Consider the following 108,695-nt stretch of genomic DNA (forward strand, 5'->3'; position numbering starts at 1 on the left):
CGCAATGATCATGGCCGCCGGTCGAGCTCGTGATCGAGGCGAGCGGGACGGGAGCGCTGCCGGACGAGCCGCGGTGTGCCCCTCGGAGTGATCATGGCTGCGCGCGGGCGCTGCCCGAGATCGATCTGGACGGGACGGGAGCGCCGGCCGTGCAGCCCTCCTGTCGCTCGGAGCGAGCGTGCGGGACCGGTCAGGCCCGGGAGAAGGACTGGATGAGCTGGTTGCCGTCGCTGCCCGTGCCGACCCGGAACGTGTAGGGCTCGCTGGTGGTGGAGCCGTCGTTGCGGGTGAAGACGATCGTGCCCGTGACCTGGCCCTGCCCCGTGGACCGGGCGTTCTGGATCTCCACCTCGCTCATCCCGCCGTAGAAGCGGCGGAAGCCGTCGATCCCGCCGGAGGCCGCCTGCGCCTGCGACCCGAGCAGCGAGAAGGCGGCGTCGGGGTTGTCGGGCAGGAGGCTGTAGTAGCGCTGCACGAAGGACACCGCGTCCGTGTCGGAGGCCGCGCTGGTCGAGGTCGAGGGCGAGGGCGACGGGGTGGTCGTGCGCGGGGTCGTCGTGGGCGCGGTGGTCGGGCTCGCCGACGGCGTGGTCGTCGGCGCGGCGACCGGCGGCACGGCCGCCCCGCCGTTCTGGTCGCCGTTGTCGGCCGCGCGGATGGCTCCGATCGCAACACCGACCCCCACCACGAGCAGCACGAGCGCGCCGAGGACGAACGGCAGCAGCCGCCGCCCCCGCGGCTTCCCCCCGGCCGGTGGCCGCTCCGACCCCGGCGGCACGACGACCGGCGGCGCCGGCATGTCCGTGAGCGTGCGCGGGCCGGGCTTGGCCGCGGGCTTTCGCGGCGGCGGCATCACGCGGGTGGTGATCGGCGCGGTCGCGGCCGGCCCGGGCGCCGAGCTGCCGCCCGCGATCGCGGCCAGGGCGTCCCGGGCCTGGGCGGCGGTGGGCCGGTCGGTCGGCTCGTTGGACAGCAGGCGCATGAGCAGCGCGGTCAACGGGCCCGCGTGCTCCGGGGGCCGGACGGCGCCGGTGGCGACCTTGTGCAGCAGGGCGTAGGCGTTGTCGTCGAGCCCGAAGGGCGGCTCGCCCTCGACCGCGGCGTAGAGGGTCGCGCCGAGGGCGAAGACATCGGACGCCGAGGTCGGTTCCTGCCCGCGCGCGACCTCCGGCGCGAGGAAGGCAGGGGTCCCGGCGATCATGCCCGTGCGGGTGAGCTGGACGTCGTCGACCGCGCGCGAGACGCCGAAGTCGGTGATCTTGGCGCGGCCGTCCTCGGCGATCAGGACGTTGCCGGGTTTGATGTCGCGGTGCACCACGCCGGCGGCGTGCGCGGCCGCCAGCCCGTCGGCGACCTGCAGACCGATCGCCGCGACCTCGCGCGGCTCCATCGGGCCCTTCTCCCCCAGCACCACCGCGAGCGAGCGCGACGGGAGGTACTCCATGACCAGCCACGGCCGCTCGTCGTGCACGACGACGTCGAACATGCTGATGACGTGCGCGTGCTGCAGCCGTGCCCCGATCCGGCCCTCGCGCAGCAGGCGCTGGCGGGACTCCTCGGCGGCGTCGGCCCCGTTGCCGCCGACGGGCGCGGCCGCCGCGATCAGCTCCTTGACGGCGACCGTCCGGTTCAGCAGCTCGTCGGTCCCCCGCCACACGGCGCCCATCGCCCCGACGCCGATGCGTTCCTCGAGCCGGTAGCGGTTCCCGATACGCGGGGCGTCGGGCTCGGACGGGGTCATGACCGTCAAGGGTAGGCACTCCGCGCGCGCGAGGTGCCGGGAGGTCGGGTCAGACGAGGCTCCCCCGCCAGGGTGACACGTGACGACGGGTGATCGCCCGAGGGGTCGCACCGGGCACCTCCGGGGTCCCTCGGGTGGCCGCGGCACCGTCGTCACCGACGGCTCAGCGCGGCAGGCCGAGCTTGCGGGCACAGGCGGGCCAGGACCCGTAGCCCCCGCGCCGGTCCCGGACCTTCTCCGCGATCTCGATCTGCTGCTCCTTCGTGGCCTGGTCGGCGCGCGGGGCGTACTTCGTGCCGCCGAAGTCCGACCAGGTGGCGGAGTCGAACTGGAGGCCGCCGTAGTAGCCGTTGCCGGTGTTGATGGCCCAGTTCCCGGAGGACTCGCACGCGGCCAGGCCGTCCCAGGTGCCCGAGGTGGGTGCGGCCGGCTTCTCGGGCTCGGCAGGTCTCGCCGGCTCGGGCTTCTCCGGTGCGGCCGGCTTCTCGGGCCCGGGTTCCTCGGGTGCGCCCGGCCTCGGGGGCTCGGGCTTCTCGGGCTCGGCGGGCTCCTCGGGCTCCTTGTCGGACGGCCGCTCCTCGGGCTCCTCGTCGGACGGCTGCTCCTCGGGCTGCCCTGCACGGGCACGTTCGGGTCCGGAGTCCTCGCGCCCGTCGGCGTCCTGCGTGGCTCGGTCGTGCGTGGGCCGCGAGCCCGCCCCGCCGCCCCCGTGGCCGTCCGTTCGGTCACGGCCGGGCCGCTCGGCGTCGGCCGACCCGTGAACGCGTCCGCTCGAACGAGCGGCCCCGTCCCCGTCCGTCTCGTCCCCGCTCGCGCCGGGACCCGGGTCGTCGCCCTCGGAGGCGTCGGAGAGGCCAGAGAGGGTTGCGGAGCCGGGGTCCTCGAGGACCTCGGCGCCGGGCGCGCCGTAGCCCGCGGCCTCGTCGTCGAGCACGAGGACCCAGTCCCGCTCGTCACCGGTGCCGGCCGGGGCCTCGAACGCGGCCTTGCCGGTCGCCTCGACCGGCTCCTCGACCTCCAGCACCTCGCCGGTCCGCGGGTCGACCCACGAGGCCCGGACCCGCTCGGCCGTGAGCATGTCGAGGTCCACGGTGACGTCCTCGCCCTCGGGCGTGTACGCGAAGAGGAACGACCCGTCCGAGGCGACCGCCCCCGAGACCCGGGCGTCGCCCACGGACCCGCTGCCGGCCAGCGCGCCGTCGGCCGGCTCGAGCAGGCGGTAGGGCCGCGACTCCAGCACGCGTCTGAGCACGCCCAGCTGGGCGCCCCCGTCGGTCTCCACCGCCTCGGTCCAGCCCGGCCCGAAGTCGGAGACGGCCGAGTCGGCGTAGGTCGCGCCGCTCGCTCCGCCGAGCGCCGCACGCCACGCCTCGGCCCGCACGTCGTGGTCGGTCGTCGTGCCGCCCCCGCAGTCCTCGCCCTCGGTGGGCGGCGTGGCGTCGAGCAGCGGCTTCCCGCTCCCCGCCCCAGCCGCCCGCGCGTCGGCCCGCGACGCGGAGGACGCGCAGCTACCGCTCGCCGCGGAGGTCACGTCCGCCGCGCCCTCGCCGGCCGCGTCGTCCGCGACGGAGCCCACCTCCCCAGGATCGCTCTCGGCGGCGTCCGCCCCCGCCGAGCCCGACGGCGCCCCGGTCTCGAACTCCTCGCTCGATTCGCTCGCGGCCACGCCGTCGAGGTCGACGCCGTCGAGGTCGACGTCGGCGAGATCGGCGAGGTCGTCCGCTGCTCCTCCCGCGGCGGAGCCGGCACCCGCCGCGCCCGCCCCGGTCGCCCCGGTCGCGCCGCCCTCCGCAGCGCTGCCCGCGTCCGAGCCCTCCGAGCTGTCCACACCCGAGCCCTCGGCGTCCGAGCCGCCCGAGCCGCCCGAGCCGCCCGAGCCGCCCGAGCCGCCCGAGCCGCCCGAGCCGCCCGAGCCGCCCGAGCCGTCCGCATCCGACCCGTCCGACCTGTCCGAGCCGGATGAGCCCTCCGAGCCACCCGAGCCACCCGAGCCCTTCGAGCCCTCCGATCCACCCGCCTCGTCGCCCTCGCCCCCGGCCGAACCCCTCGGCAGGTGCGCCACCGGCGCGCCGCTCCCGCCCTCCCGCAGCCCCGAGACGAGCTCGGACCAGATCCCCTCGTGCCCGCCGACGTCGTCGCCGCCGGTCAGCCAGACGACGGAGGCGTCGCCGTACCGCGCGCCGAGGAAGCTCCCGTACTCCCGCGCGTTGCGCTCCGTGACCAGACTGCCGGCGAGCCCGTCGCTCCACACCGGCGCGAGGGCCAGCGTGACGCCCTTCTCCCCGGCCGTGCGGACGAGCCCGTCGACGTGCTCCCAGTACGCCGCCGCCGGCGCGCCGAGGTGCCCGGCGAAGGCCGCGTTGCCGTCCCGGTCGTGGGCTGCGCCGGGGCGCACGAGCGCGGTGCGGACCACCGTGAAGCCCTGGTCGGCCCGCGTGCCGAGATAGTCGGCGGCCTGGTCGCCGTCGAGCGCCGTGACGAGGCCCCACGCCGTGTCCGCGAGCCAGTAGAAGGGCGTGCCGTCGGACCGGGTGAACCAGCGCCCGTCGACCCGGACCCCGCCCTCCGGCGCCTCGCGCACCACGGCTGCGACGAGCACTCCCGCCAGCACGACGACCACCGCCAGCGCCGCACCCAGCGCCCGTCCGTAACCACCCACGCGGCGCACGCTCGCAGCGCGACCCGACGCGCGGGGCGGAACGGATCAACCCGTCACGATCGTGAACGGCACCGGCCGTCGTCCGGATCCGCCGGCCCAGTGATCTTCCACATCGTTTCGTGCCGGAACGGAGTGGCGGGAGCAGAATGAACGGCGTCCGAGAACTGCGGCGGAGGGAACGGCGATGAAGATTGCGGACATCCTCGACGCGAAAGGCCGGACCGTGCACACGATCCTGCCCTGGGCGACGGTCGCGGACGCCGTGGCCCGGCTCGAGCGTCTGGGGGTCGGCGCCCTCGTGGTGTGCGATGCGGACCACCGGATGGCCGGCATCGTCTCCGAGCGGGACCTGATCCGGGAGCTCGCGCACCGGGGCACCGACCTGCTCGAGCTGCGCGTCGACCAGGTCATGACCAGGAAGGTCGCCACGTCGCGGCTCGACGAGCCGATCGCGAGCGCCATGGCCCGGATGACCCGCGACCGCTACCGGCACCTGCCGGTGATCGACGGCGGCCGGCTCGTCGGCATGGTCTCGATCGGCGACCTCGTCAAGGCGCGGCTGCGCGACATGGAGCTCGAGACGGGCGTGCTGCGCGACATGTTCATCGCCGCCCACTGATTTCCGCCGAATGACACGAACGGCACTTCCGCGCGGATCTTCCGCGCAGAAGTGCCGTTCGGGCGAAAAGGATCAGTAGTCGAAGTCGGGATCTTCGGTACGGGTCCGCTTCAGCTCGAAGAAATGCGGCCACCCGGCCAGCAGGCGGGCGCCGTCGAAGACCTTCCCGGCCTCCTCGCCGTGCGGCACCTTGCTGATCACGGGGCCGAAGAAGGCGACGTCGTTGACGTGGATCACCGGCGTCCCGACGTCCATGCCCACCGGGTCCATGCCCGCGTGGTGGCTCGTCCTCAGCTTCTCGTCGTACTCGGTCGAGGTGGCCGCCTCGGCCAGCGACGCCGGCAGGTCCAGCTCCGCCAGCGCCTCCTTGATGACGACGTCGAAGTCCTTGTTGCCGCCGTTGTGGATGCGCTCGCCCATGGCCGTGTACAGCGGGCGCAGGATCTCGGGGCCCTTCAGCTCGGCCGCGGCGATGCACACGCGGACCGGGCCCCAGCCCTTCTCCATGAGCGACTGGTACTGCTCCGGCAGGTCGCGGCCGGAGTTCAGCACCGCCAGGCTCATCACGTGGAAGTTCAGCTCGATGTCGCGGACCTTCTCGACCTCGAGGATCCACCGCGAGGTCAGCCACGCCCACGGACACAGCGGGTCGAACCAGATGTCGACCTTCGCCTTGTCCGTCTCGGTGCTGGTCATGGGCACTCCGTTCGTCCGGGGAGGGACTCCTGTCGTCCGTCACAACCGCGGGGGGTGGACGGCGTGTTCCCGGATACCCCCGGGGCACGGGCGCAATGACGGGGCGACCATCCCGCCCACGTGATTGGATGCCCCCACGCGACAACCCTGGAGGAAGGAGCGCGCCGCGCTCATGGCCCCGCCCAACCTGACCCGGACCGACGCCGAGCGCCGGGCCGCCCTGCTCGCCGTCTCCGGCTACGTGGTCGACCTCGACCTCACCGACGGCCGCGGCGGACCGGGCGAGAAGACCTTCGCCACCACCACGACGGTCCGCTTCTCCTGCGCCGAGCCGGGCGCGGACAGCTGGATCGACTTCGTCGGCGCCGCGGTCGAGAGCGCGACGCTCAACGGCACCGCGCTCGACGTCTCCGGCTACCGCGAGGACGACGGCATCGCCCTGCCCGGCCTGGCCGCGGAGAACGAGCTGACCGTCCGCGCCACCGGCACCTACATGAACACGGGCGAGGGGCTGCACCGCTTCGTCGACCCGGTCGACGGCGGCGTCTACCTCTACTCGCAGTTCGAGACGGCGGACTGCAAGCGCCTGTTCGCCTGCTTCGACCAGCCGGACCTCAAGGCCCGCTACACGATCACGGTCACGGCACCGGACGGCTGGAAGGTCGTGTCCAACGCGCTGGCCGAGACCGAGAAGGCCGGCGCGGCGACGGTCCACCGCTTCGCCGAGTCCGAGATCATGTCGACCTACCTGGTCGCGCTGATCGCGGGCCCGTACTCGTCCTGGCACGACGAGCACGACGGCATCCCGCTGGGGATCTACTGCCGCGCCTCGCTCGCGCCCCACATGGACCACGAGCGGATCTTCACGGAGACGAAGCAGGGCTTCGACTTCTACCACCGCAACTTCGGGATCCGGTACCCGTTCGGCAAGTACGACCAGCTCTTCGTCCCGGAGTTCAACGCGGGCGCGATGGAGAACGCCGGCGCGGTCACCTTCCTCGAAGACTACGTCTTCCGGTCCCGGGTCACCCGGTTCCTCTACGAGCGCCGTGCCGAGACGATCCTGCACGAGATGGCGCACATGTGGTTCGGCGACCTCGTGACCATGCGCTGGTGGGACGACCTGTGGCTCAACGAGTCGTTCGCCACCTGGGCGTCCGTACTCTGCCAGGCCGAGGCCACCGAGTACGCGCAGGCGTGGACGACGTTCGCCAACGTCGAGAAGTCCTGGGCCTACCGGCAGGACCAGCTGCCGTCGACGCACCCGATCGCCGCGGACATCCCGGACCTGCAGGCCGTCGAGGTGAACTTCGACGGGATCACCTACGCCAAGGGCGCGTCGGTGCTCAAGCAGCTGGTCGCCTACGTCGGGCTCGAGCCCTTCATGGCCGGCCTGCGCGCCTACTTCGAGGCCCACCAGTGGGGCAACGCCACGTTCGACGACCTGCTGGGCGCGCTCGAGAAGGCCTCCGGGCGGGACCTGTCGGACTGGGGCACGCAGTGGCTGCGCACCACCGGGCTCAACCTGCTGCGCCCGCAGTTCGAGCTCGACGACGAGGGCCGCTTCACCTCCTTCGAGGTCGTGCAGGGCGGCGCGCGTCCGGGCGCCGGCGAGCTGCGCACCCACCGGGTCGCCGTCGGCGTGTACGACGACGACGCGGAGGGCCGCCTCGTGCGGACCCACCGGGTCGAGGTCGACGTCACCGGCGAGCGCACGCCCGTCGAGGAGCTGGTCGGCGTGCCGCGCGGCAAGCTCGTGCTGGTCAACGACGACGACCTCACCTACTGCGCCCTGCGGCTGGACCCGGGCTCGCTGACCACCCTGATCGACCGGATCGGCGACATCGCCGAGCCGCTCCCGCGCACCCTGTGCTGGTCGGCGGCCTGGGAGATGACCCGCGAGGCCGAGCTCAAGGCGCGCGACTTCACCACGCTGGTGGCCGGCGGGTTCGGCCGGGAGACCGAGATCGGCGTCGTGCAGCGGCTGCTGCTGCAGGTGCAGACCGCGGTGGCCTCGTACGCCGACGAGTCGTGGGCCGCCGACACGGGCTGGCCGCTGCTCACGGACGCCCTGTCCGCGCAGCTCGACGTGGCGGAGCCCGGATCGGACGCCCAGCTCGCGGTCGTCAACGCGCTGGCCGGGAGCGTCCTGCCCGCGGCGACGCTGGACCGGTTCGCCGCCTGGCTCGAGGGCCGGGACGTCCCGGAGGGGCTGACCGTCGACACCGACCTGCGCTGGCGGCTGCTGCACGCGCTGGTGGCGCACGGCCGGGCCGGCGAGGAGGCGATCGACGCCGAGCACCGCCGCGACCCCACCGCGGCCGGCGAGCGGCAGGCCGAGCGCGGCCGTTCGCTGATCCCGACCGCGGAGGCCAAGGCCCGGGCCTGGGACCGCGCGGTGCACGACGACGACCTGCCCAACGCCGTGAACGAGGCGATCATCGGCGGCTTCGGCCACCCGGGGCAGCGGGCCCTGCTCGCGCCCTACGTGGAGAAGTACTTCGCCGAGGTGGCGGACGTGTGGGCGCGGCGGACGTCGGAGCGGGCGCAGAGCGTGGTGCTCGGCCTGTTCCCGTCGTGGGCCGTCGAGAAGTCGACGGTCGACGCCGCCGACGCCTGGCTGGCCGACGAGAGCCACCCGCCGGCCCTGCGCCGGCTGGTGTCCGAGGGCCGGGCCGGCATCGTCCGCGCCCTGGCCGCGCGGGAGTTCGACCGCAGCTGATCGCCGTCGGGATCCATGACGCGTCCGCGCACCCGTCCTGGCCGCGTCATGGATCCATACTGCGCTCCAGGGCGGGTTCTCGACCCGTTGTGGATCCCTACTGCGCCACGCCCCGTCGCTGGTCGGTGCCGTGCAGCAAGGAGGTTGCTCGGCGTTCGGGTGAATGTCGACTGCTCCGCGCGGCACTGCCATACTCCGCATCTCACCGAGGGTGATCCGCGCTCCCCCCGTCTGCGGCGCCCCCGACCCGCCGGAGTCCGCGCATGCGTATCCCGTCCGCGCTCTACCCCGTCGTCCTGGCGTGCGTCGTGGTCGTCGCGGGCTGCGGCAACCCGAGCGCCGACCAGGCGGCGCTCGTCAGCACGGGACCGGCGACCGCCGACCCCGTCCCTGCGCCCGTGGCCATGCCGGTCCCCGGGGCCCCGTCGGTCCTGCAGGCGGCGCTCGAGGCCAGCCGCAACCTGCCGAAGCCGGCGCCCGCCCCGTCGTCGTCCGCGGCCCCGGCACCGGGCGCGCGTCCCGGGGGGAGCAGCGGCGGCGCCACGGGCCCGGCCGGGCGGACGGCACGGACCGAGGTCACCTTCTACGGCGCCTACGACAACGACCCACCCGGCAGCGCCGCGATCGCCTACCCGGTGAAGCACTCCGAGGCCGGGGGGACCGGCACCTACGCGGACCCGATCACCTTCGCCGCCGACCCGGACTACATGGCCGTCGGCACGATCGTCTACTACGCGCCGCTGCGGAAGTACTTCGTCATGGAAGACCTCTGCGCGCCGTGCCAGGACGAGTACCAGGCGAACAAGCACCCGCACATCGACTTCTACACGGGCGGTTTCGACAGCGGCGTCACCGCCTGCCAGTCGGCGCTCACCCCGTCCGGCCTGGTGCCGGTGGAGGTCTCGCCGCCGCCTGGCCGCGCGGTCGACACCACACCGCTCTACTCGAACGGGCGATGTATCTCCGGTTGATCACGGGGAACTCTGGAGATCGTGACGAGCGCAGGCCCGCCAGCCCCTCCGGCCCTGCCCGCGTACCTGCGCCGGCCCGCCGCCGTCGCGGTCGCGCTGGCCACGGTCGTGTTCGCGCTGCTCGGCACCCGCTACGCCGGGGACAGCGGCTACGGCCGGATCGACGGGCACGCGGAGGACCTGGTCGACTCGCTCGCCTCGGCGCACCTGTGGTTCCTGCGGCGGCTCAGCGAGCTCGGCTCGCCGCCGCTCGTGGTGTTCGCGGCGTTCGCGCTCTGCGGGCTCTGTCTGGCGTTGGGCCGGCGCCGGCTCGCCGTCGTCGCGATCGTGGGGCCGGGGCTCACCGGCGTGGCCACGACCTACCTCAAGCCCGCGATCGGCCGGACGATGGAGTTCGGCGGCTTCTCCTACCCCAGCGGGCACACCGGCGGCGCGACGTCGATCGCCCTGGTCGCGGCGCTGCTGCTGGTCAGCCTGGTGCGCCCCGGGCGGATCACCGGCATCGCGCTGGTCGTCACGATCGCATTCGTCGTCGGCGGCACGATCGGCACGGCGATGATCGCGACCGGCGCCCACTACCCCACCGACACGGTGGGCGGCTTCTGCGCCGCGGTCGCGTTCGTGCTGGGCACGGCGCTCCTGCTGGAGGCCGGCGCCACCTGGTGGCACGGCCACCGCACCGGCTGACCCGCGGAAACGGACGAGGGCCCCGCCGGCGGTGCGGCGGAGCCCTCGGTGGTCCGTGCGGTCAGCGACCGAAGAGGCGGCCCAGCAGGCCCTTCTTCTTCGCGCTGCAGTCAGCCGGCGTGTAGTGCCCGCACACGGCGGCGCCGCAGGCACCGCAGTCGTCCCCCGGCCGGTAGTGCTCGTGCGCCTCGGCCTCGTGCCCGCACACGCACATCCCTGCCGGCGCGGGGGCCTGCGGTGGCGGCGCGACCGGCGGCGCGGTCGGCGCACCGGCCTCCTCACCGGTCCGCTGGGCGGGCACTGCGACGCCGGGCGTCGCGAGATCGTCCACCGCCGGCAGCCCCGTGGGCGGGGTCAGCACCGACGAGGAGGATCCCTGCGCACCACGACGGGCCGTGGCGCGGTTGTGCGGACGGGCGTTGTCCGACTCACCCATTCGGGATCCCACCTTTCTTCCGGCCGGCCTCGCGGGGCCGGATGCGCCACAGTATGCAACCGATCGACCCCTCCGGGCCATCACCAGGAGAGGTGAGACGCCCGACGGTGTCCGAGGTTGCCCTACGGTGCGACGGGGTCGGTGGCCGGTCGGTTCGCGTCGACGGCAGGAAGAATGACCGTGGCGGCGCAGCCGCGCGGACCGTCCACCGTCCGAAGGGTCAGGGACCCTCCCTGACCCTCCACGAGCTCCCTGCTGATGTGGAGCCCCAGTCCGGAACCGCCGGCGCGGGCGTCGTGCGCGCCCCGTCCGAGAACCTCGCGCTCCTTCCCCGGGGGAAGGCCCGGTCCGCGGTCCCTGACCTCGATTACCACGTCGCCGTGCTCGGAAAACGCCGTCACCGAGACGGGGGTTCCCGGGGCGTGGCGTTCACAGTTGGCCAACAGGTTCGTGACGATCTGCGCGGCCACGGCGGGGTCGCCGAGCGCCGCCAGCCCGTCGGCCACCTCCAGGCGCACCTCCCGGCCCCGCGCGCGCTGCAGCTCCACGAGGCCCGCGAGCATCGGCTCGAGCTGGTAGGAGCCCGATGCGTCGGCGAGGTCCTCCTCCAGCTCCAGCGGGTCCGACGAGCGTTCGAGGATGGTGTGCAGGCGGCCGAGCTCGGCGAGGACGGCGCTGCGCAGCCGTTCGTGGTCGGGACCGTCGGACTCGGCCGAGAGCAGGTGGGTGATGCCGGCGAGCCCGGCCAGCCCGTTGCGCAGCTCGTGGTTGCGCTCGGCGGTGTGGGCGGCGGCGCGTTCCATGTGCAGCGCCGCGGCGGCGAGCTCCTCCTGCTGCTCGAAGTTCTCCTCCTGCAGCGACCGCAGCCCGCGCTGGACGAGCTGGAGCAGGCCGACCAGCAGCACTGCCATCCCGACGACCCGCAGCGCGGGGAACACCAGGTCCGGTACCGGGGGGCCCATCGGCGTGGACAGCCGGTAGAGCTGGGCACCGGCAAGGATCACCAGACCGAGCCCGATCCGCAGCCGGGTCGTGCTCTGCCGGCGCGCGGCGTCGACGACCGCCAGCACCGCCGCGGCCACCCACCCGACCACCACGACCACGGCGTTGACCGGGCCCGCGACCAGCAGCGTGAGGGGCCCCCGGTCGGGCACGAGGAACAGCGCGAGCACGGCGAGGATCGCGCCGGCGAGCATGATGACCCAGCCGCCCCACGACCCCATCCGGCGCGGCGAGCGCACCGCGAACACGAGCAGCACCAGGGCGGTCGCGTAGGCGATGAGTCGCGAGGCCTGGGTCGCGGACGAGATGCTGCCCGCCGGGGCCGAGACACCCCAGGGCAGCACGACCAGGCAGTAGAGGACCAACGCGGCCGCGAGCCACGCCAGCCGGGCCTCGTTCAGCAGCCGCGAGGCCACCAGCGCGAGGATCGCGGCGGCCGCACCGATACCGGCTGCGACGAGCGTGACGATGTCCGCCGCGGTCTCCTGGTGGAGCCACTGGAGCACTCGCGGGCTCGCGGCCAGCACGACGACCCCCGCGCACAGCGCGAGCAGCGCGCCGACGTCGATGGCCAGGCGAGAGGTGAATCGGGCACGCCGCAACCGCCCCACCGCACTCGTGACACCGGTCGCCATGACCCGAGGACCCCCTCCCCGAGCGCGCCCCGGGCGCGCCGTTCATCCATCTTAGGGACGCGCACACCGTGGGACGGAGCGGACGATGGACCTCGGCCGATCGGCCGTCGGGCGTTCGCCCGACACGGCGCGGCCGTGGTGGGCGGCGACGGGTGCCCGGCTCAGGCCCCGGTCGCCCGCCGGTAGAGGGCCACGGCCTCGAGCTGCGAGCTCACCTCGAGCTTGGTGAGCACCGCGCGGATCTGGGTGCGGACGGTGGCCAGGGACACCACGAAGTGGTCGGCGACGGCCTGGGCGCGTCTCCAGCGGGCCAGTTCGGCCAGTACCTCCCGCTCCCGCTGGGTGAGCCGGCCGAGCTTCTCGGTGACGTCCCGGCGCTCCGCCTGTCTGCGGCGGTAGAGGTCGATGAACTTGCGACGCCGGTCCTCGGACATCACCGGGCGCCCGGCGACGGCCTCGCGCACGGCCGCCAGCAACGTGGGGAACGGCGCGTTCTTCGGCACCCATGCGAGCGCGCCCGCATCGAGGGCGGAGCCGACGCGGGCCGGGTCGGCGCTTCCGGAGAGGACGAGGACCTGCCAGCCGGCACCCAGCAGCGGGCCGACCAGCTCGACGCCGTCGATCCGGTTGCCCTCCGCGTCCCGCCCCAGGTCCAGGTCCAGCAGGACGAGCCCGGGCTCGAGCTTGGCCGCCTCCGCGAGGATGCCGCGCTCGGCCGCCGGGCGGATGCGGGACGCCTCGATGCCCTCGGAGCGCAGGCCGATCACGAGCGAGGTCGCGACGAGCTCGTGGTCGTCGACGACCACGACGGAGGTACCGACCCGCGTGGGCCTGCGGCCGGGGTCGTGTCGTGTCGGTTCGCTCATGGAGTACGACGGTGGCTTTCGCTGTGGGTCCGACGGCCGGTCCTGAGACGGCACCGATTCGCCCGCCGGGTACCGCCGCCGGCACCCGGCGTGGGTGAATCCGTACGCCTTGCCCACATGATTGCACCATATGGCTGACGAGCCCTACCCATCACGCACGATTGCGTGATGGAGGTGTGCACGGCCCGCTCCCGGGGCCGCGCGTCAGGGGCGCGTCAGCGGCGGGGTCCGGCCTGGTCGGCCAGCATCCGCAGACCGCTGAGCAGTCCGCCCAGCAGGTCGCTCTCCTTGAACGAGGCGACCATGCTCATGACGGCGAGCTTGGCGCCCCGGTCCGGCAGCCGCAGCTTCGCCTCGGAGCCGGTGATGACCTCGACGACGCGCTGACCCGGGCTCACCGCGACCAGCACGGCCTCCGGTGCGCGCTCGAGCGACGCCTGCAGCTCGGCCGCGCGGGTCTCGGTCTTCTCGCCGAGATCGCCCAGGTAGATCGCGAAGAGCAGGCCGGTCTCGCGGCTGGCGAGGGTCAGCGCCTCGTCGAGCCGGGCCAGCTGCGGGGTGGTGAAGGGGCCGGTCCGGTCCGGCTCGTGGAAGACCTCGGCCGCCGACACCCGGCCGGACCCGGTGACGACCGTGCCCTCCGGCAGGCTGTCCGGGTCGATCGTGGCGACGGCCCCGTGGCCGCCGTGCTCACCAGTGGCCACGGGCACCCCCGGTCGTCGCGGCACCCTCGGCCGGCTCGATGTGGTCGACGTGCGCGGGCAGGTGCGCCCCGGCAGGGTTCGCCGTCCACAGCACCGGCTCGTAGCTCCACTTCTCACCAGTGCGGTACTTCGGCCGCTTCGCGGACCTCGGCGCGATCGTCAGCAGGGCCACGACCGCGTAGATCACCACGGGCGGCAGCACGAAGGCCAGCACCGTCTGCACCACGCTCACGGACGCACAACCTAGCCCATGGGCCGGGGGCCGGGCATGTCAGGCGAGGTGGACCTGCCTCACACCCGCGGTCAGATCCCGGCCTCGCAGGGCAGCACGCCCCGCCGGACGGCGCCGGTCAGCTCGTCGAAGTCCCGTTCGGTCTGGTCGGCGTAGGCGCGGGCGAAGCGGCACACGGCGCGCCGGAACTTCCCGCCGCCCCCGATGTAGCCGCTGATCATCGAGGCGCCGCTGGTCCGCGCGTGCCCCTTGGCGAGGAGCCGGCCGCAGACGGCGGCATAGTCGGCGAGGGTGGCCGCGTCGATGCCGTCGAGGACGATCGCGCCCTTCATGTCGCGGAACTGGCGGACGTAGTACTGCCGCTCGCCGACGGAGGTCCAGCCGAGCAGCGGGTCGGACACGGTCTGCAGGGCCTGCTGGTACTCGACGACCCGCTGGCCCTGGTGGGCGTGCCAGGCGTCGTCGCCGTGCACGTAGGGGGCCACGACGGACCGGCGCGCCTGCTTGAGCTGCAGGAACAGCACGTCGTCGTCCCCGGAGCCCTCGCACAGCGCGATGTAGGCGCGCAGCCCGACCGAGCCGACGCCCACGACCTTGTGCGCGACGTCGACCACCCGGTACCCGCCCACGACGCGCGCCCAGTGCGGCGGCAGGGTCCGCAGGTACTGGTCGAGGGCGGCGAGGATGCGCTCGTACTGCCCGCTGTCCGGGCGGGTGATCACCGGCGGCTCGGTGACCAGGCTGCGCTCGGCCCCGTCGCGCTGGGTGAAGCGGGGCAGCGCGCGGTCGCTGGTGCGCCGCCGCGCCTTCCGGGCCGCGGCGGCGACGGCCTTGCGGCTGCTCTTGCGAGGAGCCTCCTCGTGCAGCTCCTTCGCCCCGATCCGCTCGAACGAACGCGCCAGCAACGGTTCCTCGGCCAGGCGCTCGAGGTGGCGGCGGTAGGCGTCGACGCACCGGGCGACCGCCGTCGCGCACTCGTCCTCGCCGGCCGAGTTGTCCCGGCCGGCCACCCAGATGCTCGCCGCGAGCCGGCGCAGGTCCCACTCCCACGCGCCGGGGTGGGCCTCGTCGAAGTCGTTGAGGTCGAAGACGAGCTCGCGCTCGGGCGAGGCGTAGAAGCCGAAGTTGCCCAGGTGGGCGTCGCCGCAGATCACCGGCCGGATCCCCGTCGCGGGGAGGGTCGCGAAGTCGGCGGTGTGCAGGGCCGCGACGCCGCGCAGGAAGGCGTACGGGCTGGCGCTCATCCGCCCGATCCGGACGGGGACCAGCCGCGCGACCCGGCCCTCGTTCGTCGCGATCACGGACTCGACGGCTCCGATGCGCCGGTTGCTCGGCGACCACGCCGCGAGCGACGACCGCGGCACCCCCTGGCGCAGGCGGCGGCCCAGGGCGTACCGCTCCGGGCGGGGGACGGCGGGCGCGGAGAGCAGCGCGAAGCCGTCGCGGTCGCGCGGGTCGAGCGAGGCGAGGACGGCGTGCGGGTGCATGGAGAGGTGATACCCGATGGGCGGTCGCACCGCCGGGCCCGATGGCACCCCGGACGGTTCGTCCGTCCGTCGGCGGGCGGCGCGACGGTTGGCCGCACGGACACACCCGGTGACCTCCCCGTCACCCGCTCGGGTTGTTCGGCCGTCGCCACCCGACCACGATGGGCCGCATGCGCTTCCGGCGGGCGGCCCTGGCCCTGGTCGCGGCGGCGGGCCTCGCCGGGCTCGCGGGCTGCGCGACCTCGGGCCCGACCCCGCTGTGCGACCAGGCGCGCGGTCTTGTCGACCAGGGACAGCTCGCCCAGGCCGCCGAACTGTTCGCCCGCGCGCAGGTCCGCAACGAGGGCACGTGCGCCGACGACGGGCTCGACGAGGTCGGCAACCGCTACACGATGGCCTACACCGACGCCGCCCGCGGCTCCGCGGCCGAGATCGAGGGCCGCACCGACCTCGCCCGCTCCGCCTACGAGTCCGCGCTGCGCCTCGACGCGGGCAACCAGGCCGCGTCCAACGGCCTGGTCCGCCTCGGACTCCCGCCCGCCGAGCGCAGCGCCCCGCTCCCCCTGCCCGCCGTCGCGCCGTACCCGCAGGCGTCGTGGTGGACGGGATGGCAGATCGCGCTCCCGGCCCTGGTGCTCGCCGTGCTGGCCGTGGCGGGAGTGGGGTTGTTGTGGCGACGGGGTGGGGTCGGGGGCCCGCGCTCGGCCTCCCCCCGTTCGGAGTCCGCGGAGAGCTCGCGGACCGCGGCTTTCCTGGAGTGGCGCGGGCGCGGATGGGGGCGGAGCCGGTCGGTCGACGAGGAGGACCTCGCGCTGCCGTCCGGTGCGTCGGGGGCCGGGTGGGACGACGAGCGCTCCGAGGGCGGCGGGCGGGGACCGGGCCGGGGTCGCGCAAAGGCGGGCGGCGCCGGACGTCGGGGCGGCGGCGGTTCGGCCGGTGGGCCGTTCGCTGCCGAGGCGGCCGGAGGCGGGGCACGCGGCGACGAAGCAACTCGTGGCCGTGAGTCGGGCCATGGCGAGTGGGGGTCTGCCGAGGGCGGTTCTGCCGAGCGGGATTCTGTCGAGCGGGATTCTGTCCAGCAGGGTCCTGCCGAGCGGGGTTCTGCTGAACGGGATTCCGTCGAGGGGGACGGCGACCGGGTCCGCGGTGGCCCGCCAGAGCCTGGGGCGTCGGCCGGCGGGGAGCCGGTTCGCGGCGCCGGGCCGGCCGAAGGCGTGGGTCGGCGACCGGACCTCGACCGGACCGATCGCCCGTCGAGCGACCTCGCCCCGGAGGCGCGCGACGAGGGGTCCTGGCTGAACCGCGGCCGCGACCTCGGCCGTGGCCGGTCGAAGCGCAGGCGCCGCAGGCAGGAGGAGGCCGACGCCCGCTGGGCCCGGCTGCGCGAAGAACCCGAACCCGCCGACGTCCTCCCTCCGGACTCCCGTCCGCTCCCGGCCGCGTCGGGCGCCGCCGCGGCCGCCGGCATCCTCGCCGCAGGCGCGGTGGCCGCCGAGCGCAAGGAGGCGGAGCCCTCCACCCCACGCGAAGCCGAACCCACGCCCCGCCGCGAGGCCGGACCCTCGGGGCGCAGCGAAACCGAACCCCCCCGCGTCGAGGTCGAGGTCGAGCCGGCTGACGGCGGAGCCGAACTAGGCGCTGACGACGAGCCCGAGCAATCCGAGACGACCCAGCCCCCGATCTCGATAACCCGAACCGTGCCTGCACCCACCACCGAGCCCGCACCCACCACCGAGCCCGCACCCACCACCGAGCCCGCACCCACCACCGAGCCCGCGATACACGAGGCGCCCGGGCCGTCCACCGAGCGCGGGCCGCACCGACCCGAGCGGGCCGCCGAGGCCGACGCGCCTGCGATGACGGCCGGAGCCGGCTCGTCGGCCGAGGCCACTCCACCCGTCGGCCCCACGCCGGTGGACGCGCCCACACCGGCCGTCGAGGGCGGCGGGTCCGGCAAGGCCGGGGAGGGACGCGAAGCGGCCGAGCCACAGCCGGCCGGGGCGACCGAGGTGGCCGAGCCGGCCGAGGCGACCGAGCCGGCCGGGCGAGCCGAGCGAGCCGAGCGAGCCGCACACGCATCGGCGGTAGTCCCTCCCGACCCGGGGGCAGGTCGCGGCGACGTACCAGTAGCGCCCGCCCCGTCCGCCGCAGCGTCAGCGGCCAGACGCACGGACCCGAAGCGCACGGTCGTCGGCGAGATGCCGGAGCGTGCCGGCCCCTCCGACGACGAGCTGCTCGAGGAGCGCGCCGCCGCGGAGGCCCCGACCCTCCCCGACTCCGCCGCTGCGGCAACCGGCGCGGCCGGTGCCGCGGCTGCCGCCGTCGCCGCTCAGGCCCCGCAGTCGGCTGGGCACACCGAGCCCACCGAGCCCCCCGGGCCTGCGAACCTCAGCGAGCCCACCGCGGCCGCTCAGACCGCTCGGCCGGCCGCATCCACCGGAGCCGCTCAGACCGCTCGGCCGGCCGCATCCACCGCAGCCGCTCAGACCGCTCGGGCGGCCGCGTCAGCCGCGTCTGCCGCGTCCGCTCGGCCGAGCGAGAAGCCCGACCCGGCGCTCCGGTCCCAGCTCGCGGACCTCGACCTCGAGCTCGGCCAGCTCCAACGCATCCTCAACCGCAGCCTCCGCACCGACCGCGACGGCGGGCCTCCCCGCTTCTTCGCCGCCCGCGAGCCGGTCAAGGGCTCGGCCGTCGCCATCACCTTGGAGATCGTGTCGCTGCAGCTCACGGGCGGCGAGCACGCCGGGAACACCCTCTGCGTACGCCGCACCGTGTTCGCCGAGCGACCGCCCGGCCCCTGGGTGCCGGAGGATCGCGACAACCGCTGGCAGGATGTCGAGGAGGAGGTCGAGCACCGCGCGACCGGCAGCATCCGGGACTCCGACGGCCGCATGTGGATCACTCCCGGCCGGGAGGAGCTGCGGGCCCTCCTCCTCGACGTCGACCGCGTCCGACCTGCCTGGCTCCCCCTGCTGCGCGGGGACTCGCCGAGCACCTCGCTCCCGCTCGTCCCACCCCCGCCGGACCAGGTCACCGGGCTCAGGGCCGCGCTCGACGGCGCCCAACCACTGGTCAGCCCCCAACCGCTCCCGTCGGGCGTCCGGCTGCTTGCGATCGTCGACGCCCTGCTCGTGGGCCCCACCCTCACCAACGTCCGCGTCGACGCCGTCGCCAACGACGTCCTGGCCCTCGCCGCCGCCGAGTCGGTCGAGCACGAACTCGACCGCCACCTCATCCCCCTCGGCCGCTGAGCCGCGGCGGCAGTTCGCGCGCGGTTGGGCGCCCCGCCGATCGGGCGGCCGGTGGGCCGTCCGCCCGCGAGGCATCTCCAAGATCGTCCCGCCTTCCCGGGGCCTCCACCCATGATCACGAGTAGTGGACCCGCAGAGTCGACTTCCGACCGCCCACGCCCAGCCCCAGCGATCACACGTCCCCGCACGACACCATGATCACAAGTCCTGGACCCACTAAGTCGATTTCCGACCGCCCACGTCCACAACCGTTGATCACGCCTCGTCCGGCCCCGATGAGCACGACACATGGACCGACATGGTCGATTTTCGACCTTCCAGGTCCACGAACGGTGATCAAGCGAGACGCATCTGCCCGACGCCGCCCTCCCCCGACGCCGGCCTCCCCCCGACGTCGACGCGACCCAAACTTGACCAGACCTGCCCAACCCGACCCGACCCGACCATGAACCCCGACCGGCAGAGTCGCTCCCGACCGCCCACAGCCACAGCCGGTGATCAAGTACCCGGCAGAGCTACCCCGACCCCTCCCTGACCTTGATCGCGCGTCGTGGACCAGCACCGTCGATTTCCGACCGCCCGCGTCCACAGACCCTGATCACCCACCTCATCCCGCATGATCACAGCGCCGGACAGAGTCACTTCCCGACCCTCCCGCCCACAAGAAATGATCTCGGCAACGCCCGACCGGCCCCGACCGCACCTACCGAGAGACCGGCAGAATCCCCTGCTCCTCCGCCTCAGCGAGCGTCGGCGCGTCTCGATCCTTGTCCGAGAGGATGAGCTCGACATCGGCCGGCCACGGCAGTCCCAGCGCCGGGTCCAACGGCGAGACCCCGTGTTCGGCGGAGGGGTTGTACGGCGTCGAGCACAGGTAGGCCATCACCGTCGCCTCCTCCAGCGCGACGAACGCGTGCCCCAACCCCTCGGCGATGTACACCGCCCGCATCGACCCCGAGTGAGAACCGTCGTCCAGCTCGACGGCCTCCCACTGCCCGAAGGTCGGCGACCCCACCCGCACGTCCACGATCACGTCGAGCAGCCGGCCCGACGGGCACGACACGTACTTCGCCTGGCCCGGCGGCACGTCCGCGAAGTGCACCCCCCGCACCACCCCGAGCCGCGACACCGAGTGGTTCGTCTGCCCCACCGCCAGGTCGAAGCCCAGCGCCTCCCGGAACACCGGCCCCTGGAACGGCGCCACGAACACCCCACGCCGGTCCGGGAACACCGGCGGCTCGAACACCCATGCCCCCGAGATCCCCAGCTCCCGGTACTTCACGACACCACCCCGCCCTGCACGGGAGCAGCCTTGAGCGGCTCCCACCAGTCCCGCCGCTCCCGATACCACGCCACCGTCTCCGCCAGCCCCACCTCGAACGACACCCGCGGCTCGTACCCCAGTTCCGCGCGGATCTTCGACCAGTCCACCGAGTACCGCCGGTCGTGCCCCTTGCGGTCGGTCACCGGCTCCACCCGCGACCAGTCCGCCCCCACCGCCTCGAGCAGCCGCGCGGTCAGCTCCCGGTTGGTCAGCTCCGTCCCGCCGCCGACGTTGTAGATCTCCCCCGCCCGCCCCGCGGCCGCGACCAGCGCGATCGCCCGGCAGTGGTCGTCGACGTGCAGCCAGTCCCGCACGTTGAGCCCGTCGCCGTACAACGGCACCGTCCCGCCGTCGAGCAGGTTCGTCACGAACAGCGGGATCACCTTCTCCGGGAACTGGTACGGGCCGTAGTTGTTGCTGCACCGCGTGATCGACACGTCCAGCCCGTGCGTCCGGTGATACGACCGCGCCAGCAGGTCCGATCCCGCCTTCGACGCCGAGTACGGCGAGTTCGGCTCCAGCACGTGGTCCTCCGACCACGAGCCCGACTCGATCGACCCGTACACCTCGTCCGTCGACACGTGCACGAACTTCCCGACCCCGGCATCCAGCGCCGCCTGCAACATCACCTGCGTGCCCACCACGTTGGTCGACACGAAGTCCGCCGCCCCCGCGATCGACCGGTCCACGTGCGACTCCGCCGCGAAGTGCACCACCAGATCACAGCCCGCCACGGCCGCTGCGGCCGCCGAAGGATCCCGGATGTCACCGACCACCAGCTCGACGTCGACGTCCGCCAGGTTCTCCCGTCGCCCTGCATAGGTCAGCAGGTCCAGCACCCGCACCGAGCCCCCCAGCTCCGGGTACGCGCCCCCGACCAGCGACCGCACGAAATGCGACCCGATGAACCCGGCACCACCCGTGACCAGAACGCGCACCCGGCGAGGGTAGCGACGGGCCGCTCGGCAGAATGCCCCTGTGCGCGCCCTCGTCCTCGGAGCGGGCGGCCAGCTCGGCAAGGCGCTGGCCGCCGCTCTGCCCACGGCCCTCGCGCTGACCCGCGCCGAGCTGGACCTGACCGACCCGGCCGCGCTCGCCGCCGTCGACTGGTCGGCCTTCGACACCGTGCTCAACGCCGCCGCCTACACCAAGGTCGACGCCGCCGAGACCCCCGAGGGCCGCCGCCAGGCCTGGGCCGCCAACGCCGCGGCCCCCGCCGCGCTCGCGAGGATCGCCACCGAGCACGACCTGCGCCTCGTGCACGTCTCGACCGAGTACGTCTTCGACGGCACCCAGGACGGCCCGATTCCCGAGACCGCCGCCGTGGCCCCCTTGAGCGCCTACGGCGCCTCGAAGGCCGCCGGCGACGCTGCCGTCGCCACCGCCCCGAAGCACTGGATCGTCCGCCCGACCTGGGTGATCGGCGACGGCGCCAACTTCGCCCGCACCATGCGCACGCTGGCCGAGAATGGCGTCAGCCCGACCGTCGTCGCGGACCAGGTGGGCCGGCCCACTCTCGCCACCGACCTCGCCACGGGGATCCTCGAGCTCCTGGATGCCGAGCCCGGCACCTACCACCTGACCAACGACGGCGAGCCCGTGAGCTGGGCGGACGTCGCCCGGTTCGTCTTCGCCGCCTCCGGCCGGAACCCGCAGGACGTCACGGGCACCACCACCGACGCCTACTTCGCCGACAAGCCCGACGCGGCCCGCCGGCCGTTGAACAGCGTCCTCGACCTGACCAAGGCGGCCAAGGTGGGCGTCACGCTGCCGGACTGGCGCGCGAGCCTGGAGGCCTACCTGCGATGAAGGGCCCACGATGAAGGGCATGGTCCTGGCGGGCGGCACCGGCACCCGGCTGCACCCGATCACCCGCGGCGTCTCGAAGCAGCTGCTCCCGGTGTTCGACAAGCCGATGATCTACTACCCGCTCTCCACCCTGATGCTGGCCGGGGTGCGCGAGATCCTGATCATCACCACCCCCGAGGACGCCCCGAGCTTCCACCGGCTTCTCGGCGACGGTTCCGAGCTCGGCCTCGCCCTCACCTACGCCACCCAGGCCGAGCCCAACGGCATCGCGGAGGCCTTCCTCATCGGCGAGGAGCACATCGCGGGCGAGAACGTCGCGCTCGTCCTCGGCGACAACATCTTCCACGGCCCCCGGTTCTCCGGGATGCTCCGCGACGCCCGCGACGGCCTCGGCCCCGAGGGGGACGGCTGTGTCCTGTTCGGCTACCCGGTCAGGGATCCGCAGCGCTACGGCGTCGGCGAGGCCGACGAGCGGGGCCGCCTGATCTCCATCGAGGAGAAGCCCGCGAACCCGCGCTCCGACCGTGCCATCACCGGCCTCTACCTCTACGACGGCCGGGCGGCCGAGCTGGCGAAGCGGCTGCGGCCGTCGGCCCGGGGGGAGCTGGAGATCACCGACCTCAACCGCGCGTACCTGGACCAGGGCCGCGCCCGGCTCGTCGACCTCGGCCGCGGCTTCGCCTGGCTCGACACCGGCACCCACGAGTCGCTGATCGAAGCCGGGCACTACGTCCAGGTCCTCGAGAACCGCCAGGGCATCCGCATCGCCTGCCTCGAGGAGGTCGCGCTGCGCATGGGCTTCATCGACGCCGACGCCTGCTACGCCCTCGGCGAGAGGCAGGCCAAGAACGGCTACGGGCAGTACGTCATGGAGGTCGCGACCTCGTTCAGCACGACACGATGAGCGAGCCGTAGGGTCGCAGCGCGGACGAGCTCGACGCGGTAGGTCTCAGCCGACGACGATCTCGGACAGCGCGATCGTGTCGGCGGCGGCCTGCCCGTCCGCGCCGTCCCGGGGAGTCGGGTACTGCACCGTTCGGAGCGGCGCTTGCGCGGTGCGCGAGACTCGCCGGGTGGAACTGCTCGTCGCCCGGAACCCGGACCCGGCCAGCACGCTGCCCTACCTGATCCGCGTGCCGGTCGCGGGCGGGCTGGTGTTCCGCGCCAAGGACACGTGGCCGCGCACGAAGGCGATCTACTGCCACCCCGTTCCCGACGACGAGTGGCCGGCCGACGCCGACATCGTCGAGCGGGTCGCGCTCACGTCCTGCGTGCGGCGCGGGGCGGCGATCGACGTCGTCGCCGACCGTGGGCGCGAGCAGCGTTCCCAGATCGTCTTCACCCGGGCGCGCGGGCGGGAGATGGTCTTCTGGCAGTCGCCCCGCACCCGCAAGCAGGCCCGGCCCGACGTCCGGCTCCCGACGGCCCGGGCCTGCGGCATCTCCGCCCTCGAGATCGTGGTCGACGCCCACGAGCGCTATCCGTACTCCTTCTCCGGCCAGCAGGTCACCACCACGAAGCGCGGCCTGAGGTGCGGCGACTACGCCGTCCTCGGTCCGGGCGACGCGGTGGTCGCGGCGGTCGAGCGCAAGGCGTTGGCCGACCTGGTCGGCAGCGTGACCGACGGCCGGCTGCGCTTCGCCCTCACCGAGCTGGCCACCCTGCCGCGCGCGGCCGTCGTCGTGGAGGAGCGGTACTCGTCGATCTTCAAGCAGACGTACGTCCGCCCGGCGATGGTGGCCGACGGTCTCGCCGAGCTGCAGGTCCACTGGCCCGCGATCCCGATCGTCTTCTGCGACACCCGCGCCCTCGCCGAGGAGTGGACGTACCGCTTCCTCGCCGCCGCCCGGGTCTGGGCCGACACCGAGGCCGTCGCCGCTGAGCGGATCGGCGACGAGTCCGCCCTGGCCAACGCACCGGCAGCTCCCCCGCCGTCGACCGCGGAGGTGCGGCGCTGGGCCCGCGAGAACGGGATCGCCGTCCCGGACAAGGGCCGCCTGCGACCCGAGGTGCACGAGGCCTGGTGGGCGGCGCACTAGGGACGTCCGGTCGGCTGTGCGAGGTTCGTCGATTTACAGTTGAGGATCTTGTGTAACGTGCGTTCGCGGAGCGTCGATAGGCCGAAGCGGGCCGATGTGTCGTCATCGGGCTCCTGCGTCCGAGGCGGTCGGGCGCGCCGACGTGGGGAGTGCGACATGCACGGCTCGGGTACTGCGCGACCGGCGGTCTCGGTGATCGTCCCGACGCTCAACGAGCGCCGGAACGTCGAGCGTCTCCTGACGGACCTGGATCCCGGCTACGAGCTGGTGGTGTCCGACGGCGGCTCGGTCGACGACACCGTGGAGGCCGTCCGCCGCGTCCGGCCGGACTGCCGCGTCGTCACGCAGGGGTGGAGCCGGGGAACGAGCGTGGTCGCCGGCCTGCAGGCCGCCCACGGCGACGCCCTCGTCCTGCTCGAGGCCGACGGCTCCACCTGCCCCAGCGAGATCCCCCGGATGGTCACGGCCCTCGACGACGCCGACCTGGCGCGAGGATCGCGCGCCCGGCGGCGTCCGGTGGGCGACTCGGCACTGGCGGCCGTCGCTTCAGCCCGCCTCGGCACGCGCGTGACGGATCCCTGGTGCGGGGCGACCGCCCTCCGCCGCTCGACCGTCCCCCGGCTGGGACTGCCCGACCTGACCCGCCATGCCGCCGGGTTCGAGCTCCTTCTCGCCTTCCGCGCCGCTCAGGAGGGACTGTCGATGTGCGAGGTGCCGGGCATCCGGGCCGCTCCGTGGCACCAGCCGTACGCGGTGAACTCGTTGGCCGAGAACTCGCGGGTGATCAGGGCCCTGCTCGCGGAGCGCCGCTGCCCGGCACGCACGGTGCCCGCACCCCGTGTCCCGGTCGACGGCGTCGTCCCCAAGATCTCTGACCGCGCGTGGCTCAGGTCTTCTCCCGCCGCACCGCGGCCAGCACCATCTGCATCAGCTGCTCCGGGGTGTCGGCCCACCCCTCGGCCCCGTGCCGCACCGCCTCGTCGAAGTGCTCGGGCCGCCCGGACCGCGCGTAGACGATGAACGGGGTGTGCACGCCCGCCGACCGCAGCTTCTGCAGGAGCTCGTAACCGGCCTGCGGCTGCTGGAGCCGCTCCATGTCCGAGACGATCACGTCGTAGTGGTTGCGCTGGATCCGCTCCAGAGCGTCCTCCGTCGACGGGCTGAGCTCGACGTCGATCCCCACGGTCTCCATCGCGGTCGCCTCGTGCAGGTTGTTGCTGGGGTGGTCGTCGACCCACAGCAGTCGGGCCCGGCCGCCGAGGTCCTGCAGTGTCCGCGCGGCGATGTCCACGTGGTCGAGCGCCGCCTTCTGGTCCATCGGCGGCGCGCCCTTGGCCGCGGTGGCCTGGGTCAACGCGGTCGCGGCCTGTTGCCTACTGGACGCCGAGATCTCCAGCCCATCCGGCCCCTTCACCGTCAGCGACCCGGACAGCAAGTCGGTGAGCGACTTCCGGAACAGCACGACCACGAAAACCACGAGCGCCGGCCACACCAGCACCCCGATCAGCCCGGTGACGTCCGCGAGCACGGCGCCTCCTCTCCACGGCGCTGCTCGCGAAGGGTGAGCGGTCCGTTACCGCGGTTGGTACGTACTTCTACCCAACGACGTGACGCCGCCCGAGGAGCACCCTGGTCTCCCCTGCGAGACGAGGTGAGGACGATGGACGACCTGCAGCTGATCCGCAGCGAGCTCACGGCCTGGAACGACAAGGACCTCGACGGCTGGCTCGCGCTCTACTCGGAGAAGTCCGTGTTCGACGTCCCCGGCGGGATCCGCTTCGAGGGCCTCGACGGGGGCCGCCTGTTCTGGGGCGGCTACCAGAACGCCTTCCCCGACAACCGGGTCGTCGAGCGCCGGCTCTTCGGGCAGGACGGCCAGGTGCTCTTCGAGGGCGTCTTCGAAGGCACGCACTCCGGCCCCCTCCCGACACCCGACGGGCAGATGGTCGAGCCCACGAACCGGCCGGTCCGCGTCCCCTTCTCCCTGATCTACCTGGTGGAGAACGGCGTGATCGTCGGCCACTCCCTCTACTTCGACCAGCTGGACATGCTGACCCAGCTGGGTCTGCTGAGCTGACGCCGAGGGAGTGACGCGAACGGGCAGCAGTTCGGACGCGCGGAGGAGCCGGTACTTCGACGAGGGCTGCCGTGCCGGTCCGGAGAGGTCCGGACTCGAGATCATGTTTGATCGCGCCGATCCGGCAGCAAGAAAGATCGCCGGAAAACGACATGGGCAGGCCGCCTGTGACCGATCAAGGCTGTTAGATCGAGATCCGGGCGGCCCGCTCAACTGTGGGTAAGCAATTGTCCACGCAGAAGCAGAACCTCTTCCAACCTATGGCCTAACTTCGCACTCCGTTCACTGATGTGGCTAACGGTCTCCACCGGCAGGGCGACCCCAGCGGCGATGTGGCCGACCTAGACGGGAGCCCGCAGAGGGCGGGCTGTATGCACCGCTGGAGTGCCGGTCGATGGTGATCGGGGAAGAACGTGCGAGCTGGACTCGGACCGCACGATGCGGACCTTTCCACGGGTGCGGCTGCGTGCCCTGACCCATGCGGCAACGCGACACGGCAGGGCGCCCTCACCCTGCCGGACCACGGGGATTCGCCACGGTCGCCTCGGCGAGGCCAGCCCGCCGACGAGCCCTTGGCTGCTCGAGCCGTCCCTGGTCAGACGAGTCTCGACCGTTCGACGGACGTGCACCGTTCGGACCACCCTCTTCCCCGGACGACCGTCGTGCCACTCCTGCAGCGGTTCGACGATGAGAGCACCGGGCCGAGGAAGCACGAGAAGCACTTGCTCGGTCCAAGTCGTCAGAGAGAACGGAGTTCACTGCGATGAGGCAGCGTGCGGTGGTGACCGGAGGTGCGGGCTTCGTGGGATCACACCTCGTGGAGCGCCTGCTCGACGAGGACATCGACGTGATATGCCTCGACAGCTTTTTGACGAGCACTCCGGACAACGTTGCTCACCTGCAGGGACGCGACGGCTTCCGATTGCTGCGCGCGAACGTCACCGACTACGTTTCCGTCCCGGGGCCGGTCGACTACGTACTCCACTTCGCCTCGCCGGCGTCACCCGTCGACTACGCCGACTTCCCGATCCAGACCCTGAAGGTCGGCTCCATCGGCACCATGCACACCCTCGGCCTGGCGAAGGAGAAAGGAGCTCGCTACCTGTTGGCATCGACCTCCGAGACCTATGGGGATCCTTTGGTCCACCCTCAACCGGAGACCTACTGGGGAAACGTCAATCCCGTCGGCCCGAGATCGTGTTACGACGAGGCGAAACGATTCTCCGAAGCCATGACGACGGCATACCGCACCCGCCATGGAATGAGCACGGCCATCATGCGGATCTTCAACACCTACGGACCTCGCATGAGGCCGAACGACGGCCGCGCCATCCCGACGTTCATACGGCAAGCGCTCATGGGAGAAGCCATCACCGTCGCCGGCGACGGGAGTCAGACGCGCTCCGTGTGCTATGTCGACGATCTGGTCGAGGCCGCTGTCCGACTCCTCTTCTCGGACTCGAACGGACCGATGAATGTCGGGAACCCGCACGAGCTCACGATGTTGGAACTCGCCGAGCTCGTTCGTGACCTGACGGGGTCCTCGTCGGCCATCGAGTTCGTCGACCGTCCCGCCGACGATCCGTCGGTGCGGCGCCCGGAGATCGAGGTGGCACGGGCCCAACTGAACTGGGAGCCGGCGGTCGACCTCGAGGACGGCCTGACGAGGACCATCGAGTGGTTCAGGAGCCGCCTGGCCGACGTCGATCCGACGCCGGGCACTGTCCACATCCGGTCCGCAGAATCAGCGCGGGTTCCCAACGCTCGGCAGCGCCGCAAGATCGCCGTGGTGGGCACCGGCTATGTCGGCGCAGTCACCTCCACGTGCTTCGCAGCCCTCGGCCACGACGTGTGCGGGCTCGACACGAACCCGGTCCAGACCGGACAGCTCAATCGCGGGCAGGTCCCGTTCTACGAGCCGGGACTCGCGGAGCTGCTGACCACCGTCCTGTCCACGGGCCGGCTGAAGTTCACCGACGAGCCTGCGAAGGCCCTCGCCGACGCAGACTTCGTCTTCCTCTGTGTCGGGACACCCCAGTCGGCCAGCGGGTTGCCGGACCTCGTCCAGATCGAGGAGGCCGTCACGTCGCTGGCTCCGCACCTTCGCCCCAACAGCGTCGTCATCAACAAGTCGACCGTGCCCGTCGGCCTGGGCAACTGGGCGCGGACCATGCTGGAAGACGCCTTGCCACCGGACCGACGCTCGGCCTTCCACGTGGTCTCGAACCCCGAGTTCCTTCGCGAGGGCTCGGCCATCGAGGACTTCCTCCACCCGGACCGGATAGTGCTCGGCGGCGATGCGGCAGGGGTTCAGCGCGTCGCGGAGCTCTACCGACCTGTGCTCGATCAGGCCTTCGCCGGCGGCCGACGAACGCAGAAGCCTCGACTCATCACGACGCAGCTCCAGTCTGCGGAGATGATCAAGTATGCGGCGAACGCCTTCCTGGCCGGCAAGATCAGCTTCGCCAACGAGATCGCCAACCTCTGCGAACTCGTCGGCGCAGACGCCCGCCAGGTCCTTCCCGCCATCGGCGCGGACAACCGGATCGGATCAGCCTTCCTCCAACCCGGAATCGGCTGGGGCGGCTCCTGCTTCGGCAAGGACGTCGCGGCACTCGTGGCGACCGGCCAGGAGTACGGGTACACGCCGCCTTTGCTCCAGGCTGTCGTCGACGTGAACCACACCCAGCGGGCCGCCGCGATACGGAAGCTCCAGCGCGAACTTCGCGTACTCAAGGGCCGTCGCATCGCCCTCTGGGGCCTGGCGTTCAAACCGGGTACCGATGACCTGCGTGATGCACCAGCTCTGGACATCGCGCGGCGCCTGCTTGCCGCCGGATGTGTCGTCTCTGCCTATGACCCCGTGGTGAAGAAGCTGCCCGACAGCCTCGCAGCCGTCAGGCTGGCCACCGACGTCTACGACGCTGCCGATCGCGTCGACGCCGTCGTCCTGACCACTGAGTGGCCCGAGTTCCTCGAGATCGATGTGGTCTCCCTACGTCGGGTCATGAAGGGGAACCTCGTGCTCGACGGCCGGAACTTCCTGGTGGACGCAGCCTTCGCCGACTCGGGCATGCGCTTGGAGGGATTCGGCTGGTGACGACGGCAACCGGCCGCTCGACGCGGATCCGCCAGGGGTTCCGTTCGGCTGAGTCCCGCAGGTGGCTGATCGCCGACCCGTGGTGCCGAAGATCGTCACCGTGCGCCACGCGCTTCGCAGCCTGCCTCGCCACCTCCTCTTCGCACCTCAGCCGCCGCGGAGGCGAGGATCGGCTGCATCACCACACTCCTGAGAGCGGTATACGCGAATTGTGAGGTTAGCCTTGATCCTGCTGTTCCGTGCCCCATAGCCTTACCCGCGATGCAGCTTGCCGGCTCGTACCGTGTGCACGTCGTCGCCCCGGACGACGACGGCGCCTCCGAGTGGGACGCCTTCCTCGCGACGGTGCCGCGAGCCCCCTATCAGCAAACGAGCGCCTGGGCCAAGGTGAAGGCGGCTCAAGGCTGGCTCTCGGCGTCGGTGATGTTCACCCGCGACGGCTCGATTCACGGTGGCGCCCAGCTTCTCTACAGATCGATTCCGTTCGCCGGGGCGGTCGGCGTCGTCGCACGCGGTCCCATCCTCGCGTCCAATGATCCGTCGCTGGTCGTCGCCGCCGTCGACGGGCTGAAGCTGCTCGCTGTCACTCGCAACGTGACCTATCTCGTCGTGCAGCCTCCCCGTGCATTCGTCGAGGACCTGTCGCCTCGGCTACTGCAGAACGGGTACCGGACCGCACCCGAGATCGTGGCGCCACTCAACACCACGACGTGTGTCCTGGACCTCGGCCTGGGCACGGACGCGGTCCTGACCTCGATGCGGAAGAGCACCCGGCGCAGTATCCGCTTGGCCCAGCAACGGGGCGTCTCGGTCCGCGAAGGGTGCGCAGACGACCTGCCGACCTTCCATTCGCTGCTGGTCGCCACCGCACGACGTCGCGGCTTCTCGCCGCCGCCTTCCTCCTTCTTCGGGGCCGCGTGGGCCACAATGGCTCCCAGCGGGATGTTGCGCATGGCAGTGGCGGAGGTCGACGGGGAGCCCGTGTCGGCGTTCCTCTGGGTGATGTTCGGCGACACCGTGAACTGCTGGCGTGGTGGTTGGTCCGGCAAGCATCCCGATCGGCGCCCGAACGAGGCGCTGGACTGGGTGGGAATACGCTGGGCGGCTGCGCAAGGGCTGCGGTGGTACGACTTTCAGGGCGACGCCGACTACACGCGAGGCTTCGGTGGTTTCAGAGTGATTTCCCCCGGACCGCTGGAGCGGGTCATGAGCCCGCTCCTGCGGCGTCTGTATCCGCCGCTCCTCCACCGTGCTCTGGACACCTCGGGCGTCTCCCGGTTGAAGCAGATCGTCCGGTCTCGCGGTTGGCCCGGCTCGGTCAAGTAGATCGTGTGCCCGGCCCTGCACGTGAAACGTCCCGGCTGCAGTAGACCTGCCGAGCAACACGACAGCTCTGGTCGGCCACGCGCCGGTTCAGCCGGTCAGCTCCTGCCAGGGGGGCCACGTGAAGGGCGTTCGTCGCATCCGCCCGGGAGGTGCCGGGGTGGCCCGACGGCAGCTCGTCCTCGGGATGCCCTCCCCCGACGGGAGCGACCCAGCGTCGCGATGATCCAGACCGCCGAGCAGCTCACGGCCAGCCCGAGCGCGGCGCCGCCGACGACGTCCGTCAAGTAGTGGACCGTCTGCACCAGCCGCGCAGACCCGATGGCGAGCACCAGCCAGCCCGCCAGCCAGGCGACGGCGGCCCGCGTCCTCGGTGATGCCGACGTCGCCCTGAGCACCACCACGACGGTCACAGCGGCGGCGGTCGCGAGCGCGGCGTGGCCCGAGGGATACAGCAGCGCGGTGCCGCCGTCCGGCCGCTGGCGGCGGACGATCTCCTTGACCAGAAGTTCGACGACGAGGCTGGCAGGAGCCGTGAGGAGGGCGAGAAACACTGCGTCCCAACGCCTTCTCCGCCAGGCCGCCGCGATGCTCACCAGGACGGCGAGCACGACCAGAGGTACGACTGCATACGCGACCGCCCGGGCGAGGGCGTCGCCGCTCACCTTGGCGGCCTCCTGCCAGTACATCATCTGTGCGTCGACCGGATCGGGCGAGCGTGTACGCCACACGACGACTGCCAAGAGCACGACCACGAACGAGGCGGCCACCGCGGTCGCCGGGACCCAAGGTGGACAGAGCACAGGGGACCGTGCGGCCTGCATGTCGGACCAGGGGCCAGCGTGCAACATCGGCGGCCCGCCATCGGGCCGTCCGACGTCGGCTGCTCCCGACGGCCACCTCGGACGTGGACGCGACCTCGTCGCCGGCGAAGCGCCGCCTGCAGGACTGCGGCATCTCCGGAACGAACGAAAGAGCGTCGATCTCATCCCGATCGTTCGGCGCCTGGCGAATCCTGCGCGCCGGCCCCACCTCGACGATCACCGAAGGACGGAGCGGGCCTGGAGCCTGCTGGTAGGTCCGTCGGACGGCGCGCCCCTCCTGGTGTGATGCCGGGTCCGCCCGCCACGGAGGACCGGGGCGCCAGCCGCGGTGGACGGGTGAGGATGTTCAGTACGAATGCCGGATTGTTCGTCAGGTAGCGCCGCCAGAGTCGCCGCGGCTCCCGTCTCAGTCGGTAGGCCCATTCCAGCCCGCTGTGCTGCATCCAGAGGGGCGCCTGGGCGACGGTGCCGGCGTGGAGGTCGAAGGCCGCGCCGACTCCGAGCAGAGCGTTGGCGTTCAGTCTTCCTACGTGCTCGGCCATCCAGCGCTCCTGCTTCGGCGTGCTCAGCCCGACCCAGACCAACTGCGCATTCGAGTCGTTCATGGTCTGGACGACGTCCGCGTCCTCCTGTGGGGTCAGTGGCCGGAACGGCGGCGTCAGGGTCCCTGCGACCTTCAGCCCCGGGATGCGGCCGGCGAGCCGCTCCACGAGGAGATCCGCGATCGACGGACCCCCGCCGTAGAAGAAGGACGACCACCCGCGTTCGGCCGCTCGGGCGAGCATCGCCAGCATGAGGTCCGGCCCGTAGACGCGACCGACCTCGTGTCGGCCGGCCCACCGGGCCGACCACACCATCGGCATGCCGTCAGGGGTGGTCAGACCCGACCGGTTGTGTATCCGGAGCAGCTCCGGGTCCCGCTGACATTCCATGACGCCGTGCACGCCCGTGACGCACACGTATCTGTGCTCGCCGTGGTCGACCCAGCCGGTCACCTCGTCGACCGCGGCGTCGACGGTCAAACAGCTGATCCCGACTCCGAGCACGTCGACCCGCGGTGGGCCGTCCGTCGTCGACAGGGCCGGTCGATCAGACGCGGTCACGGCTCGTCAGCCTCGTCTCGATCCACCCGTAGGTGGGGACGAGCCCGTCACGCAAGGACGTCGTCGGCTCCCAGCCGAGAACCTTTCGCAGCAGAGAGTTGTCGGAGTTGCGTCCTCGCACTCCCTGCGGTCCCGGCACGTGCTGGAGGCTGATGTCCCGCTTGCCGGCCACCTCGATGACCATGTGGGCCAGCTGCGTGATGGACACCATCTCGTCCGTTCCGAGGTTGAGCGGCTTGGGGTAGTCGGACTGCATGATGCGGTAGATGCCTTCGACGCAGTCGTCGATGTAGCAGAACGACCGCGTCTGCTCCCCGTCCCCCCAGATCTCGATGCTGCCGCCGTCCTCGGCCAGCGCGACCTTCCGGCAGATCGCCGCCGGAGCCTTCTCGCGGCCACCGTCATAGGTCCCGAGCGGCCCGTAGATGTTGTGGAACCGCACGATGCGCGTCTGCATCGGGTACTCGTCTGCGTAGTAGGAGCAGAGCAGCTCGGTGAACAACTTCTCCCACCCGTAGGCGTCCTGAGGTTGGGCCGGATAGGCGTCGCTCTCCTTCAACGGCACGACATCGGCCTCGGTCTGCCGATACTCGGGATAGATGCAGGCCGACGAGCTGTACAGGTACCGCTCGACCCCGTTGATCACTGCGGCGTCGAGCGTGTGCAGATTGATCAGCGAATTGTTGCGCAGGATCTCTGCGTGATGCGTGGAGATGTACCCCATGCCCCCCATGTCCGCTGCGAGTGCGTAAACCTGGTCGACCCCACGCGTCGCCTGCAGCGCCGCATCCCACCGGCGCAGGTCCAAGATCTCGAACTCGTCCGCGTCCACATCGGTGTACTCCGGGTGCTTCAGATCGACTCCGCGGACCCAGTACCCCCTCCGCTTCAGGAACGTGACGAGGTGGTGTCCGATGAAACCCCCTGCTCCGGTGACACAGACTCGCTTCATCGATCTTGTCCTTCCGTTGGTGGTGCGGTGCTCATTGGAGTTCCGGACGGTGGCCGGCGACGATGGGATCCCTACAGCCGGCGAGCGGGACTTCGGCGTGGTTTCAGTAAGCGCCGCGGCTCTTCGCGACGGCGAACAGGGTCTTCCAGATGATCAGGGCATCGAGAGCGAGCGACCACTGCTCGACATAGCGCAGATCGAGCCGTACCGACTCCTCCCAGTCGAGGTCGGAGCGACCGCTGATCTGCCACAGACCGGTCAGGCCGGGCTTCACCAGCAGCCGGCGTCGCGCCTCGCCGTCGTACCGCCGGTCGGTGACAGGCAGGGGGCGCGGGCCCACGAGCGACATCTGCCCACGCAGCACGTTGACCAACTGCGGCAGCTCGTCGAGGGACGTGCGACGAAGCCACCGCCCCAACCGGGTGACCCGAGGATCGACGGGAATCTTGAAGAGCTCCCCCGTCGCGTGCCTGTTCAACTCTTCGAGGCTGGACCGCAGCGCCTCGGCGTCGCGCACCATGGTGCGGAACTTCCACATCGTGAACTCGCGCCCCTGGTAGCCGGTCCGGGCCTGCCGGAAGATCGCCGGGCCGGGGCTGCTGAGCCGGATGGCCAGCGCAATCGCCACCAGCAGCGGCGCGAGGACGATCAACGCGCCCAGCGCCACCAGTCGATCGAGGAGCGCCTTCGCCACGCGGCGACCACCCGCCAGCTGTGGTTCGTCCACGTGCAGCAGCGGAAGGCCGCAGACGGGCCGAATGGCGATCCGAGGGCCGGCGACATCGATCAACGCCGGAGCCACCAGCAGGTCGATCCCGGACTTGGCCAGACTCCATGACAGCGTCCGGAGGGCGGGTCCGTCCATTTCGGGGCAGGGAAGCACCGCTACTGCGTCCGCGCTGGTCACCCGCAGTGCGAAGTCGACGTCCTCCAGACCGCCCAGAACCGGAACATCCAACGGGATGAGGTCCGCGGACCCGCCGGGAACACAAGCCCCCACGATTCGCATCCCGTGATGGGTGTCGCCGCGCATCTGCCGGGCCAGTTCGGCACCTGTTCGCCCGTGGCCCACCAGGAGGACATCGCTCATGAAGAACCCCTGGCGTCGCCTGCGATGCACCCACTTGCGGACCAGGTACCGCCCGAGCAGCGTCAAGACCGTCGCCACCGGCAGAGCGACGAGGACGTAACCGCGGGCGATCTCGGCTTTCGTTGCCCAGGATCCGGTTGCGACGGTCGCGATCACGACGACTGCGGCCGCAAGAACGCGGCGGAACTCCTCGAACCCGACCGACAGGAAGCGGGCTTCGTAGGCACGAGCAGCCGCCATCGACGCCAGCCACAGCAGCGGCAGGCACGCGCCGAGCGCCAGGTATTCCCACCGGGGATTCTGCGGAGATGGCTCACCGAAGCGGACGTAATACGCGATCACTCCGGCGCCTAGGGAAGTGACGAAATCCAATCCGATCACCGTACGGACGTAACCTCGCTCCCACGGTCGACGCGAGGAGCGCATCACGGGTGACTGGGTCAGCATCGCCTGGCTCGCGCCGACTCTGGCAACTTTCACGCCCGTGACCCCTTTGTCCACGCGTGCATCCGTCACCCTGTTGCTCGCCATTCCAACGCGGAGCGTGAGCGCCATGAGGTCCAACCACCCGAAGGGACCAGTCGAAACGCTGGGCGCACACCTGGTCGCTCTGCGCGTGCGGAGGGGAAACCGGACAAGACAGAGCTCGGACCGGCCGACGTGGGGCACGGTCCAGGTACTTCCGCGGGCCGGTGTTGCGGTCTGCGGTCATGCCTCTCGAGGAAACCGGTTGGACCGACGCCGCGAGTAGAATTCGTCGCTCTGCGCAGGAAACGGTCGATCTCGGCTCCGCCCTCGTGCTCGCCCGGCGATTCGGCTTCACGCAGCAACATCGCGGACGCCATTCCCCCGTGCACGCGGAGATCGTTTCCGCGTGCAGGGTTCCTGGCTGATCAGGGGATCGAAGCCGCAGCCGTGAAGGCGAGCCGGACCGGAAGCCACCGGGGCGACGGGCCGAGTGCCCTGACCGCCGGCAGGCGGAACAGCCGCAGCACATCCCGGGCCTCGGCCCGCCGATGAACCCGCAACCGGCGGTAGGCCCCGGCGAGGATGAACTGGTTGATGAAGTCTGCCTGCCAGCGCCGTACCTCCCGCTCGGGAACGACGCCGGTGGCGACGGCCCGGTCGAACACCCTGCCGAGGGTCTCGATCGTTCCGGGATTCCACATGCCCATGGTTGCTGCAGCCTCGTGGATCGTGTACGCGCAAGTGGTGACAGGCATGCAGCGGACGCCATAGCGGGAGAACAGCCTGACCCACATGGCGGTGTCGGCTGCATCGCCCACCTCGGGCTCGAAGAGGCCTGCCTCGACGAGTGCGGCACGACGAACGATCACCATCGGTTCTCGCACGAACGAAGAGTTACGCAGAAGCCGGCGAAGCGCCTCTCTCGGTGACAGGTACTGCTCGCGCACGAAGGTCTGCTCACGCCGCGTGACGCCGCCGCCGTCGACGATGTGCGCCCCGAAGACCAGGATCTGCTCGTGGGGTGCGGCGCGGCGCAGGCCGTCGATCATGGGCTGCCCGCACCCGGGCACCATGAGGTCGTCGTCGTCGAGCTGTTGGACCCACTCGCCGGAGGCCAGCTCCGCCGCTCGGTTCATGTTCTCGACCAACGGCAGGGCCGGACGGTTCCGGACGTAGCGGTATCCCGCCGGCCACCCGTCGAGCAGACGTTCCACGACGCGACCACTGGTGTCGGCGTCCGAGCCGTCCGAGACCGTGATCTCCACCTGGTCCGCGACAGGGGCCATGGCCGTGACGACCGACCGCAAGGCTCGTTCGAGCAGCTCCGGACGATTGCGGGTGGGCATGGTCAGGGAGAGGACAGGGCTCGGCACGAGAGCACCTCCAGACGAGTGGCTCGGTGACCGGGAGGCAGAATTTCCTGAGAAAGGCGGCGGCATCCCGCACGCGACGTAGGTGAAGCCTTCTACCACCTTGTGCGAGAGGTTTCAACGGCCATCGGCTCGATCGGCAGGCATGACGCCTCAGGTGATGAAGTTCGGTGCCGGCGATGTGATCGAGTTCGGACCGAGTCCGAATGATCATCCGCTTTCGAATGGGCCCCTCGCGATACTCGGACCGTGCGGTCGCACCGGTAATGTATCCGCGCGAGGAAGCGAGGTAGCCCTCACACACCGAGTCGCGGACGCAGCCCGCCGTCAGCGCGCACAGGGATCGGCCTCTCGGCGCCACTGCCGACGAGCAGCCCACGGCAGGGCCCGTCGCCGACGACGAGGAAGGAGTGCCGGGGTGCTGTCGGACGCGCGCGAGCTCGCCGACGACCAGCAGGTCGAGGCGGAGGTCTGCATCGTCGGTGCCGGACCGGCAGGGATCAGCATCGCCCGCGAGATGATCGGCAACGGCGCTCGGGTCGTCTTGTTGGAGAGCGGTGGCAGGGACCCGGAACGCCACGCTCAGCAGTTGAACCGGGCCCAGAGCGTCGGCTACCCGATCCATCGCCCGCACCAGTCACGGGTGCGGGCGTTCGGCGGGACGACCAGGCACTGGACGCGACCGGGCGACGAGACCTGGGCCGCGCGTCCCCTCGACCCGATCGACTTCGAGGTCCGTCCGGGGATCCGCCATTCCGGCTGGCCGTTCGGGCGCGGCCACTTGGACCCGTACTACGTGCAGGCCCAGGAGCTGTGCCGACTCGGGCCGTTCGACTACGACCCGGGTCGCTGGACCGACCCGCGGCGAACCCCGCCCTTGCCGCTGCTCCCGGACGTGGTCGAGACGACGCTGTTCCAGCACGGGACAGCCGACTTCAGCGGCTACTACGAGGAACTCGCCCGGGCCGCGAACGTGACGCTTCTGCTGCACGCCACCGTGGTCGAACTGGCCACCGAGAAGGATCCCGACTGCGTGGATCGGGTCGAGGTTCGGCGCGAGGACGGCTCACGATGCTCCGTGCGGGCCCGGCTGGTGGTACTCGCCGCCGGCGGGATCGAGAACCCGCGCCTGCTGCTGCTCAGCCGCCGTGCCCACCGGCACGGGCTCGGCAACGACCACGACCTGGTCGGGCGGTTCTTCGCGGAACGGATGTCGGCACGCACCGGGTACATCGTCCCGGCGTCACCGAAGCTGATCAGCCGTACAGGCCTGTACCCGGTCCACGAGGCCGCGCCAGGGGTGCGGGTCCAGGGGGCGCTGCGCGTCCGTGACGCCGTGCAGCGGGAGCAGCAATTGCTCAACTGCGCGTTCTTCCTGCTCCCCCGGCCTCCTTCCATGACCGCGGAGGCCGTCCGGTCGATCGCGACCCTCGTCAAGGCGCGCCGGCGGCGGCCGCTGTCCCCGGGCACGGCGGGGCACCTGCGCAACATCGCCACCGGCGTCGGGGATCTCGGCATCTTCGCTCGCGATCGCCTGCGCGGGTCCCACGGAAGCGGAGCTGTGCTTGCACTGCGCGCTCAGGGCGAGCAGGCTCCCAACCCCGCATCCCGGGTCATGCTGGGCACGCGGCGCGACCGGTTCGGCCTCTCCGTCGCGCGGGTCCACTGGCACCCTGCTGCCTCGGACCGCGCGTCCATCCGAGCAACGCAGGAGACGATCGACGAGGCGTTGCGGAGGGCGGGTCTCGGGCACGTCGAGCTCATGCTGGGTGACGAGCACCCGCCGACCCTCGTGGAGGGCAACTTCCACCATCTCGGCGCGACCAGGATGCACACCGACCCGGCCGCGGGAGTGGTCGATGCGGACTGCCGGGTGCACGGTGTCCGCAACCTCTACGTGACGGGCAGCTCCGTGTTCCCCACGTACGGATGCTCCAACCCGACGCTCACCGTGGTGGCGCTGGCCCTGCGCCTGGCCGACCATCTCAAGAAGCAGCTGGCCGCTTGAGCCGGAGACCGCCGGAAGGGGCCGCATGACCACGCCGCCCCCTCGACCGAGCAGAGGTCGACGGATTCGGCGGGGCCTCCTCGCAGCGGCCTGCGTGCTCGGGGTGATCGTCGCGATCATCCTGGTGGGCCAGGTTCTTGCCCCGCCGGCACGCCCTCCGGAGGCGCCTGCGCCTGCCTCGACGAGCGCGTCCCCGCCACAGGGCCCGGAGTGCCGCACGTCAGGCGGCGTGGCCGTCGAGGTCGACGACGACGGGCAGAACGTGGTGAACGCGCACCCACCCGGCACCGTCTACATCATCAGGACCGGTACTCACGTGGGGAACTTCAGCGTCCGACCGAAGTCCGGCGACACCTTCTGCGGAGAGCCGGGTGCTGTGTTGGACGGTGGCCGTAGCCTCACGACCGCCTTCTCGGGTGGCGCGATCGACGTGACCCTGGACTCGATCACTGTGCGGGACTACGACAGTGACAGGCAGGGGGCGGCCATCCAACCGGAGCCTCGTGCACGGAACTGGATCGTCCGCAACGTGTCGGCCCTGCACAACTCGTGGGCAGGCCTCCTGGTCGCCGACGGCATGCGGATCCTCGGAGGTCACTACGACGACAACGACCAGCTGGGGATCGGCGGCAACGAGGCCACCGGGATCATCCTGGACGGGCTGGACAACGACCCCACGACCCTGGACGGGCCGGAGCTGGCCCGCAACCACACGCTGAGAGCTCCGTGCGAGTTCGAGGGTGGGGGGATGAAATGGGACGTCGGACAGGTCACCGTCCGCAACGCCTACGTCCACGACAACGACTGCAAGGGGCTGTGGGCCGACATCAACGCACACGACGTGCTCCTCGAGCACAATCTGATCGAGGACAACCGAGCGGAGGGGATCCTCTACGAGATCAGCAGGGATGCGACGATCCGCGACAACCAGGTGTTCCGCAACGGGTCCGACTCGCCCGGCTGGTACTGGGGCGGCGGCATCACCGTGGCCTCCAGCTCAGGCGTTCAGGTCTACGGCAACCGTCTGTCCGGCAACTACAACGGGATCGTCGGGAGCCAACAGGACCGGACGGATTCGTCACCGCCGGAGCACCTGCTCGACGGCTACCACGTCCAGGACAACCTGATCTGTGCCACGGGCAACGGCGGGCACCCGACGGGCGTGGCGGCCGACAACGGCGCTGATCTGGCCGCTCGGGACATCAGCTTCACCGGTAACACCATCGAGTCGGCTCCTTGCGAGTAGTGGAGGGTGAAGTCGACGGGTCGCCGCGACGCTTCAGCCGCCTCGCCTGCGGGCGAGCGCCACGGCCTGCAGGACCGTGGAGGCTGCCGCGTCAGGGAACAGGACAGCGTTCGTCCGTCGTACTCCCTCACGTAGAGCGCTGGACGTCGCGGGGTCTGCCGTACGATGCATCGCCGCGGCCAGCGCACGAGCGTCCCGTGGGTCGACGACGATGCCGTTCACGCCGTCGCGCACGATCGTCCCGGCGGCGCCGGTCATCGGGGAGACGACCACCGGGGTACCGGTCGTCAGAGCCTCGACGGCGACGCGGCCGATGAGGTCCTGCAATGTCGGGAAGACGAACGCCTGGCACGCCTGGAGCGCCCCCTTGAAGGCGGCGTGATCCACCGCCCCGAGGAAGACGACCGATTCCTCGACGTCGAGGCTCTGGGCGAGCTGCGCCAATCGGGCCCGTTCCGGGCCGTCTCCGATGATCCAGAGCATGCACGGACCGAATTCCCGCCGGTAGGCAGCGACCCCCTCGATCAGCAGGTCGATGCCCTTCGCCGGGATGAGCCGGCCGGCGGAGACGAACAACGGCGTTCCCTCCGGGACCGGTGAGGCGCCGGCGGGAAGGCTGGGCTCCAGCTCCGGTGGCAGGCCGGCCAGCCACCAGCCCTTGACGATCTTCCTGCGCGGCACCCCGAGGGTGCCGGTCACGTAGTCCAACGCCAGCTCGTTGTTCGCCACGAACGCGTCGACGAGCCGCGCGGCCAGCCGCCGGACGGGCAGCTTGAAGGCGGCGGTGCCCGTGCGACCGAGATGCTGGTAGTCCCCCTCGACCAGCGAGACCACGCTGCGGCCTCGCCGCAGCGACTTGGAGAGACCGGCGAACAGGCCGACCAGGCCGAGCTCGTACACGACGATGACGTCCTCCGGCGCTCGCGCGAACCTCATGAACAGCCGTGGGCCGACGACCTTGAGGGTCACCGGGTGCTTCCGCTCATCCCCCGGTCGTCCGAGCGTGACGACCCGGCCGAGCGCTCGTTCCCCGTTCCGTGCCTGCGTCCATTGCAGGTCACGGACCGTCGCGCCGGCCCGGCGGGCCGACTCGACCAGGTAGGGATGAGGGGCGGTCTCATCCCTCGAGGCCCACAGAATGCCCGGCGTCTCCTTTCGCCAGGCCCGCCTCAGGATCACCGGCACTCGCCTCCTCCAGCCGACCGCCACCCGTACGACGAGGTGGTCGGGACTCAATTCGTCCAGATCGCTTCGAGGACACCTGACGCAAGCGCATCGTCCACACAGCGGCCGAGAGGCACGTAGTCGACCTGTGGATGGTCTGCCACGCTCGGGTCGAGGCAACGCCAGCAGTCGACGATCGTGACCGACTCCTTGCTGCCGAGGAAGTCCTCCGCCTTGAGAGCGCGGAAGCGCGCATCCGCCGTGGTCACGACCACGAGCGCGGCATCGGCGAGTGCGGCATCGATCGACTCGGCGACGAGAGCCTTGTCACGGAAGGCGTTGCGGGCGCCGTCCGTCGCGAGCGGGTCGTAGCCGATGACCCGCATGCCCGATTCGGCCATGGCCAGCGCGAGCGCGACCCCCTGGGATTCTTCGACGACATGGGAGAGTGGCTTGTAGGACAATCCCAAAACCGCTGCGGTCCGCCCCTTCTCGACGTGCGGCGCGATCTTCGTGGTGATTCGGGAAGCGATGGACTTGTTGTAGTCATGGTTGGCAACGAGGAGGTTGCCTTTCGCCCCGACCTGTTCGCAGAGGAAACCCAGGGCGACGTTGTCCCGGGGGAAGCAGGGTCCCGCGAACCCGAGACCGCCGGTGAGATATTTCCGCCCGATACGACTGTCCGACCCGATCGCATCACTGACGACATCCACATCGCCACCGGGAATTCGCTCGCAGAGATCCGCGAGAGTGTTCGCGAAGGAGATCTTCATCGTGACGTAGCTGTTGAGCGCGATCTTCGCGAGCTCAGCATTCTCGATGCTCATGCGCCGCACGACCGGCTCTCTCAGGCAAATCCTTCGATTCACCTCCTCCAGAGCATCGCCGGAGCGGCGGTCGAATTCGCCGACGAGGCAGAAGTCGGGATCGAGAAAGTCGTGGATGACGCTGCCGAGCGCGATGAACTCCGGACTGTAGCAAAGACCGAAGTCCTTCCCGCATTCCTTGCCCGAGGCCGCCTCCAGGACGGGCAGCAGTCCATGGCGGGTCGCGCCGGGAAGAACGGTGCTGGTGAGGACGACGACGTGATAGCCGTCCTTCCTGGCGAGCGCCCTGCCCAGCCGCTCGAAGGCGAACCGGACGTACTGCAGCTCGAACGCACCACGGCTGTCGGTCGGGGTGGGCACGATGACGAAGCTGATGTCGCTGCCGAGCACCGCTTCCTCGTGGCTGGTGGTGGCGCGGACCTTGTCGCGATGGGCGGCCAGCACCTTGTCGAGGTCGGTCTCCTGAACCGGCGCACAGCCTTCGTTGACAGCCCGGACGGCGCTCTCCGCGATGTCGACACCGATGACGTCGAAGCCCCGGGAAGCCATGCCCGCGAGCATGCTGGCCCCCAACTTGCCCAGACCGACCACGGAAATGCTCTGAATCATGACCTGTCCTCACGCTGCGACTTCTCGCCCTGACCGGATCAGCTCGGGACGCTCCGCGAGCAGCTCGGCATAGCGCTGCTTCCAGTTCCGATCCCACTGCTGGCGCGCGACCCACACGAGCGGCCGGCGGAGGAAGGCAGGAAGATCGCGGATCTCCGCCTGGAGCGCGGCCTCGTTCAGGAGATGCCAGCGGGTCTTGCGACAGATGCGGGAGAGGCCGGACGCATCGAGCTGCCAGTCCGCGTCCTCCAACGTCATCATGATCGACTCGACGAGACGGCGGTTGCCGAACGACTCGATACCGCCCTGGTTGTGTGATTCACCCTTCGTCGCCAGGTGCACGATGTGCCGGTAGTCGTGGTTCTGGTGAACCGCTGTCACGCAGGCGCTGGCGTCGACGAGCGCGCCGCCGAGACGACGCGCCCGATAAACCAGCCAGTTGTCCCAGTACCAGCGCCCCAGGGCGAACTGAGGGATCTCGCCGAACATGCCGCGAGGGTAGACGAAATAGTCGATCGCACTGAAGTCGTGCAGTGTGCCGTTCCTCGCCGCCTCGGCTCGAAGAACCTCGGCCCAGTGGGCGTCGGCGAAGTCGATCGGCTCCTTCATGTCGTAGTCGATGCGACGTCCGCCCATGACGAACTTCGGGAGATCGATCTTCGCCACGGCTTCCAGAAGATCGGCGAACAGAATGATGTCCGCGTTCACGTAACACATGCGCGAATACCGTGCAACTTCTTCCGCCCGCCGGAAGTATCCGTTCATCAGCGGCGTTCCGTATTCGTTCACGTCCACATCGGGGAAGTGTCGTATCCCGAACTCCGCCGCAACCTCCGCCGTCCCTTGCTCGTCCCCGAACATGATGATGTCGATATCCGGGTGCAGCTGCGTCCAACTCTGGATCGCGTTGCGCTGGATCATCCCGATGTGGCCGACGAAGGGCTTCGGCAGTGTGAACACGGTGATCATGGCCGAGGACGGGACTTTCGCGATGTGGGGGATCACTGGATCACCTTCTCGTCACGGGCGCGGTGCCCGTGTCGGTCTTGGAGCCGAACCTAGGTCTCCTCAGGGCTGCTCTGGATGTCGACCTCCGGTTCCCGGGCGAGCCCGTTCGAGGTGGTGCAGGGGCCGCCGGCAGAAGCCGGCTCGCTGCTTTCCTGCGCGCGATGGCGCCCGCGACGGCGACGGCCATACCGGTCACGATCCCCTGCTCGAGGCCGGGGACCCAGGTGAGGTACCAGACCAGTTGCATGGCCAGGAGCGGGGCCAACACCCCGGGGTCGAACAGCCGCCAATCTCCGAGGTGGACCCTCCACAGTCGACGCAGCAGACCGACGGTGAGTGCGAGCAGGGCGACGAGCCCTCCCAGGCCCGCCCGGATCATCGTCTCGATGTAGAAGTTGTGGGGATGGGCGTCGATGTTCGTCCCTTCCACCGTGCGCGCGAACCCACTGCCGAACGGCTCGCCCAGGAGCCAGTTGACCGGGCTGGCCGACCAGCTGTCGACGAGGTCCTGCCAGCCCTCGACACGCCAGGTGACCGACCCGGTGCTCGTGACGGAACCGGGCGGGGTCTCGTCGCGTCCCAGTACGTCTCCCGCGAAGACCACAGCCGTGAGGACGGAGGCGGCGGCGACGAGCGCGATCGATCGCGCCTTGAGACGGCGACCGCGCAGCAGGAGCACCGCCACGCCGACCAGCAGCGCGAGCCAGACGGTTCTGCGGTCGAGTGCGACCACCACGATCAGCAGCACCACTCCCAGCCAGCGGACCCACCGCGCCTGCCCGCGCTTCAGCCAACAGGGGATCGTCAGGAGCAGCGGTCCGGCCAGGAAGAAGGTGTAGGGCCCGTCCAGGACGCGGACCGCGGTGTCGACACCGTTGATCTCGGCCGGCACCCCGAAGTCGATACCGGCGTAGAGGTGCAGCCAACGGACGCATGCCAACATCACCATCAGGCCTGCCCCCAGCAGCCAGATCCGGCCGATCCGGTCGTAGAGACCGGCGGTCGGCCTGTACGTCGCCATGTACAGCGCAGCACCGACGAAGAAGAGGTACTGCCGGGAATCGCTGACGGCTGACTGTCCGTGACTGGCGATGCCGAGGAGCAGCGACACCAGCAGCACGGTTCCCAGCAGAACCAACCAGTACTGGTACCGGCTGAAGCGACGGAGCCTCAGACACCTCGCCACGGCAGCCGCGAGCACGAGGGCGGCCACCAGATCGGTGACCCCCACGCGCATACCACCCAGCCTCACCGAAGGTACGTCCTCGTAGAGGAACGCGGCCTGGACGATCGCCGACAGGAAGACGAGCGCGGCCCCGACCTCGGCCCGCCTGATCGTCAGGTCGAGCAGGGCGAGACCGAACCCCGCCGCGAGCACCGCGGCGAGGCCGATCACGACGACGGTCATCGCTGCTCCTCGGTCACCGTGACACCCGGGCGGCTCAGGACCAGCGACGCCACGCGCTGCCGTCGGCCGTCGGGGGGCCCCAGCACGCCGGCCTTGGCCAACCGGAGGCGGAGATCGGCGCGGACGCCTGCCACTGGACACAACCGGATGCACAGCACCAGCGCGAGTGCACCGGCCGCGATCTCTCCCGCCAGGACGGCGACGGCGGGGGTACCGCCGAGAGCCCAGCGGACGCCGGCGACGGCGAGCGCCACGCCGAGGGACGCGAAGGCCGCGGGGACGTGGGCCTGCCACACCCGCGCCGCCGGCAGGTCGAGCACCCGCCATGCCACGACGAGGTAAGCGACATAGCGCAGCAGCTCGGAGGCCGCCACCGCCGCCGCGATCACCCAGACACCTCGCGAGCTGAACGGCAGCGCGATCAGGATGAGTACGGCGAGCAGGAGAACGTACCCGAGCTGCACGGCGACCGAGCGGTTCAGCTCCGCACGGGCCTCGGCCAACGACTGCGACAGCTGCGAGGCGATGTGGCATCCCCCGGCGAGCGCGAACCACGGGACCAGCGAGACGGCCGGCCCCCACTGCGGTCCGAGCACGACGGCGACCAGCTGCGGCGCAGCGACGGCCATACCCGCGCAGAGTGGGAACACCAGCAGGGCACCGAGTGACATCGTGCTGAGATAGCCTCGGCGCAGCCGGACGGGATCCTCCTGGACTCTGCTCATGGCCGCGAACGCCACGTTGGTCAACGCTGCGGCCAAGTAGTTGCCCAAGGGCTGGAACACCAGGTAGTAGGCCCGGCTGTACTGGCCGAGCACCGCCGGGCTCGCAATGCGCGCGATGGTGAAGGTGTCGAGGTTCCCCCCGACGTAGTCCAGCACGTGAGCGACCTGCAGCCGGGTTCCGTAGCCACAGACTGTGCGGTAGGGCGGCCAGCGCAGCACGGGCCGCAGGGGATGGTGCAGGAGCGCGAACTGCCACACCGCTTGGATCACTGTCGAGGTGACGGTAGCGGCCACCAGACTCCATACTCCGGCCCCGAGCAGGGCCGACACCACGCCGACCACGAGGTAGCCGATCACGTACGAACCCACCGTGATCACCGACAGGGCGCGGAAGCGCATCTCGCGGCGGAGCAGACCGAGACCGGTCATGGACCAGCCCATGAACGGGAACGACACCGCCAGGCCACGCAAGACCGGGACCACCTGTGGGGTGTGGAACAGGTCGCCGACTGCCGGCGCCAGAACCCACGCGAGCCCCAGACAGGCCAGGCCGATGAGGATACCGGCGGTGGAAGCGGCACGAACCTCGTCTTCGCTCAGCTCGGGCTTCTGCACCAGCGAGGAGGCCAGCCCCATGCGAGCGAAGAACTGCCCGAACAGCACGACGAGGTTCGCCATCGCCATGAGTCCGAACTCCGCAGGATCGAGCAGGCGCGAGACCGTCGCGGTGTAGGCGAGATTGGCCCCCACCAGCACCACGGTGGACAGAACGGACCAGCTCAGGCCGGACGCGGCCTGAGCGGTCAGGTTCGCACGGCCGACGACCCCGCTGGTGTCGTCGCTCGCTCTGTCGGCTCCTGGCACGTCCACGTGTCCGCCTATCGCGAGGTCAGCCCCTCCGGGCCAGTTGCGGGAGCTTCCCCGGGCGCCAGTGCCGAAGGCGGCCGTCGGCACCGTAGGCACGCTGCGCCGACCCGCGGGTGAGCACGTACCCGATGAGTGGGGTGTCGGTGAAGGCGAGCCGTTCACGGGCGCGCCGCAGGTCGGCCAGGGAAGCGCCCCGGTTGACGACCACGAGAACGGCGTCGGCGTGATCGGCGATGGTCACGGCCTCCGACACCTCGAGGAGCGGTGGGGTGTCGACGATGACCAGGTCGGCCTCCTCTGCCCAGTGGCTGATCATCGAGGCGAAGGTCGTCGAGCGGAAGAACACCGCCGGGTGGTGCCCGTTCCGGTCGCTCGGCCCTATCTGCAGCACCGTCCCACCGGTGGTGAACGCGGGTCGCTCGTCCGTGACGTGGCTCGTGCTGTTCACCTCGAAGTACTCGCCGTCACGACACAACTGCGACAGCCGCCGGGTGCGCTCGTCGGCGTCGACCAGGAGCACCTTGCGTCCCTCCCGTTGAGCCGCCAGGGCGAGGTTGAGCACGGTCACCGTCTTGCCGTCACCGGCTCTCGCGCTGGCGACTGTGACGATCTTGCCCCCGGCGCGGGCCAGAGCATGCTCCAACGAGGCGAGGACGACGTGATAGGCCTCCGCTGCCACCGGGTCCAACGTCGACGGGAGTGCCGACGGCCCCTCGGCCCCCTCGAGCTTCGCGCCGAGCCGCGGTGTCTCGCCGAGCAACGGAACGCCGAGGATCTCCGCGGCGTCGCCTTCCTCCTCCACGCGGCGGTCGCGGCCCGCGGCCCACCACGCCCACACGCCGGATCCGACCAACCCGATCACCGCGCCGATCAGTGCCAACAGCACTGGCGTAGGCTGCGACGACGCGGCAGGCGGAGCCGCCCGCTCGAACGACTCGACTCCCGATCCGTGGAGCGCGGCCTGAGCAGCGATGTCGCTCTGGTTGGCCTGCAGTGAGCCGATCAGATCACCCACGTGTAGCGCCTTGCGCTCGAGGACTGCCTGAGCGGCACCGCTCGACTGTGCGATCTGCGCATTGAGGGCGTCGTATTCGACCTGCCGCTGGGCTACGACGTCCTGGAGCCGCGCGATCGCCTCCTTGGAATCGGCGGTGGTGTGCTCGCCGGCCACCTGGTCATAGGCGGTACCGACGGCGTTGGCCAGGTTCGCGGCTTCGGCGGGATCGTCGGAGGTGGCCCGGACGGTGAGGGAGGAGAGGTCTGCCGAGGGACCCACCACCACCGAGGCCCTGATGTCGTCGGGCGTCCCGGGACGACCGAGGATCTGGAGCGCGCGCCCGTAGACTGCGTCCGACGAGGCGAGCCCGGCCTGCGTGGCCATGAAGACGGCGTGGTCGCCCGACTGCGAGGGCGTCGACTGGCCCAGTGTCAGGACCGCAGGGCTGCCGGGATCCCGAAGGTACAGGTGCGCCTGCGCTTCATAGCGAGCCGGGAGCAACAGCGACACGGCGAACCCGCCGAGAGCACCGAGCACGGTCACGACCGCGATGACGAGACGGTACCGCCACAACGACCTGACGAGCCCTGGCCCGCCGACCCAGTTGCCGTCACCATCGGACCCCGACGGCGACTCGGAGAGCGCGAACTCACGGTTACCTTCCACAGAACAGCCTCCAGGTCGGAAGGACTCCCAGATCGTGCGTCAGGGCGGTGGCGGCCTCGTGTCGGATCACCGCGCAGCCATGGCCCCGCGTCCACGGTCCACGCGACCGGGCAGCCGATGATCGGATCGGCCCCATCCGGCTCGCGCCCGGTTCCGCAACGCTCACGCCCTGACCTCCTTGTCATGCGCGTTCACTCGCTTGCTCGTCGCGCCGCGCCGGAGCGTGAGCAAGCCGACCTCCGACCACCCGAAGGGACCAGTCGAACCGAGATCAGAATCGCCCGCGACCCTGCACCGGGTCAGACTCGCTCCAGCCAGATCTCGCGCCAGTACGCGTAGACCGCCCGTGGACACCTTCGGTGGTAATCACTGGTGCAGACGACGTCGTCGAGGACGATGCACGGATTCCTCAGATCGATCATCCGGCCGGTCTTCTCATCGATGATCCGCTCCACCCGTCGGAGCACACGAGCCTCGCGACCGCAGTACTTCAGCATCTCGCGGTCGAACGACATCCCGCGGTTCTTGTTCTCGGCATCGAGCGTGCCGACGATCTCCTCGACGGACTTCACCCGCACCAGCTCCCCGGGCTGCAGATCGAGTGCGCCCGTCGGAGTGCGCCGGAGGCGCCCTTGGATGAACGGGAACCGCAGGCCGCCCCGGATCCGCAGAACCCGGGGAAGGACCCTCTTGCTCAGGTCCTGGTACTTGTTGAAGGCGCCGACCGCGACGCTGCACACCGTCGCCCAGGCGCCGGCGTTGCCCGAGCGCACGTCACGGACGTACTGCCGGACGTCCCAGAACGGGAGAAACGTGGGGGCGGCCCGCATGAGCTCGGTCGCCTGGCACGAGAAGACCTCGTCGCCTGCGGCGTCGGGCCGTCGGGTGGCGGCGCGAAGTTCGTCCTCCGTGATCCCGCCGGTGAGCTCGTCGACGTCCGGATCGAGGGCGTCCACCCGCTTGAGCCAGGTTTCCTTCCAGTAGAGGAGGCAGCCGGCTTGGCAGCCCCCGTGTGCGGAACCGTCGCACCGGACCCCGGCGAGGTGGACGGCGTCGTCCATCTTGTACATCCCGGACCAGTCGATGGTGTCGCACACCTTGATCGCGAGCTTGTCCACACGGAAGCGGCGGCCGCAGAACTGGAGCATCTCGGGCATGAACGGGAGCGCCCCGAGCTCACCGCGCTCGTCCAGCGACGCGAGGATCTCCTCGCGGCTGCGCACCTCGATGATCTCGCCGACCTTCAGACCGGCGGAATCTCGGTGCGCCGTCGTCGTCGACTGCTGCATCGTCCAACTCCTGGCGGGAAGAGTTCGCGTGACCGGAGCGTCAGGCCGATGGGGTCGTGCTCGGCCGGGGCTTCGTTACGCACCCCCCGCAGGGGAGATCGCAACGGCCCGACAGTCACAGAAGGTGATCAGCTGGCATGTGGAGCAGCCGGACCACCTCGCGAAAACCAAATCCACGGCGCGAGAGATCGCTGAAAGTGATCGATGCACGATCGGTCGGACAACCCCGTCGCCAGCGGTGGCGAGTACGCCCGAGTCGGGCCTCCCCGCGGCTCGGCTCGGCGTGCCCGCCAACGCCTCGTCCGGGTGCGCCGCGACGTACTGCACCATCCTCCCGTCGCGGACAGCGGACCGCAGTGCGTTCTGCTGGCGCTTGGCCCGGTCGAGGTCGCCGTCCGGCAGGTCGTAGCGCTGCCGGACATAGGCGAGGGCCTGCGTCCCGTCGCGGGCGTCACCGCGCTACCCCATCGTGGTGGTCCGCTCGCGCCTCCTCGCCGGTCCGCCGGCCACGAACGACGGGGGACCCGAGGCGCGGCTACGCGTGGTTCTCGAGTACCCAGGCCAAGGTCTGGGTGCCTGCAAGGACGACGAACGCCGTCGCCCAGGGTGGGCTCGCCCGCCGCAGACCGGAGACGACCAGCAGGGTCAGCGGCGGCGCGGCGATCGCGTAGAGGTTCCAGTCGTCGAACACCCCGAGCTGGGCTCGCCACACGAGGACCATCAGCAGCGCCCCCGCCGACGCGACGCCGAAGAACACGCTCCGCACATCCACGAACCGGCACGCCGGCAGCAGGACGACCGCCGGCGCGAGCAGCAGCACCAGCTGGAGTTGCAGCCACCATCCCGTGGCGCCGTCCGGGAGGAGGAAGCGCGACCAGTCGCCACCCTGCGCGGAGATCTGGCTCCCGGACACCAGCTGCGCGATCGGCAGCCCGTGCTCGTCGAACCACCACAGCCCCAGCCCGAGCACCGCGGGCACGGCCGCGAAGGCCGCCACGCCGTCGAGCCGCCGACCTCGGCGGACCGCGATCACGACCAGGACGAGCAGCGATGGTCCCAGCACCAGCGTCTCGAGATGGCAGAGCACTCCGAGGCCCAGCAGCAGGCCGAGCGGCCAGACCGACCCGTCCTCGTCGTCGAGGAACCTCAGCGCCCCGGCCAGATACGCCAACGCGACGACGGCGGTGAGCGTGTAGTTCTCGACGTCGCCGAAGAACACCATCACCCAAGCGCCCCCGGCGAGGAGGCCCAGCACCAGCAGCGGCTGGTCGAAGCGGCGAGCGATTCGCAGCGCGAGCAGCACCGCCGCTCCCCCGGAGAGACAGGAGACGAGGCGGTAGGTCTGCGCGACGTCCCAGCCCCACATCGCGTGCAGTCCGGCCCAGAGCCGAGAGTGCAGGTAGAGCTCGAGCATCTCGTCGTGGGTGGCGAAGCCGCCGGGCGCGGCCTCGAACTTGCCCTGCAGCAGCGAGCCGTCGAGGTTCTCGGTGCGGTCGCTCAGCAGCCAGAAGAGCCCGACGCCTACGGCGGCAACGATCAGCCGCGTCGTCCTCCGTCCCAGCGCGGCAGTGGCATCAGCGGCCAGCACTCGGGCTCGCTCCGGCCACCGCCCCACCGCCAGCCCGGCCGCCGTGGCCAGCGACGCGAAGGTGATCGCCCACCCCCGCCCGACGAACGCCCATCGGTCGACACCGAACCAGGTCGTCAGCCCGGCCTCGGACTGCCCGGCGACGGGATGGGGCACGGCGAGGCCGCGCCAGAGGTAGAGCCCGCCGAGGAGGCCCACGGCGGCGGCGAGCAGAGCGGTGGTCCGTCGGGGCGGAGCCTCGGTCGTGGTCGGAGTGGGGAGCACGAGCACGGCCGCGAGGCTGGCACGCAGCCTCCTCCCTGCGCCGCAGGGTCGGTGCCGTGACCGGGGAAGACACAGGAAGTCCTCAGGAGGATCCGGGCGTGGAAGCTCAGATCACCACGATCCGGCCGATCTCCCCACTCGGGTCGTCGACGTCACCAGGACGGGACCCTGCTCGGGCCGACGAGGGTGCAGACGAGCTCGTCCCACGTCCCTGCCGAGCGGTCGCGCTCGCTCATGGCCGTCGGTGCCGTCGGCCAGGCGACGGCGAGGGCAGGATCGTCGAACCGCACGGCCAGGTCCTCGGCGGGATCGTGCTCCCGGTCGATCCGGTAGCAGACGTCCGCATCGTCGGAGAGGGCCTGGAAGCCGTGGAGGAAACCCGGCGGGATGTAGAGGTGTGCATGGCCGACGTCGTCGAGCAGGATCGACTCGTGCCGGCCGAAGGTCGGCGACTCGGGACGTGCGTCGACGACGACGTCGAGGACCGCACCGCGGGCGCACCTGACCAGCTTCGCCTCGCCCCGCCCACCCCGCCCGTGGAGCCCCCGGATGGTGCCGCGGTGCGACCGTGACTGGCTGTCCTGCAGGAACGTCTCCGCGCGGACGCCGTGCTCTGCCGCCACGGCCGCGTCGAACGTCCGGGTGAAGAAACCCCTCTCGTCGTGGTGCGGCGTCGGCCGAAACACGATCACACCCGCGAGCGACATCTGCTCTGTCCGCATGACAGCTCAGTCGCCGCCCGCAGGGGGAACGTTATGGCGTGCAGGTTCTGTGGCTCGACCGTCGGCGAGGTCGTCCTCGACCTGGGCGATCAGCCGGCCTGTGAGTACTTCCCGCCGATCGACGCCGGCGGCGAGGACCCGGTGTTCCCGCTGCGGCTCTGGCTCTGCGCCGGTTGCGCACTCGCACAGCTCGCCGACGACGCCGTGCTTCCCGACGAGCCGGTCGGCGTCGAGCCGACCGCGCTGAGCCTGCAACGGGCCGATGCCGTCCGGTGGTGCGCCGAGCGAGGGCTGCTCGACGGTGCAGGCACTGTCGCGGAGGGCCCGACCCCGCACGGCGGCTCCTGGCTACCGGGGCTGTCGGAGCACGGCATCGCGGAGGCGGCCTCGGACGCGCCCGCCGACCTCGTCGTCGACGGATCCTTCGGTCTCATGCACGCGGCTGACCAACGAGCCGCCCTGGCGGGGCTCCTCGACCGGCTCGCGCCCGGCGGTCGTCTCCTGTTCCAGTTCCACAGCCTGGCGGCGATCCTGCGGCTGCGACAGTGGAACGCCGTCCGGCTCGGTCACTACGCCTACTACTCGACGCCTTCGGTGGTCGGCATGCTCGCGAGGCTGGGCCTGACGGTCGAGTCCGCCACGGAGTTCGGCCTCTACGGCGGGACGGTCCTGCTCTCGGCCACGCGCGGTGGGGCGCCGGATTCGTCCGTTGCGGAGCTCGTGGACAGCGAGCTGGCGATCGGTGTCACGGACGCCGCCGCGCTCAGGTTCTTGCAGTCGGCCGTCGACGGCTCCCTCGCCTCCCTCCGCAGCGTGGCCGAGAGGGCGAAGGCCGACGGGTCGCAGTTGTACGGCTACAGCGCCGCGTCGCGTGCCGTCTCGCTCCTCTACCTGGCGAGGCCGGTGGAGGGGCTCGTCGCCGGTGTCGCCGACGCCTCCCCCGCCAAGCAGGGTTGCCGTATGCCCGGGACGACCGTGCCCATCATCAGTCCCGACGAGCTGCTGCGCGCTCGTCCGCAAAGGGTCGTGGTGTTCGTTCCCGATCTCCTTCCGGAGGTCAGGGAGGCCCTCCCCGGCGTCGAACGCTCGGGGGGCACCTGGCTCGACCTCGAGGCGCTCACGGCGTCCCCGTGATCCGGCTGCGCCTTCGACGCGCGGTCCACCCGAGCCACTTCCACGTGGAGTAACGAGCCCGGGTGAGTGCCCGAGTCATCCAGCGGCGCACGGAGGGGACGCCTGCCCGGCGGTGCTCGCCCACGGCTCGTCCCGGTTCCGTGGGTCCTCTCGGCCGCGATGCCGGGAGAGGCAGTCGGTGCCACGGGTGTCATCGGCGCGTCCCCACCGTGCGGTTCGCGATTGAGGAGCCAGCGTGACAATGAGTTTCGAGCGGTCGAACGTGCTGCAGTCACGGCTGCACCAGATCGTGCCCGGCGGTGCGCACACGTTCGCGAAGGGCTCGGACCAGTACCCCGAGGACATGGCCCCGGTGCTCGTTCGCGGCCGCGGGGCCCGGGTGTGGGACGCGGACGGCAACGAGTTCGTCGAGTACGGCATGGGGATGCGGGCGGTGACCCTCGGGCACGCCTACGAGCCCGTGCTCGCCGCGGTCAGGGCGGCGGTCGCGGACGGCGTCTCGTTCACCCGACCGACCACCCTCGAGCTCGAGGCCGCCGAGGACTTCCTGCGCCTGGTCCCCGGCGCCGACATGGTGAAGTTCTGCAAGAACGCCTCGGACGCGACGAGCAACGCGATCCGGCTCGCCCGCGCCGCGACCGGCCGGGACCTCGTGGCGCTCTGCCACGACCAGCCCTACTTCTCCTCCCAGGACTGGTTCGTCGGCACGCTGCCGATCAACACCGGCGTGCCCGAGGCGACGCGGTCCCTCGTGCGCTCCTTCGGGTACAACGACCTCGACGGTCTCCGGACGTTGCTCGAGGCGGAAGGGAGCGGGATCGCCTGCGTCGTGCTCGAGGCGGCCACGGCCCTCGCCGAGCCGGCGCCCGGCTACCTCGAGGGCGTGCGGGAGCTGTGCGACCGGCACGGGGTCGTGCTCGTGTTCGACGAGACGATCACGGGATTCCGTTGGGCCGCCGGTGGCGCCCAGGCGGTCTACGGCGTGACGCCCGATCTCTCCACCTGGGGCAAGGCCATGGGGAACGGTTTCCCGATCGCCGCCCTCGCCGGGAGGCGCGAACTGATGGAGCTCGGCGGTCTGGGCACCGACCGTCCCCGTGTCTTCCTGTTGTCGAGCACGAACGGGGCCGAGACCGCGTCGCTCGCGGCGTTCCGTGCTGTCGTCCGGGCCTACGAGGACAACGATCCCGTGTCCACGATGGAACGGCAGGGACGCCTCCTCGCCGAGGGCGTGAACACCGTCGCCGCCGAGGCCGGCATCGCGGCCCATCTGTCGGTACTCGGTCGGCCGTCGTGCCAGATCTTCCGTACGACGGACGCGGACGGACACCCGTCGCAGGCGATGCGGACGCTGTTCCTGCAGGAGATCCTGCGGCACGGCGTGCTCGGTCAGTCCTATGTGATCTCCGCCGCCCACACCGACGCGGACGTCGAGCAGACGATCCACGCCGCTCGCGCGGCGACCGCCGCGTACCGGAAGGCCTTGGAGACAGGGCGCCCGGAGGAGCTCTTCGCCGGCCGGCCCGTGGCACCGGCGCATCGGCTGTTCGCAACTCCGCGCCGGCTCCGCTGATCACCGCCACCCCGGCCGGACGATCCGTGGGCACGCTGAGGACTCCCTCCAGAGAGGACCCGAGCCCGAGGTAATGCGCGCCCGCCGCGCAGCGAGCAACCAGACGTTGCGGCATCGGACCCGCACCATGGGATTTCTCCCGGAAGGCAGAGAAGTTGACTGATCACAGCCCCGAGCGTGTGGGCGGAGCCGACCAGATCGAGACCCCGCTGAAGCGCTACGGCCTGTTCGTCGCGCGGAGATGGATGCTCGTCCTGATCGTCACCGGGATCGCGCTCTGCCTCTCCGTCGTCTGGACCCTGGCGACCACCCAGACCACCTGGACCGCGACCGCCGCCGTGACCAGCCAGTCCGACACCCGGGCGCCGGAGCAGGACGCGGTTCTCGCGCTCGGCTACGCCGACTACTTCAACAAGCCCGAGTACCAGCAACTGCTGCGGGCGGAGACGGGCATCCCGGCTGCGGTCGAGCTGTCGGCGAAGCCCGGCGCGGCGAGCCCGATCTTCTACATCCAGGCGGTGGCCCCGACCGAGGCCGGGGCGCGGGACGGGGCGGCCCGGGCCGCCGACGCCTTCCGCGAGGACATCCGGAAGAGCCTCGTGGCCGAGCGGTCCCGGCAGACCTCCGAGCTCCAGAAGCAGATCGACGGGCTCGTCAACGACCTCCAGACGCCCGGGACCACAGCTGCCGAGGGCAACGTCATTCTCGACCAGATCCGCTCCCTTCAGGGCCGCATCACCGACCTCTCCTCCGACGCCACGAACGCGCTGAAGGAACTGCAGCCCGAGCCGGGCGTCGCGAAGAGCGGCAGCTCCCTGCTCGGCATCGGGGTCGGCACCGTCGCGGGTCTGATCCTGGGCGCGCTGCTCGCAGTGGTGCTGGGCCTGCTGGACGACCGTGTGCGCCGTCGCGAGGACATCGAGCGCCTCGGCATGCCGGTCCTGGTGGATCTTCCGCCGGCGTCCCGGAACCCGCAGGACCGTGCCCGGACCCTCGCGCGGCTCGCGATCACCATCAACGGCGAGCTCGGCTCGGCCAGGGGCATCGTCATCGCGATCGCGCCGGCCAGCCGATCGGCGGTGGCTCGCCAGTTCGTCGACGAGCTGGCCTCATTGTTCGCCGCCCGCCGCGGGGGCGCACTCGTGATCCGCGCCGACTTCCACGCTCCCTCGGCCGCCGAGGAGCGGAGCGGCCTCGTCGACGTCCTCGACAGGGGGGTCAGCGTGCGCTCGGTGGCGACGGTCCACCCCAACGGGCTCGTGGAGCTGCCCTGCGGGGATCTGGGCAACCGCAACATCTACGACGTCTTCGCACCCGAACGGATCGCGGCGGCCCTGAACGACGCCCGAGGTGTCGCCCGCGTCGTGCTCCTCGAGCTGCCGCCGCTCGACGAGGCCCCGGAGAGCCAGCCGGCCTGTGCGGCCGCGGACCTGGTCGCCGTCGTCCTGGAGCGCGGCGTGACGCGCCGGCGCGCGGTCACCGGTGCCCGTGACCTGCTGGCCCCGCTCGAGGGCGCGGATGTCCGCGCCGTCATCGACACGGTCCGCCCGGCCGATCCCTCGAGCGCCCCGGTCCAGCCCTCGGACGACGTCGACGAGCCCTCACGGTTCGCCGAGCGGGCCGAGCCGGCCGCGACGTTCGAGCCCGCTTCGGCCCGGGATGCGTCGGCGTCCACGGACGGATCCGGGGTGGAGGACACGCTTCGCCTCGCCGGGACGCCCTCCCGCAACCACCTCCCGAGTGGGCCGGGCACCTCCAGTGCGTCGAATCGGTGAGGCGCCGAGCGCCGTCGTGATGGCTCGGCTCGACCCCGCCGTCCGACGGCTGCGACGGCTCGACGGAACGGGGCCCACCGGGGAGCGGGACCAGTACTGGCGCACCCTCGCCGCCCTGGTCGTGGCGACCGTGGCGACCGCGGCCGGTCTGTTCGTGGCGCCGGTCTCCGGACCGACCGGTCTGCTCGTCATGGCCGTCGGCGGCGTCGTGGCGCTGCTCGTCCTGCGCTCGCCGGTCCTCGCCCTCGGGGTGCTCGTGGTCGCCTCGTTCCTGCGGCTCGCGTTGCAGGTCCCGGGTCTCCCCGCCGAGCCCATGGTCCTGGTGCTGTGCCTGCTGATCGTGTCGGCGTTCCTGTACGGCCTCACCGGGCGGGCGCGGTTCCGGTTCACGGGCATCGAGGCGGCGATGACCGCCTACCTGCTGTGGAACGTCGCCTCGATGCTGATGCCGCACGAGCTGCCGCCGATCCAGCCCGGCACGGGCCAGGACATCGTCGTCTACCGGTTCATCCTCACCGGGACCGTGCTGCCCTTCGCGGCCTTCGTCGTCGCGCGAGCGGTCCTGGGCGGTGAGGACCGCGTCCGCCGGTTCCTGATCTTCCTCGTCGTTCCCGCCGTCTACTCTGCGTTGGTCAGCGTCCTGCAGTTCACGGGGCCGCCCCAGCTCGTGTTCCCGTCGTACATCGTGACCGATCCGAGCTATCCGGAACGGGCCGTGGGTGTGGTGAACCAGCCCGTCGTCAACGGGATGATCATGGTCGTCGGCTTCGTGACGGCGATGATGCTTGCGCATCACAGGTCTCTGAGCCGCAACCTCCGGGTCGTGATGCTGCTGTCCGCGGTCGCCTGCATCCCCGGGATCTACCTCACGAAGACCCGTGCGGTGTGGCTGGTCTTCGGTCTGTCACTCGTCGTGTGTGCCGTGCTCTCGCGGCCAGCTCGGCGGGGCTTCGTCACCGTGCTGGTGGCTGCGCTGCTCGCGATCGCCGTGAACTGGTCGAGCTTCACGAGCTCGGACCGGACGGAGGGCGGCATCGCCTCCACCAACGAGGTCGACGACCGGCTCAACTCGATCGCGACCGCGGTCTGGGCCATCGACGAGAAGCCGCTGCTGGGTTGGGGGATCGCACGCTTCGCGCAGGTCAACGCCGTCTACCATCAGACCTGGGGACCCGACGTCAAGTTCGAACGCGGGTACGGCATCGCGTCCCACGAGAACGAGCTCGGCATCGCCGCAGAGCTGGGCCTGTTCGGACTGGCCCTCTGGCTGGGGGTCGCCCTCCCCCTCACCGCCGCGCTGCTCCGGGCCCTGCGACGACTACCCACCGGCATGCTCAGCGGGCGGCCGCTCGGCCTCATCGCGCTGACGGCGCTCGGGGTCTGGGTGGTCACCGGGTTCACCGCCGACCTGCGGTACTTCGACTTCGCAAATCTCATCACCTTCACCCTGATCGGCGCCACCGTCGGCGCGTCGGACCGGCTCCGCACCCGGCCACGACACCCGGCAGCCATGGCTCCCGAGGGGCTGGCGGTGAGCAGATGAACGAACGGCCACAGGGACACGCGCTCACCGTCGCCACGAGCACGGCCACCCGCGGCGGGATCGCCACGTACGTCACCATGCTGGCGGGCACGCCGCTGTGGTCGCGGTGGCAGGTCCGGCACGTCGTGACGCATCGCGACGGGTCGACGGCCGCCAAGATCCGCACCTATCTCGGCGCGCTGCCCCGGTACGGGACGGCCTTGCTGTTCCGTCGACCGGACGTCGTGCACCTGCACATGTCCTCCTACGGCAGTTTCGCCCGGAAGGCCCTCCTGCTGTGGCTGGCCCGCGCGCTGCGCGTCCCGACGCTGGTCCACGTGCACGGTTCGGAGTTCGCGACCTTCCACGACCGGCTTCCGCGTGCGGCGCGGGCCGTGGTCCGGCGCACGCTCGAGGCCGCGCAGGTCGTGGTGGCGCTCGGGGAGCGGTGGGCCGGGCGGTTGCAGGCGATCGCTCCTGGCGCACGGGTCGTCACGATCCCCAACGGGGTGCGCGTCCCGCCGCCGCGCCGGACCCCCGAACCGGGTCCGGTCCGCGTCGTGTTCCTCGGCGAGATCGGTGAGCGCAAGGGCGCGTTCTCCCTGCTGACCGCCTGGTCCCACCTCGTCGCGGAACACGGGCCGGGGTCGGCACACCTGACGATGGCCGGCGACCGTGGGACCGACCGGGCCCGTGCCGCCGTCGCGGCCGGGAAGCTCGAGTCTTCGGTGTCGGTCAGTGGCTGGCTGTCCGCCGACCAGGTCGGTGAGCTGCTCGAGCGCGCCGACGTCTTCGTCCTCCCGTCCCGGAGCGAGGGACAGCCGATGGCGCTGCTCGAGGCGATGGCCCGGGGCGTGTGCGTCGTCGCGAGCGACGTCGGCGGCATCCCCGAGATCGTCGAGAACGGGACGTCCGGGCTGCTCGTCCCGCCGGACGATCCCGAAACGTTGACGGCGGCGCTGCGCAAGGTCGTCGTGGATGCCGACCTGCGCGCCGCCCTCGGTGCCGCCGCACGGGAGAGGGTCGTCGCGTCGTTCGACATCGACGTCGTCTGGCGTCGCTTCGACGCCCTCTACCGGGAGGTGGGCCGCCGATGAGGCTGCTCCGCAGGTCACTTCGCCGGTCGGGGCGTCTCCGCGTCCTCTTCGTGGTCCCCGACCTCGGGGTCGGCGGGGCCGAACGACACGCGGCCACCTTGGCCCCCGCCCTCGACCCGACGCGCTTCGACGTCTCGTTGGTCTGCATCGGGGAGGAGGGCGCCCTCTTCCCCGGACTCGTCGACGCGGGGATCCCCGCTCGGGCGCTGCACCTGCGGGACGACCCGCCGCGCGCGCTGTGGCAGCTCGTCCGTCTCATGCTCCGGCTGCGCCCGGACGTCGTCGTCACGCGCGGCTACAACGCCGAGACCCTGGGGCGCGTCGCCGCGGCGCTCACCCGAGTGCCGCGTTCGGTGGTCTGGGTCCACAACTGCGGCGACGTGACGCCCCGTGGCCGGCTGCGGGCGGTCGTGGACCGTGTGCTGGATCGGGTCACGAGCGCCTACTACGCGGTGGCCGAGGGACAGCGCCCCTACCTCGTCGACGACCTCGGTTATCCCGACGCGAAGATCGAGGTCATCCACAACGGCGTCGACGTCGACCGCTTCGTCGTCCGTGAGCCGGGCGCGTCGGATTCCGGCGTCGCCGCGGAGTTCGGCTTCGACAAGGGGGCGCCGGTGATCGGCGCCGTCGCGGTCCTGCGCCCGGAGAAGGACCACGCCACCCTCCTCCACGCGATGCGCCTGGTTCTGGACGAGCGTCCGGACGCACGGCTGCTCATCGTCGGCGACGGGCCCGAGCGCAGCTCTCTCGAGGCGCTCGCGACCGAGCTCGGGATCGCGGGCTCGGTCGCCTTCGCCGGCGCGCGCCACGACGTGGACCGGCTGCTCGGCGGGATCGACGTCGTGACCCTCAGCTCCTTCACGGTCGAGTGCTTCCCGATGGCGATCCTCGAGGCCATGGCACGCGGACTGCCGGCCGTGGCCACGGCCGTCGGCGGCGTGCCCGAGATGATCGACGACGGCCGCACCGGCCACGTCGTGCCTCCGCGGGATCCACGCGCGCTCGCCGACGCCCTGCTCAAGGTCATCGGTGATCCCTCCGTCCGGGCCTCGATGGGTGCCGCCGGCCGGCGACGGGTCGAGGAGCTGTTCACCCTCGAACGCTCCGTGTGCACCGCCGAGGCGGCCCTCGAGCGCACCACCGGACGCAGCACGGCCGCTCCCGTCAGGGTGACGGTGCTCCTCGACACGACGTTCGTCGGCGGCGTGGAGAAGCTGACGCTCGACCTGCTGCGGCGGCTGGACCCGGCGACGTTCTCGCCGAGGGTGCTCTGCCTGCGGGAGGAGGGGCCACTCGCCGCGGACTTCCGGGCCGCCGGCATCCCTCTGGACGTGCTGCCCCGATCCGGCCGCTACGACCTGAGCACCGTTCCCCGGCTCGTGCGCACCTTCCGCACGGAGCGGACCGACGTCGTGCTCGTGACGCATCACCACCGCGCTGCGCTGACGCTCGGACGCGTCGCCGCACGGCTGGCCGGCATCGCGAACCTCGTCGCGGCGCACGACATGGACCTCACCACCGTCGGCGGGCGGGTGCTCCCGCGCCGGGACGTCGAGTCCCTCTTCCTGAGCGACGCCCTCGTGCTCCTGGCCCCGAGCCAGGGGCGCTACCTCCGCGACCGGGAAGGCGTCGGCAGCCGGCCCTGGCGGAGGGCCCGCGAGGTCGTGATCCCCAACGGCGTCGTCGTCCCGCCGGCGCCCTCGCCCGCGAACCGCACGACCGCCCGCGCCCGTCTCGGCCTCGACGACGGGGACGAGGTCCTCGGCATCGTGGCGAGGTTGTCCCCGCAGAAGGCGCACGAGGTCCTCGTCCGGGCGGTTGCGAGGCTGGCTCCGTACCACCCGCGCCTGCGGCTGGTGATCATCGGGGAGGGTGAGCGGGAGACCGCGCTCCGGGCCCTGGTCGACGAGCTCGGTCTCGCCGAGCAGGTGCGCTTCACCGGCGTGCTGCACGACGTGCGGGATCTTCTCCCCGGTCTGGACGTCAGCTGCCTGTCCTCCGTGCACGAGGGCGTACCGCTGACCGTCCTGGAGTCGATGGCGGCCGGTGTACCGGTCGTGGCGACGCGGTGCGGCGCGCTGTCGGACCTCGTGACCGAGGGGCGGGACGGGTTCCTCGTCCCGGTCGGCGACGACCGGGCGCTGGCCGACCGCCTGGGCACGTTGCTGGCGGAGCCCGGGCTCCGCCGCGCGATGGGAGCCCGGGCCCGCGAGCGGGCCGTGCAGGACTTCTCGATCGACCGCACCGTCCGTGGCTACCAGGACCTGCTGACTGAGGTGGTGGGCAGATGACAAGGATCCTCGTCCTCGTCGAGAACCTCTCCGTGCCCTTCGACCGCAGGGTGTGGCAGGAGAGCCGCGCCCTGACGGAGGCCGGGTACGAGGTCGTGGTGATCTGCCCGATGGGCAGCGCGCGGGACACCGAGCCCGACGTGGTGCTCGACGGCGTGCGCATCCTCCGGTACCCGCTGCGTGCCGCCACCGGAGGGCCGCTGGGCTACGTCCACGAGTACGGCGTCGCGCTCTGGCACACGGCTCGGCTCGCGCTGCGGGTGCGCCGGGAGGGGCCCGTCGACGTCGTCCAGGCCTGCAACCCGCCCGACCTGCTCTTCCTGGCCGTCCTGCCGTTGCTCGTCCGGGGCTCGCGGTTCGTGTTCGACCATCACGACCTGGTGCCGGAGCTGTTCCTGTCGAGGTTCGGTGAGGGGAAGCGCTGGTTGCACACCGTCGCGCGGGTCCTCGAACGGATCACCTTCCGCCTGGCGAGCGGCGTCATCAGCACCAACGAGAGCTACCGACAGGTTGCCATCCACCGAGGGCGGAAGCGGCCGGACGACGTGCAGGTCGTGCGGAGCGCTCCCGACCTCACCCGGTTCGTCCGGCGCGAGCCGGATCCCGCCCTCCGCCGGGGCAGGCGCAGGCTCGCCGCCTACGTCGGCGTCATGGGTCCGCAGGACGGGGTCGACTACGCGCTCCGTGCGCTCGCCCACCTGCACCACGAGCTCGGCAGGAACGACCTCCACACGATCTTCATGGGCACCGGGGACGCGCGTCCCGACATGGAGCGGCTCGCGCACGAGCTCGGCCTGGACGACGTGGTCGAGTTCCCGGGCCGGGTCTCCGACGACTTCCTGCAGACCTGTCTGTCCACGGCAGACGTCTGCCTCTCTCCCGACCCGAAGAACCCGCTCAACGACGTCTCCACGATGAACAAGGTCGTCGAGTACATGGCGATGGGAAGACCCATCGTGTCGTTCGACCTGGTCGAGGCCAGGGTGTCGGCCGGTGCGGCCGCCGTGTACGCCCCCGCGAACGACGTCGAGGCCTTCGCCAAGGAGCTCGACACGTTGCTGGACGACGAGGAGGAGCAGCGCCGCATGGGCGAGGTCGGGCGTGCCCGTGTCTCGGCGGAGCTGTCCTGGGAGACCTCCCGCCGGAACCTGCTGGCCTTCTACGACCGGCTCACCGCCGCGTCCGCGCGACGCTGAGCCCGGTGGACACGATGGCCCTGTCGAGCAGGCTGAGCTGGTACGCCGCGCGAGCGCGGGCGATGAGCCCGGCGGAACTGGCGTGGCGGACCGGGTCGCGGGTGGCGACGGCCACCGCCCCGTTCGGCCGCGACCTTCCCCTGCTCGCCGGCCCGCAGCCGCCGGGCGAGGCGTTCCGCGGATTCCGCGAGGCGAGAGACCGCCCGGTCCTGCTGGACGCTTCTCGCGCCGCCGACATCGCGTCCGCCTGCCCGGACGACGTCCGGGCCGTGGTCGCGGCCGCGGACGAGGTGGCGCGCGGACGGTTCGCCTTCTTCGGCGGTCGCGCCGTCGAGTACGCGGACGGCGCGATCGACTGGAACCTCGACCCCCGGACGGGGCTTCGGTGGCCGTCGGCGCGGTCGGAGAGCATCGACCACCGGGTCCACCACGGGGACCCGAAGTGGATCTGGGAGCTCAACCGCCTCCAGCATCTCGTGTGGTTGGCCCAGGCTTGGCTGTTCACCGGCGACGAGCGCTACGCCGAGGCGGCGTTCACCCACCTCGACGGCTGGTGTGCCCAGAACCCGCCGGGTCGCGGCATCGTCTGGCGCGGCGGCTTCGAGCCCGGGGTCCGGGCCCTGTCGATCGCCGTGGCACTTCAAGGGCTCCGGACCGCGCCCCGGCTGACGGACGCACGCTACGAGCGCTATCTCTCGGTCCTCGCCGAGAGCGCACGCCGCGCGTGGCGCCAGCGCTCCCTGTTCAGCTCGGCCAACAACCACCTGCTCGGCGAGATGGCCGGTGTGGTCACCGTCGGTCTGCTGCACCCCGAGATCGCCGGGGCTCGACGGGCAGCGACACGGGCCCTCGACGTGCTCGCCACCCATGCAGCGCGGCAGATCCTGCCCGACGGCGCCGGGGCCGAGCAGTCGACCGCCTACCAGATGTTCGCGGTGGAGGTCCTGCTGCTGCCGGCCGCGCTGCTGCGGCTGAGCCGGGTCGATCCGCCGGCCGCGATCGTCGACGCGATGACGCGGAGCTCTCGCTTCCTCGGGACGCTCGTGGCCGACGGCGAGCCGCTCCCGCGCTACGGCGACGACGACGGCGGCTTCGCCCTCCGGCTGCACGCCGATCCCGCGCCGTCCGCGGTCCGGCATCTCGCCGCGGTGGACACGTTCCTCGGCAACGCGAGCACGCCGGACCTCCCGGCCCGGTGGCTGGCCCCGGACGCATCGACCCAGGCACCGACCGGCCCCTCGACGCGCACCCTCCCGAACCTCTATGCGCCCGACGGAGGGCTCGTCGTGCTCCGCAGGGGCGGCCGTCGGGTGACGATGGACGTGGGCCCGCTGGGCTACCTCGCGCTGGCCGCCCACGGTCACGCCGATGCACTCGCCGTCACGGTGACCGTCGACGGCGACGAGGTGGTCGGTGACCCGGGTACCGGGAGCTACTACGCCGAACCCGCCTGGCGTCAGGCCTTCCGGGGCACGACCATGCACCCGACGGCGACCGTGGACGACCTCGACCAGTCCGTGAGCGGCGGCGCCTTCCTGTGGACGCGGCACGCCACGACGACCGTCCGTGCCGTGGACCTCGACCGGGCGCTCGTGGAGGCCGAGCACGACGGCTACCTGCGCCTGCCGGAGCCCGTCGTGCACCGCCGCTACCTGCTGCTGCCCTCCGCCGAGGACGTGCTGGTCGTGGACCTCTTCGTCGGGACCGGCGACCACCGCTTCCGCGTCGGCTGGCCGCTCCGTCCCGATGTCACGGCGGAGGTGGAGGCCGGGCGGATCCGTGCTCTGCGCGACTCCCGCGCGGTCCTGACGCTGTCGACCGCCGCCACGCACGACTTCGCCACGTTCGCGGTCCGGGGAGACGAGTCGAGGCGGCTCGGGTGGTGGTCGGACGGCTTCGAGGTATGGGGCCCGGCGCCTCTGGTGGGCACCGTCACCGACGCCACGATCGAGGAGTCCGCGCCGCTGGCGATCGCGACGGTCCTCGGGCCGGAGGTCGACCGGCTCGCGCTCACCAGGACCGGTGACCAGCTCCGGGTCCGGTGGACGCGGCAGTCGGGCGGCGTCCACACCGTCCGGATCGACACCGCCACGCCGGGCGCGGTGTCGTACGACCACGGTCCGGCGGACGAGGGGATGCACTGAGTTGTGCGGTATCGCCGGCATCGTTCGGTTCGACGGAAAGCCTGCTGACGACCTCCTGCTCCGGACGATGACCGAGCGGCTCACCCATCGTGGGCCGGACGAGGAGGGGGTGTGGTTCTCCGGTCCCGTGGGCCTGGGCCACCGACGGCTGTCCATCATCGACATCGCGTCGTCGTCCCAGCCCATGGCGAGCCCGGACGACCGGCTCCACCTGTGCTTCAACGGCGAGATCCTCAACTACCGGCGGCTTCGGGACGGCCTCTCCTACCCCTTCCGCACGGACGGCGACACGGAGACGCTCCTGGCGGCACACGTCGTCCATGGTCCCGGCGCCACCGAGCTGCTGGACGGACAGTTCGCCTATGCCCTCCACGACTCCGCGACCGGGGAGCTGACGCTCGTCCGCGACCGGCTCGGGATCCTGCCGCTCTACTACCACATGGATGCGAACCGCATCGTCTTCGCCTCGGAGATCAAGGCGCTGCTGCCCGCACTGGAGTCGGGTCCGGAGATCGACACCGCCAGCCTGGACAGCTACCTGGGCCAGCGGTCGGTGCCCGCGCCGTTCACCCTCTTCGCGGGGGTCCGCAAGCTACCGCCCGGCCACCGCCTCCGGGTCGTCGAGGGCCGCGCCCGGCTCGAGCGGTACTGGTCGATCCCCGACGGCACGCGGACGGAGGTCACCGGTCCGCAGGCCGTCGCCGAGGTCGAGGCCGCGCTGCGCCGCGCCGTCGAGGCCGCGACCGTGGCGGACGTCCCCGTGGGCGCCTACCTCTCCGGAGGCGTCGACTCGAGCCTGATCGTGGCCCTCGTGAACGAGCTGCGGGGAGGCTCCGGCGTCGACACCTTCGCCGCCGGGTTCGCAGATCAACGGTACGACGAGCTCCCCTTCGCCCGGCGCGTCAGCGACCTGATCGGGACCCGGCACCACGAGGTCGTGCTGTCGCCCGCCGACTTCACGGACCTGTGGCCCCGGTTGACCTGGCACCGCGACGCCCCGATCTCGGAGGCCTCGGACTTCGCGGTGTTCCGACTGGCCGAGCTCGCCCGGCGACACGTCACCGTGGTCCTGTCCGGCGAGGGCAGTGACGAGCTGTTCGGTGGCTACCCGAAGTACCGCGTCGCCCCCAAGCTCGCCCGCATGGCCAGACTGCCGGCTCCGTTGCGGGTACCGGTGGTCGAGGCCGTGCAGCGGAGACTGCCGCCTGCGGCCGCTCGCGCCCGGATCGCCCTTCGGACGCTGTCCGGGGCGACGGAGGAGGACCGGAACCTGACGTGGTTCGCCCCCTTCACCGGCGCGGAGCGCGCCGAGCTCGTCGGCCGCTGGCCGACGCACCCGCGCGCCCGGGCCTCCCGGGACGGCGACCTGGTCCGGCGGATGCTCGCCGCGGACTGTGCCTCGTGGCTCCCCGACAACCTGCTCGAGCGGGGGGACCGGATGTCCATGGCCGCCTCCCTCGAGCTCCGCCCCCCGTTCCTCGATCACCGGCTCGTCGAGCTGGCGTTCTCGTTGCCGTCCGACGTCAAGGTGCGGCGCGGGATCACGAAGTGGGTGGTCAAGGAGGTGGCCCGCCGTCGTCTGCCCGCCGAGATCGTCGACCGGCCCAAGGTGGGCTTCCGGGTGCCCATGGACGCCTGGTTCCGGGGCGGCCTCGAGGCGATGGCCTGGGACCTGCTGACCGCACGGGACTCGCTGGCCTCGACCCTGCTCGACCGGGCGGCGGTGCAACGGTTGCTGCACCGCCACCGGAGCGGCGTCGCGAACGAGGAGGCGCGGATCTGGCCGTTGCTGTCCCTCGAGGTCTGGCATCGCACCTTCTTCCTCGGCGAAGGTGTGCCCGAGGGCCAGGTCGCCTAGGAGATGCCGGTGAGAAGCGGGATGCGTCGGCCCGCCGACGCGGACGGCCGTGGAACGATCGGATCGTGAGAGCGGGACGCGGTGGCCGGGCGGCCGCCTGGGCGGCGGCTGCGTTCGCGCTCGTCTTCGCCGGGTGCGCCGCACCGTCCTCCTCCGCCGCGGAGGGGGTGTCGTCGGAGCTGCTGTGGGCCGGGGACCTGGAGACCGGCGACCTGTCCCAGTTCCAGGACGGTCCCTGGAACCTGGTCGGGGGTGTCCCTCCGAAGATCGTCGAGGACCCCGTCCGGAGTGGCAGGTACGCCGTCGCCCTGACCCTCGACCGGACGACGACCAGCGCCGACGGGATCTGCTGCGGCTCCCGCAACGAGCTGCTGCCGAAGGTCCCGGACCTGCGGGAGGGCGACGAACGGTGGTTCGCCTTCTCCACCTACCTGGAGCCGGGGTTCCCGGTCGACGCGTACTGGCAGGTGCTCACCCAGTTCAAGCAGGACGGCGACGGGCCGCCCCCGCTGGGCCTCTACGTCGAGGAGGGGCAGTACCGGATCGAGGGCGGCGGCGGGCACCCGTGGAGCCCCGATCCCTTCGACACCCCCATCGGCGCGGCCACGACCGGTGAGTGGGTCGACTGGACGATCCACGTCGTCTTCTCCTCGAACCCCGACACCGGCTCTGTCGAGGTGTGGAAGAACGGTGCGCTCGCGCTCCCCCGCTTCGCGCCGCCGGCCGGAACGATGTACCCCAAGATGTTCGGGACCGCGGACAGCTACGTGAAGACCGGCTACTACCGCAGCCCGGACATCGCGACACCGGGCACCCTGGTCCTCGACGACTGGCGGATCGGAACGACCCGCGAGTCCGTCGATCGCTCTCCGTCATGAGGTTCACCACCAGCGTTACCCGACGTAACGAACGGGTCCGCCCGGCCGACCCCCCCGGCGGGAGCGGGGTGGTCCACTCGGTGGCGCCCCCGCCACGGCGGAGGGACGAACGGGTGGTGGGTCGGGAGAGCGGGCTGCGGGTTCCCGCGGGGACGGAACCGTCGTTCAGCATCATGTGCTCGGCCTACCGGTGCGAGGAGTACCTCGCCGACACGATCGAGTCCGTCGTCGCGCAGACGCGTCCGGACTGGGAGCTCGTCGTCGTCGACAACGGGATGTCGGACTCCATCGCCGCGATCGTCGAGCGGTACTCGGCGGACCCGCGGGTCCGCCTGATCCGCCAGGAGAACCGTCGGCTGGTCGGCGGCATCGCCACGGCCGCGGCGGCGGCCCGGGGCCGCTATCTCGTGCCGCTCGACAGCGACGACATGCTCATGCCGGAGTTCTGCCGCCGGATGGCCGAGGTGCTCGACGCCCGGCCGGAGATCGACGCCCTGTCCTGCGACGCCCTCCTGTTCCAGGACGGCGAGGAGCGCGACATGGCCCGCTCCTTCCTGCGCAGCGTCACGGGTCTGGACCACTCGCTGACGCTCGCCGACCTGATCGGCGCGCACGACGTCGCACCGTACTTCGCGGCGTTCCGCCGGGAGGCCTGGTTCGCGGCCGGTGGCTACGCACCCGGGACCGACCTGGTCGAGGACATCGCGCTGTTCCTGCGCCTGGTGGGCGACGGGTACGACGTGCGCGTCCTGCCGGAGAAGCTCACCCGGTACCGCATGCGGGACGACTCGGCGTCCCGGGACCCGAGCAGCGTGGAGGCCTTCGAGTCGAGCCGCGAGCAGGCGTACGCCGAGGCCGCACGGTCCGCCGGGGACCCGGAGGCCCTCCGGGCGCTGGACCGCCGGCTGCGCGGCTTCCGGTACCAGCAGGCCCTGCGCCGGGCGCGGTGGTCCTTCCTCCAGGGGGACGTGACAGCGGCCCGTCACGAGGCGCACCAGGCGTTCCGGGCGAAGCCGACGCTGCGCAGCACCGCGGTGGTCGCCGGGCTGAGCGTGTCGCCGCGGCTGCTCAGGGCGATCCACCCGGTCAAGCAGCACCTGACGACCGCGGGCGCACGCCTCGCCGCGAAGGTCGTGGGCCGGCGCGCCCACCTGACGGGTCGCTGACCGGTCAGCCCGCGGGGTCCGGCTGATCCGGGGCCACCCGAGCGGCGGTTCGGTCGCCTCGCCGGCGGCGCAGGGCGGTGACGAGGTCGTTCACGCCGCGTCGGTCGACGACCGCCAACAGCCCGACGTACAACGCCAGGAACACCAGCCCGTCGACGGCGAGGAACACCACCCCGAGCCACACCGCGCGGCTGTCGGAGTGCAGCACCGTCGTCTCGAGCAGCCACGTCCCGGTGCCGGCGACCAGCGCGGCCGCCAGCGCCGGAACGGTGGCACGCAGGACGTCCGACGTCCGCACCTCCAGCTCGCGCCGGGCCGCCGCGGTGGCCTGCACGCCCACCACGAGGGCGGTGACGGACACCGCCACCCCCACCCCGACGAGCCCGAGGGGGAAGACCAGGGCCAGCAGACCGATACCGAGCACCAGCTCGACGGCGTTCAGCCGGTGGATCAGGGCGGTCCTGCCGAAGCCCTTGATGGCCTCCTCGCTCACGATCGAGAACGCCTTGCCGATGACGAGTCCCGCCGTGGCCATGACGAACCAGCCGGCTGCCCGCCACGGCTCGCCCAGCACGACGACGACGAGCGGCTCACCGAGGGCGAGCAGCAGGACCGCCAGGGGGGCCGCGACGACGGTCACGGCGCTGAGGGCCCGCCGGTACGCCCCGACGAGCCGCACGCGGTCGTCCGCCAGCCGCGAGAAGGCCGGGAACAGCGCGTACGACACGACCTCGACCATGGCGTTGACGGGGACCCGCGAGATCCGCAGGCCGTAGCGGTACTGGCCGAGAGCCGCCGTGTCGAGTGCGCGGCCGACGACGACGGACTCCGCCAGCTGTCGGACCTTGGCCACGACCGAGCCGGCCACGAGCGGGAACCCGTAGCGGGCCATCTCCCGCCAGAGGGCGACCGAGCCGCGGACCTGGCCGGGCCGCCAGCCGGCCAGGCACCACACGAGGACGGTCAGGGTCAGGTAGGAGGCGTACGTCCCGATGACCAGCGACCAGACACCGAAGCCCAGTGCCGCCAGCGTGACGCTGACGACGGCGAAGGAGGCAGAGACCGCGGGCCCGACGATCAGCCTCCGCTTCACGCTGAACGCGCGCTGGAGGAAGGCCTCGGGAACGTTCGCCAGCGAGTAGACCAGCAGGCCCCCGGCGGACACGGCCGCGATCATCCCGGCGGTGGAGCTGTCGAAGATCCAGCCGATGACGGGGGCGGCCACCAGCGCACCCAGGCTCATCACCAGGCCGGCGCCGAGCGTGGCCCAGAAGACCGTCTCCGCCGCACGCTCGACGTCGTGCCGCCGGTTGACCAGTGCCGCGCGCAGCCCGCCCTCGGGGAACTCCTGCAGGAAGGTCGTGATGACCGTCCCTGCCGCGAAGATGCCCACCTCGGCCGGGGTCAGCAGGCGTGCCAGCACCACGGTCTGCACCAGCGTGATGCCCTCGCCCAGGCCCTGCGCCACCGCCGAGGCCGCGGCGACGCGCCTGATCCTGCCGGTGAGACGGGTGCCGGAAGCCGGCTCCGTGGGGCGCCCCGGAGTCGTCGAGGTCATCGGTCCCCACACCGGATGAGGTCGAGGCGTGCCGGCACGGGAGGTAGCTCGGCAGGACTTCGGAGATCGTTAGCCGTGGGCCGGTAACCAATGCGGACGACGCGACGAACGTCCGGACGTGACAGCACGAGTCCGACGGTCGGACGCCGCGGGGCGGCCACACGTCGTCGTCCAGAACGGCGAGTACTGGCTGCGCAACAACGGCGACCTCGCGATGCTCGAGGTGACGGTCGGGCGTCTGCGGGCGCGGTGGCCCGACGCGCGGATCACGGTGCTCACGAGCGCCCCGTCCCTGCTGAGCGCCTATCTCCCCGGCGTGGAGCCCTTGTCCGACGGCAGGTTCCGGGCGCTGGCGAAGCCGGCGTGGACGGTCGCCGAGCGGCTCGGTCCGCGCGTGGTCGGCCCCCTCTCCGCCGCGTCGCTCGACCTCCGCAAGCGCGCGTCGGAGCGGCTGCGGTCGCTGCGGCCCGGCCCGGCCGACCGGACCGCCCCGGGCCCCTCGGCGTCACAGGTCCACGAGCTCCCGGCGCTGCCCACCGACGTCGCCCGCGCGATCGAGGACGCGTCGCTGCTCCTCGCGATCGGCGGGGGCTATCTCACCGACGTCGACCCCGACGCCTGCCTGCGGACGTTCGCCATGCTCGCCCACGCCCGCGACGCGGGCGTGCCGTCCGCCGTGGTCGGCCAGGGCCTGGGCCCGCTGACCGACCCCGGGTTGCGTGCGCTCGCCGCACAGGCCCTGCCGACGGCCCGGGTCATCGCGTTGCGCGAGGGCAGACGGGGACCGAAGCTGCTCGAGGAGCTGGACGTCCCGGCCGACCGGGTGGTCGTCACGGGCGACGACGCCATCGAGCTCTCGTACGCGGCCCGCCGCACGCGGGTGGGCCGCGACATCGGTGTGTGCCTGCGTGTCGCCGAGTACTCCCCCGTCGCGGCCGGCCCCGCCACGGTGGTCGGTGAGGTCGTCCGGGCTGCCGCGGCGGCCCGATCGGCGGCCCTGGTGCCGCTCATCATCTCCGAGTACCGGTCCGAGGACCGCCGCTCGACCCTGCCGCTACTGGAGGGCGCGCCGCGCGCCGCGGCTCCGTTGGGTCCCTTCGTGCGGGCGTCCGAGGTGGCGGCCGAGGTCGGCCGGTGCCGGATCCTGGTGACCGGGGCCTACCACCTGGCGGTGTTCGCACTGGCGCAGGGGATCCCGGTCGTCGGGCTGACGTCGTCGACCTACTACGACGACAAGTTCCTCGGCCTCGCCGAGATGTTCGACGGGGGCGTGGACACGGTGCGGCTCACCGGGCCGGGACTGCACGAGCGCCTCACCGACGCCGTCACGACGGCCTGGGACCGCGCTCCGGGGCTGCGCGAGCCGCTGCGCGGCCGGGCCCGCGAGCAGATCGCGTCGAGCAGGGCCGTGCTCGATGACGTACTCAGCGTAGTCGAACGCTGATCCGAATCCCGTGCGCCGCGCGCAGGTCCCCGAATCGCTCCCGCGAACCGTCACGGAGCGCTAACACGCTCCGGCGGTCGAGCGAGCCCCGTGGTGACCGGCCCGTCGCCCTCATCGTCGACTCCGAAGGTGGTCTGAGCTGTGAAGGTCGTACTGTTCTGCGGCGGTTACGGGATGCGGATGCGCGACGGCGTCTCCGATCTTCCGAAGCCGATGCACCAGGTGGGTCCGCGCCCGCTGATCTGGCACGTGATGCGCTACTACGCCCACTTCGGGCACACCGACTTCGTGCTGTGCCTCGGCTACGGCGCGCACCACATCAAGGACTTCTTCCTCCACTACGACGAGACCGCGTCGAACGACTTCGTGCTCGACGGCAACGAGGTCGAGCTCCTCGGGAGCGACATCAAGGACTGGCGGATCACGTTCGTCCACACCGGTCTGGACTCGGCGATCGGTGAGCGGCTCCGTCGGGTGCGTCCGTTCGTCGAGAACGAGGAGATGTTCCTCGCCAACTACGCCGACGTCCTGACCGACGCCCCGCTCGACGACATGGTGGCGCAGTTCGCGGCGAGCGACGCGGTCGGCGGGCTGATGGCGGTGCCGCCGCAGTCGGCGTTCCACTGCGTGCAGGTCGACGAGGACGGCCGGTTGGGCTCGATCTCGACGTTGCAGGAGCTCCCGCTGTGGGAGAACGGCGGGTACATGATCTTCCGTCCGGAGATCTTCGACCACCTCACCGAGGGCTGCGACCTGATCGGCGACGTCTGCACCCCGCTCGCGCGGGAGGGCCGCATGATGGGGTACCGGCACAAGGGCTTCTGGCAGCCGGCCGACACCGTCAAGGAGCGGATCGCGCTCGAGGCCGGCTACCAGGCCGGCAACCGCCCGTGGATGTTGTGGGACGGTCCGAGCGACCGCGAGCCGCTGCAGGCCGCGATCGCGCAGAAGCAGGCGGAGCTGACCCGCTGACGGCGCAGCGGCGCGGCCCACGGTGCCCGGCGGCTCAGTGCCGACCGGGCACCTTCCGTCGCAGGGCCTGCAGGGCCGGGCACAGGAGCCACGGCGCCAGGACCCTCAGCAGGGCCAGGTAGGCCAGCACCAGCACGACGGATTCGACGACCACGGCCGCAAGTCCGGGCACGATCGGCAGCGCGTCGGCGCGGACCAGGACGCCCTCGGCCCAGGCCACGCCGGCGGTGGCGAGCACGCCGGCGACCGCGGGCGGGAGCAGCCGGGCGACCAGTTCCCTGCCCGTCACGCCGACGACCGCCCTGGCGGCCCACAGCCCGGTCAGGCCGACGGCCACGGCGGCGCCGGACATGGCGAGCCCCACCCCGGTGAGCCCGAGCGGGAGCAGCAGGAGCAGCAGGCCGACCCCGGAGACGAGGCCGACGACGCTCGGCCCGTACAGCCGCCGGGAACGACCGGTCCCCTTGAGCAACTCGCCCGTGACGGCCGTCAGCGCCTGGCCGATGCCGTACCCGGCCATCGCGGTGAGGGCCACCCCCGCCTCCCGCCAGCGCTCCCCGAGGAGCAGCACGGCGAGCGGCTCGCCGCAGGCGACGAGGATCCCGCTCGCGGGCAGTGCGGCCACCCAGAGCCACGTCAGGGCGCGCAGGAACGCCTGTCGCAGCCGCTCGGCGTCGCCGGCGATCCGCGCGAAGGCGGGGAAGAGCACGAAGGCGCCCGCCTGCACGACGACCATGCCCGGGAGCTGGGCGATCCGCTTGCCGTAGCGGTAGTAGCCGAGCGCGGCGGGGTCGAGGGCCCGCCCGACGATCACGAGCTCCAGCAGCTCGCGAACCCGCTCGAGCAAGGTCCCCACGAGCAGCGGGAACCCGAAGCGCGCCAGTTCCCGCCACAGCCGGAGCGACACTCGGCCGCGGCCGGGACGCCAGCCCCCGAGGGTCCAGCTCGCGACCAGCCAGGTGAGCATCTGGGCGTAGGAACCGATCACCATGCACCACACCCCGAAGCCCAGCGCGGCGAAGGTCACCGAGACGGCCGCGAAGGCGATCGCGTTGAGCGGGTCGATCACGAGGCGCCGACGGAAGTCGAGGCGGCGCTGCATGAGCGCGTCGGGCACGTTGGTGAAGGCGTGGATCACCATCGTGCCGGAGATCGCGGCGGCGACGGCCCCGGCGGTGGGGCTCTCGAACACGAGGGCGACCAGCGGCGCGCACGCCAGCGCGAGAAGGCTCATCAGCAACCCACCGGCCGCCGTGGCCCAGAAGACCGTGTCGGCGGCGTCGGCCAGGTCGTCGTCGGCGCGCTGGATCAGCGCCTGGGTGAGCGCGCCTTCGGCGAACACGACGAGGAAGAGGGCCAGCCCCGATCCGGCGGCGTAGAGGCCGACCTCGGCCGGGGTGAGCAGCCTCGCGAGCACGAGTGTCTGCCCGAGGCTGACGACCTGGACGAGCACGAGCGCGGCCGTCGACATGGCCGCCCCGCGGCGGAGCACCCCGCCGAGCGGCCCCGGCGTGCCGCTCACGACCGTACGACCCGCACGCGGTGCCGTCCGTCGCGGACGAGCCCGGCGGCCGTCCGGCTCCAGCGCTGTTTGACGGGGTGGAGCCGGCGCATCAGCCCCGGCGCGAGGGCGAGTCCGGCGATGACGGCGGCCGGGCGCACGGTGCGGCGCTGGGCGAACGCCCGGAGTGCCGCCCGGAGGGCCGCGTCGGTGTCGCCCTGCAGCAGTGCGGTGCGCGAGTGCCGCAACGCCTGGTGGTACCGGATCCGGCGCAGGGTCAGCTCGAGCGCGCGGTCCACCTCGGGCGCCGGGGTGAGCTTGCTGGCGTCGATGAAGGCCCGCTCGAGGTTGGCCTCGAAGGAGTCCGCGTGCGCGGGGTCGCGCGAGGACGAGTCGGTCCGCAGCCGGTACCGCGCGAGCCGCTCGTCGAGGACCCGCACGTCGCACCCCGCCACCACCAGCCGCAGGAACATGGCCAGGTCCTCGACCTTGGGGGTGCTGCAGCTGTAGCCCTTGGCCCTCACCCAGGCCTCGGCGCGGATGGCCGCGGTGTAGTAGAGGACCTCGCCACCGATCATGGTGACGAGGTCGACGGACCGCTCCGGGTCCGGTGGCGTGGTGATCCCGAGGGACTGCCGGTAGCTGCGGATCCAGTCCCGGTCGTCGCCGTCCTCGAAGACGTAGGCGTCGATCCCCACGACGTCGACCTCGGGCCGCTCGGCGAGGACGGCCGCGGTGCGCTCGCAGAACGCCGGCATCAGCAGGTCGTCGCTGTCGAGCACGGCGTAGTACCGGCCGCGGGCGACCGCGGCGGCGGCGTCCACGCCTCCACCCAGTCCCTTGTTCTCCTGGCGGACCAGCCGGATCCGCGGGTCGTCCCGGTAGCAGGAGACGATCTCGGCGACGTCGTCGGACATCCCGTTGTCGACGACGATCAGCTCCCAGTCCGCCAGCGTCTGTCCCTGGACCGACTCGATGGTGTCGGAGAGGTAGGCCTCGGTCCGGTACGCCGAGGTCAGGATGCTGAAGAGGGGCTGCTCGCCGGTCGTGGGGAGGCGACCGGGCGTGGTGGTCATCGTCGTCGTGGACTTCCCGTCACCAGGAGAGGCCGTGGTACCGCGGGTCGCCCCGGCGGGATCGGGCGTCGGGCATGCGTACCAGGTCGACGACGACATGCTCGGGTCCGAGGCCCTCCAGCGCCGCGAGGATCTGCGAGTCGCGCGAGCCCACGATGCAGACCTCCGCGTGCTGGAGCACCTCGTCGGCGTCGTCCTGCAACAGCTCGGAGACGTGCGGGAGCCGGTCGTGCAGGTAGGCGCGGTTGGCACCCACGATCCGGGAGAGGGCCACGTTCGGGTCGAAGATCCGGACGTCGTACCCCTTGCCGACGAGCCGCTCGACGAGCTCGACCAGCGGGCTCTCGCGCAGGTCGTCCGTCCCGGCCTTGAAGGAGATGCCGAACACCCCGATCCGCCGGTGCCCCAGACCCGTCACGAGCTCCACCGTGCGACGCAGCTGGGACTCGTTCGAATCGAGGACGTGGGCCAGCACCGGTACGTCGAGGTTGTGCTGGCGTGCGGTGTGCGTGAACGCGCGGACGTCCTTGGGCAGGCACGACCCACCGAAGGCGAATCCCGGGCGCAGGTAGGCCGGGCTGATGTTCAGCTTGGTGTCGGCGAGGAAGACGTCCATGACGTCGTGCGAATCGAGACCCAGCACGTCGGCCAGCGCGCCCACCTCGTTCGCGAACGTGATCTTGAGCGCGTGGAAGCTGTTGTCGACGTACTTCGACATCTCCGCCGTCCCGATCGGTACGCGGAACCGGGGCCCCGGGAGCCCGTCGTACAGGCTCATCACCAGGGCTCCGCTGCGTTCGTCGCTCTCCCCCACCACGGTCTTGGGCGGGTTGAGGAAGTCGGCGACGCTGGTTCCCTCGCGGAGGTACTCCGGGTTCACGCACACGCCGAAACCGACCCCGACCGTCTTGCCCGAACTCCGTTCGAGCAGGGGGATCAGGAGCTCGGCCGCGGTTCCGGGAACCATGGTGCTGCGATAGACGACGACGTGGAACCCGTCCTTCGTGGCGAGGGCGGTGCCGATGTCCTCGGTGACGCGCTGCAGGTACTCGGTCGACAGGCCGCCGCCCGGGCCGGAGGGCGTGCCGACGCAGACGATCGAGACATCGCTGTCGCGCACGGCCTGCGCCGCATCGGCGACCCGCAGCCGGCCCGTCCCGACGACCTCGGCGATCAGGTCTCCGATCCGCTCCTCGACGATCGGGCTCTGCCCGTCGCGGATGAACTCGGTCTTGTCCGGGTTGGCGTCGACACCCAGTACCGTGTGGCCCCTGGCGGCGAGACAGGCCGCCGAGACACAGCCGACGTACCCGAGCCCGAAGACGCTCACCCGGAGCGCTCCGGTGGAACCGGACAGTTCGCTGATCGCCACGACTGGTGCTCGGAAACGTCACGATCGACGTTACGACGGCATGGTGTCCGAACTGGAACGGCACGAGGAGGTCCCGCACGTGGCCGGACGAGGTGTCGAGCGGCTGGCGCTCGCGGTGGCCGTGGCCCGCTACTACCTGCGCCCCGTGCGGCGGGAGATCGGCCGTCTGCGGACCCGCAGCGCTCGGGACACCTGGGGGGTACGGGTCGGCCCGGCTCCGCTCGGCGAGCACGTCCTGGTCCTCCGCACCCCCCGGTTCGACGACGCCGCGGCCTGGCGCGCGGCTCGGCTGCGCGAGCGGGCGCGGATCGAGCCGTGGTGGGCGGACTCCCCGCAGACGTGGGAGGAGCGGCACAGCGAGGCGGCCTGGGTGACGGGTCTGCTCCACGCGCGGACCGAGGCCCGTGCGGGCCGGGCGTTGCCGCTCGTCATCGAGATCGACGGCGAGCTCGCCGGCGAGGCGAGCCTCGAGTGGATCGCGCCGCACACCTCGACGGCCGAGCTGAGCGTGTGGGTGGACTCGCGCTGGGTCCGCAAGGGAGCGTCGGGTGTGGCCGGACGCCTGCTGTACGGCTACGCCTTCGACCGCCTGGGCCTCCACCGGCTGATCGCCCCCATCGCCAGGGGCAACGTCGGCGCGGCGCTCGGCGCCCGCCGGATGGGCATGGTGAAGGAGGGCACCATGGCGGGCTTCCTCGAGGTCGGCGGCGAGCGCCGGGACCACGACCTTTGGGCCCTCACCGCCGACCGGTACCGCGGTCCGAACAGGACTCAGTAGGCGCCGCGGCCGTTGGCCACCGCGCCGAAGGTCTTCCAGAGGATGGTCAGGTCCAGCGCCATGGACCAGTTCTCGACGTAGCGCAGGTCGAGGCGCACCGACTCCTCCCACGTGAGGTTGCTGCGACCGCTCACCTGCCACAGCCCGGTCATGCCGGGCCGCACGAGGAGGCGCCGGCGGGCGTCGTCGGCGTAGGTCGCGACCTCGGAGGGCAGCGGCGGGCGGGGCCCGACCAGCGACATGGTGCCCGTGAGCACGTTGAGCAGCTGCGGGAGCTCGTCGATGGAGTACTTGCGGAGGGTGGCGCCGACCCGGGTGATCCGCGGGTCCCTGGCCATCTTGAACAGCGTCCCGCCCGCGAAGTCGTTGTGCTTCTTCAGCGCCTCGAGCCGGGCCTCGGCGTCGACCGCCATCGACCGGAACTTCACCATCCGGAACCGGCTGCCGTTGGCCCCCACCCGCTCCTGCCGGAAGAAGACGGGGCCGGCATCGTCGATCTTGATGGCCAGCGCGATCAGCAGGAACAGCGGGAAGGCGACGAGGAGGATCAGCGCGGCCACCACGCGGTCCATGATGTACTTCGACACCCGCGAGGACCCGGAGAAGCGCGGCTTCGACAGGCGCAGGAGGGGGAGCCCGTCGATCGGCGCGATGTGCAGGCGCGGGCCCGCGATCTCCATCAGGCCGGGGTCGACGGCGAGGTCCGCGTCGGTGGACTCCAGCTCCCAGGCGAGCCGCTGCAGCCGTCCGGGACCCCAGCCCGGCGCCTGCGTGACGGCGACGACCCGGAACCCGCCCTGCTGCGCGACCGCCCCGACCGAGTCGAGGTCGCCGACGACCGCGACGTCCTCGATGGTCGCGCCGTCCTCCGTGGTGCCCGATCCCGTGGGCGTGCACGCACCTTCGACCCGCCAACCGAAGTGGGGGTCCCGGCGGGTCCTCGCGATGAGGTCCTCGACGGCCTCGACGCTGCCCACTGCCAGGACCGGCACGCTGCAGTGGCCCCGGCGACGGGCCCTGTGCAGCCGCTTCCGCAGCACGAACCGCCCGAGCACCATCAGCCCACCGGTGAGGGGCAGGAGCAGGAACACCCAGATCCGGACCGACGCGACCAGCAGGGTCAGTCCGCCGAGCGCGAGTGTCACGGTGGCGCCGATCGTCGCGTTGGCGAGTCGGCGGAACTCCGCGGGCCCGGCGCCGAGGATCGCGCCGTCCCAGGCCCGGGCCAGCGGCAGCGCGGCGACGAGCAGGGTGGCGCCGATCAGACCACAGCCGAGGAGGGCCCGGTTCGAGGGCATGTGGTCGCCCCAACCGAACAGGATCGTCGCCAGGGTGACCGCCGCGATGACGGCCAGGTCGGTGAGAATGGCGAGCCTGCGCCAGCGCGGCGTCCACGGCTCCGCCGTCGGGGCGGCGAACGCAAGAAGCCGGTCGGACGTCAGCATGGAGTCTGTGGTGGCGACGAACGGCTCGTCGACGCGAGCCGCGACCCGGCCACCGTCTGGATCTCTGATCACGCTGACGTACCCCCTTGGGCTGTCGGGTGGCCGGTCGGACCCCCACACAGGGGAACGACCGGCCCGTCACGGCGATGCTGCACTCGTACAACTCCGACAATCCGTTACAGCGGGTAGGCGAATTGACATTCGGCCAGTTCGTCTACCTGCATAAGGGCGATCTTAGGTAGGCAAGAGATCACCTAGAGTGACCAGCGTGGATTGATCCGGGGGCAGTGTCCCTCTGGGCTCAACGGTGCAGCGCGCGACCGCCCCGGACGACACCCCGGACGCCTCTCCAGAGGATCAACGCGTCGAGCGCCGGGCTCCAGCTTTCCACGTAGCGCAGGTCGAGCCGCACGGACTCCTCCCACGTGAGGCCGCCTCGACCGGCCACCTGCCAGAGGCCCGTCAAGCCGGGCTTGACGAGCAGCGTGCGGTGGGCGTCGCGGCCGCTCGCGGCGAGCTCGACGGGGCGCGGCGGCCGTGGCCCCACCAGGGACATCGAGCCGGCCAGCACGTTGAAGAGCTGGGGCAGTTCCTCGACCGCCGACGCCTTGAGCAGTGCCCCGATCGCGGTGACGGCCTCCGGGCCGTGACCCGCCCCGGTCGTGGTACGGAACCGCAGCACCCGGATCAGGCGACCGCCCCGCCCGACGCGGACGTCATGCGCGAGAACCGGACCGCCCGTGGCCTTGATCGAGAGGGTGACGGCAAGGAGCACCGGGGCCAGCAGCAGGATCAGCGTCGCGGCGACGGTCCGGTCCATCACGGCCTTGACCAGCGCGGCGCCTCGGCCGAGCACCGGCTCGGAGAGCTTCAGCAGGGGCAGCCCGTCCACCGGCGCGACGTGCAACCGGGGTCCGGTGACGTCGATCAGGCCGGGTTGGACCACCAGGTCGATCCCGGTCCCGCCCAGCTCCCAGGCGAGCCTGCGCAGCCGGTGGTGGCCCCAGCCGCTGACCGGGGCCACCGCGACCACCTCGTAGCCCCCGGTGCGCGCCGTGGGTCCGACCGCGTCGAGGTCGCCGACGACCGGGACGCCGAGCAGCTCCGGGCTCGCCGCCGGCCCGGTGCCCGTCGAGGTGCAGGCACCCGTGACGCGCCACCCGTGCTGGGGAGCGCGCTGCGTCCTGGAGATGAGATCGGCGACGGCCTCGTCACTGCCGACCGCGAGCACCCGGAGCAGTCCGCCTCCTCGGCGGCGCAGGGCATGCAGGCGCCGGCGGAGCACGTACCGCCCTGTCGCGGCGAGGAGCCCGAGGAACGGCACCACCCCGAACAGCCATGCCGTGGTGGCCGGGCTGTCCAGCAGCAGCCCGGCGACGCCGACGATCGCCGCCGTCGCTCCGACCGCGCGGAAGAGCCGCCCGAACTCGTCCGGCCCCTGCCCCAGCATCCGGCGGTCCCAGGCCCTGGTCGCGACCGCCGCCACGACCAGCCCGCCGACGACGGCCGCGGACAGGAGCGCCGCGGCGCAGAGGTCCGCACGGAGTCCGGCCGGATCGCCGAGGAGTCCTGCGGCGACCGCCAGCAGGGCGGCGCCGACGTCGGACACCGCCGCGGCGCCCGCGTAACGCCGCTCCCAACGGCGGTCGGTGCGGCGGCCCGTGGGGCCGCTCACGCCACGAAGGTGAGGATGCCGCCGACGGCGGCCCGAACATCTGGGTTTCTCGTCCTCGGGAGAACTCGTCGCGTCCAGATCGCCACTCACCGTGATCGACCGCTGTCGTCGCTCACCGTGAGTTCGCCCTCGTACACGCACTGATCGACCCGCGCCGACTCCCACCGCCCCACGACCTTGTACTCGGAGCCGATCACCGCGCGTTACCAAGTTCCGAGGACAAATCTGGACGCCGTCGGGGGCCGTGAAGCTCCTCAGCGAGCGGGCAGGTGGAGGTGGCCGAGAAGTTCCTCGGCGCGGCGGGCAGGTCGAGAGTGACCGGCGCCCCGACCCAGCCCCTCGTGTCCGCAGCTCCTGCCCGGTGTCCGGCCGCTGCACGCCCCCGCGTGGCTCCGTGGCTCCGTGGAGTCCTTCAGGTCGAAGGAGCGAAGCCCGCGCTCCTGAGATCCGCCCGCGGGGGCCAGTGACCGCGCGAGTGAGCCACTCAGGCAGTGATCCGGGCCTTCACACTCTTCATCATCTCAACGCCACTGGGCGCGACCCGCAGCACCGCCCACATCACTGCAGGCCTCACCGAGGGGCGCTGCTGGAACGCCGTCCAGGCCTGCTTGCGCGCGGTCCTCGGGTCCGACCTGCGCATGGCCTCACGGCTGCGCCGGAGCGCCTTCTCGTAGCGCAGGTTCCGCAGCGTCGTCCGTAGTTGGGCGAGCACCTCGGGATCGTCGGTCAGCGTGCCGACGCGGGCGAACGCCCGCTCCACGCTGTCGTCGTACACGTCCCAGTCAGCCGGTTCGTGGTCGGGGTTGTCGGGGTCGAGCCGGTACCCGCCCAGCGGCTCCGGCAACACCCGCAGGTCGCACCCCGCCGCCAGCATCCGCAGGCACATCTCGAGGCTCTCCACCAGCGGAGTGTCGGCGGCCCAGCCGCCGGCCTTCTCCCAGACCGTCGCGCGGATGGCGGCCGTGGTGTAGAGAGCCGCACCGCGCAGAACCTCGACGAGCGGGACCCGATGCTCGACGCCCGGCTCGTCGGTGATCCCACAACGCTGCCGGAACGTGGGCGGCTGGTCCTCGCCGTCGAGGAAGGGAAGGGCGTCGACGCAGAGCACGTCGATCTCGGGCTGCCCGGCGAGCACCTTGCTGATGCGCTCGCAGAACGTGGGCTTCAGCCGCCCATCACCCGGGAGTACGGCGTAGTAGGCGCCGCGCGCTGCCGCCGCAGCTGCGTTGACGCCGCCTGCCGGGCCCTGGAACTCCTGACGCACGAGCCGGACCCGCTGGTCGCCGGCGTACTTCTCGACGATCCGAACGGCATCGTCGGACATCCCGTTGTCGACGACGACGAGCTCCCAGTCGGCGACGGTCTGCTCGACCACGGAGTCGATCATGTCGGCCAGGTGGGCCGCCGAACCGTGAACCGGGGACAGGAAGCTGAGCGCGGGCCGGCCCGCGGAGTCGACAGCACGCATACCCGCCGTACTCGGCGCCGGACGATGGGGCGTTAGCGCGACCGGACGGTGTCCGCCCGGTCGCACTGAGCGCTGAGACGGCCCCTACTTCACCCGGCAGCGCCACCACCTGCCCGGCGACGAGTGCGTCGAGGGAGGTGATCACGTCGACGTTGAGAGCAAAGATCTCTCGCCGGCGCGCTGCGTCGTCGAGCTGCGCGGCGGCGATGGACTCCACGGTCTCGCCGGGCTGCACGACGTGGAAGCGCGGCGATGGCGAGGGGCCCGGACGTTCGCGGAGCAGGGCATCCCGAGCCGAGCCGAGTTGTCCGAGGGTGATCGGCTTTTCGTGAGGCAGCTCGTCATGGTCACTCATGTCGCCCTCTGATCACTGACACGGGATACGAAGGTGTACGTGTGAACGCTCTGCCGCACGCAAGGCCGGCAACCCTCGGGCGCCCTCACCTCCCCCACCCCACCTCCGGCAGCCTCCGGACCAACGGGTGCTCCGGGTCGACCCCCTGGAGCCCTTCTCGCACCCGCGCCAGCTCGTGGACGGCCTCGGACCGGGAACCGCGTCGCATGAGAACCCCGGCCAGGTGCACCCGGGCGACGAGGGTGTCGAGGTGTTCCTCCCCCAGCTCACGGACCCGGCGGTCGAGGACGTCCAGGAAGATCGTCTCGGCCGCGGAGAAGCGGTGCTGGGCGAGGTGGACGAGCCCCAGCGCGTCGAGGCTGCGCATGGTGTCCACCTCGTGCGGCCCCACGACCTCGGTGTGCAGCTCCACGGCGGCCAACGACGCCTGCTCGGCCTCGGCGAGCCTCCCGTCGAGCCGGAGCAGCCAGGCCGTCAGGGACGCGCAGCGCAGCTCGTCCGTCGCGGCCCCGACCTCCTCGAGCAGGGACCCGTAGCGGGAGAGCAGGGCGAACGCCTCCGTCCGCCGCCCGGCGAGCCCGAGCAACCAGATCCGCCGGTAGAGGGCGGTGAGGGCGTGCGGGTGCCGCTCGCCGAGCGTCCGGACGGTGTCCCGCAGGACCTGCCGCGAGTCCGCCAACGCGACCCGCATCCGTCCCGACGTCCCGGCGACCCAGGTCAGCTGCTCCCTCGTCGCGAGTGTGTCCGGATCGAAGCCCCCGTACACCTGCGCGCGGACCGCACGGATCTCCTCCAGCTCCGCCTCGGCCGCCGCCAGCCGCCCGCGGAGCGCATCGACCACCGCGGCCCCGTGCCGGACCTCCAGCACCAGCCGGTCCTGACCGCCCAGCACGTGGGCCGCATGCGGGGCCAACGCGGCGAACCGTGTCCGGGCGTCGTCGAGCCGCCCGCGCCGGGTCACGACCCTGGCGAGGTGATACCGCGTGGTGAGCGTGGCGAAGTGGTCGTCGCCGAGCACGCGGCGCCGGTCGGCGAGCAGCGCCTGCAGCTCCCGCTCCGCCGCCCGCACCCGTCCGCACCGCAGCAGCGCCCACGCCCGGTACGAGCGGCTGTCCATGGTGTGGTGGTGGTCCGGCCCCAGCACCTCCCGCCGGGCCCGCACCACGGCCCGCAGGTCGTCCTCGGCCTTGCGCGCGCCACCGAGCTGCAGGGTGAGCCGGGCGAGCGTGTGCCGGGTGCGCAACGTGCGGGGATGGTCGACGCCGAGAACCTTCTCCTGGTCGGCGAGGAGGTCGGAGTAGGCGTCGAGGGCGTCGTCGAACCTCAGCCGGCGCATCGCGACCCAGGCCTGCCGGACACGCACCATGAGCGTCATCGAGTGGGTGGCGTCGAGGGTGTCCTCCAGCTCGCGACGCAGCTCGCCGAAGATCGCGCGGGCCTCCTCGAGGCCCTCGCGGCCGAACGCGTCCTGCGCGAGCAAGCAACCGAGCCGGTACCGGGAGTTGTACACGTCGAGGTGGGCGCGGGTGCCGTGCAGCTCCTCCCGCAGCCGCACGATCGCGCGCAGCTCCTCCTCGGCCTCGGCCGGGTTGCCGGCCATCCCGGTCACCCAGGCCAGCCGGTGCCGCGTGGCGAGGGTGTCGCGGTGGAGCGGCCCGAGCAGCTCGGTCCGCTCCACGAGCACGCCGAGCAGTCGGCGCGCCGCTGCGTCGAGCTCCCGTTGCTCGGCGAGCACCCAGCCGAGGAGGTCCCGCGCCGACAGCGTCGACGCGTGGTGGCGCCCGTGCACCCGGACCTTGTCGGCGACCACCCGACGGATCAGCACCTCGGCACGCTCGAGGTCGTCCTCGACGGCCGCGACCGACCACGCCCGTGTCTGCCGGGCGTCGAGGCGGGCGGGGTGGTCGTCGCCGAGGAGCTCGGTGAGCGCGAGGGCCTGTTCGAGCAGCGCGACGGCGAGCGGGCTGCCATCGGCCCGGACGAGCCGCCCGGCCACCCGGTCGGCGAGCACGAGCACGGCGGCGCGCTCGGCATCCGACGCCTCCGCCGGCAAGGTGTCGAGCAGCTCCTCGGCGTGCGGGTGGAGGCGCCGGACCGCGGGCCAGTCCCCCGGCAGGGCGGGGTCGAGCGCCTCCGCGGCCGCCGTGAGCACCGCGACGGCCCGGGCATGCGCGTATGCGGACGCCTGTCGGCGAGCGAGCTCCGCGAACCCGTGGTGCAGCTGCACCACCTCGGTCCCGTCGCCCAGCCGCCGCCAGTCGAGCAGCCCCACCGCGATGATCGCGTCGAGCGCCTCGGGGTCCTCGGGCAACGCGACGGAGGGCAGCGCCTCGTCGGGGTGCAGACAGGCGACGACGGCGAGCAGCTCCCGTGCCCGGTCCCGGACGTCGTGCGGCACGGCGTCGAGGCAGACGGCATAGGTGGCGGCGACGGCGGCGCTCGGCAGCGGCACCGGGTCGAGGCCGACGAGCATCTCCTCCAGCCGGCCGGTCCCCCCGGCCGCAGCGGCCTCACCCGCCCCGCGCAGGGCGAGCGGCAGGCCGCCGAGCAGCGCCGACAGCCGTCGGGCGGGCTCGACCCAGCCGGTCCGCGCCGGCGCCGGCAGGCGGTCGAGGACGATCCGCGCGCCCGACTCGGCGTCGAGACCCTGCACCCGGTGCACCGCGGCGTCGTGGCCCCAGCTCTCCGCGTCGCCGTGGCGCGTGGTCACGAGCACGGTCCCGGCGGGGCTGCGCCGGGCCCAGGCGGGATGGCCGACAGCGGCGGGTCCGGCGTCGTCGAGCAGGACCACCCAGGGGTCGTCGGCGTCGTCGAGGAGGGCCCAGAGCGCGTCGGCCCGCTCGGCCGGGTCGTCCGGGCGCAGGGCGAGGTCGAGCAGGCGGGTCGGCGCGCCGAGCAGGCGGGCGACCCGACGCAGCCCGTCACAGACGTCGTCGAGGTCGTGGGCGGTCACGCAGATCGCGCGGCCCGCACCGTCGAGGTGCGCCGCGACGACACGAGCCGTGCTCGTCTTGCCGAGCCCGGCCTCCCCGACCAGGACGAGGGCCGGGCCGCCGAGCGGCCGGGCCCGCGCCACGAGGTCGGCGACCATCGCGTCCCTGCCGTGCAGGACCGGCAGCTCCCCGACCGGCGGCACGATCTCCGCGGCCACGTCCACCGGGTCGGCGCCGGTGAGCCCGGAGAGCTGGCGGAAGCGCGCCTGCCCGGACTCCCCCGTGCCCTCCGCGCGCGCCGCCTCGAACAGCGCGCGGTACCCCTCGTCGTCCCACCGCCCGCCGAGCAGCGTGACCACCCGTTCGGCCAGCCCGACCCGCACGGTGACGTCGCCGTTCAGGAGCCGGTGCACCGGCTCGTCGACCCGGCCGCCTGCGGTGAGCTCGCCGCGCAGCCACTCCTCGTCGCGGCCCGCCCATGTCAGCAGGGCTCCGAGCTCACGCCGCCAGTCCGCGCGAGCGGTGCCGCCTGGGGTGCTCCCGCCGAGATCGTCGAGCGCGTCGAGGGCCCGGAACCGCCGCATGACGTCCGCGACGTCCGCGGCGGGCACCGCTCCGGCCAGCTCCTCGACAGGGCGTTCCGCCCAGGCCAGGTCCGGTGGTCGACTCCTCGACCGGCGATCGTCGCCCTCCTGACCGGGGGTGTCGAACGCGCTCATCAGCCCTCCCCTCCCCTCTCCCGGCGGTGGCGCCGCTTCCAGCGGTACAGCTGGGTCTCGATGACCTTGGGACTGACCTGCAGCGCCCGTGCGGCCTCGGCCCAGGTGGCCTCGGCGTGGGTGAGCCGGTGCTCGACGGCGGCGCGCAGCGTGGCCGGCATGGTGCCCAGCAAGGGGGCGAGACGGCTGGTGGGCTCGCCCCGCAACGCGTCGACCAGGTCGGCCTCGGGGAACCGGGACTGCTCGCGCGCCTTCTGCACCTCGGCCGCCAGGCTCCGGACGGCCCGGGCGCGGGCGCGGCGCCAGGCGGTGAGCTGCTCGCCGAGCACGAAGTAGCAGCGGGTGACGAGGTAGCCGGGCACGGCGCGGCCGCCGGACTGCCAGCGACCGCCGAGGACGTCGTGCCGCCGGAACCGGATCAGGGCGTGCGCGACCGTGGTGTCGAACAGCTCGACCCGCTGCGCGGCGTCGCCGCGGAGGGTCTCGCCGTCGTCGGCGCTCAGCCACAGCACGTGCAGGCCCGCGCGTCGGCGATGGACGTTGGCTTCGGCGATCAGGGTGTGGCGCAGGAACTGTTGGTGCAGCGTGGCGAGCGCGTAGCGCGCGAGATGCTCGGCCGCCCCCTCCCAGTCCGGTCCCCGCGCCCCGCAGCCCCGCAGCACCGCCATCGCCTCCTCGTCGCCGACACGACACAGCAGGCATCGGCACCACCGGCCCGGATCCCGCTCCCACTCGTGCACGTGCACGGACGCCTCCCCGTAGGTGTCCGGGGCGTCCACCGCGCCGCCCGCGCCGACCTTCGCCTTGCCGCGCACTCCCTCCTACGGGCGCCGAGGAGCCCACCCCCTCGCTCCGCGGAGAAGAAAGTGTCGGCCGAACGACGACGCACCCGATGTCCGGCGTTCACCCGACTCTCATCGCCCCGGCCAGCCCCACCGCGGCCGGACGACCAGCAGGACCATGCGCTCCCGCCGCGGCGAGTCCTGCGCGACGACCACCTTCAACGCGCCGCACGCCTCGGCGATCACCTCGGACGCCGCGGCGAAGTCCGCCGGTGTGGTCCCCCGCCGGCAGAAGGCGGTGACGACGACGGCCTGACCGCGCGGCCGCGCGCCGACCAGCAGCGGAAGGTTGCCGGACCGGTTCTCCAGCCCGGCCCAGACGCACCCCACACGTACCCGGTGCAGGACGACGAGGGCGAGCATCTCGCCCGCGACGCGCTCACGCGCAGGCCTGGCCAGACAGGACAGTGCGACGGCGCCGACCGTCGCGACGGGCGCGACCCATCCGAACTCGGACCAGAGCACGCCGAGCCCACCGAGCACGGTCAGCTCACGCCACCAGCGGGCGAGGGTGGCACCGGGGGCGAAACGGAGCCGGCGCTCGGGCTCGATCCGGGTGAGGTCACGGGGACGGCCCGGGACGGGTCGGCAGGACTCGGAGGGGTGGGCCATCTGCGCCTCCGCACTCGACGCGACGGGCCTGGTGGGCCGTCGTGCAGTGCTAGGGCGCTCGGCCGGGCATTCCCCTCACGACGCCCGGCGATGTCGCATGCCGTGCATATTCGTCATCCGCCGGCCTGGTCCTCGTCGGTCGTCGTCGACCCGCTCGTGGTGCCGGCGTCCGGGCTCGTGGTCGTGGTCCTCGACCGCGTGGTCGTGGTCGTGGTGGTCGGCACGGGCTTCGTCGTCGTGCGGGGTTTCGGGGTGGTGGTCGGCGACGGGATGGTCGTCGTGGTCCTCGGCCGCGTGGTCGTGGTGGGGCGCGGCGTCGAGGTGGTGGTCGGTGGGCTCGAGGACGTGGTCGCGGGAGCGACCGGCGGCGGGGCGGCTTCGTTCTCCGGGGTCAGCGGGTTGTCCGTCACCCCGCTCGGCGAGCGGAGGAACGCCGGGCTCTGGCCACCGGGACAGCTGACGACGGCGGGCGCGACACGGTTCAAGGTGACGGTCAGGGCGGTGTAGACGGCGCAGCGCGCCGAGTTCCGGTCCGGGCCGAGGCCGTTCCAGCCGTAGGTGCTCGCCTGCTGGAACCGCGCGAGCCCACCGGCCGGATCGCCCTTGCACATCTGGATCGCCGCGGCGAAGAGCACGACCTCGCGCGGGCTCGTGAGGCGGTCCCACTGCGCGTCCAGGGCCTGCTGTCCGGTGTCGCACCCGGTCCGGACGGCGCGGTAGACCTGCGCGTCGGGCCCGTCGCCCCTCACGTCGGCGACCAACGCCCAGTCGTAGCTCGGCGGGAAGGTCGGGACCGGCCGGGCCCCGGAGCCCGATCCGCACGCGGCCAGCAGCAGGCTCACGCCGGCGACGGTCAGGCCGCGGACCAGCCGCGCCCCGCCCTCGCGGACGGGCCGAGCAGGATCGTCCCCGCCGGCCACCCGGCGAGGGTCCCAGCCGCGGCGGCCACCGTCATCGTCTCGATGGCGGAGGCGGAGGTACGACGAGTGCGTGCTCGCGGGGACCGAACGCCGCGTCAGCGGGCCGGGACGATCTTCTCGAGCGGCACCAGCCCACGCTTCATCCGGGCCTGCTCCACCAGCTCGTGGGCCCGCTTCACCGGGCCGCCCCCGGGGAGCATGGTCTCGTCGACGGCGTCGGCCAGGGCGGCGAACTCCCGCAGTGCGAACGCGTTCCTGAGGCCGGCGGGCTCCCGCTCCACCACGGCGCTGCGGTGCCGCAGGCTGGCTCCCAGGACCAGATCGGCCTTGCGGACCATCGGGCTCCGCAACTGGCGGGCGCGGAAGGCACCGGCCTGGGCGGGCCCGTCGAGCCCCCAGGGCGCGAGTTCGTCCCGGGTGTCGGGGTGCATCATCTCCCCCACCACCGCGTTCACCCCCGCGCTGGAGATCTCGAAACGCGCCGCTTCGCGGCCCCCGAGCTTCCCGACGAGCAGGTGACGGGTCATGATCTCCGCGGCGGGGGAACGGCAGAGGTTGCCGGTGCAGACGAACAGCAGCCGGACGGTCTCGGCCCGCTCGGGGTCGAGGTCCGGCTTCGCGTGTCTGCCCCCGTCGTCCAGTGTGACTGGTCGGTCGGCGGTGTGCCCACTGCGCGGCACGTGAGGGTGACCGGCGCGGCAGGATCGGCAGCCAGGGAGCGAGGGGCGATGGTCACGGACGAGCAGCGGGCTCGCTGGGCGCGGTGCTGGGACGAGAGCGTCGACCGCACCGACCGGTCGATGCGCCGCCTGGACCGGCTGCTGTTCCGCGACACCAGAGCCTGGGTGTGCTCGCAGGCGGAAGGCACGGTCCTCGAGATCGCCGTCGGGACCGGACTGAACCTGCCGCACTATCCCGCCGGGGTCCGGCTCTCGGGCGTCGACCTCAGCCCCTCGATGGTCCGGACGGCCCAGGACCAGGCGGGCGCGCTCGGCATCCGGGCCGACCTGCGGGTCGGCGACGCCGAACACCTCGACCTCCCCGACGCGTCCGTGGACACCGTGGTGTGCACCTTCTCCCTCTGCGGCATCCCCGACGACCGGCGCGCGGTCGACGAGATGGCGCGGGTGTTGAAGCCGGGCGGGCGGCTCCTCCTCGCCGACCACGTCGCCTCGTCCGTGGCGGCGGTCCGGCTCGTGCAGCGGGTGACGGAGTGGGTGTCGATCCCGGTCGGCGGGGAGCACTTCCGACGCCGGCCGCTCCACCACGTCGTCGCCGCCGGGCTGCAGGTCGAGCGGAGGGAACGGTTCGCCCTCGGGCTGGTCGAGCGGCTCGTGGCCCGCAAACCGCCGGCCTGACGACGCCTCATCAATGCTGGGTATCCCCGGCACGGAGGGTTAACGAACGAGCACCCGTCGGCGAACATCGGGGCGTAGGACTCCCGCCGCACCTGCGGCGGGTCGTACTGATCGGCCCACCGCCCCGATCAGTACGCGGACGGCCCGTCCCCGCGTCCGGGGACGGGCCGTTTGAGCGTCAGGCGGCCTGGGCCAGCCAGGGCTCCCAGGCCGGGTGCGGCTCGACGGCCAGCACGAGCACCCCACCGGCCGCGCGGCTCGGCGGTTTGGGCGTGATCCGGAGGGTCCAGCCGATCTCCTCGATCAGCTTGTCGGCCTTCTTCGAGTTGCAGGCCCTGCAGGCGGCGACGCAGTTCTCCCAGCTGTGCGCCCCGCCCCGGCTGCGCGGGATCACGTGGTCGATCGTGTCGGCCTTCTTGCCGCAGTAGGCGCAACGGCGCAGGTCGCGGCGGAGGACGCCGGCGCGGGTCATGGGAACCGCACGACGGTAGGGGACGCGGACGTAGCGGGAGAGCCGCATCACCGAGGGAGCGGGGACGGTGAGACTCTCCGAATGGAAGGCCGCCCCTTCGAGGGCGGCCTGCACACACTCCGCCTTGCCGGAGAGCATCAGGACGATCGCGCGTTTGGCCGTGACGACGGCGAGAGGCTCGAAACTCGCATTGAGCAGCAGCACCCGTGAACCCGGCGGGAGCGCCGTTACCCCGGCACTCCCTGCCCCCGTCTCCCCCTCCCCCGGTTCGGGGACGGCGACGAGGGGTTGGGGTTGTCGATCCGGCACGCGACCACCTCCGCTCGGATGAGGTAAGTCGACCATACGAGAGCCGGGTTACGCACGTGTGATATTGGGGCGGACACGCGGTGCTGGTGGGCGGCCCCGGATCTCCGACGAACGGCGGCCCCCGACACGGCAACGCCCCGCCACCGGGCCGTCGTCGGCGGGTGGCGGGGCGTACGTGCTCAGGCCTGCTCGGCCGGTGTCACGACCTCCGGTCGCGGACCTGCCCGTGCGGGTCGTCGACCTCGACACGCTCCTTGCGCACGGTGTCGGACACCTTCTCGTCCTCGGTCACGGTCTCCTTGCCCAGGCGGACCCGCTCCACCGCCTCGGTCTTCTTGTCGACCACCGGACGCTCGGCGTGCAGGGTGATCTCCTGCTCGTCCTCGCCGATCGAGGCGCGACCCGACCCCGCGCCGTCGCGCACCGGCTCGCGCTCGAGGCGGACCTCCTCGTGCTGGACCGGCACCGTGACGTTCTGCTCCTCGGTGACGACGTACTTGCGCAGCCGGACGCGGCCCGTCTCCTCCGACTCCGTGCTGACGCGCAGCCGCTCCTCGGAGCGGGTCACCGCCGCGTCGTCGTGATGGCGGTGCTCGTCGGTGGCCTGCCTCGACCGGTCGGCCGGGCCGGTGTTCGCGGCGCGGCCGTCGCCGGCAACGCCACCGGAGCCGGCGTCGTAGTGACGCAGCAGCTCCTGCTCCTCGTGCGGGTCCAGGTGGGAGTGGTCGTCGGCGACCTGCGGGGCGTCCTTGACCTGGCTCTTCTGCACCGGCAGCGCCACGCCGCCGTCCTTCAGGTCCGCGCCGCGCAGCGGCACGAAGCTCTCCCGCATCCCGAACAGGCCCGTGTTGACCGTCGCCCACGCCGGCGTCCCGTTGCGGTCGTCGACGTAGACCTGGCCAATCTTGCCGACCTTCTCCCCACGCGCGTCGTAGGCCGGGCGGCCGATCAGCTCTCGGGTCATCTCCTGCGTGATCATCGCTCGTCTCCTTCCGTTGACCTCGTGACTCTCGGGCGACGACCGCCGCCTCCCGCTCGCTTCGGCCGTCGACAACTGGGTGGACGGGAAGATCGGCGACTACCCGCCCGCAGGTGATCGACGGAACCATCGAGTGATCGGCGTGGGCCGATCGAACCACCCGACGATCATGAAACCTGCACCCTGGGTGTTCCGGTCGCGGGAGGGGCGACACCCACACGTGCCCGGCCGCTCGTCGCTCATCAACGTCGTCGTTCATCAGGGTCGCCGTTCATCAACAGTGGTGAAGCCGTCGCGCAGCCGTGACGTGCGGGCGCCGCGCGGCGATAGGCCGGATGATCGCGTTGCTACGTCCTCCAGGAGTTCCGGTGTCCAGCCCTCGCCGCCCGCTCGTCCTGCCCGACATCGAGCCCGCCACCCAACTGCTGCCCGTGGTCCCGCAGCAGGCGGTGCCGGAGGCCCGGGTCGAGCTCGACGACTACCTGGCCGACCTGCCCGAGCCCGTTGCGGTCAGCCGGCGGCGGGATCCGCTGGTGTGGCCCGCCGCGGCGCTGCCCGTCCTCGCCCTGCTCGCGATCCTGCTGATGATCTTCTTCTGATTTTCTGGAGCGATCGCTCAGGTAGTCTGGCGGGTATGTGGTTCTGGCTCGCGGGCGCGGTCCTCGCCGAGGTGACCGGCACAGTCGCCCTGCGCTTCTCGGACGGCTTCAGCAAGCTCTGGCCGTCGTCGATCGTGGTGCTGGCCTACGGCATCGCCTTCTACTCGCTCTCCCGGGCGCTGTCCGGCGGGATCCCGATCGGCGTCGCGTACGGGGTGTGGGCGGCCGTGGGGGTCGCGCTCATCGCGCTGGTCGGTGCGTTCTTCCTGGGTGAGTCGCTGAGCTGGGTGCAGGTCGGCGGGATCGTGCTGGTGATCGCCGGGGTGCTGGCGTTGGAGCTGGGCCGGACCTCGCATGCCGCCTGAGATCGCCGACGGCCGGCTCAGGAAGGGAGCTCTGCGCCGCCGCGCGCTTCTCGATGCGGCCCTCCGGCTGATCGGTCGCTCAGGTGTGGCGGCCGTGACCCAGCGGGGCGTGGCTACCGAGGCGGAGCTGCCGCCGAGCGCGGTGCTGTACTACTTCGCGAGCGTCGACGAACTGCTGGTCACGGCGCTGCGGGAGGTCAACGACCGGTACGTCGACGACCTGAGCGCGGTCGAGTCGCTCGACGCCCTGGCCGACCTGATCGCCGACTACGCGACACAAGACCGTGAACGCACGATCGCCGAGTACGACCTCTACCTCCTCGCCGCCCGCCGCCCGGACCTGCGCGAGGAGCTGGAGCGGTGGGACCGGGCGTTGGACGACCTGGCCCGACGGCTGGCGCCGACCCGCGCCGAACTCCTCGCCGCGGCGCTCAACGGCCTCTACCTCCGCGCCGTGACCAGCGGGATCGACCATGCTTCCGTCACCCGGGTCCTGAGCGCCGCAGCGGGTCAGCAGCCCGACTCGAAGGCTGCTCGGACATAACCTGCCGTCTGGTAGAGGTAGGCCCAGACCCAGGTCTCCAGGGACAGGTCGTTGCCGGGGCTGTCGGTCATGACGAGCTGGCCGTCGAAGCACCGGCCGAGGATGTAGCGCGCCCGCGAGACGTGGGGGCGGAAGGTCACCACGAGGAGCGAACGCCACCCGTGCTCCTCCGCGAGGTGTTCGACCGCCTCGGCTTCGCCCCTGGTCGTCGAGGGGTCGGGCGTGAAGCAGGTGACCGTGAAGGTGTAGCGCTGGTGGGTGCAGAGGTCGTTCAGCCAGACGTCCTGCTCCCCGTTCGGGTTGGAGAACACGACCTGCGGCGCGTAGCCCTGGAGCGCGAGTTCCAACCCGTACGGATAACGCTGGTAGTCGGTCCCGCCGAGAACGACGATCGCGTCGGCCGGACGCAGGGTGTCCAGCTGCGGAAGCACGTAGACCGGGAGGCCGGCAACTCCGGCCAGGAGCACCGCCACGAGCACGCCGATGAGGATCCTGCGGAGTCGCCGACGCGTGGACGCCACCGTCATCAGGTGCCAAGGCGGCACGGTTCGCGCGCCGGAGTGATCAGTTGGCTCACCGTCGTCCAGACCCACTCGCTCCTACACCAGCCAGGGTCGTCATCCGGACATCGATCGTTACGGAGGGACTTCGGCGCAGTGGGGAACGTGCGGCCACGCTGCGGCGGGGGGATGACCGCAGCGTGGCCGCACCGGCTGACGGGTGTGGTGTGAGGGGCACACCCGCCGCCGTCCTACGCGTTGCGGGGTTGTTCGTCGGCCGGCCGGGGCCCGTTATCAGCTCGTGATCTCGGGATTCCGGTCCTGCTCGGCCGCCTTCGCCGCTGCTGCCGCCACCGCCGCCACGGCGGCGATCCGCCGGACCCGGGTCTCCGGCTTCTTCGCCCGCGCCAGCGCCTCGAGCTCGGCGCGGCGGGCGGATCGGGACATCGCCTCCCAGCCCGCCGCGGCGGCCCGATCGGCCTCGAGGGCAGCGCGCAGGTCGTCGGGGACGATCCCGGCCTGGGCGTCGGCGAGCAGCAGCCACATGCCGTTGGCCTGAGCGGCGTCGATCGCCGCCTGCCCCGCCGGCGTCATGCGGCCGTCGGCGATCAGCTGCGCGACGAGCTCGCGGTTGATCGTGCTCCACGCGCTGCGGGGGCTCCGCGGACTGAACCGCTGCTTCCGGGCGGTCGCGTCGTGACCGCGGGAGAGGCCGTCGATCCAACCGAAGCAGAGGGCCTCCTCGAGGGCCTGCCGCTGCGTCAGCCCGGGCCTCCCGGAGCGGGCGTGCGGGATGACGACCCACGCCTCGCCGGCCGTTCCCCCGTGCTCGGCGAGCCAGGCCCGCCACTCGGCCGGGGTGGTGACGGCGAGCGGGGCGTCGTTGCTCATCCGACCAGCCTGTCAGGACCTACGACTGGATCGCGCCCACCGCCCGGGCAATGATGATCAACGTGACCAGCAGTGCCGAGGTCGACTGCACGCTCATCAACAGTTTGGCGCGGCTGCTGAGCGGCATCGTGTCCGTGGGGCTGAAGGCGCTGGAGTTGGTCACCGACAGGTACAGGTAGTCGACGAAGACGGGCACCCAGCCGGAGCGTCCACTCGCACTGACGGCGACCTCGCGCACCGCGTCGTCGTTCTCGTCCTGGGAGAACCGCCAGTCCGCCGGCGGGAGGTCCCGACGCGCGCGGCGGGCGCGGGCGACCGGGCCGTCACGGTCGATCTCCCAGTAGAGCAGCGCGAAGCCGACGACGTTGGTCGCCCAGACCTGCAGGGCTGCCAGCAGCAAGCGTCCCGGGTCCGAGGCCTGGCCCGCGACGAGATCCCGGATGAGCAGCACGAGCACGACCAGGTTGGTCACGACGACGACCGTCGCGAGCGCGATCGACAACCACCGCGAGATCCGAGTCTCCCTGGTGAGCCGGCGCGGGTTGGTGGCGACGAGCGCCACCAGCAACGCGAGCTCGACGGCGGGGATGGTGAACCACGGGCCGAGCTGCAGCGGGTCCGGGAGGAGCGCGTACAGGGCCATCGCGGCCAGCACGGCGAGGATCGGGGGGAGGCGCGTCTCCGACCCTCCCCCACGCCTGGGCTCGCCCGCGGCGTGCGCCGGCGACCGCTCGTCGGGGTCGCCGTCCGTCCTCATGGGTCCCACCCGCCGAGGATAGGGAGGAGACGGGTCGGCCGCCGACCGTGGCGGGCGAGGCCTCGCTCGCCTCGAGCGGCCGGCGTCAGCGGCAGAGATGGCGCATTATGGAACCTCAATGCTCGAAAAGGCCGTTGCTGGAAGCGTTATGGAACCATAATGCGGTCCAGTCCTGACCTCGATCGCGCTGCGACCCCATGACGCGCTCCGACGGCGTGCCTCTCGCACTATGGAACCATAATGCGCTTCCCGCCCGTCCCCGGACGCATTATGGATCCATAATGCGCTTCCAGCCCGTCCCCGGACGCGTTATGGATCCATAATGCGCTTCCAGCCCGTCCCCGGACGCGTCATGGTTTCATAACGCGACAGAGGGACGCCTCAGATCCGCACCGCATCCAACGCCCCGAGGACGTCGGCGACCAGGTCGTCCGGGTCCTCGCAGCCTGCGGAGAGGCGGAGGAGGCCGGGTGGGACGGCGTCGCCCCACCGCTCCCGCCGGTCGGCGGAGGTCTGGAGGCCGCCGAAGCTCGTCGACGACGACACCAACCGCGAGGCCGCCAGGAACTCCCCCACCGCCTCGGCCGAGGGCAGCGTGAACCGCAGGATCCCGTTCCAGCGCCGCATCTGCCGGGAGGCGATCGCGTGGGAGGGGTCCGACGGCAGGCCGGGCCACCGGACGTCGGACGCCGCGGGGTGCCCCAGCAACGCCTGGACCAGCGCGTGCGCGTTCTTGGCCTGCCGTTCCAGCCGCAGGTCGAGCGTGCCGAGGCCGCGGTGCGCGAGCCAGGTCTCCATCGGACCGGGGATGGCGCCGTTGCGGGTGCGGGCGGCCCGGACGCGGCCGGCGAGCAGCGGGTCGGCGCAGGTCACGTGGCCGAGGAGGACGTCGCCGTGCCCGGCGAGCGCCTTGGTGTCGCTGGCGACCACGAAGTCGGCCCCCAGCGGCAGCGGCTTCTGTCCCAGCGGCGTCGCGGTGGTGTTGTCGACGGCCACCATCGCGCCGGCGGCGTGGGCGGCGTCGGCGATGGCGCGGATGTCGCACACCTCGAGCCCCGGGTTCGACGGCGTCTCGAGCACGACGAGGGAGGCACCGTTGAGCGGCTCCCACGCCCCCGCCGTCGCGAACTCCCGGACCTCGACGCCCATCGGCCCGAGCTCCTCGGAGGCGACGAGCCGGCCGATGTAGTACCCGTCGCTCGGCAGGACGATCGCGGTGCCGGGGCGCGCGCACAGCCGCATCACCGTGGACAGTGCGGCCATCCCGGAGGAGAACGCGACGCACTCCCCGCCCTCGAGCTCGCCCACCGCGGCCTCGTAGGCGCTCCACGTGGGGTTGCCGGCGCGGCCGTAGAAGTAGTCGGGCTGCGGGTCGTGCGGGAGCCCGAGGTCGAAGGTCGCCGACAGCACCGGGCCGGGGTGCACGGCGTCGCCCACCTGACCCGGCGGGTGCCCGCCCCAGACGCAGCGCGTCCCGTCCCCGCTCATGATCCTCCCAGGTCGGTGTGAGCGCCGAACGCCCACCGGCGCTCCCGACTCACTCGGGCTTCGGCGCCCGCGAGATCAGTTCCTTCGCCATGGCGGTGGCGGAGTAGCCCTCGTGGCACACCCGCCGCACGGCGTCGGCGATCGGCAGTTCCACCCCGTGCCGTTCCCCGAGCTCGCAGATCGACACGCACGATTTCACGCCCTCGGCGACCTGGCCGTGGTTGGCGGCCTCCGCCTGGGCGAGGGTCTCGCCGCGGCCGAGGTGCTCGCCGAAGGTGCGGTTGCGGGAGAGCGGCGACGAGCACGTCGCCACCAGGTCGCCGAGCCCGGCGAGCCCGGCGAAGGTCAACGGGTCCGCGCCCAGCTCCTGGCCCAGGCGGGCGGTCTCGGCCAGGCCGCGGGTGATGAGCGACGCGCGGCTGTTGTCGCCCAGCCCCATCCCCGCCGCGATCCCGACGGCCAGCGCGATCACGTTCTTGCCCGCGCCGCCCAGCTCGCAGCCGATGACGTCCGTGTTGGTGTAGGAGCGGAAGTAGTCGTTCGACGTCGCGGCCTGCAGCTCGACCGCGCGCTCGTGGTCCGAGCAGGCGATCACCGTGGCCGTCGGCTCCCCCTGCGCGATCTCCCGCGCCAGGTTCGGCCCCGAGACGACGGCGATCTGGTCCGGCGGCACGGCCGCCACCTCCGCGACCACCTCGCTCATCCGCTTGAGCGTCCCCAGCTCGACGCCCTTGGCCAGGCTCACCAGCGTGCGCCCGGGCGGGAGCAGCGGCTTCCAGTCCGCCAGGTTCGCGCGCAGTGTCTGTGACGGCACGGCGAGGACGACGGCGTCGACGCCGTCGAGCGCGGCCGCGGCGTTGGACGTCGCGGAGAGGTTCTCGGGCAGCCGGACGCCCGGCAGGTAGTCGGCGTTCTCGTGGTCGTCGCGGATCGCCGCGGCCACCTCGGGCCGCCGCGCCCACAGCACGACCTGGCGCCCGGCGTCGGCGACGACCTTGGCGAACGCCGTCCCCCACGAGCCGGCGCCGAGGACCGCGATCCTCGCGAGCCCCGTCACGCCGGGTCGCCGTTCCGCTCGACCTCCGGGGTCGTGGCCCCGGCGGCGCGGCCGTCGGAGGCCCGGCGGTGGAAGCCCGGCGGCGGTGTCTCGTCCCGGACCTCGGCGAGCAGCTCCTTGCAGCGGGTCATGAACAGCTCGGTCACCTCGCGGAGGATCGTCGCGTCGATCGGCCGGCCCCGGTACGCGGACAGGTCGATCGGGTCACCCGCCCGCACCGTGATCCGCGTCCGCGGCAGCGGCCGGAACTTCTTGTTGTAGTGGTCGTACACCTCACGGGTACCCCAGTGCACCAGCGGCACCACCGGCACCTCCGACGACAGCGCCAGCCGGGCCGCGCCCGTGCGCGAGTGCATCGGCCAGCCGTCGGGGTCCCGCGTGATCGTGCCTTCCGGGTAGATCACCACGACCTTGCCGTCCGCCAGGCCCTCGACGCCGGCGCGCAGGCTCTGCTGGGCGTCGGCCGAGTCCCGGTAGACCGGGATCTGCCCCGTGCCGACCAACACCTTGCCGAACACCGGGATCTTCCACAGGCTCGCCTTGGCCAGGAACCGCGGCACCCGCCGGGCGGTGTGCACCCAGAGCGCCGTGTACACCGGGTCCAGGTACGAGATGTGGTTCGCGACGACGAGCGCGCCGCCCTCGGCGGGCAGGTGCTGCCGGCCCTCGTAGTGCGGGCTCCCGGTCAGGTACGACAGCGGATAGAAGAACGCCGCCGCGAAGTTGACCCAGAACCCGCCCTTCTCGCGCGCCACCGGTGCCCCTCTCCTCCTCGTCGATCGAGGTCGATCGAGGTCGATCCTTCCCTGCCCGCCCGGGCGCGGTCCACCGACACCCTGCGCGAGTGGAACGATGGAGTGGTGAGCAGCCGCGAAGTGGGTCTGGTCGTGCCCGTCAAGGGGCTCGACGCGGCCAAGTCCCGGCTGCGCGGGGCCGCCGACGGCGGGGTGGGCGATCCGGCCCGGCACGCCGAGCTCGCCCTCGCGCTCGCCCTGGACACCCTCGACGCCGTGCTGGCCGCCGAGCGGGTGGCCGCGGTCGTCGTCGTGACGAGCGACGAGACGGTCGGGCGCGAGCTGGCCGGGACAGGGGTGCGGATCGTCCGCGACGAGCCCGCGGCCGGTCTCAACGCCGCCCTGCTGCACGGCGCCGCGGCGTTGCCCCGCGACCTCGCCCACGGCGCCCTGCAGGCCGACCTGCCGGCCTTGAAACCCGGGGAGCTCGACGAGGCGCTCGAGCACGCCGCCACGCGGGCGTTCTGCACCGACGCCCAGGGCGACGGCACCACGCTCCTCCTCGCCCCCGCCGGCACCCCGCTGGACCCGCACTTCGGGCCCGGATCGGCGGCCGCGCACAAGGCGTCGGGCGCGGTTCCGCTGAGCGGCGAGCTACCCGGCCTGCGCCGCGACGTCGACACCGAGGCCGACCTCCGCGAGGCCTGCGCCCTCGGCGTCGGGCCGCGGACCGCGGGGCTCTTCGTCTGCCGGTAAGCCCTGGTCAGCACCGGTCAGCACTGGCGAGCGCGGCTGCGCGGGTCGATACTCGAGGCCCGCAAGGAGGCGTGTGATGACCGTTCTCTGGATGGTTCTCGTACTCGTCGGCTTCCTGGTGCTGGTGAGCGCCGCGACCAGTGTCCGGGTGGTGCAGCAGTTCGAGCGGGGGGTGGTCTTCCGGTTCGGCCGGCTGCAGCCCCAGACGAGAGGACCCGGGCTCGCGACGCTCATCCCGATCGCGGACCGCATGCAGAAGGTCAGCATGCAGGTGGTGACCCTGCCGATCCCTGCCCAGGACGGGATCACCAGCGACAACGTCACCGTCCGGGTCGACGCCGTCGTCTACTACCGCGTGGTCGACCCCGTGCGGGTGGCCGTCGACGTGCAGGACTACGGCTCGGCGATCCTGCAGGTCGCGCAGGCCTCGCTGCGCTCGATCATCGGCAAGAGCGAGCTCGACGACCTGCTCTCCAACCGCGAGCGGCTCAACCAGGGCCTCGAGCTGATGATCGACAACCCGGCGGTCGGCTGGGGGGTGCACATCGACCGCGTCGAGATCAAGGACGTGGTGCTGCCGGAGTCGATGAAGCGCTCGATGTCGCGACAGGCCGAGGCCGAGCGCGAGCGCCGGTCCCGGGTCATCACGGCCGAGGGTGAGCTGCAGGCGTCGAAGCAGCTCGCCGAGGCGGCCCAGGTGATGGCCACCAACCCCGCCGCGCTGCAGCTGCGGCTGCTGCAGACCGTCGTCGAGGTGGCGGCGGAGAAGAACTCGACCCTGGTGCTGCCCTTCCCCGTCGAGCTGCTGCGGTTCCTGGAGCGCTCGACGCCTCCCGCGCCGTCGAGTGAGGTGCCGGCGCCGCCGCCGTCGAGCGGGGTGCCGGCGCCGCCGCCGTCGAGCGAGGTGCCGGCGCCGCCGCCGTCGAGCGAGGTGCCGCCGGTGCGGAACGGGAGCGGCCCGCCACCCGCCGACCTCGGCGAGCAGGACGAGGGAGGCGACCACCCCGTCACCGTGCCGGGCCGGCTCTGAGCACCCGCGACGGCTGCGATTTCCGGCACAACCCACCCCGCCGTCGCAGGTCAACCGCCATTCGTGACCCGGCCGTGACCCAGAGTTCACCCGGATGTCGGTCGCTCCGACGGGTCCCGCGGACCGCAGGTGAGGAAGAATCCCGCCGGTGAGCACGGGCCCCGAGAACACCGAGACCGGCGCCGCCGGGACCAACGGCCGCCGCCGGTCGGCTGCCAAGAAGCCGGCCCCGCGCCGTCGGGCCACACCGGTGCGCGCCTCGCGGGCAGGCGCCCAGGTCGAGGCGGTCGCGCCCGGCCCCGCTCCCGTTCCGACGAGCGCGAGCACCGCCACCGCCCCGACCACGGCCAACGGGGCCGGTGCCGCCCCGATCAGCCCGCCCGCGCCGACCACCGTCGCCGCGCCGAGCGGGCTGCCCGACGACCGCTACCTCAACCGCGAGCTCTCCTGGCTGGACTTCAACGCCCGGGTGCTGGCGCTGGCCGAGGACACCAGCCAGCCGCTGCTGGAGCGGGCGAAGTTCCTCGCGATCTTCGCCAGCAACCTCGACGAGTTCTACATGGTCCGGGTCGCCGGGCTGAAGCGCCGCGACGAGACCGGCCTGGCCGTGCGCTCCGCCGACGGGCTCTCGCCGCGCGAGCAGCTCGCCCGGATCGCCGAGCGCAGCCAGCAGCTCTCCGAGGCGCACGCCCGGGTGTTCCTCGACGAGGTCCGCCCCGAGCTCGACCAGAACGGCATCCACATCCGCCGCTGGAGCGACCTGTCCGACGCCCAGCGCCTGCGCCTGTCGGACTACTTCGCCGCGCAGGTCTTCCCGGTCCTCACGCCGCTGGCCGTCGACCCCGCGCACCCCTTCCCGTACATCTCCGGCCTGTCGCTCAACCTGGCCGTCACGGTGCGGGACACCGACAGCCGCACCGAGCGCTTCGCCCGGGTCAAGGTGCCGAACAACGTCCCGCGCCTGGTCCGGGTGCAGGACGACGAGGGCAAGCCGGGCCGCGACGTCATCTTCCTGCCGATCGAGGACCTCATCAGCGCCCACCTCGGCGAGCTGTTCCCGGGCCTGGAGGTCGCGGAGGTCCACGCCTTCCGCGTGACCCGCAACGCCGACCTCGAGGTCGAGGAGGACCGCGACGAGGATCTCCTGCAGGCCCTCGAGCGCGAGCTCGCCCGCCGCCGCTTCGGCCCGCCCGTGCGGCTCGAGGTCGTCGACACCATGAGCGAGCACGTGCTGGAGCTGCTGCTGCGCGAGCTCGACGTCGACCCCGGCGACGTCGTCACCGTGCCCGGGCTGCTCGACCTCACCTGCCTGTGGGAGGTCTACGGCACGGACCGTCCCGACCTCAAGGACGAGCCCTTCCGCCCGGCCACGCACCCCGCCTTCGGCGAGCGGGAGATGCCGCGCAGCGTGTTCGCCACGCTCCGCGAGGGCGACGTGATGGTCCACCACCCCTACGACTCCTTCTCGACGAGCGTGCAGCGCTTCATCGAGCAGGCCGCGGCGGACCCGAACGTGCTGGCGATCAAGCAGACGCTGTACCGGACGTCGGGCGACTCGCCGATCGTCGACGCCCTGATCGACGCGGCCGCGGCCGGCAAGCAGGTCGTCGCGCTGGTGGAGATCAAGGCGCGGTTCGACGAGCAGGCCAACATCCGCTGGGCCCGCGAGCTGGAGAAGGCGGGCGTGCACGTCGTCTACGGGCTGGTCGGCCTCAAGACGCACTGCAAGACCTCGCTGGTGGTGCGCCAGGAGGGCTCGACCATCCGCCGCTACTGCCACATCGGCACCGGCAACTACAACCCCAAGACCGCGCGGCTCTACGAGGACATCGGCGTGCTCACCGCCGACCCGACGATCGGCGCCGACCTCACCGACCTGTTCAACTCGCTCACCGGCTACTCGCGGCAGACGTCCTACCGCAGCCTGCTCGTGGCGCCCTACGGCGTGCGGCGCGGGATCGTCCGGCGCATCGAGGACGAGATCGAGGCGCACAGGGCCGGCGACAGCACCGCGCGCGTCCGGATCAAGGTCAACTCCCTGGTCGACGAGCAGGTGATCGACGCGCTGTACCGGGCGTCGCAGGCCGGTGTGCCGGTCGACATCGTGGTCCGCGGGATCTGCGCGATCCGCCCGGGCGTGCCGGGGCTGAGCGAGAACATCCAGGTGCGGTCGATCCTCGGGCGCTTCCTGGAGCACTCGCGGATCTTCCACTTCGGCTCGGCCGACGAGTACTGGATCGGCAGCGCCGACATGATGCACCGCAACCTCGACCGGCGCGTCGAGGTGCTGCTGCGGGTGGCCGACCCGAAGCTCTCCGCGCAGCTCGGCGACGTCTTCGACTCCTGCCTCGACCCCGCCACCCGCTGCTGGGTGCTGGAGGGCGACGGCACGTGGGAGCCCTCGCCGCCGAAGGGGACCGAGCTGGAGAAGGTGCGCGACCACCAGGCGGAGCTCATGATCGCGCACGCCTCGCGGTCGCAGGTCGACGAGTGAGGGCCGGACGCGCGGATGTCTGACCTGTACGCGGCGCTCGGGGCCGACGTCCTGGCCGCGGGCACGGTGCTCTGGCACGCGGGCAACGCCGGCCCGCTCGTCGCACTGGTCCACCGGCCCAAGTACGACGACTGGGGCCTGGCCAAGGGCAAGCTCGACAACGGCGAGTCGCTCGCCGCCTGTGCGCTGCGCGAGACCTGGGAGGAGACCGGCGTGCGGGCCCGGCTCGGCGCCCGGCTCGGCGACGTCCGCTACCCCGTGCCCGAGGGCAGCAAGCTCGTCCGGTACTGGTCGGCCGAGGCCCTGGAGCGCACCGAGTTCACACCCAACGACGAGATCGACGAGCTGGTCTGGCTCCCGCCGGCCGAGGCGGCCGCACAGCTGACCTACGCACACGACGTCGAGGTCCTCGAGCGGTTCACGCAACCGGCGTCGGTGCTGCTCGTGGTCCGGCACGCCAAGGCGGGCAGCCGCAAGGACTGGGACGGCGACGACGACCTGCGCCCGCTCTCCGGCGTCGGGCGCACGCAGGCCGAGCACCTGGTCGACTTCCTCGGCCGGTTCGCCCCGGAGCGCTTCCACTCCGCGCTGCCGGTCCGCTGCGTCGACACCATCGCGCCGTACGCCGACGCGCACGGGGCGAAGATCGAGCGCGAGCCGCTGCTCGGCGAGGAGGGCTACTGGCAGGACCCTGTGGCGGGGCTCGCCCGCTTCCGCGAGCTCCTCGCCCGCCCCGGCCTCACGGTGCTGTGCAGCCAGGGCGGGGTGATCCCCGACGTCGTCGAGACCCTGCTCGACGAGTTCGACCCCCGGGTCACGGGCGTGCCGGACCCCGAGAAGACCCCCGTGCCGTCGCGCAAGGGCAGCACCTGGGTGCTGGCGACCGACGCCACCGGCGCCCTGCGGACCGCCGACTACTACCCCAGCCCCACCTGACTGCCCGCACTACGGAGCCATAACGCTGTCAGACCCGGCGCTCGAACGCGCTATGGCACCATAATGCTGTCAGGCCCGGCTCTCGAACGCGTTATGGAACCATAACGCTGTCAGGCCCGGCTCCCGAACGCGTTATGGAACCATAATGCGCTGATCAGCGGCCTCAGAGCGCGTTGTGGATCCCTGATGCGGCCCTGAGGACGGACCTACTTCTTCGCCTTCGTCTTCTTGGCCGGCTTGTCCTTGACGACCTTGGCCGCCGCTTCCTTGACCGCCTCCTTGGCCGCCGTCTTCTTCGCGGCCGGCTTGGCGGCGGCCTTCACCGGCGCCTTCTCGGCCGCCTTCGCCTTGGTCGCGGTCGTCTTCGCGGCCGTGGAGCGGGCGGTCTTCCTCGGCGCCGGCGCCTCGACGGCCTCCTCCGCGGCGAACGAGCCCGAGGAGCGGGCCGCGCGGGTCGCCGGACGCGGGGCGCGGGCCGGGGCCTTCTTCGCGGTGGCCGCGGCGCCGTCGTTGCCGGCCACGGTGGTCTTGAAGGCGGTGCCCGGGCGGAAGGCCGGGACCGTGGTCGGCGGCACCGGGACCGTCTCGCCGGTCCTCGGGTTGCGGGCCACGCGCGCCGCCCGGGCCCGCGCCTCGAACACCCCGAACCCGGTGAGGGTCACCGACCCGCCGGATCCGACCGTGTCCACGATGATGTCCAGGACTCCGTCCACTGCGGACGCCGCGGTGCGCCGGTCACCGAGGCGTGCTGCCAGCGCGTCCACCAGCTGGGTCTTGTTCATGGCCCCGCACGGTAGAGCCTCCTGCGCCGTTCGCCAAGGGTCTTCCCGCCGAAGAGCCCTTGGGGCACAACGAAAAACCGCCGCCGGTACCGTGCGTGACCACAGTGGTCACCCGCAGTACCGACGGCGGCGCCGTCCTCGGCCCCGGGTCAGGCCGTGGTGACGGGCTTGTGCGCGGGGCGGGAACGCTCGAAGGCGTCGATCGCGTCCTCGTGGCGGAGGGTCAGGCCGATGTCGTCGAGCCCCTCCAGCAGGCGCCAGCGGATGTAGTCGTCGATCTGGAAGGGCACGGTCAGGTCCTTGGCCTGCACCGTCTTCTCCTGCAGGTCGACGGTCACCTCGGTGCCCGGCTCGTTCTCCAGCAGCTTCCACAGCAGCTCGACGTCCGGCTGCTCGACCTGCGCCGCGACCAGCCCGGCCTTGGCCGAGTTGCCGCGGAAGATGTCGGCGAAGCGCGCCGAGATCACGACGCGGAAGCCGTAGTCCATCAGCGCCCAGACGGCGTGCTCGCGCGAGGAACCGGTGCCGAAGTCCGGGCCCGCCACCAGGACCGACCCGCGGGAGAAGGGCTCCTGGTTGAGGATGAACGACTCGTCGTTGCGCCAGGCCGAGAACAGCCCGTCCTCGAACCCGGTGCGCGTGACGCGCTTGAGGTAGACGGCCGGGATGATCTGGTCGGTGTCCACGTTGGAGCGGCGCAGCGGCACGCCGATCCCGGTGTGGGTCGAGAACTTGTCCATCAGCTCAGGTCCTCCGGCGAGCTCAGGGTGCCGCGCACCGCGGTCGCCGCGGCGACCAGCGGGGACACCAGGTGGGTGCGGCCGCCCTTGCCCTGGCGGCCCTCGAAGTTGCGGTTGGAGGTCGACGCGCTGCGCTCGCCCGGCGCGAGCTGGTCCGGGTTCATGCCCAGGCACATCGAGCAACCCGCGGACCGCCACTCGGCGCCGGCGGCGGTGAAGACCTTGTCCAGGCCCTCCTCCTCGGCCTGGAAGCGCACCCGCATCGAGCCGGGCACGACCAGCATCCGCACGCCCTCGGCGATCTGCCGGCCGTCGAGGATCTCCGCGGCGGCCCGCAGGTCCTCGATCCGGCCGTTGGTGCAGGAGCCGACGAACACGGTGTCGACCTTGATCGACCGCAGCGGCTGCCCGGCCTCGAGACCCATGTAGGCCAGCGCCTTCTCGGCGGCGACGCGCTCGTTCTCGTCGACGATGACCTCGGGGTCCGGCACGCTCTCGCCCAGCGGCAGGCCCTGGCCGGGGTTGGTGCCCCAGGTGACGAACGGGGTCAGCGCGTCGGCGTCGATGTCCACCTCGGCGTCGAACACCGCGTCGGGGTCGGTGCGCAGCTCGCGCCAGGCGGCCACCGCCTCGTCCCACTGCGCGCCCTTCGGCGCGTGGTCGCGGCCCTTCAGGTAGGCGAAGGTGGTCTCGTCCGGGGCGATCATGCCCGCGCGGGCGCCGGCCTCGATCGACATGTTGCAGATCGTCATCCGGGCCTCCATCGAGAGGTTGTCGATGACGTTGCCCCGGTACTCGAGCACGTAGCCCTGCCCGCCGCCGGTGCCGATCTGGGCGATGATCGCCAGCACGACGTCCTTGCTCGTGACGCCCGGGCGCAGCCGGCCGTCCGCACTGTGGACGTTGATCGCCATGGTCTTGAACGGCTTGAGCGGCAGCGTCTGGGTGGCCAGCACGTGCTCCACCTCGGAGGTGCCGATGCCGAACGCCATGGCGCCGAACGCACCGTGCGTGGAGGTGTGCGAGTCGCCGCAGACGACCGTGGTGCCCGGCTGGGTCAGCCCCAGCTGCGGCCCGACGACGTGCACGATGCCCTGCTCGGCGTGGTTCATCGGGTAGAGCCGGACGCCGAACTCCTCGCAGTTGCGGCGCAGGGTCTCCACCTGCGTGCGCGAGACGGGGTCGGCGATCGGGGCGAGGACGTCGAGCGTCGGGACGTTGTGGTCCTCGGTGGCGAGGGTGAGGTCCGGGCGGCGGACCTTCCGGCCCGCGAGCCGGAGGCCGTCGAACGCCTGCGGGCTCGTCACCTCGTGCACGAGGTGCAGGTCGATGTAGAGCAGGTCGGGCTCCTGCCCGGCACCGTTCTCCGCGCCCTTGCGGACCAGGTGCTGGTCCCAGACCTTCTCGGCCAGCGTGCGTCCCACCGCTGCCGCCTCCTTCATCGGTTGTGTCGCGAACCCCGGTGGTGGCCGCTCCCCAGTGTTTACTGTCCAGATTCTGGGAAGCTAGTATCGAGGCGTGAGACAGTCTAGCGGCATCGGCGTGCTCGACAAGGCCGTGGGGGTGCTGCGTGCAGCGGCGGACGAGCCGATGGGGCTCTCCGAGCTCTGCGAGGCCACCGGCCTGCCCCGCGCCACCGCGCACCGCTTGGCCGTCGGGCTGGAGGTGCACGGCCTGCTGCAGCGGGGATCCGACGGCCGCTGGCGGCCCGGCCCCACCCTCGCCGAGCTCGCGGGCGGGCACTCGGACCCGCTGCTCGAGGCCGCCGGCGCGGTGCTGCCGCGGCTGCGCGACATCACCGGCGAGAGCGTGCAGCTCTACCGGCGCGACGGCATGCACCGCATCTGCATCGCCACCGCCGAGCCCGCGTCCGGCCTGCGGGACACCGTGCCCGTCGGCACCCGGCTGCCGATGACCGCCGGCTCCGGCGCGAAGGTCCTCGCCGCCTGGTCCGACCCGGCCACCCAGCGCTCCGTGCTCGCCGGCGCCACCTTCACCGAGCGGGTGCTGGTCGACGTCCGGCGGCGCGGGTGGGCGCAGAGCGTCGCCGAGCGGGAGTCGGGTGTGGCCAGTGTCTCGGCGCCCGTGCGCGACGCGCAGGGCCAGGTCGTCGCGGCCGTCTCGGTGTCCGGGCCGGTCGACCGGATCGGCCGGCGGCCCGGCGTGCGGTGGGCGGCGGACCTGCTGGCCGCGGCGGAGGCGCTGCAACACCGCCTGTAGCTCCGGCGTCCCCCGGAGATCCGGTGGCCGATCCGGTGACACCGCGTGGCGCAGCGCGACCGGCCCGTGCCCGGATCGGGCGGTCCGTGACGCTAACGTGATCCTCCACGCTGTCGATGGACAGAATGGACGGGCGCCCCGCTCCCCAGCACGTCGGCGCCGAGGACCGACCGAAGACGGTGACGATGACCTACCTGCTCGGTGTCGACGTGGGCACGACCAGGACCGCCGCGGCGGTCTCGCGTGCCGACCGGCCCGGGTCGCCCGAGATGGTGTCGCTCGGCGACCGCTCCACCGACGTCCCCTCCGTGCTCTTCCTGGGTCCCGACGGCGAGGCCCTCGTCGGCGAGGCGGCCGAACGTCGGGCGGTGACCGACCCCGACCGTGTCGTGCGCGAGTTCAAGCGGCGCGTGGGCGACCCGACCCCGATCGTCGTGGGCGGCCGGGCCTGGTCCGCCGAGGAGCTGTGGGCCCGGCTGCTGCGCTGGGTCGTGGACAAGGTCGCGGTGCAGGAGGGCGGCCCGGCCGACCGGATCGCCGTCACGCACCCGGCCTCGTGGGGCGCCCACAAGCAGGAGCTCATGGCCGCCGCGGCGCACGCGCAGGGCCTCGCCGTGACGTTCCTCGCCGAGCCGCAGGCCGCCGCACTGCACTACGCCGCGGGCGAGCGGGTCCCGACCGGCGCCACGATCGCCGTCTACGACCTCGGCGGCGGCACGTTCGACGCGGCGGTCGTGCGCAAGGACGCACCGCGGAGCGCAGGCGGAGCGGCCATCAGCGCGCCCTTCGGCCTGCTCGGGCGCCCCGAGGGCCTGGAGCACCTCGGCGGCGTCGACTTCGACCAGGTGGTGTTCGACCACGTCGCCGAAGGCGCCCCCGAGGCGTTCGAGGGCATCGACGAGACCGACCCGGCCGTGCTGGCGGCCGTCGCCCGGCTGCGGCGCGAGTGCACCGAGGCCAAGGAGGCGCTCTCCGCCGACACCGAGGTCACCATCCCGGTGCTCATGCCGGCCTACCGCGGGTCGGTGCGGCTGCACCGCAGCGAGTTCGAGGAGGCCATCCGGCCGTCGATCGCCGAGACCGTCGACGCGCTGCGCCGGGCCGTCGAGTCCGCGGGCACGGCCCCCGAGAACCTCACCGCCGTCCTGCTGGTCGGCGGGTCCTCGCGGGTCCCGCTCGTCGCGCAGCTGGTGTCCGAGCAGCTCGGGCGGCCGGTCGCCGTCGACACCGACCCGAAGAACGCCATCGCCAAGGGTGCGGTGCTCGCCTTCCTCCCGCAGCCGCTCCTGGCCGCCACGGGCACGCACCCGGCGGTGGGCGGCGCGCTCGGGGCCGCAGGTCTCACCGGCACGCAGGGAGCGGTCGCGCCCGACGGAGGACCGCCCACCCAGCTGGCGGGCACCGCGGCCTGGGCGCCTCCCGCCGCCACCGGGCAGTGGGCGCCGGGCGCCACGGAGGCCTGGGGCGGGCCGTCCGCCCCGCCGATGCCGCCGCAGGGCGGGGACCCGTACACCGCCCCCACCTACGGCCTCTACTCCGGCCCCAACTCCGAGGCGGTCACCGAGGCGCTGCCGACCAGCGGCGAACCGACCCGCCTCGACGGGCCCCCGGCGCGGCCGGCGGTGGGCGGCGGGCTCTTCGACTCCTACGCGGAGTACGACGACACCCCGCCGGCCAAGGGCCGCTCCCCGTTCCTCATGATCGGGGCGGGTGGGCTGGTCGCCGCGGTGGCGCTGGTCGCCACGGTCGCGCTGTGGCCGGACAGCAGCTCGGTCGGCAACGCGGGCGGCCGCATCGACAGC

The 108,695-nt window shown here is 72.1% G+C and carries 87 protein-coding genes and 2 pseudogenes; 38 read left to right on the plus strand and 51 right to left on the minus strand.

Features of this window, described 5'->3' with window-relative positions:
- Window positions 1–190: 190 nt before the first annotated feature.
- Window positions 191–1,741, minus strand: coding sequence for a serine/threonine-protein kinase (locus tag LWC35_RS09145; protein ID WP_232869611.1), 1,551 nt, complete (start codon window positions 1,739–1,741; stop codon window positions 191–193).
- A 163-nt stretch (window positions 1,742–1,904) separates the two neighbouring features.
- Window positions 1,905–4,400 (minus strand): apiosidase-like domain-containing protein, encoded by a 2,496-nt coding sequence (locus LWC35_RS09155; RefSeq protein ID WP_372463023.1) that lies wholly within the window; start codon window positions 4,398–4,400, stop codon window positions 1,905–1,907.
- Between the two features lie 184 nt (window positions 4,401–4,584).
- Between LWC35_RS09155 and LWC35_RS09160 the strand changes: the two genes are divergently transcribed.
- Window positions 4,585–5,019, plus strand: coding sequence for a CBS domain-containing protein (locus LWC35_RS09160; RefSeq protein ID WP_232869612.1), 435 nt, complete (start codon window positions 4,585–4,587; stop codon window positions 5,017–5,019).
- Window positions 5,020–5,091: 72 nt separating this feature from the next.
- Here LWC35_RS09160 and LWC35_RS09165 read toward each other — a convergent pair whose 3' ends face one another.
- Window positions 5,092–5,715 (minus strand): mycothiol-dependent nitroreductase Rv2466c family protein, encoded by a 624-nt coding sequence (locus LWC35_RS09165; protein ID WP_232869613.1) that lies wholly within the window; start codon window positions 5,713–5,715, stop codon window positions 5,092–5,094.
- Window positions 5,716–5,887: 172 nt separating this feature from the next.
- Here LWC35_RS09165 and pepN point away from each other — a divergent pair, with 172 nt between their 5' ends.
- From pepN to LWC35_RS40190, 3 genes are all read left to right on the plus strand, one after another.
- On the plus strand, window positions 5,888–8,437 hold the full coding sequence (gene pepN / locus LWC35_RS09170) for an aminopeptidase N (protein ID WP_232869614.1): 2,550 nt from the start codon (window positions 5,888–5,890) through the stop codon (window positions 8,435–8,437).
- 263 nt (window positions 8,438–8,700) lie between these two features.
- Complete coding sequence (locus tag LWC35_RS09175; RefSeq protein WP_232869615.1) at window positions 8,701–9,408, plus strand: hypothetical protein; 708 nt, start codon at window positions 8,701–8,703, stop codon at window positions 9,406–9,408.
- A 21-nt stretch (window positions 9,409–9,429) separates the two neighbouring features.
- Window positions 9,430–10,095, plus strand: coding sequence for a phosphatase PAP2 family protein (locus LWC35_RS40190; protein ID WP_232869616.1), 666 nt, complete (start codon window positions 9,430–9,432; stop codon window positions 10,093–10,095).
- A gap of 61 nt (window positions 10,096–10,156) precedes the next feature.
- Here the strand turns inward: LWC35_RS40190 and LWC35_RS09185 are convergent, their stop codons facing one another.
- From LWC35_RS09185 to LWC35_RS09210, 6 genes are all read right to left on the minus strand, one after another.
- Window positions 10,157–10,531 (minus strand): hypothetical protein, encoded by a 375-nt coding sequence (locus LWC35_RS09185; protein WP_232869617.1) that lies wholly within the window; start codon window positions 10,529–10,531, stop codon window positions 10,157–10,159.
- A 122-nt stretch (window positions 10,532–10,653) separates the two neighbouring features.
- Window positions 10,654–12,168 (minus strand): sensor histidine kinase, encoded by a 1,515-nt coding sequence (locus LWC35_RS09190; RefSeq protein ID WP_232869618.1) that lies wholly within the window; start codon window positions 12,166–12,168, stop codon window positions 10,654–10,656.
- Window positions 12,169–12,329: 161 nt separating this feature from the next.
- Window positions 12,330–13,034, minus strand: a complete 705-nt coding sequence (locus LWC35_RS09195; protein ID WP_232869619.1) for a response regulator — start codon at window positions 13,032–13,034, stop codon at window positions 12,330–12,332.
- A gap of 215 nt (window positions 13,035–13,249) precedes the next feature.
- Window positions 13,250–13,738, minus strand: a complete 489-nt coding sequence (locus LWC35_RS09200) for a DUF5130 family protein (protein WP_232869620.1) — start codon at window positions 13,736–13,738, stop codon at window positions 13,250–13,252.
- Complete coding sequence (gene ctaJ, locus LWC35_RS09205; protein WP_232869621.1) at window positions 13,725–13,970, minus strand: aa3-type cytochrome oxidase subunit CtaJ; 246 nt, start codon at window positions 13,968–13,970, stop codon at window positions 13,725–13,727. Before ctaJ ends, LWC35_RS09200 begins: the two co-directional genes overlap by 14 nt.
- A 71-nt stretch (window positions 13,971–14,041) precedes the next feature.
- The gene (locus tag LWC35_RS09210; protein WP_232869622.1) at window positions 14,042–15,457 is read right to left on the minus strand and encodes a DUF2252 domain-containing protein; all 1,416 of its coding nucleotides are present in this window, start codon (window positions 15,455–15,457) and stop codon (window positions 14,042–14,044) included.
- Window positions 15,458–15,627: 170 nt separating this feature from the next.
- On the opposite strand from LWC35_RS09210, the gene LWC35_RS09215 reads away from it, so the two are divergent.
- Window positions 15,628–18,708, plus strand: a complete 3,081-nt coding sequence (locus LWC35_RS09215; protein ID WP_232869623.1) for a hypothetical protein — start codon at window positions 15,628–15,630, stop codon at window positions 18,706–18,708.
- Window positions 18,709–19,411: 703 nt separating this feature from the next.
- Here the strand turns inward: LWC35_RS09215 and LWC35_RS09220 are convergent.
- Window positions 19,412–19,990, minus strand: coding sequence for a dTDP-4-dehydrorhamnose 3,5-epimerase family protein (locus LWC35_RS09220; RefSeq protein WP_232869624.1), 579 nt, complete (start codon window positions 19,988–19,990; stop codon window positions 19,412–19,414).
- Window positions 19,987–20,970, minus strand: coding sequence for a dTDP-glucose 4,6-dehydratase (gene rfbB, locus LWC35_RS09225; protein WP_232869625.1), 984 nt, complete (start codon window positions 20,968–20,970; stop codon window positions 19,987–19,989). Before rfbB ends, LWC35_RS09220 begins: the two co-directional genes overlap by 4 nt.
- Before the next feature lie 40 nt (window positions 20,971–21,010).
- Here rfbB and rfbD point away from each other — a divergent pair, with 40 nt between their 5' ends.
- The 4 genes and pseudogenes from rfbD to LWC35_RS40865 all read left to right on the plus strand — a co-directional run.
- The gene (rfbD, locus tag LWC35_RS09230; RefSeq protein WP_232869626.1) at window positions 21,011–21,841 is read left to right on the plus strand and encodes a dTDP-4-dehydrorhamnose reductase; all 831 of its coding nucleotides are present in this window, start codon (window positions 21,011–21,013) and stop codon (window positions 21,839–21,841) included.
- A 10-nt stretch (window positions 21,842–21,851) separates the two neighbouring features.
- Window positions 21,852–22,745: a glucose-1-phosphate thymidylyltransferase RfbA gene (gene rfbA, locus LWC35_RS09235; RefSeq protein WP_232869627.1), complete on the plus strand. Its 894-nt coding sequence runs from the start codon at window positions 21,852–21,854 to the stop codon at window positions 22,743–22,745.
- A gap of 169 nt (window positions 22,746–22,914) precedes the next feature.
- On the plus strand, window positions 22,915–23,880 hold the full coding sequence (locus tag LWC35_RS09240; RefSeq protein ID WP_232869628.1) for an ERCC4 domain-containing protein: 966 nt from the start codon (window positions 22,915–22,917) through the stop codon (window positions 23,878–23,880).
- 156 nt (window positions 23,881–24,036) lie between these two features.
- Window positions 24,037–24,381 (plus strand): annotated as a pseudogene (locus LWC35_RS40865) (glycosyltransferase family 2 protein); the annotation flags it as partial.
- A gap of 185 nt (window positions 24,382–24,566) precedes the next feature.
- On the opposite strand, the gene LWC35_RS09245 reads toward LWC35_RS40865, so the two are convergent.
- Together LWC35_RS09245 and LWC35_RS09250 are read right to left on the minus strand one after the other, a co-directional pair.
- A complete protein-coding gene (locus LWC35_RS09245; RefSeq protein ID WP_232869629.1) occupies window positions 24,567–24,704 on the minus strand; it encodes a hypothetical protein in 138 nt (45 codons plus the stop codon).
- 62 nt (window positions 24,705–24,766) lie between these two features.
- Window positions 24,767–25,408 (minus strand): response regulator, encoded by a 642-nt coding sequence (locus tag LWC35_RS09250; RefSeq protein ID WP_232869630.1) that lies wholly within the window; start codon window positions 25,406–25,408, stop codon window positions 24,767–24,769.
- Window positions 25,409–25,540: 132 nt separating this feature from the next.
- On the opposite strand from LWC35_RS09250, the gene LWC35_RS09255 reads away from it, so the two are divergent.
- The 3 genes from LWC35_RS09255 (at window position 25,541) to LWC35_RS09270 (ending at window position 30,383) form a co-directional block, all read left to right on the plus strand.
- On the plus strand, window positions 25,541–25,957 hold the full coding sequence (locus LWC35_RS09255; protein ID WP_232869631.1) for an ester cyclase: 417 nt from the start codon (window positions 25,541–25,543) through the stop codon (window positions 25,955–25,957).
- A 763-nt stretch (window positions 25,958–26,720) separates the two neighbouring features.
- Window positions 26,721–29,057 carry a UDP-glucuronate decarboxylase gene (locus tag LWC35_RS40195; RefSeq protein ID WP_308194497.1) on the plus strand — a complete coding sequence of 779 codons (2,337 nt, stop codon included), beginning with the start codon at window positions 26,721–26,723 and terminating at the stop codon, window positions 29,055–29,057.
- 261 nt (window positions 29,058–29,318) lie between these two features.
- On the plus strand, window positions 29,319–30,383 hold the full coding sequence (locus LWC35_RS09270) for a lipid II:glycine glycyltransferase FemX (RefSeq protein ID WP_232869632.1): 1,065 nt from the start codon (window positions 29,319–29,321) through the stop codon (window positions 30,381–30,383).
- Between the two features lie 95 nt (window positions 30,384–30,478).
- On the opposite strand, the gene LWC35_RS09275 is transcribed toward LWC35_RS09270, so the two are convergent.
- The 5 genes from LWC35_RS09275 to LWC35_RS09295 all read right to left on the minus strand — a co-directional run bounded on the left by LWC35_RS09275 (window position 30,479) and on the right by LWC35_RS09295 (window position 36,190).
- A complete protein-coding gene (locus LWC35_RS09275) occupies window positions 30,479–31,123 on the minus strand; it encodes a phosphatase PAP2 family protein (RefSeq protein WP_232869633.1) in 645 nt (214 codons plus the stop codon).
- 242 nt (window positions 31,124–31,365) lie between these two features.
- A complete protein-coding gene (locus LWC35_RS09280) occupies window positions 31,366–32,307 on the minus strand; it encodes a WecB/TagA/CpsF family glycosyltransferase (protein ID WP_232869634.1) in 942 nt (313 codons plus the stop codon).
- Window positions 32,294–33,259 (minus strand): NAD-dependent epimerase/dehydratase family protein, encoded by a 966-nt coding sequence (locus LWC35_RS09285; RefSeq protein ID WP_232869635.1) that lies wholly within the window; start codon window positions 33,257–33,259, stop codon window positions 32,294–32,296. The genes LWC35_RS09280 and LWC35_RS09285 overlap by 14 nt, the downstream gene beginning before the upstream one ends.
- A 103-nt stretch (window positions 33,260–33,362) precedes the next feature.
- Window positions 33,363–34,904: a sugar transferase gene (locus tag LWC35_RS09290; protein ID WP_232869636.1), complete on the minus strand. Its 1,542-nt coding sequence runs from the start codon at window positions 34,902–34,904 to the stop codon at window positions 33,363–33,365.
- Window positions 34,905–35,242: 338 nt separating this feature from the next.
- Window positions 35,243–36,190: a glycosyltransferase family 2 protein gene (locus LWC35_RS09295; protein WP_232869637.1), complete on the minus strand. Its 948-nt coding sequence runs from the start codon at window positions 36,188–36,190 to the stop codon at window positions 35,243–35,245.
- Between the two features lie 415 nt (window positions 36,191–36,605).
- Here LWC35_RS09295 and LWC35_RS09300 point away from each other — a divergent pair, with 415 nt between their 5' ends.
- Window positions 36,606–38,195 carry an FAD-dependent oxidoreductase gene (locus LWC35_RS09300; protein ID WP_232869638.1) on the plus strand — a complete coding sequence of 530 codons (1,590 nt, stop codon included), beginning with the start codon at window positions 36,606–36,608 and terminating at the stop codon, window positions 38,193–38,195.
- 229 nt (window positions 38,196–38,424) lie between these two features.
- A complete protein-coding gene (locus LWC35_RS09305) occupies window positions 38,425–39,441 on the plus strand; it encodes a right-handed parallel beta-helix repeat-containing protein (RefSeq protein WP_232869639.1) in 1,017 nt (338 codons plus the stop codon).
- Window positions 39,442–39,474: 33 nt separating this feature from the next.
- Here the strand turns inward: LWC35_RS09305 and LWC35_RS09310 are convergent, their stop codons facing one another.
- From LWC35_RS09310 to LWC35_RS09360, 10 genes and pseudogenes are all read right to left on the minus strand, one after another.
- The gene (locus LWC35_RS09310) at window positions 39,475–40,410 is read right to left on the minus strand and encodes a glycosyltransferase family 4 protein (RefSeq protein ID WP_232869640.1); all 936 of its coding nucleotides are present in this window, start codon (window positions 40,408–40,410) and stop codon (window positions 39,475–39,477) included.
- 263 nt (window positions 40,411–40,673) lie between these two features.
- The gene (locus LWC35_RS09315) at window positions 40,674–42,041 is read right to left on the minus strand and encodes a nucleotide sugar dehydrogenase (RefSeq protein WP_232869641.1); all 1,368 of its coding nucleotides are present in this window, start codon (window positions 42,039–42,041) and stop codon (window positions 40,674–40,676) included.
- A gap of 9 nt (window positions 42,042–42,050) precedes the next feature.
- Entirely contained in the window at window positions 42,051–43,046 is a 996-nt protein-coding gene (locus LWC35_RS09320; protein WP_232869642.1) for a hypothetical protein, read from the minus strand.
- A gap of 4 nt (window positions 43,047–43,050) precedes the next feature.
- A complete protein-coding gene (locus tag LWC35_RS09325; RefSeq protein WP_232869643.1) occupies window positions 43,051–44,457 on the minus strand; it encodes an O-antigen ligase family protein in 1,407 nt (468 codons plus the stop codon).
- Window positions 44,454–46,052, minus strand: a complete 1,599-nt coding sequence (locus tag LWC35_RS09330; protein WP_232869644.1) for a lipopolysaccharide biosynthesis protein — start codon at window positions 46,050–46,052, stop codon at window positions 44,454–44,456. Before LWC35_RS09330 ends, LWC35_RS09325 begins: the two co-directional genes overlap by 4 nt.
- A 19-nt stretch (window positions 46,053–46,071) precedes the next feature.
- The gene (locus LWC35_RS09335) at window positions 46,072–47,712 is read right to left on the minus strand and encodes a tyrosine-protein kinase domain-containing protein (protein ID WP_308194499.1); all 1,641 of its coding nucleotides are present in this window, start codon (window positions 47,710–47,712) and stop codon (window positions 46,072–46,074) included.
- A 299-nt stretch (window positions 47,713–48,011) separates the two neighbouring features.
- A complete protein-coding gene (locus tag LWC35_RS09340; RefSeq protein ID WP_232869646.1) occupies window positions 48,012–49,001 on the minus strand; it encodes a hypothetical protein in 990 nt (329 codons plus the stop codon).
- Between the two features lie 353 nt (window positions 49,002–49,354).
- A pseudogene (locus LWC35_RS09350) lies at window positions 49,355–49,445 on the minus strand (LCP family glycopolymer transferase); the annotation flags it as partial.
- A 91-nt stretch (window positions 49,446–49,536) separates the two neighbouring features.
- A complete protein-coding gene (locus tag LWC35_RS09355) occupies window positions 49,537–50,859 on the minus strand; it encodes a hypothetical protein (protein WP_232869647.1) in 1,323 nt (440 codons plus the stop codon).
- Between the two features lie 146 nt (window positions 50,860–51,005).
- Window positions 51,006–51,575, minus strand: a complete 570-nt coding sequence (locus LWC35_RS09360) for a dTDP-4-dehydrorhamnose 3,5-epimerase family protein (protein WP_232869648.1) — start codon at window positions 51,573–51,575, stop codon at window positions 51,006–51,008.
- Window positions 51,576–51,608: 33 nt separating this feature from the next.
- Here LWC35_RS09360 and LWC35_RS09365 point away from each other — a divergent pair, with 33 nt between their 5' ends.
- From LWC35_RS09365 to LWC35_RS09415, 11 genes are all read left to right on the plus strand, one after another.
- Window positions 51,609–52,709 (plus strand): class I SAM-dependent methyltransferase, encoded by a 1,101-nt coding sequence (locus tag LWC35_RS09365; protein WP_232869649.1) that lies wholly within the window; start codon window positions 51,609–51,611, stop codon window positions 52,707–52,709.
- Window positions 52,710–52,944: 235 nt separating this feature from the next.
- Window positions 52,945–54,282, plus strand: coding sequence for a glutamate-1-semialdehyde 2,1-aminomutase (locus LWC35_RS09370; protein WP_372463024.1), 1,338 nt, complete (start codon window positions 52,945–52,947; stop codon window positions 54,280–54,282).
- Window positions 54,283–54,437: 155 nt separating this feature from the next.
- Window positions 54,438–56,057, plus strand: coding sequence for a P-loop NTPase family protein (locus LWC35_RS09375; RefSeq protein WP_232869650.1), 1,620 nt, complete (start codon window positions 54,438–54,440; stop codon window positions 56,055–56,057).
- 19 nt (window positions 56,058–56,076) lie between these two features.
- A complete protein-coding gene (locus LWC35_RS09380; protein ID WP_232869651.1) occupies window positions 56,077–57,600 on the plus strand; it encodes an O-antigen ligase family protein in 1,524 nt (507 codons plus the stop codon).
- Entirely contained in the window at window positions 57,597–58,676 is a 1,080-nt protein-coding gene (locus LWC35_RS09385; RefSeq protein ID WP_232869652.1) for a glycosyltransferase family 4 protein, read from the plus strand. The genes LWC35_RS09380 and LWC35_RS09385 overlap by 4 nt, the downstream gene beginning before the upstream one ends.
- Window positions 58,673–60,970, plus strand: a complete 2,298-nt coding sequence (locus tag LWC35_RS09390) for a glycosyltransferase (protein ID WP_232869653.1) — start codon at window positions 58,673–58,675, stop codon at window positions 60,968–60,970. Before LWC35_RS09385 ends, LWC35_RS09390 begins: the two co-directional genes overlap by 4 nt.
- A complete protein-coding gene (locus LWC35_RS09395; protein WP_232869654.1) occupies window positions 60,967–62,166 on the plus strand; it encodes a glycosyltransferase family 4 protein in 1,200 nt (399 codons plus the stop codon). The genes LWC35_RS09390 and LWC35_RS09395 overlap by 4 nt, the downstream gene beginning before the upstream one ends.
- A 14-nt stretch (window positions 62,167–62,180) precedes the next feature.
- Window positions 62,181–64,310, plus strand: a complete 2,130-nt coding sequence (locus LWC35_RS09400) for a heparinase II/III family protein (protein ID WP_232869695.1) — start codon at window positions 62,181–62,183, stop codon at window positions 64,308–64,310.
- 1 nt (window position 64,311) lies between these two features.
- Window positions 64,312–66,168 (plus strand): asparagine synthase (glutamine-hydrolyzing), encoded by a 1,857-nt coding sequence (asnB, locus tag LWC35_RS09405; RefSeq protein WP_232869655.1) that lies wholly within the window; start codon window positions 64,312–64,314, stop codon window positions 66,166–66,168.
- Window positions 66,169–66,233: 65 nt separating this feature from the next.
- The gene (locus tag LWC35_RS09410; RefSeq protein WP_232869656.1) at window positions 66,234–67,046 is read left to right on the plus strand and encodes a polysaccharide lyase family 20 protein; all 813 of its coding nucleotides are present in this window, start codon (window positions 66,234–66,236) and stop codon (window positions 67,044–67,046) included.
- A gap of 113 nt (window positions 67,047–67,159) precedes the next feature.
- Window positions 67,160–68,212 (plus strand): glycosyltransferase family 2 protein, encoded by a 1,053-nt coding sequence (locus LWC35_RS09415; RefSeq protein WP_232869657.1) that lies wholly within the window; start codon window positions 67,160–67,162, stop codon window positions 68,210–68,212.
- A 4-nt stretch (window positions 68,213–68,216) separates the two neighbouring features.
- Here the strand turns inward: LWC35_RS09415 and LWC35_RS09420 are convergent, their stop codons facing one another.
- Entirely contained in the window at window positions 68,217–69,770 is a 1,554-nt protein-coding gene (locus tag LWC35_RS09420) for an oligosaccharide flippase family protein (protein ID WP_232869658.1), read from the minus strand.
- Window positions 69,771–69,888: 118 nt separating this feature from the next.
- Here LWC35_RS09420 and LWC35_RS09425 point away from each other — a divergent pair, with 118 nt between their 5' ends.
- Together LWC35_RS09425 and LWC35_RS09430 are read left to right on the plus strand one after the other, a co-directional pair.
- Entirely contained in the window at window positions 69,889–71,214 is a 1,326-nt protein-coding gene (locus tag LWC35_RS09425) for a polysaccharide pyruvyl transferase family protein (protein WP_232869659.1), read from the plus strand.
- A gap of 141 nt (window positions 71,215–71,355) precedes the next feature.
- Window positions 71,356–72,186, plus strand: a complete 831-nt coding sequence (locus LWC35_RS09430; protein WP_232869660.1) for a sugar phosphate nucleotidyltransferase — start codon at window positions 71,356–71,358, stop codon at window positions 72,184–72,186.
- Between the two features lie 34 nt (window positions 72,187–72,220).
- On the opposite strand, the gene LWC35_RS09435 is transcribed toward LWC35_RS09430, so the two are convergent.
- From LWC35_RS09435 to LWC35_RS09445, 3 genes are read right to left on the minus strand one after another with little or no spacing between them, the layout of a single operon-like run.
- Complete coding sequence (locus LWC35_RS09435; RefSeq protein ID WP_232869661.1) at window positions 72,221–73,708, minus strand: oligosaccharide flippase family protein; 1,488 nt, start codon at window positions 73,706–73,708, stop codon at window positions 72,221–72,223.
- Window positions 73,705–74,763 carry a glycosyltransferase family 2 protein gene (locus LWC35_RS09440; RefSeq protein WP_232869662.1) on the minus strand — a complete coding sequence of 353 codons (1,059 nt, stop codon included), beginning with the start codon at window positions 74,761–74,763 and terminating at the stop codon, window positions 73,705–73,707. Before LWC35_RS09440 ends, LWC35_RS09435 begins: the two co-directional genes overlap by 4 nt.
- A 19-nt stretch (window positions 74,764–74,782) precedes the next feature.
- Window positions 74,783–76,135: a nucleotide sugar dehydrogenase gene (locus tag LWC35_RS09445; protein ID WP_232869663.1), complete on the minus strand. Its 1,353-nt coding sequence runs from the start codon at window positions 76,133–76,135 to the stop codon at window positions 74,783–74,785.
- A 40-nt stretch (window positions 76,136–76,175) separates the two neighbouring features.
- On the opposite strand from LWC35_RS09445, the gene LWC35_RS09450 reads away from it, so the two are divergent.
- Complete coding sequence (locus tag LWC35_RS09450; RefSeq protein WP_232869664.1) at window positions 76,176–76,913, plus strand: GNAT family N-acetyltransferase; 738 nt, start codon at window positions 76,176–76,178, stop codon at window positions 76,911–76,913.
- Here LWC35_RS09450 and LWC35_RS09455 read toward each other — a convergent pair.
- The 8 genes from LWC35_RS09455 to LWC35_RS09490 all read right to left on the minus strand — a co-directional run bounded on the left by LWC35_RS09455 (window position 76,907) and on the right by LWC35_RS09490 (window position 88,562).
- Window positions 76,907–78,358: a sugar transferase gene (locus LWC35_RS09455; RefSeq protein ID WP_232869665.1), complete on the minus strand. Its 1,452-nt coding sequence runs from the start codon at window positions 78,356–78,358 to the stop codon at window positions 76,907–76,909. The two genes, LWC35_RS09450 and LWC35_RS09455, sit on opposite strands and share 7 nt — an antisense overlap.
- A 301-nt stretch (window positions 78,359–78,659) precedes the next feature.
- Window positions 78,660–80,033: a sugar transferase gene (locus tag LWC35_RS09460; RefSeq protein WP_232869666.1), complete on the minus strand. Its 1,374-nt coding sequence runs from the start codon at window positions 80,031–80,033 to the stop codon at window positions 78,660–78,662.
- A gap of 484 nt (window positions 80,034–80,517) precedes the next feature.
- Window positions 80,518–81,501 (minus strand): glycosyltransferase family 2 protein, encoded by a 984-nt coding sequence (locus tag LWC35_RS09465; protein WP_232869667.1) that lies wholly within the window; start codon window positions 81,499–81,501, stop codon window positions 80,518–80,520.
- Between the two features lie 440 nt (window positions 81,502–81,941).
- Window positions 81,942–85,508 carry a tetratricopeptide repeat protein gene (locus LWC35_RS09470; protein ID WP_232869668.1) on the minus strand — a complete coding sequence of 1,189 codons (3,567 nt, stop codon included), beginning with the start codon at window positions 85,506–85,508 and terminating at the stop codon, window positions 81,942–81,944.
- On the minus strand, window positions 85,508–86,323 hold the full coding sequence (locus LWC35_RS09475; RefSeq protein WP_232869669.1) for a hypothetical protein: 816 nt from the start codon (window positions 86,321–86,323) through the stop codon (window positions 85,508–85,510). The genes LWC35_RS09470 and LWC35_RS09475 overlap by 1 nt, the downstream gene beginning before the upstream one ends.
- A gap of 99 nt (window positions 86,324–86,422) precedes the next feature.
- Window positions 86,423–86,962 carry a hypothetical protein gene (locus LWC35_RS09480; RefSeq protein ID WP_232869670.1) on the minus strand — a complete coding sequence of 180 codons (540 nt, stop codon included), beginning with the start codon at window positions 86,960–86,962 and terminating at the stop codon, window positions 86,423–86,425.
- A 113-nt stretch (window positions 86,963–87,075) separates the two neighbouring features.
- Complete coding sequence (locus LWC35_RS09485; protein ID WP_232869671.1) at window positions 87,076–87,882, minus strand: hypothetical protein; 807 nt, start codon at window positions 87,880–87,882, stop codon at window positions 87,076–87,078.
- A 95-nt stretch (window positions 87,883–87,977) separates the two neighbouring features.
- Complete coding sequence (locus LWC35_RS09490) at window positions 87,978–88,562, minus strand: arsenate reductase/protein-tyrosine-phosphatase family protein (protein ID WP_232869672.1); 585 nt, start codon at window positions 88,560–88,562, stop codon at window positions 87,978–87,980.
- 48 nt (window positions 88,563–88,610) lie between these two features.
- Between LWC35_RS09490 and LWC35_RS09495 the strand changes: the two genes are divergently transcribed.
- On the plus strand, window positions 88,611–89,240 hold the full coding sequence (locus LWC35_RS09495; protein WP_232869673.1) for a class I SAM-dependent methyltransferase: 630 nt from the start codon (window positions 88,611–88,613) through the stop codon (window positions 89,238–89,240).
- 178 nt (window positions 89,241–89,418) lie between these two features.
- Here the strand turns inward: LWC35_RS09495 and LWC35_RS09500 are convergent, their stop codons facing one another.
- Window positions 89,419–89,916, minus strand: coding sequence for an HNH endonuclease (locus tag LWC35_RS09500; RefSeq protein WP_308194501.1), 498 nt, complete (start codon window positions 89,914–89,916; stop codon window positions 89,419–89,421).
- Between the two features lie 304 nt (window positions 89,917–90,220).
- A complete protein-coding gene (locus tag LWC35_RS09505) occupies window positions 90,221–91,000 on the minus strand; it encodes a DUF2382 domain-containing protein (RefSeq protein ID WP_232869675.1) in 780 nt (259 codons plus the stop codon).
- A 368-nt stretch (window positions 91,001–91,368) separates the two neighbouring features.
- Between LWC35_RS09505 and LWC35_RS09510 the strand changes: the two genes are divergently transcribed.
- The 3 genes from LWC35_RS09510 to LWC35_RS09520 are packed head-to-tail and all read left to right on the plus strand — an operon-like array spanning window position 91,369 to window position 92,508.
- Window positions 91,369–91,599: a hypothetical protein gene (locus tag LWC35_RS09510; RefSeq protein ID WP_232869676.1), complete on the plus strand. Its 231-nt coding sequence runs from the start codon at window positions 91,369–91,371 to the stop codon at window positions 91,597–91,599.
- A gap of 35 nt (window positions 91,600–91,634) precedes the next feature.
- Window positions 91,635–91,964 (plus strand): DMT family transporter, encoded by a 330-nt coding sequence (locus tag LWC35_RS09515; RefSeq protein WP_232869677.1) that lies wholly within the window; start codon window positions 91,635–91,637, stop codon window positions 91,962–91,964.
- Entirely contained in the window at window positions 91,954–92,508 is a 555-nt protein-coding gene (locus LWC35_RS09520; protein ID WP_269803834.1) for a TetR/AcrR family transcriptional regulator, read from the plus strand. The genes LWC35_RS09515 and LWC35_RS09520 overlap by 11 nt, the downstream gene beginning before the upstream one ends.
- Here LWC35_RS09520 and LWC35_RS09525 read toward each other — a convergent pair.
- From LWC35_RS09525 to LWC35_RS09550, 6 genes are all read right to left on the minus strand, one after another.
- The gene (locus LWC35_RS09525) at window positions 92,475–92,987 is read right to left on the minus strand and encodes a YdcF family protein (RefSeq protein WP_232869679.1); all 513 of its coding nucleotides are present in this window, start codon (window positions 92,985–92,987) and stop codon (window positions 92,475–92,477) included. The genes LWC35_RS09520 and LWC35_RS09525 overlap by 34 nt on opposite strands.
- Window positions 92,988–93,302: 315 nt before the next feature.
- Window positions 93,303–93,899 (minus strand): YdeI/OmpD-associated family protein, encoded by a 597-nt coding sequence (locus LWC35_RS09530; protein WP_232869680.1) that lies wholly within the window; start codon window positions 93,897–93,899, stop codon window positions 93,303–93,305.
- Between the two features lie 19 nt (window positions 93,900–93,918).
- Complete coding sequence (locus LWC35_RS09535) at window positions 93,919–94,656, minus strand: hypothetical protein (RefSeq protein ID WP_232869696.1); 738 nt, start codon at window positions 94,654–94,656, stop codon at window positions 93,919–93,921.
- A gap of 381 nt (window positions 94,657–95,037) precedes the next feature.
- Window positions 95,038–96,144: a cystathionine gamma-lyase gene (locus LWC35_RS09540; RefSeq protein ID WP_232869681.1), complete on the minus strand. Its 1,107-nt coding sequence runs from the start codon at window positions 96,142–96,144 to the stop codon at window positions 95,038–95,040.
- A 49-nt stretch (window positions 96,145–96,193) separates the two neighbouring features.
- On the minus strand, window positions 96,194–97,201 hold the full coding sequence (locus tag LWC35_RS09545; protein ID WP_232869682.1) for an NAD(P)H-dependent glycerol-3-phosphate dehydrogenase: 1,008 nt from the start codon (window positions 97,199–97,201) through the stop codon (window positions 96,194–96,196).
- Window positions 97,198–97,956 (minus strand): lysophospholipid acyltransferase family protein, encoded by a 759-nt coding sequence (locus tag LWC35_RS09550; protein WP_232869683.1) that lies wholly within the window; start codon window positions 97,954–97,956, stop codon window positions 97,198–97,200. The genes LWC35_RS09545 and LWC35_RS09550 overlap by 4 nt, the downstream gene beginning before the upstream one ends.
- A 105-nt stretch (window positions 97,957–98,061) precedes the next feature.
- On the opposite strand from LWC35_RS09550, the gene cofC reads away from it, so the two are divergent.
- The 4 genes from cofC to LWC35_RS09570 all read left to right on the plus strand — a co-directional run bounded on the left by cofC (window position 98,062) and on the right by LWC35_RS09570 (window position 103,151).
- Entirely contained in the window at window positions 98,062–98,691 is a 630-nt protein-coding gene (cofC, locus tag LWC35_RS09555) for a 2-phospho-L-lactate guanylyltransferase (RefSeq protein ID WP_232869684.1), read from the plus strand.
- A 91-nt stretch (window positions 98,692–98,782) separates the two neighbouring features.
- Window positions 98,783–99,721, plus strand: coding sequence for a slipin family protein (locus LWC35_RS09560; protein ID WP_232869697.1), 939 nt, complete (start codon window positions 98,783–98,785; stop codon window positions 99,719–99,721).
- 139 nt (window positions 99,722–99,860) lie between these two features.
- Window positions 99,861–102,215 (plus strand): RNA degradosome polyphosphate kinase, encoded by a 2,355-nt coding sequence (locus LWC35_RS09565; RefSeq protein ID WP_372463025.1) that lies wholly within the window; start codon window positions 99,861–99,863, stop codon window positions 102,213–102,215.
- Window positions 102,216–102,230: 15 nt separating this feature from the next.
- Window positions 102,231–103,151 carry an NUDIX hydrolase gene (locus LWC35_RS09570; RefSeq protein ID WP_232869686.1) on the plus strand — a complete coding sequence of 307 codons (921 nt, stop codon included), beginning with the start codon at window positions 102,231–102,233 and terminating at the stop codon, window positions 103,149–103,151.
- Between the two features lie 206 nt (window positions 103,152–103,357).
- On the opposite strand, the gene LWC35_RS09575 is transcribed toward LWC35_RS09570, so the two are convergent.
- The 3 genes from LWC35_RS09575 to leuC all read right to left on the minus strand — a co-directional run bounded on the left by LWC35_RS09575 (window position 103,358) and on the right by leuC (window position 106,115).
- Entirely contained in the window at window positions 103,358–103,933 is a 576-nt protein-coding gene (locus LWC35_RS09575) for an HU family DNA-binding protein (RefSeq protein ID WP_232869687.1), read from the minus strand.
- A 149-nt stretch (window positions 103,934–104,082) separates the two neighbouring features.
- The gene (gene leuD, locus LWC35_RS09580) at window positions 104,083–104,673 is read right to left on the minus strand and encodes a 3-isopropylmalate dehydratase small subunit (protein WP_232869688.1); all 591 of its coding nucleotides are present in this window, start codon (window positions 104,671–104,673) and stop codon (window positions 104,083–104,085) included.
- On the minus strand, window positions 104,673–106,115 hold the full coding sequence (gene leuC / locus LWC35_RS09585) for a 3-isopropylmalate dehydratase large subunit (RefSeq protein ID WP_232869689.1): 1,443 nt from the start codon (window positions 106,113–106,115) through the stop codon (window positions 104,673–104,675). The genes leuD and leuC overlap by 1 nt, the downstream gene beginning before the upstream one ends.
- Before the next feature lie 76 nt (window positions 106,116–106,191).
- Here leuC and LWC35_RS09590 point away from each other — a divergent pair, with 76 nt between their 5' ends.
- Together LWC35_RS09590 and LWC35_RS09595 are read left to right on the plus strand one after the other, a co-directional pair.
- Complete coding sequence (locus tag LWC35_RS09590) at window positions 106,192–106,893, plus strand: IclR family transcriptional regulator (RefSeq protein WP_232869690.1); 702 nt, start codon at window positions 106,192–106,194, stop codon at window positions 106,891–106,893.
- 116 nt (window positions 106,894–107,009) lie between these two features.
- Window positions 107,010–108,695 (plus strand): Hsp70 family protein (locus LWC35_RS09595; RefSeq protein ID WP_232869691.1); only part of this gene is annotated, 1,686 nt, incomplete at its 3' end.

The organism is Pseudonocardia kujensis (assembly GCF_021283305.1).
In the GTDB taxonomy this organism is placed as follows: Bacteria; Actinomycetota; Actinomycetes; order Mycobacteriales; family Pseudonocardiaceae; genus Pseudonocardia; species Pseudonocardia kujensis.

Bases quoted from the DNA above. Each gene is read 5' to 3' on its own strand.
- LWC35_RS09450 (WP_232869664.1), top strand. From the start codon at position 76,176: ATGGTGTCCGAACTGGAACGGCACGAGGAGGTCCCGCACGTGGCCGGA.
- leuD (WP_232869688.1), bottom strand. From the start codon at position 104,673: ATGGACAAGTTCTCGACCCACACCGGGATCGGCGTGCCGCTGCGCCGC.
- LWC35_RS09210 (WP_232869622.1), bottom strand. From the start codon at position 15,457: ATGCACCCGCACGCCGTCCTCGCCTCGCTCGACCCGCGCGACCGCGAC.
- LWC35_RS09160 (WP_232869612.1), top strand. From the start codon at position 4,585: ATGAAGATTGCGGACATCCTCGACGCGAAAGGCCGGACCGTGCACACG.
- LWC35_RS09365 (WP_232869649.1), top strand. From the start codon at position 51,609: ATGGCGTGCAGGTTCTGTGGCTCGACCGTCGGCGAGGTCGTCCTCGAC.
- LWC35_RS09290 (WP_232869636.1), bottom strand. From the start codon at position 34,904: ATGGCGCTCACGCTCCGCGTTGGAATGGCGAGCAACAGGGTGACGGAT.
- LWC35_RS09325 (WP_232869643.1), bottom strand. From the start codon at position 44,457: ATGACCGTCGTCGTGATCGGCCTCGCCGCGGTGCTCGCGGCGGGGTTC.
- LWC35_RS09255 (WP_232869631.1), top strand. From the start codon at position 25,541: ATGGACGACCTGCAGCTGATCCGCAGCGAGCTCACGGCCTGGAACGAC.
- LWC35_RS09270 (WP_232869632.1), top strand. From the start codon at position 29,319: ATGCAGCTTGCCGGCTCGTACCGTGTGCACGTCGTCGCCCCGGACGAC.
- pepN (WP_232869614.1), top strand. From the start codon at position 5,888: ATGGCCCCGCCCAACCTGACCCGGACCGACGCCGAGCGCCGGGCCGCC.
- LWC35_RS09285 (WP_232869635.1), bottom strand. From the start codon at position 33,259: ATGAAGCGAGTCTGTGTCACCGGAGCAGGGGGTTTCATCGGACACCAC.
- LWC35_RS09535 (WP_232869696.1), bottom strand. From the start codon at position 94,656: ATGAGGACGGACGGCGACCCCGACGAGCGGTCGCCGGCGCACGCCGCG.
- LWC35_RS09420 (WP_232869658.1), bottom strand. From the start codon at position 69,770: ATGACCTCGACGACTCCGGGGCGCCCCACGGAGCCGGCTTCCGGCACC.
- rfbA (WP_232869627.1), top strand. From the start codon at position 21,852: ATGAAGGGCATGGTCCTGGCGGGCGGCACCGGCACCCGGCTGCACCCG.
- LWC35_RS09215 (WP_232869623.1), top strand. From the start codon at position 15,628: ATGCGCTTCCGGCGGGCGGCCCTGGCCCTGGTCGCGGCGGCGGGCCTC.
- LWC35_RS09190 (WP_232869618.1), bottom strand. From the start codon at position 12,168: ATGGCGACCGGTGTCACGAGTGCGGTGGGGCGGTTGCGGCGTGCCCGA.
- LWC35_RS09165 (WP_232869613.1), bottom strand. From the start codon at position 5,715: ATGACCAGCACCGAGACGGACAAGGCGAAGGTCGACATCTGGTTCGAC.
- LWC35_RS09520 (WP_269803834.1), top strand. From the start codon at position 91,954: ATGCCGCCTGAGATCGCCGACGGCCGGCTCAGGAAGGGAGCTCTGCGC.
- LWC35_RS09540 (WP_232869681.1), bottom strand. From the start codon at position 96,144: ATGAGCGGGGACGGGACGCGCTGCGTCTGGGGCGGGCACCCGCCGGGT.
- LWC35_RS09515 (WP_232869677.1), top strand. From the start codon at position 91,635: ATGTGGTTCTGGCTCGCGGGCGCGGTCCTCGCCGAGGTGACCGGCACA.
- LWC35_RS09495 (WP_232869673.1), top strand. From the start codon at position 88,611: ATGGTCACGGACGAGCAGCGGGCTCGCTGGGCGCGGTGCTGGGACGAG.
- LWC35_RS09505 (WP_232869675.1), bottom strand. From the start codon at position 91,000: ATGATCACGCAGGAGATGACCCGAGAGCTGATCGGCCGCCCGGCCTAC.
- LWC35_RS09340 (WP_232869646.1), bottom strand. From the start codon at position 49,001: ATGCAGCAGTCGACGACGACGGCGCACCGAGATTCCGCCGGTCTGAAG.
- LWC35_RS09360 (WP_232869648.1), bottom strand. From the start codon at position 51,575: ATGCGGACAGAGCAGATGTCGCTCGCGGGTGTGATCGTGTTTCGGCCG.
- LWC35_RS09470 (WP_232869668.1), bottom strand. From the start codon at position 85,508: ATGAGCGCGTTCGACACCCCCGGTCAGGAGGGCGACGATCGCCGGTCG.
- LWC35_RS09400 (WP_232869695.1), top strand. From the start codon at position 62,181: ATGGCCCTGTCGAGCAGGCTGAGCTGGTACGCCGCGCGAGCGCGGGCG.
- LWC35_RS09385 (WP_232869652.1), top strand. From the start codon at position 57,597: ATGAACGAACGGCCACAGGGACACGCGCTCACCGTCGCCACGAGCACG.
- LWC35_RS09560 (WP_232869697.1), top strand. From the start codon at position 98,783: ATGGTTCTCGTACTCGTCGGCTTCCTGGTGCTGGTGAGCGCCGCGACC.
- LWC35_RS09465 (WP_232869667.1), bottom strand. From the start codon at position 81,501: ATGCGTGCTGTCGACTCCGCGGGCCGGCCCGCGCTCAGCTTCCTGTCC.
- LWC35_RS09380 (WP_232869651.1), top strand. From the start codon at position 56,077: ATGGCTCGGCTCGACCCCGCCGTCCGACGGCTGCGACGGCTCGACGGA.
- leuC (WP_232869689.1), bottom strand. From the start codon at position 106,115: ATGAAGGAGGCGGCAGCGGTGGGACGCACGCTGGCCGAGAAGGTCTGG.
- LWC35_RS09315 (WP_232869641.1), bottom strand. From the start codon at position 42,041: ATGATTCAGAGCATTTCCGTGGTCGGTCTGGGCAAGTTGGGGGCCAGC.
- LWC35_RS09480 (WP_232869670.1), bottom strand. From the start codon at position 86,962: ATGGCCCACCCCTCCGAGTCCTGCCGACCCGTCCCGGGCCGTCCCCGT.
- LWC35_RS09145 (WP_232869611.1), bottom strand. From the start codon at position 1,741: ATGACCCCGTCCGAGCCCGACGCCCCGCGTATCGGGAACCGCTACCGG.
- LWC35_RS40195 (WP_308194497.1), top strand. From the start codon at position 26,721: ATGAGGCAGCGTGCGGTGGTGACCGGAGGTGCGGGCTTCGTGGGATCA.
- LWC35_RS09570 (WP_232869686.1), top strand. From the start codon at position 102,231: ATGTCTGACCTGTACGCGGCGCTCGGGGCCGACGTCCTGGCCGCGGGC.
- LWC35_RS09395 (WP_232869654.1), top strand. From the start codon at position 60,967: ATGACAAGGATCCTCGTCCTCGTCGAGAACCTCTCCGTGCCCTTCGAC.
- LWC35_RS09575 (WP_232869687.1), bottom strand. From the start codon at position 103,933: ATGAACAAGACCCAGCTGGTGGACGCGCTGGCAGCACGCCTCGGTGAC.
- LWC35_RS09530 (WP_232869680.1), bottom strand. From the start codon at position 93,899: ATGAGCAACGACGCCCCGCTCGCCGTCACCACCCCGGCCGAGTGGCGG.
- LWC35_RS09175 (WP_232869615.1), top strand. From the start codon at position 8,701: ATGCGTATCCCGTCCGCGCTCTACCCCGTCGTCCTGGCGTGCGTCGTG.
- LWC35_RS09440 (WP_232869662.1), bottom strand. From the start codon at position 74,763: ATGACCACCACGCCCGGTCGCCTCCCCACGACCGGCGAGCAGCCCCTC.
- LWC35_RS09455 (WP_232869665.1), bottom strand. From the start codon at position 78,358: ATGCTGACGTCCGACCGGCTTCTTGCGTTCGCCGCCCCGACGGCGGAG.
- LWC35_RS09195 (WP_232869619.1), bottom strand. From the start codon at position 13,034: ATGAGCGAACCGACACGACACGACCCCGGCCGCAGGCCCACGCGGGTC.
- LWC35_RS09390 (WP_232869653.1), top strand. From the start codon at position 58,673: ATGAGGCTGCTCCGCAGGTCACTTCGCCGGTCGGGGCGTCTCCGCGTC.
- LWC35_RS09185 (WP_232869617.1), bottom strand. From the start codon at position 10,531: ATGGGTGAGTCGGACAACGCCCGTCCGCACAACCGCGCCACGGCCCGT.